Source organism: Streptococcus sanguinis, assembly GCA_013378335.1.
Lineage (GTDB): Bacteria > Bacillota > Bacilli > Lactobacillales > Streptococcaceae > Streptococcus > Streptococcus sanguinis_I.
The window spans coordinates 288,358-403,700 of the sequence record CP040556.1 but is presented as its reverse complement, the minus strand read 5'-3'; the positions used below and the strand labels follow the sequence as shown (position 1 = coordinate 403,700).

104 protein-coding genes and 16 pseudogenes (2 of these 120 only partly in view) are annotated in these 115,343 nt (G+C 40.8%); 28 read left to right on the top strand and 92 right to left on the bottom strand.

Annotation, left to right across the window (positions count from 1 at the left end; translation table 11 throughout):
* From FFV08_02185 to FFV08_02065, 25 genes and pseudogenes are all read right to left on the bottom strand, one after another.
* Positions 1-4,984, bottom strand: the 5' portion of a protein-coding gene (locus tag FFV08_02185; protein QLB51583.1) for a YSIRK-type signal peptide-containing protein. The gene continues 830 nt to the left of window position 1, outside the view; only the first 4,984 of its 5,814 coding nucleotides appear in the window; it begins with the start codon at positions 4,982-4,984; the stop codon falls past the left edge of the window.
* Positions 4,985-5,302: 318 nt separating this feature from the next.
* Positions 5,303-6,436: a molecular chaperone DnaJ gene (gene dnaJ, locus FFV08_02180; protein QLB51582.1), complete on the bottom strand. Its 1,134-nt coding sequence runs from the start codon at positions 6,434-6,436 to the stop codon at positions 5,303-5,305.
* 198 nt (positions 6,437-6,634) lie between these two features.
* Positions 6,635-7,267, bottom strand: coding sequence for a 4-methyl-5(B-hydroxyethyl)-thiazole monophosphate biosynthesis protein (locus FFV08_02175; GenBank protein ID QLB51581.1), 633 nt, complete (start codon positions 7,265-7,267; stop codon positions 6,635-6,637).
* A gap of 227 nt (positions 7,268-7,494) precedes the next feature.
* Positions 7,495-9,324 carry a molecular chaperone DnaK gene (dnaK, locus tag FFV08_02170; protein QLB51580.1) on the bottom strand — a complete coding sequence of 610 codons (1,830 nt, stop codon included), beginning with the start codon at positions 9,322-9,324 and terminating at the stop codon, positions 7,495-7,497.
* A gap of 122 nt (positions 9,325-9,446) precedes the next feature.
* Positions 9,447-9,674 carry a hypothetical protein gene (locus FFV08_02165; GenBank protein QLB51579.1) on the bottom strand — a complete coding sequence of 76 codons (228 nt, stop codon included), beginning with the start codon at positions 9,672-9,674 and terminating at the stop codon, positions 9,447-9,449.
* Between the two features lie 10 nt (positions 9,675-9,684).
* On the bottom strand, positions 9,685-10,221 hold the full coding sequence (grpE, locus tag FFV08_02160; GenBank protein QLB51578.1) for a nucleotide exchange factor GrpE: 537 nt from the start codon (positions 10,219-10,221) through the stop codon (positions 9,685-9,687).
* A 35-nt stretch (positions 10,222-10,256) separates the two neighbouring features.
* A complete protein-coding gene (gene hrcA, locus FFV08_02155) occupies positions 10,257-11,291 on the bottom strand; it encodes a heat-inducible transcriptional repressor HrcA (GenBank protein ID QLB53261.1) in 1,035 nt (344 codons plus the stop codon).
* A gap of 163 nt (positions 11,292-11,454) precedes the next feature.
* On the bottom strand, positions 11,455-12,183 hold the full coding sequence (locus FFV08_02150) for an ABC transporter permease (protein QLB51577.1): 729 nt from the start codon (positions 12,181-12,183) through the stop codon (positions 11,455-11,457).
* On the bottom strand, positions 12,176-13,015 hold the full coding sequence (locus tag FFV08_02145) for an ABC transporter ATP-binding protein (GenBank protein ID QLB51576.1): 840 nt from the start codon (positions 13,013-13,015) through the stop codon (positions 12,176-12,178). The genes FFV08_02150 and FFV08_02145 overlap by 8 nt, the downstream gene beginning before the upstream one ends.
* Positions 13,016-13,056: 41 nt before the next feature.
* Positions 13,057-13,628: pseudogene (locus tag FFV08_02140) on the bottom strand (DUF2812 domain-containing protein).
* Positions 13,628-13,951: a PadR family transcriptional regulator gene (locus tag FFV08_02135; protein QLB51575.1), complete on the bottom strand. Its 324-nt coding sequence runs from the start codon at positions 13,949-13,951 to the stop codon at positions 13,628-13,630. The pseudogene FFV08_02140 and the gene FFV08_02135 overlap by 1 nt, the downstream one beginning before the upstream one ends.
* Positions 13,952-14,176: 225 nt before the next feature.
* Positions 14,177-14,965 (bottom strand): D-alanyl-D-alanine carboxypeptidase family protein, encoded by a 789-nt coding sequence (locus FFV08_02130; GenBank protein QLB51574.1) that lies wholly within the window; start codon positions 14,963-14,965, stop codon positions 14,177-14,179.
* On the bottom strand, positions 14,952-15,650 hold the full coding sequence (locus FFV08_02125) for a histidine phosphatase family protein (GenBank protein ID QLB51573.1): 699 nt from the start codon (positions 15,648-15,650) through the stop codon (positions 14,952-14,954). Before FFV08_02125 ends, FFV08_02130 begins: the two co-directional genes overlap by 14 nt.
* 99 nt (positions 15,651-15,749) lie before the next feature.
* Entirely contained in the window at positions 15,750-16,451 is a 702-nt protein-coding gene (locus FFV08_02120; protein ID QLB51572.1) for a histidine phosphatase family protein, read from the bottom strand.
* 130 nt (positions 16,452-16,581) lie between these two features.
* Positions 16,582-17,478, bottom strand: coding sequence for a hypothetical protein (locus FFV08_02115; protein QLB51571.1), 897 nt, complete (start codon positions 17,476-17,478; stop codon positions 16,582-16,584).
* A 132-nt stretch (positions 17,479-17,610) separates the two neighbouring features.
* Positions 17,611-18,948 (bottom strand): PFL family protein, encoded by a 1,338-nt coding sequence (locus FFV08_02110; GenBank protein QLB51570.1) that lies wholly within the window; start codon positions 18,946-18,948, stop codon positions 17,611-17,613.
* A 10-nt stretch (positions 18,949-18,958) separates the two neighbouring features.
* A complete protein-coding gene (locus FFV08_02105) occupies positions 18,959-19,225 on the bottom strand; it encodes an ACT domain-containing protein (GenBank protein ID QLB51569.1) in 267 nt (88 codons plus the stop codon).
* A gap of 511 nt (positions 19,226-19,736) precedes the next feature.
* On the bottom strand, positions 19,737-20,066 hold the full coding sequence (locus tag FFV08_02100) for a hypothetical protein (GenBank protein QLB51568.1): 330 nt from the start codon (positions 20,064-20,066) through the stop codon (positions 19,737-19,739).
* Between the two features lie 15 nt (positions 20,067-20,081).
* Positions 20,082-20,363, bottom strand: coding sequence for a hypothetical protein (locus tag FFV08_02095; GenBank protein QLB51567.1), 282 nt, complete (start codon positions 20,361-20,363; stop codon positions 20,082-20,084).
* 38 nt (positions 20,364-20,401) lie between these two features.
* Positions 20,402-22,125 (bottom strand): annotated as a pseudogene (locus FFV08_02090) (hypothetical protein).
* Entirely contained in the window at positions 22,118-22,561 is a 444-nt protein-coding gene (locus FFV08_02085) for a hypothetical protein (GenBank protein QLB51566.1), read from the bottom strand. The pseudogene FFV08_02090 and the gene FFV08_02085 overlap by 8 nt, the downstream one beginning before the upstream one ends.
* Positions 22,562-22,683: 122 nt before the next feature.
* A pseudogene (locus tag FFV08_02080) lies at positions 22,684-22,986 on the bottom strand (hypothetical protein).
* Positions 22,979-23,431, bottom strand: a complete 453-nt coding sequence (locus FFV08_02075; protein QLB51565.1) for a hypothetical protein — start codon at positions 23,429-23,431, stop codon at positions 22,979-22,981. Before FFV08_02075 ends, FFV08_02080 begins: the two are co-directional and overlap by 8 nt.
* Before the next feature lie 187 nt (positions 23,432-23,618).
* Positions 23,619-23,705, bottom strand: a pseudogene (locus FFV08_02070) (triacylglycerol lipase).
* A pseudogene (locus FFV08_02065) lies at positions 23,698-24,048 on the bottom strand (hypothetical protein). Before FFV08_02065 ends, FFV08_02070 begins: the two co-directional pseudogenes overlap by 8 nt.
* Positions 24,049-24,076: 28 nt before the next feature.
* On the opposite strand from FFV08_02065, the gene FFV08_02060 reads away from it, so the two are divergent.
* Positions 24,077-24,397 carry a transposase gene (locus FFV08_02060; protein ID QLB51564.1) on the top strand — a complete coding sequence of 107 codons (321 nt, stop codon included), beginning with the start codon at positions 24,077-24,079 and terminating at the stop codon, positions 24,395-24,397.
* A 259-nt stretch (positions 24,398-24,656) separates the two neighbouring features.
* A pseudogene (locus tag FFV08_02055) lies at positions 24,657-25,149 on the top strand (DDE-type integrase/transposase/recombinase).
* A gap of 47 nt (positions 25,150-25,196) precedes the next feature.
* Here FFV08_02055 and FFV08_02050 read toward each other — a convergent pair.
* The 6 genes from FFV08_02050 to FFV08_02025 form a co-directional block, all read right to left on the bottom strand.
* Positions 25,197-29,420, bottom strand: a complete 4,224-nt coding sequence (locus tag FFV08_02050; protein QLB51563.1) for an LPXTG cell wall anchor domain-containing protein — start codon at positions 29,418-29,420, stop codon at positions 25,197-25,199.
* A gap of 278 nt (positions 29,421-29,698) precedes the next feature.
* Entirely contained in the window at positions 29,699-29,866 is a 168-nt protein-coding gene (locus tag FFV08_02045; protein QLB53260.1) for a hypothetical protein, read from the bottom strand.
* A gap of 785 nt (positions 29,867-30,651) precedes the next feature.
* On the bottom strand, positions 30,652-31,902 hold the full coding sequence (locus FFV08_02040) for a dicarboxylate/amino acid:cation symporter (GenBank protein QLB51562.1): 1,251 nt from the start codon (positions 31,900-31,902) through the stop codon (positions 30,652-30,654).
* Positions 31,903-32,486: 584 nt separating this feature from the next.
* Positions 32,487-33,662, bottom strand: a complete 1,176-nt coding sequence (locus FFV08_02035; protein ID QLB51561.1) for an IS256 family transposase — start codon at positions 33,660-33,662, stop codon at positions 32,487-32,489.
* A 128-nt stretch (positions 33,663-33,790) separates the two neighbouring features.
* Entirely contained in the window at positions 33,791-34,990 is a 1,200-nt protein-coding gene (locus tag FFV08_02030; GenBank protein ID QLB51560.1) for an MFS transporter, read from the bottom strand.
* Between the two features lie 10 nt (positions 34,991-35,000).
* Positions 35,001-36,494, bottom strand: coding sequence for an FAD-dependent oxidoreductase (locus FFV08_02025; GenBank protein QLB51559.1), 1,494 nt, complete (start codon positions 36,492-36,494; stop codon positions 35,001-35,003).
* 110 nt (positions 36,495-36,604) lie between these two features.
* Here FFV08_02025 and FFV08_02020 point away from each other — a divergent pair, with 110 nt between their 5' ends.
* The 3 genes from FFV08_02020 (at position 36,605) to FFV08_02010 (ending at position 39,063) form a co-directional block, all read left to right on the top strand.
* Positions 36,605-37,471 (top strand): helix-turn-helix transcriptional regulator, encoded by an 867-nt coding sequence (locus tag FFV08_02020; GenBank protein ID QLB51558.1) that lies wholly within the window; start codon positions 36,605-36,607, stop codon positions 37,469-37,471.
* 104 nt (positions 37,472-37,575) lie between these two features.
* Positions 37,576-38,187 (top strand): NAD(P)H-dependent oxidoreductase, encoded by a 612-nt coding sequence (locus FFV08_02015; protein ID QLB51557.1) that lies wholly within the window; start codon positions 37,576-37,578, stop codon positions 38,185-38,187.
* A gap of 9 nt (positions 38,188-38,196) precedes the next feature.
* Positions 38,197-39,063 carry an NAD(P)H-dependent oxidoreductase gene (locus FFV08_02010; protein QLB51556.1) on the top strand — a complete coding sequence of 289 codons (867 nt, stop codon included), beginning with the start codon at positions 38,197-38,199 and terminating at the stop codon, positions 39,061-39,063.
* 225 nt (positions 39,064-39,288) lie between these two features.
* Here the strand turns inward: FFV08_02010 and FFV08_02005 are convergent.
* From FFV08_02005 to FFV08_01975, 7 genes and pseudogenes are all read right to left on the bottom strand, one after another.
* Positions 39,289-39,408 (bottom strand): annotated as a pseudogene (locus tag FFV08_02005) (IS256 family transposase).
* A 119-nt stretch (positions 39,409-39,527) separates the two neighbouring features.
* Positions 39,528-39,620: pseudogene (locus FFV08_02000) on the bottom strand (30S ribosomal protein S9).
* Between the two features lie 710 nt (positions 39,621-40,330).
* Positions 40,331-40,687 (bottom strand): annotated as a pseudogene (locus FFV08_01995) (hypothetical protein).
* Between the two features lie 78 nt (positions 40,688-40,765).
* Positions 40,766-41,002, bottom strand: coding sequence for a hypothetical protein (locus tag FFV08_01990; GenBank protein ID QLB51555.1), 237 nt, complete (start codon positions 41,000-41,002; stop codon positions 40,766-40,768).
* Positions 41,003-41,050: 48 nt separating this feature from the next.
* Complete coding sequence (locus FFV08_01985) at positions 41,051-41,722, bottom strand: hypothetical protein (GenBank protein ID QLB51554.1); 672 nt, start codon at positions 41,720-41,722, stop codon at positions 41,051-41,053.
* Between the two features lie 90 nt (positions 41,723-41,812).
* Positions 41,813-42,571, bottom strand: coding sequence for a hypothetical protein (locus tag FFV08_01980; GenBank protein QLB51553.1), 759 nt, complete (start codon positions 42,569-42,571; stop codon positions 41,813-41,815).
* 41 nt (positions 42,572-42,612) lie between these two features.
* The gene (locus FFV08_01975) at positions 42,613-43,389 is read right to left on the bottom strand and encodes a hypothetical protein (protein ID QLB51552.1); all 777 of its coding nucleotides are present in this window, start codon (positions 43,387-43,389) and stop codon (positions 42,613-42,615) included.
* A 515-nt stretch (positions 43,390-43,904) separates the two neighbouring features.
* Here FFV08_01975 and FFV08_01970 point away from each other — a divergent pair.
* The 4 genes and pseudogenes from FFV08_01970 (at position 43,905) to FFV08_01955 (ending at position 47,523) form a co-directional block, all read left to right on the top strand.
* Positions 43,905-44,354, top strand: a complete 450-nt coding sequence (locus FFV08_01970) for a winged helix-turn-helix transcriptional regulator (protein ID QLB51551.1) — start codon at positions 43,905-43,907, stop codon at positions 44,352-44,354.
* 135 nt (positions 44,355-44,489) lie between these two features.
* Positions 44,490-45,887 (top strand): PTS beta-glucoside transporter subunit EIIBCA, encoded by a 1,398-nt coding sequence (locus FFV08_01965; protein QLB51550.1) that lies wholly within the window; start codon positions 44,490-44,492, stop codon positions 45,885-45,887.
* A 3-nt stretch (positions 45,888-45,890) separates the two neighbouring features.
* Positions 45,891-47,260, top strand: a pseudogene (locus FFV08_01960) (glycoside hydrolase family 1 protein).
* Positions 47,260-47,523, top strand: a complete 264-nt coding sequence (locus FFV08_01955) for a hypothetical protein (protein ID QLB51549.1) — start codon at positions 47,260-47,262, stop codon at positions 47,521-47,523. Before FFV08_01960 ends, FFV08_01955 begins: the two are co-directional and overlap by 1 nt.
* A 187-nt stretch (positions 47,524-47,710) precedes the next feature.
* Here FFV08_01955 and mngB read toward each other — a convergent pair whose 3' ends face one another.
* Genes mngB through FFV08_01935 form a run of 4 tightly spaced genes read right to left on the bottom strand, consistent with a single transcriptional unit; the run spans position 47,711 to position 52,313 of the window.
* Complete coding sequence (mngB, locus tag FFV08_01950; GenBank protein QLB51548.1) at positions 47,711-50,377, bottom strand: mannosylglycerate hydrolase; 2,667 nt, start codon at positions 50,375-50,377, stop codon at positions 47,711-47,713.
* 57 nt (positions 50,378-50,434) lie between these two features.
* Positions 50,435-51,529 carry a PTS fructose transporter subunit IIC gene (locus FFV08_01945; GenBank protein QLB51547.1) on the bottom strand — a complete coding sequence of 365 codons (1,095 nt, stop codon included), beginning with the start codon at positions 51,527-51,529 and terminating at the stop codon, positions 50,435-50,437.
* A 12-nt stretch (positions 51,530-51,541) separates the two neighbouring features.
* Positions 51,542-51,856, bottom strand: coding sequence for a PTS fructose transporter subunit IIB (locus FFV08_01940; protein QLB51546.1), 315 nt, complete (start codon positions 51,854-51,856; stop codon positions 51,542-51,544).
* A gap of 1 nt (position 51,857) precedes the next feature.
* Entirely contained in the window at positions 51,858-52,313 is a 456-nt protein-coding gene (locus FFV08_01935) for a PTS sugar transporter subunit IIA (GenBank protein QLB51545.1), read from the bottom strand.
* Positions 52,314-52,516: 203 nt separating this feature from the next.
* On the opposite strand from FFV08_01935, the gene FFV08_01930 reads away from it, so the two are divergent.
* Positions 52,517-54,454 (top strand): transcription antiterminator, encoded by a 1,938-nt coding sequence (locus tag FFV08_01930; GenBank protein QLB51544.1) that lies wholly within the window; start codon positions 52,517-52,519, stop codon positions 54,452-54,454.
* Between the two features lie 684 nt (positions 54,455-55,138).
* Here the strand turns inward: FFV08_01930 and FFV08_01925 are convergent.
* Both FFV08_01925 and FFV08_01920 read right to left on the bottom strand, forming a co-directional pair.
* Entirely contained in the window at positions 55,139-58,006 is a 2,868-nt protein-coding gene (locus FFV08_01925) for a hypothetical protein (GenBank protein ID QLB51543.1), read from the bottom strand.
* A 13-nt stretch (positions 58,007-58,019) separates the two neighbouring features.
* Positions 58,020-58,511, bottom strand: coding sequence for a hypothetical protein (locus FFV08_01920; GenBank protein ID QLB51542.1), 492 nt, complete (start codon positions 58,509-58,511; stop codon positions 58,020-58,022).
* Positions 58,512-58,803: 292 nt separating this feature from the next.
* Between FFV08_01920 and FFV08_01915 the strand changes: the two genes are divergently transcribed.
* The 6 genes from FFV08_01915 (at position 58,804) to FFV08_01890 (ending at position 62,809) form a co-directional block, all read left to right on the top strand.
* Entirely contained in the window at positions 58,804-59,184 is a 381-nt protein-coding gene (locus tag FFV08_01915) for a hypothetical protein (protein ID QLB51541.1), read from the top strand.
* 10 nt (positions 59,185-59,194) lie between these two features.
* Positions 59,195-59,749: a hypothetical protein gene (locus FFV08_01910; GenBank protein ID QLB51540.1), complete on the top strand. Its 555-nt coding sequence runs from the start codon at positions 59,195-59,197 to the stop codon at positions 59,747-59,749.
* 1 nt (position 59,750) lies between these two features.
* A complete protein-coding gene (locus tag FFV08_01905) occupies positions 59,751-60,473 on the top strand; it encodes a hypothetical protein (GenBank protein ID QLB51539.1) in 723 nt (240 codons plus the stop codon).
* 339 nt (positions 60,474-60,812) lie between these two features.
* A complete protein-coding gene (locus FFV08_01900; GenBank protein ID QLB51538.1) occupies positions 60,813-61,442 on the top strand; it encodes a Replication protein RepB in 630 nt (209 codons plus the stop codon).
* A gap of 50 nt (positions 61,443-61,492) precedes the next feature.
* The gene (locus FFV08_01895) at positions 61,493-61,672 is read left to right on the top strand and encodes a helix-turn-helix domain-containing protein (protein QLB51537.1); all 180 of its coding nucleotides are present in this window, start codon (positions 61,493-61,495) and stop codon (positions 61,670-61,672) included.
* Between the two features lie 90 nt (positions 61,673-61,762).
* Positions 61,763-62,809: a site-specific integrase gene (locus tag FFV08_01890; GenBank protein QLB51536.1), complete on the top strand. Its 1,047-nt coding sequence runs from the start codon at positions 61,763-61,765 to the stop codon at positions 62,807-62,809.
* 56 nt (positions 62,810-62,865) lie between these two features.
* Here FFV08_01890 and rpsI read toward each other — a convergent pair whose 3' ends face one another.
* The 5 genes from rpsI to rlmB form a co-directional block, all read right to left on the bottom strand.
* Positions 62,866-63,258, bottom strand: a complete 393-nt coding sequence (gene rpsI, locus FFV08_01885; protein QLB51535.1) for a 30S ribosomal protein S9 — start codon at positions 63,256-63,258, stop codon at positions 62,866-62,868.
* Positions 63,259-63,277: 19 nt separating this feature from the next.
* Positions 63,278-63,724 (bottom strand): 50S ribosomal protein L13, encoded by a 447-nt coding sequence (gene rplM / locus FFV08_01880; protein QLB51534.1) that lies wholly within the window; start codon positions 63,722-63,724, stop codon positions 63,278-63,280.
* Between the two features lie 180 nt (positions 63,725-63,904).
* Positions 63,905-64,768: a DegV family protein gene (locus FFV08_01875; protein ID QLB51533.1), complete on the bottom strand. Its 864-nt coding sequence runs from the start codon at positions 64,766-64,768 to the stop codon at positions 63,905-63,907.
* Positions 64,758-65,279: an NYN domain-containing protein gene (locus tag FFV08_01870; protein QLB51532.1), complete on the bottom strand. Its 522-nt coding sequence runs from the start codon at positions 65,277-65,279 to the stop codon at positions 64,758-64,760. Before FFV08_01870 ends, FFV08_01875 begins: the two co-directional genes overlap by 11 nt.
* Positions 65,276-66,004 (bottom strand): 23S rRNA (guanosine(2251)-2'-O)-methyltransferase RlmB, encoded by a 729-nt coding sequence (gene rlmB, locus FFV08_01865; GenBank protein ID QLB51531.1) that lies wholly within the window; start codon positions 66,002-66,004, stop codon positions 65,276-65,278. Before rlmB ends, FFV08_01870 begins: the two co-directional genes overlap by 4 nt.
* Positions 66,005-66,158: 154 nt before the next feature.
* Here rlmB and FFV08_01860 point away from each other — a divergent pair, with 154 nt between their 5' ends.
* A complete protein-coding gene (locus FFV08_01860) occupies positions 66,159-67,115 on the top strand; it encodes an aromatic acid exporter family protein (GenBank protein ID QLB51530.1) in 957 nt (318 codons plus the stop codon).
* Between the two features lie 124 nt (positions 67,116-67,239).
* Here the strand turns inward: FFV08_01860 and FFV08_01855 are convergent, their stop codons facing one another.
* The 9 genes and pseudogenes from FFV08_01855 to pnp all read right to left on the bottom strand — a co-directional run bounded on the left by FFV08_01855 (position 67,240) and on the right by pnp (position 74,612).
* Entirely contained in the window at positions 67,240-67,662 is a 423-nt protein-coding gene (locus FFV08_01855) for a hypothetical protein (protein QLB53259.1), read from the bottom strand.
* Between the two features lie 286 nt (positions 67,663-67,948).
* Positions 67,949-68,379 (bottom strand): annotated as a pseudogene (locus tag FFV08_01850) (hypothetical protein).
* Positions 68,380-68,398: 19 nt separating this feature from the next.
* Positions 68,399-68,791 (bottom strand): Mini-ribonuclease 3, encoded by a 393-nt coding sequence (locus FFV08_01845; GenBank protein QLB51529.1) that lies wholly within the window; start codon positions 68,789-68,791, stop codon positions 68,399-68,401.
* Entirely contained in the window at positions 68,784-70,127 is a 1,344-nt protein-coding gene (locus FFV08_01840) for a cysteine--tRNA ligase (protein ID QLB51528.1), read from the bottom strand. Before FFV08_01840 ends, FFV08_01845 begins: the two co-directional genes overlap by 8 nt.
* 17 nt (positions 70,128-70,144) lie before the next feature.
* Positions 70,145-70,666: a dihydrofolate reductase gene (locus tag FFV08_01835; protein QLB51527.1), complete on the bottom strand. Its 522-nt coding sequence runs from the start codon at positions 70,664-70,666 to the stop codon at positions 70,145-70,147.
* An 8-nt stretch (positions 70,667-70,674) separates the two neighbouring features.
* Entirely contained in the window at positions 70,675-71,439 is a 765-nt protein-coding gene (locus tag FFV08_01830; protein QLB51526.1) for a phosphorylase, read from the bottom strand.
* 13 nt (positions 71,440-71,452) lie between these two features.
* Positions 71,453-71,653 carry a bacteriocin gene (locus FFV08_01825; GenBank protein ID QLB51525.1) on the bottom strand — a complete coding sequence of 67 codons (201 nt, stop codon included), beginning with the start codon at positions 71,651-71,653 and terminating at the stop codon, positions 71,453-71,455.
* Between the two features lie 49 nt (positions 71,654-71,702).
* Complete coding sequence (gene cysE / locus FFV08_01820; GenBank protein QLB51524.1) at positions 71,703-72,320, bottom strand: serine O-acetyltransferase; 618 nt, start codon at positions 72,318-72,320, stop codon at positions 71,703-71,705.
* A 90-nt stretch (positions 72,321-72,410) separates the two neighbouring features.
* Positions 72,411-74,612 (bottom strand): polyribonucleotide nucleotidyltransferase, encoded by a 2,202-nt coding sequence (gene pnp / locus FFV08_01815; GenBank protein ID QLB51523.1) that lies wholly within the window; start codon positions 74,610-74,612, stop codon positions 72,411-72,413.
* A 113-nt stretch (positions 74,613-74,725) separates the two neighbouring features.
* On the opposite strand from pnp, the pseudogene FFV08_01810 reads away from it, so the two are divergent.
* From FFV08_01810 to FFV08_01795, 4 genes and pseudogenes are all read left to right on the top strand, one after another.
* A pseudogene (locus FFV08_01810) lies at positions 74,726-74,797 on the top strand (5-methyltetrahydropteroyltriglutamate--homocysteine methyltransferase).
* 336 nt (positions 74,798-75,133) lie between these two features.
* Positions 75,134-76,495, top strand: a complete 1,362-nt coding sequence (locus FFV08_01805; GenBank protein ID QLB51522.1) for a multidrug efflux MFS transporter — start codon at positions 75,134-75,136, stop codon at positions 76,493-76,495.
* Between the two features lie 75 nt (positions 76,496-76,570).
* Positions 76,571-76,858: a helix-turn-helix transcriptional regulator gene (locus FFV08_01800; protein ID QLB51521.1), complete on the top strand. Its 288-nt coding sequence runs from the start codon at positions 76,571-76,573 to the stop codon at positions 76,856-76,858.
* Positions 76,859-76,914: 56 nt separating this feature from the next.
* Positions 76,915-77,958, top strand: a complete 1,044-nt coding sequence (locus FFV08_01795; GenBank protein QLB51520.1) for a hypothetical protein — start codon at positions 76,915-76,917, stop codon at positions 77,956-77,958.
* 320 nt (positions 77,959-78,278) lie between these two features.
* Here FFV08_01795 and FFV08_01790 read toward each other — a convergent pair whose 3' ends face one another.
* Positions 78,279-78,725 (bottom strand): hypothetical protein, encoded by a 447-nt coding sequence (locus FFV08_01790; protein ID QLB51519.1) that lies wholly within the window; start codon positions 78,723-78,725, stop codon positions 78,279-78,281.
* Between the two features lie 326 nt (positions 78,726-79,051).
* Here FFV08_01790 and pepF point away from each other — a divergent pair, with 326 nt between their 5' ends.
* Positions 79,052-80,848, top strand: a complete 1,797-nt coding sequence (gene pepF, locus FFV08_01785) for an oligoendopeptidase F (protein ID QLB51518.1) — start codon at positions 79,052-79,054, stop codon at positions 80,846-80,848.
* Between the two features lie 52 nt (positions 80,849-80,900).
* Here the strand turns inward: pepF and FFV08_01780 are convergent, their stop codons facing one another.
* The 5 genes from FFV08_01780 to FFV08_01760 form a co-directional block, all read right to left on the bottom strand.
* Entirely contained in the window at positions 80,901-81,311 is a 411-nt protein-coding gene (locus FFV08_01780; protein ID QLB51517.1) for a hypothetical protein, read from the bottom strand.
* A 156-nt stretch (positions 81,312-81,467) separates the two neighbouring features.
* Positions 81,468-81,782, bottom strand: a complete 315-nt coding sequence (trxA, locus tag FFV08_01775; protein ID QLB51516.1) for a thioredoxin — start codon at positions 81,780-81,782, stop codon at positions 81,468-81,470.
* 18 nt (positions 81,783-81,800) lie between these two features.
* Entirely contained in the window at positions 81,801-82,022 is a 222-nt protein-coding gene (locus FFV08_01770; GenBank protein ID QLB51515.1) for a DUF4649 family protein, read from the bottom strand.
* A gap of 44 nt (positions 82,023-82,066) precedes the next feature.
* A complete protein-coding gene (locus FFV08_01765) occupies positions 82,067-82,174 on the bottom strand; it encodes a hypothetical protein (GenBank protein ID QLB51514.1) in 108 nt (35 codons plus the stop codon).
* A 36-nt stretch (positions 82,175-82,210) separates the two neighbouring features.
* Complete coding sequence (locus FFV08_01760) at positions 82,211-82,624, bottom strand: DUF2992 family protein (protein ID QLB51513.1); 414 nt, start codon at positions 82,622-82,624, stop codon at positions 82,211-82,213.
* A 286-nt stretch (positions 82,625-82,910) separates the two neighbouring features.
* Here FFV08_01760 and FFV08_01755 point away from each other — a divergent pair, with 286 nt between their 5' ends.
* Positions 82,911-83,837 (top strand): alpha/beta hydrolase, encoded by a 927-nt coding sequence (locus FFV08_01755; GenBank protein QLB51512.1) that lies wholly within the window; start codon positions 82,911-82,913, stop codon positions 83,835-83,837.
* A 310-nt stretch (positions 83,838-84,147) separates the two neighbouring features.
* Here the strand turns inward: FFV08_01755 and rpsO are convergent, their stop codons facing one another.
* Positions 84,148-84,417 carry a 30S ribosomal protein S15 gene (gene rpsO, locus FFV08_01750; protein QLB51511.1) on the bottom strand — a complete coding sequence of 90 codons (270 nt, stop codon included), beginning with the start codon at positions 84,415-84,417 and terminating at the stop codon, positions 84,148-84,150.
* Between rpsO and FFV08_01745 the strand changes: the two genes are divergently transcribed.
* Positions 84,416-84,610: a hypothetical protein gene (locus FFV08_01745; protein QLB51510.1), complete on the top strand. Its 195-nt coding sequence runs from the start codon at positions 84,416-84,418 to the stop codon at positions 84,608-84,610. The two genes, rpsO and FFV08_01745, sit on opposite strands and share 2 nt — an antisense overlap.
* On the opposite strand, the gene FFV08_01740 is transcribed toward FFV08_01745, so the two are convergent.
* Together FFV08_01740 and FFV08_01735 are read right to left on the bottom strand one after the other, a co-directional pair.
* Positions 84,584-85,312 (bottom strand): rRNA pseudouridine synthase, encoded by a 729-nt coding sequence (locus tag FFV08_01740; protein ID QLB53258.1) that lies wholly within the window; start codon positions 85,310-85,312, stop codon positions 84,584-84,586. The two genes, FFV08_01745 and FFV08_01740, sit on opposite strands and share 27 nt — an antisense overlap.
* Positions 85,313-85,323: 11 nt before the next feature.
* Positions 85,324-86,493, bottom strand: coding sequence for an MFS transporter (locus FFV08_01735; GenBank protein ID QLB51509.1), 1,170 nt, complete (start codon positions 86,491-86,493; stop codon positions 85,324-85,326).
* 193 nt (positions 86,494-86,686) lie between these two features.
* Between FFV08_01735 and FFV08_01730 the strand changes: the two genes are divergently transcribed.
* The gene (locus FFV08_01730) at positions 86,687-87,319 is read left to right on the top strand and encodes a peptide deformylase (GenBank protein QLB51508.1); all 633 of its coding nucleotides are present in this window, start codon (positions 86,687-86,689) and stop codon (positions 87,317-87,319) included.
* A gap of 166 nt (positions 87,320-87,485) precedes the next feature.
* Here FFV08_01730 and tnpA read toward each other — a convergent pair whose 3' ends face one another.
* Complete coding sequence (gene tnpA, locus FFV08_01725) at positions 87,486-87,950, bottom strand: IS200/IS605 family transposase (protein ID QLB51507.1); 465 nt, start codon at positions 87,948-87,950, stop codon at positions 87,486-87,488.
* Between the two features lie 150 nt (positions 87,951-88,100).
* Between tnpA and FFV08_01720 the strand changes: the two are divergent.
* Positions 88,101-88,166 (top strand): annotated as a pseudogene (locus FFV08_01720) (NUDIX hydrolase).
* 121 nt (positions 88,167-88,287) lie between these two features.
* On the opposite strand, the gene FFV08_01715 reads toward FFV08_01720, so the two are convergent.
* The 4 genes from FFV08_01715 to FFV08_01700 all read right to left on the bottom strand — a co-directional run bounded on the left by FFV08_01715 (position 88,288) and on the right by FFV08_01700 (position 95,131).
* Complete coding sequence (locus FFV08_01715; GenBank protein ID QLB51506.1) at positions 88,288-88,518, bottom strand: GlsB/YeaQ/YmgE family stress response membrane protein; 231 nt, start codon at positions 88,516-88,518, stop codon at positions 88,288-88,290.
* 94 nt (positions 88,519-88,612) lie between these two features.
* Positions 88,613-89,854 carry an aminopeptidase gene (locus tag FFV08_01710; GenBank protein ID QLB51505.1) on the bottom strand — a complete coding sequence of 414 codons (1,242 nt, stop codon included), beginning with the start codon at positions 89,852-89,854 and terminating at the stop codon, positions 88,613-88,615.
* Positions 89,855-90,050: 196 nt separating this feature from the next.
* Entirely contained in the window at positions 90,051-90,737 is a 687-nt protein-coding gene (locus tag FFV08_01705; protein QLB51504.1) for a class I SAM-dependent methyltransferase, read from the bottom strand.
* A 5-nt stretch (positions 90,738-90,742) separates the two neighbouring features.
* Positions 90,743-95,131 (bottom strand): PolC-type DNA polymerase III, encoded by a 4,389-nt coding sequence (locus FFV08_01700; GenBank protein ID QLB51503.1) that lies wholly within the window; start codon positions 95,129-95,131, stop codon positions 90,743-90,745.
* A gap of 166 nt (positions 95,132-95,297) precedes the next feature.
* On the opposite strand from FFV08_01700, the gene FFV08_01695 reads away from it, so the two are divergent.
* Complete coding sequence (locus FFV08_01695; protein QLB51502.1) at positions 95,298-95,843, top strand: DUF1307 domain-containing protein; 546 nt, start codon at positions 95,298-95,300, stop codon at positions 95,841-95,843.
* Between the two features lie 57 nt (positions 95,844-95,900).
* Here the strand turns inward: FFV08_01695 and FFV08_01690 are convergent, their stop codons facing one another.
* The 18 genes and pseudogenes from FFV08_01690 to FFV08_01605 all read right to left on the bottom strand — a co-directional run bounded on the left by FFV08_01690 (position 95,901) and on the right by FFV08_01605 (position 113,929).
* Positions 95,901-96,281, bottom strand: coding sequence for a PH domain-containing protein (locus FFV08_01690; protein ID QLB53257.1), 381 nt, complete (start codon positions 96,279-96,281; stop codon positions 95,901-95,903).
* A 90-nt stretch (positions 96,282-96,371) separates the two neighbouring features.
* Complete coding sequence (locus tag FFV08_01685) at positions 96,372-98,222, bottom strand: proline--tRNA ligase (GenBank protein QLB51501.1); 1,851 nt, start codon at positions 98,220-98,222, stop codon at positions 96,372-96,374.
* A 65-nt stretch (positions 98,223-98,287) separates the two neighbouring features.
* A complete protein-coding gene (gene rseP, locus FFV08_01680) occupies positions 98,288-99,544 on the bottom strand; it encodes an RIP metalloprotease RseP (GenBank protein QLB51500.1) in 1,257 nt (418 codons plus the stop codon).
* 25 nt (positions 99,545-99,569) lie between these two features.
* Positions 99,570-99,683: pseudogene (locus FFV08_01675) on the bottom strand (hypothetical protein).
* 88 nt (positions 99,684-99,771) lie between these two features.
* Positions 99,772-100,575, bottom strand: coding sequence for a phosphatidate cytidylyltransferase (locus FFV08_01670; protein QLB51499.1), 804 nt, complete (start codon positions 100,573-100,575; stop codon positions 99,772-99,774).
* 18 nt (positions 100,576-100,593) lie between these two features.
* Positions 100,594-101,342 (bottom strand): annotated as a pseudogene (locus FFV08_01665) (isoprenyl transferase).
* Positions 101,343-101,572: 230 nt separating this feature from the next.
* Complete coding sequence (gene yajC / locus FFV08_01660; GenBank protein QLB51498.1) at positions 101,573-101,908, bottom strand: preprotein translocase subunit YajC; 336 nt, start codon at positions 101,906-101,908, stop codon at positions 101,573-101,575.
* A 178-nt stretch (positions 101,909-102,086) separates the two neighbouring features.
* Entirely contained in the window at positions 102,087-104,063 is a 1,977-nt protein-coding gene (tkt, locus tag FFV08_01655; protein ID QLB51497.1) for a transketolase, read from the bottom strand.
* 298 nt (positions 104,064-104,361) lie between these two features.
* Complete coding sequence (gene ulaG / locus FFV08_01650; protein QLB51496.1) at positions 104,362-105,453, bottom strand: L-ascorbate 6-phosphate lactonase; 1,092 nt, start codon at positions 105,451-105,453, stop codon at positions 104,362-104,364.
* A 319-nt stretch (positions 105,454-105,772) separates the two neighbouring features.
* Positions 105,773-107,482: a transcription antiterminator gene (locus FFV08_01645; protein QLB51495.1), complete on the bottom strand. Its 1,710-nt coding sequence runs from the start codon at positions 107,480-107,482 to the stop codon at positions 105,773-105,775.
* Between the two features lie 176 nt (positions 107,483-107,658).
* Positions 107,659-108,360: an L-ribulose-5-phosphate 4-epimerase gene (locus tag FFV08_01640; protein QLB51494.1), complete on the bottom strand. Its 702-nt coding sequence runs from the start codon at positions 108,358-108,360 to the stop codon at positions 107,659-107,661.
* Positions 108,360-109,223 carry an L-ribulose-5-phosphate 3-epimerase gene (locus FFV08_01635; protein QLB51493.1) on the bottom strand — a complete coding sequence of 288 codons (864 nt, stop codon included), beginning with the start codon at positions 109,221-109,223 and terminating at the stop codon, positions 108,360-108,362. The genes FFV08_01640 and FFV08_01635 overlap by 1 nt, the downstream gene beginning before the upstream one ends.
* 3 nt (positions 109,224-109,226) lie before the next feature.
* Complete coding sequence (locus FFV08_01630) at positions 109,227-109,892, bottom strand: 3-dehydro-L-gulonate-6-phosphate decarboxylase (GenBank protein ID QLB51492.1); 666 nt, start codon at positions 109,890-109,892, stop codon at positions 109,227-109,229.
* Positions 109,893-109,945: 53 nt separating this feature from the next.
* Complete coding sequence (locus FFV08_01625) at positions 109,946-110,431, bottom strand: PTS ascorbate transporter subunit IIA (protein ID QLB51491.1); 486 nt, start codon at positions 110,429-110,431, stop codon at positions 109,946-109,948.
* Positions 110,432-110,579: 148 nt separating this feature from the next.
* Positions 110,580-110,858: a PTS sugar transporter subunit IIB gene (locus FFV08_01620; protein QLB51490.1), complete on the bottom strand. Its 279-nt coding sequence runs from the start codon at positions 110,856-110,858 to the stop codon at positions 110,580-110,582.
* Between the two features lie 47 nt (positions 110,859-110,905).
* Entirely contained in the window at positions 110,906-112,363 is a 1,458-nt protein-coding gene (locus FFV08_01615) for a PTS ascorbate transporter subunit IIC (protein QLB51489.1), read from the bottom strand.
* A gap of 528 nt (positions 112,364-112,891) precedes the next feature.
* The gene (locus FFV08_01610) at positions 112,892-113,149 is read right to left on the bottom strand and encodes a hypothetical protein (GenBank protein ID QLB51488.1); all 258 of its coding nucleotides are present in this window, start codon (positions 113,147-113,149) and stop codon (positions 112,892-112,894) included.
* A gap of 204 nt (positions 113,150-113,353) precedes the next feature.
* The gene (locus tag FFV08_01605; GenBank protein QLB53256.1) at positions 113,354-113,929 is read right to left on the bottom strand and encodes a CPBP family intramembrane metalloprotease; all 576 of its coding nucleotides are present in this window, start codon (positions 113,927-113,929) and stop codon (positions 113,354-113,356) included.
* Between the two features lie 140 nt (positions 113,930-114,069).
* Between FFV08_01605 and FFV08_01600 the strand changes: the two genes are divergently transcribed.
* Positions 114,070-115,014 carry an IS30 family transposase gene (locus FFV08_01600; protein ID QLB51487.1) on the top strand — a complete coding sequence of 315 codons (945 nt, stop codon included), beginning with the start codon at positions 114,070-114,072 and terminating at the stop codon, positions 115,012-115,014.
* Positions 115,015-115,027: 13 nt separating this feature from the next.
* Here FFV08_01600 and FFV08_01595 read toward each other — a convergent pair.
* Positions 115,028-115,282: pseudogene (locus FFV08_01595) on the bottom strand (hypothetical protein).
* Between the two features lie 27 nt (positions 115,283-115,309).
* On the bottom strand, positions 115,310-115,343 hold the 3' end of the coding sequence (locus tag FFV08_01590; protein QLB51486.1) for a beta-lactamase family protein. 974 nt of this gene lie beyond the right edge of the window; only the last 34 of its 1,008 coding nucleotides appear in the window; the start codon falls outside the window, past its right edge — the gene reads right to left on this strand; the stop codon is at positions 115,310-115,312.

The window sequence follows — 115,343 nt, the reverse complement described above, 5'->3', positions numbered from 1 at the left end:
TACCATCATTTGGACGGTTAAAGGCCATATTGAGACCTAGAGCACCCCAGCCTGGCTGACCAGGAACAGGTGATTGGAGCATTCCTTGGGCATAGCCTTCTGGTCCGATTCCTTGTCGTCTGCCATGTCCGCCCAGATAAATATAGCCGTCATTGACGTGGGTAAGCTCGTGCGTGAAGACGGACACACCGTATTCTGTCAGGAGGTCAAAGGCCTCAAAGTTCACACGGATCGAACCAGCAGCATGGGCACCGTAGCCATTTGACTTGTACCAGCCACCAGCTCTGCCGCCAACTAGGTTAAAGAACTCGCGGGATGGTGCATAAGGATTGCCCTTATTATCATTTCCGTTGACATCAATCCAGCCACGTCCTTCCACATCGAAACCATCCCATACAGCAGTTACATTTTGCTTGACCATTCTGGACTTGATATCATCTGAGAGAAGCTTGTACCAAGTGTCTACGTGATTTCGATGCTGGGTCGCTACTTCCTTGATGCGCGCATTAAATCGTTCATCAGACCATGACCGGCGCTTGTCTCTGTTGACAAAGGCCATGGTGCTATAGTTTGACAGAATCGCTAGACGCGTATTCTTCAAGGTTAGAAGTGGGAGGATATAGTTGCTGAAGTACTCTGAGTTGAGGTTGTCAAAGACGCGATACTTAGCTGTCTTGATCTCTTCAACTTCTGACTGGCGTTCTTCAAACTGAATAAAGCCTCGGGTTGCATCCTTGAACCAAGAATCCATATCCGCAAAGTTAGTCAGCAGGCGACGGTTGTAATCCAAGTAAGCCACCAAATCACTAGATTTGGATTCAGCTTTCAACTGACGGGCAAACATGTTGACATTATCCGCCCCTTTCAGTTGATTTTCTGTTGAACGACCAATCTTAATCAAGCGATCCAGCAATGGTACTTTTTCACCATAGAAGTCTGGTTTGAAGAGCACCAGCTCCTTGAGATTGTAGTCACCAAACTTGAGATCGTAATAACGGTTGAGGTAGGTCAGACCGAGCATGATAGCCGTCTTGTTCTCTTCGATTTTAGCTTTCAGAGCTTCGTTGGCTGCTGGATTGTCAGCATGGAATCTTGTCCATTCATTAGCCAAGAGCTTACCAAGCATATCCTGCAAGTTGGCTTTCACTTCAGCCAGAGATTCATCCAAGAAAAGGCGCTTCACTTTGTTGACCCTATCATTATCATTAGGAAGACCAACAGAACGATAGACTTCATCACTGTAAAGCTCAAAGCTCCTCAAGCTCTCTGTCAGCTGAGTCAGCAAGTCTTCTTTGACTGCGGTTGAGTGATTTGGAGTATAGACCGTACCAAGCTCTACAATCTGATATTCCGGCAGGGCTGTCTGTTCAAATCGTGCTTGATTTTGAAGATTGTAGATGGTCTTGCTTCCATCTGCAAAATGAACTAAAATCTTATCCGCATCTGTTCCGCCAGCAACAAACTGATTGCCTTTCAGGGCTTGAACTGATAGAACTTTCTTAGTCAACAGGTCGCCCGCCTTACCAGCATCCACCAGCTTATTGGCTTCATGAATCAAGAACTCTTGATTGTAGAAAGGCATAAAACGTTCTAGGTTCTGATAAAGCTGTTCATTTTCTGCCTTGTAACCTGGCTTATCTTGAAAAGCACTTGTTCTCAGGATAGCAGCATTTAGCTTCTCAGTTGTTACTTCATTTGCGCTGGTTTGTTCAAGGGCCGTAATCCGATAGCTCTTGAGTTTTTGCTCCGCTTCAGCTTCTGTCAAGCGACGGAACTTAGCATCTTTTCCTGTCTTGGTTCCAGAGCTTTGTCCCTGAACACCAAAGAGGTTTTGAAGTTTTTGCCCCATCCAAGCATCCGTAATCTCATTATCTGAGCTAAAGAGCTCTTTACCGTTCACTACCGTTGCATAGCTGACTGTGTCATTGATGGTTCCATACGGCCAAATGGAAGCAGCGATACCAGCTGAATTTCTTGAGCCTGCATCCTCTAACTTACCTTTGGCAACTGATTGCATCAATCTGCCCCAATTGCCCCAGCCTCTTCCTGAATAGTCTGTGAAGTTTTGAGCAACTAACATTCCTGCATTTTGACCACTCTTGACCCAAATATCGGCTTCGACATAAGCGCGTTTCACCAAGGACATAGCATTAGTTCCTGCGATACCGCCTGTCACAGAGTTTCCACCCTTGGACTTAATGCGGCCCTTAAAGGAGACATTTTCAACTCGAGACTGACCTTCTATATTATTAACCAGACCGGCGATATGGTCTCGACCTTCCAAGTAACCTTGGACATTGACGTTCTCAATCACCCCATTATTCTTCAATCGGGCAGCAATTGTGGCAATAGTATCGCCCGCTTGCGAATCTGGATAAACCATATTGACTCGCTTAAAGTCAATATCCTTGACCGTTCCGCCAGTAATCGTATCAAATAGAGGATGGGCCAAGTCTAAAATCGCATGGCGCTCACCATTTTGACCACCAAGTAGCTGACCTTTGAACTCGCCTGGCAGGTAAGACTTGCTGTTGGCAGGTTTATCAATCAACTTGGCACTGATACTGCGACCCAGAATAAAGGTTCCAGAAGGATTTTCCTTGATGCCGTCCAAGAGGTCTTGGAAGTCATAGTAGACATTTCCTTCACGCTTCTTGGCTTTTTCCAGATAGAAATCAAAGCTATTTTGAAGACCCGTTGCGCTTCTTTGCAGCAAGTCTGGCAGCTGAGCCTGGATCTTGAAGACAGGCTGGTTATCAACAACCACTTCCTCGATAGAGGTAACTGGCAGGACAGTGTCCTTGAACTGGTCGGATGTAAAGTGCAGGTAATATTGATCCAGATTTGCTGGTTTTTCAGCCAGAGTAGGCATCAATTTTGTCTGACCATTTTCAACTTTCATCAAGGCGACATTAGTAATGGACTTGAGCTCCACCTTCTTCAGGTCCAGCTGGACTGTTTCTTGAGCTAATTCTTGACTTTCAGGGCCATTTCCTAAGTCATAGGACAGAGTCGTCTCAATCTTATAAGGTGTATAGTAGTCCAAACCAGTGAAGTTGGCTGCTAGTTGGCCTGCAGCCAAGTTCTGCTCTGCTATCAGCTGGCCATCCTTCTTCAGACGAACATGAGCATTAGTAAAGGCTTGATCTCTGTCCGTTAGCTGGTATTGGACCTGAACTGATTTCTGCAATTCATCCTTCTTAACTGCTGAAACAGTCAGAGTCGGGGCTGCTTTAAGGGCTAATAAGTCAGCCAAAGCCTGCTTGAGTTGGTTGACACCCGCATCTACTTCATCTTGACTCGACGAAGTTTGATACACCGTCGCAGCCATATTCTTAATTGCTTGCAGCTGCTGGTAGGATTGATTGGTGTAAACTGCTGGATCCACAGCCGCTGCTAAAGCCAGCTGCTTGCTCAATTCTTCTTTATTGATGCGAGCCTTGCTACCCCGAGTGACCACTGTATCAACTGCTTCATGCAAGATTCTTTCAGTTGTTCGTGGCTCTGATATGCGATTACCATCTAAGGTTTCATAGCTGGTTACAATTTCTTTTTGGCCTGGAGTTCCTTCGACAGTAGTCTCTTCATCAAGATACTTGCTATCATCTGTCTTGTGAACAACTTGAGGCTCAATCGTTTCTAGCTTGATGTCCGTATGCAGACTAGGAAGTTCTGGTTGCACTGTCGATTCGCCGTTGACACCACTGGTGTACTCTGGGAGGGCGGGCTGGACCGGAGCTATGTCTCCTGCTGTACCTACCGGAGCATCATAGACTGGATTGTCCGCTTGAACTTCTGATTCCCCATTAACGCCACCTGTATATTCTGGCAGAGCGGGCTCAACCGGGGCTGTATCGCTAACTACACTTATCGGGGCCGTGTAGACCGGATTTTCTGCTTGAACTGCTGATTCCCCATTAACGCCGCCGCTATACTCTGGCAATGCTGGCTCAACTGGGGCCACGTCACTAACTGTAGCCACTGGAGCATCATAGACTGGGTTGTCCGCTTGAACTAGCGATTCGCCGTTGACACCGCCCGTGTATTCTGGGAGGGCGGGCTCAACCAGGGCTATATCTCCTGCCGTTCCTTCCGAAATTGTATAGCTAGGATTTTCTGCTTGCACAGTTGATTGGCCATTAACGCTGCCGCTGTACTCTGGCAATGCTGGCTCTTGTAAGCTTTCCCCTTTTTCCGTCTCTGTAGTTGGATTTGATGGCTGAGGAGCTGGAAACTTCCCTGACTGCCCTGAATCATTTGCAGCAGGGTTCAGCTGATACAGCAACCCTGCCTGAGCAGCTCGATCAATAGAGTCAGAGTCCTCTTTTGCAACTTCTGATAATTCTGCTTGCCCTTGAGCTTCTTGACCAGCTGACAGGGAGGCCGGCTTGCTTCCTGTCAAGGTCCGAAAATCTGAAGCAGTGAAGTAACCTATGTAGTCATAGCCTGCAATGGTCAGATCCGCTTCAGAAACTGTTGACGAAACCGCAACTTGACGGTTATGAGAAAGCAGTTCGCGATTTTCTAGCGCAAACGCTTGAGGAGACTGTAATAGAGTCTGTCCCAAGGTCCCTAGCAAAAGCACTCCCAGTAATTTGCCAGATTTCTTTCTTGAAAATACCAAGACAGCCAAAATAGCCGTCCCTGCAAATAGGCTGAGAAGCGGCTGACCGTTATTTCCTGTACTCGGCAAGACAGTTTGCCCATCTTGCTTCCGATAAATCAGGTAATAATTTTCCCCTGTTTGCAGATTTTCAGGCAGACCTTGCTTAATCAGCCCTTTTTCCTGCTCTGTTAGCTCTTGCTCTTCAACATAAGTATAGCGAGCAGTCGCACCGCCTCCTACTTCATCCGCAGCAACAGTCGAACTGGACAAAGAGCTCCCAAAAATCAAAGCTGCAATGGCCACCGATCCTACGCCGACAGACAATTTGCGAATCGAATATTTCTGAATTCGCTCCTGCACTTTTTCACAATGTTTCACTTTATAAATCCCCTTTTTCCTAAAATGTATAAAGCTAATCTCCCAATATCTCCCTGGCCAACTCCCCAGCAGGCCAAAAAGATACGTTTTATACACTTAGTATTATCATATATCTTTTAGGAAATTTTTACAATAGATTTTGCTTAAAAAAATCATTTATTTTTGTAAAAAGGAGATTGAAAATTCGCTTCACCTTTTCTAGCGAATTTCTTTTGATTAAAAGGCTGGTCAAAGCGCTTCTCTTTTTTGACTACATTTGCCAAATGTCCTTCTAGAAAACACAAAAAGAACAGCATTAGGCTGCTCCTTTTTATATGATTACAAATCTTCCAAGGCATCTTTCATTTTGTCGAAGAAGCCTTTTTTCTTAGGATTGACCGAGATATTGCCAGCTTCCGCAAATTCTTTGAGGGCAGCTTTTTGACGGTCGTTGAGGCCAGTCGGCGTCACAACATTGACTGTAACATACTGGTCACCCATGCTTCCACCGCGCAGACTCGGTGCTCCCTTACCACGCAGACGGAATCGTTTGCCAGTCTGTGTTCCTTCTGGGATATTCAGCTCGACATCCCCGTGAACAGTTGGAATATCCACGCTATCACCAAGAGCTGCTTGGACAAAGTTGAGATTGAGCTTGTAGTAAATGGTAGAGCCATCTCGCTCAAACTTGTCACTCGGCTCAACTTGGACCACGACATAAAGGTCACCATAAGGACCACCATTAAAGCCTGCTTCACCTTGACCAGACAGACGGACCTGCTGACCAGTTTCCACACCAGCAGGGATTTTCACCTTAACGCTGTGAGCCTGCTTTTCATGCCCCGTTCCGTGACAGGTTTCACAAGGACTTTTGATTTCTTTTCCTCGGCCGTGACAGACATCACAGGTAACTTGCCGACGCATCATGCCAAGTGGTGTCTGGGTATCAACATTGATGACACCTGAGCCATGACAGCGGCCACAGGTAACAGGACTAGTCCCTGGCTTGGCACCAGACCCAGCACAGGTATGACAAGTCGCTTCACGGTTATACTTGATTTCCTTCTCAGCTCCGAAAATTGCTTCTTCAAAGCGGAGATTCACACGATACTGAAGATCGTCCCCTTGGCGCGGAGCATTAGGATTACGCGAAGCACCGCCACCAAAGAAGCTAGAGAAGATATCTTCGAAGCCACCAAAGCCGGAGCCATCAAAACCACCGAATCCGCCTGCACCGCCGCCAAAGCCACCATTAGCTCCCGCTGCGCCATATTGATCATAGGCTGCCCGCTTTTGCTCGTCGCTCAGCGTTTCATAAGCCTCTTGGACTTCTTTATATTTGTCCTCTGCCCCAGCTTCCTTATTAATATCGGGGTGGTACTTTTTAGATAATTTCCGATAGGCTCTCTTGATCTCATCCTGAGAAGCATTCTTAGAGACACCTAAACGGTCATAATATTCTGTATTGTTCATGTAAGATACCAAGACCGTAAAATTCGACTGAAAAATAGGAAATCAGGCGACGGAGCGATGCTCCTAGGCTGATTTCTCTTTTTTCCAAGAATTTAGGTCGGGTTCAGTTCCTTTCTTTTATATTGAGTCAGAATTTTTGGAACCCGTGTTCAGTTGTGAACACCCATGTTCCTTTCTTTAAATTTTAGAAAATATTGCTCAGAGGGTATTTTCAAATTCATGCTCCATTTCAGCAAACTCTTCTTCTGATAAAGTGAATATCAAGTCCTCTTCCGAATACTGATTCCGTTCTTTAAAATAGTTGTCAGCATTATCTACCAAACCTAGACTAAGAAGCACTTTTCTCGCAAACGCTTGATGTGCAAAGCCAACAGCTGTAATGATGTTTTTATCTTGCAGAACAGCTTGAGCTTTGAAATTTCTCCTAGGAAGAAATTCAAAGTAGTCAAAAAAGTTTTGCCAAATCCCACCAGTAAATCTCGTATCGTTCAACAAACCTGCTTTCGCCAATAAAATGGGTGCTGAGGAAATAGCTGCAATTAAAATCTCTTGCTGCTTCAAACTTCTTAGGAAAGAAATTAATTTTTCATCATGCAGAGCAGGAGAAATGTTTATCATTCCCGGAAAAATAACACAAGAATAGTCTTCGATGACCACTTCATCCAATGTTCTAGTAGGTTGACAGGGAAGTCCATCTTCCGACGTTATAACATTTCTATCTGAACCAGCATAATCAACCTCAACACCAAAAGATAGGGCTAAAGTACTGGTCAGACTAACTACTTCATAAAGTGAAAAATTAGGATAAATTAAACAGAGCACTTTCTTCATAAGCGTCACCCTCTAGTTTAGCGAAAAACAGAGGCTGGGTTGCAACCTCTGGATTTCTTCCTATCATTACGACGTGAAATTTTCAAAACAATATTTTTCGAAAAATTTTTGACGCGGTAGCTGATTGGATTTTAGGTTCGTCTTTCAGACTCCCAAAAATCCTAATCATCCTCGCGGGGGTTCGACTACGAACTAAAAACTTTCAATTTTTAGTTCTGTCTCACCGCCTATTTCTCAGTAAACTCTCCGTCTACGACATCGTCGTCTGCTTTAGTTGAGCCAGCGTTTTCAGCTCCTTCTGCTCCTGCTTGGGCTTGTTGAGCTGCAGCAGCTTGTTCGTAGAGTTTCACTGCCAGCGCTTGAGCTTTTTCGTTAAGAGCTTCCAATTTCGCTTTCATGTCGTCCAAGTTATTATCTTCTTGCGCTTTCTTAAGGTCATCAAGGGCGGCTTGGGCAGCGTCACGCTCTGCGTCGAAGCCTTTGCCTTCAGTTTCCTTGATAGTCTTTTCAGTAGCAAAGATAGCTTGGTCAACTTCGTTACGAAGGTCAACTTCTTCTTTACGTTTCTTATCTGCTTCAGCGTTCGCTTCTGCATCCTTCATCATGCGGTCGATTTCTTCGTCAGTCAGACCGCTGTTAGATTGGATGACAATGTGTTGTTCTTTTTGAGTTCCAAGGTCTTTAGCCTTAACAGACACGATACCGTTCTTATCGATGTCAAAGGTTACTTCGATTTTAGGAACTCCACGAGGTGCAGCTGGGATGTCTGTCAATTGGAAACGTCCCAGAGTCTTGTTATCCGCTGCCATTGGGCGTTCACCTTGAAGAACATGGATATCAACGGCTGGTTGGTTGTCTGCTGCAGTTGAGAAGCCTTGTGATTTAGACGTTGGAATCGTTGTGTTGCGGTCGATCAGCTTAGTGAAGACGCCACCCATTGTTTCGATACCAAGTGACAATGGTGTTACGTCAAGAAGGACAACGTCTTTGACATCACCAGTAATAACACCACCTTGGATAGCAGCACCCATGGCAACTACTTCATCAGGGTTCACTGATTTATTTGGCTCTTTACCAGTCTCAGCCTTAACAGCTTCTACAACAGCTGGGATACGTGTTGAACCACCAACAAGAATCACTTCGTCGATTTCTGACAAGCTCAAGCCTGCATCAGAAAGAGCACGGCGAACTGGTTCTTTAGTGCGCTCTACCAAGTCACGAGTCAAATCGTCGAATTTAGCACGAGTCAGAGTCATTTCCAAGTGGAGAGGTCCAGCGTCGCCAGCTGTGATAAACGGCAAGCTGATTTGAGTAGAAGTTACACCTGAAAGGTCTTTCTTAGCCTTTTCAGCTGCATCTTTCAAACGTTGAAGCGCCATCTTGTCATTTGACAAGTCGATGCCGTTCTCTTTCTTGAACTCAGCTACCATGTGGTCGATAATCTTTTGGTCAAAGTCGTCACCACCGAGTTTGTTGTCACCAGCAGTTGCCAATACATCAAAGACACCATCACCCAACTCAAGGATTGAAACGTCAAAGGTACCACCACCCAAGTCAAAGACCAAGATCTTTTCTTCTTTATCTTGTTTGTCAAGACCGTAAGCAAGAGCTGCTGCAGTTGGTTCGTTGACGATACGTTCTACTTCAAGACCAGCGATTTTACCAGCATCTTTAGTCGCTTGACGTTGTGCGTCGTTAAAGTAAGCTGGTACTGTGATAACCGCTTTGCTGACTTTTTCACCAAGGTACTCTTCTGCATAGCCTTTCAAGTATTGCAGAATCATAGCTGAGATTTCTTGCGGAGTGTATTCTTTGCCGTTAGCAGCTACTTTTTCAGATGTTCCCATTTTTGATTTGATGGAAATGATTGTATCTGGATTTGTTACTGCTTGACGTTTTGCCGCATCACCAACGATGATTTCACCATTTTTGAATGACACTACAGATGGTGTTGTGCGATTTCCTTCTGGGTTTGCAATGATTTTGCTTTCAGTTCCTTCAAGAACTGCAACTGCTGAGTTTGTTGTACCTAAGTCAATACCGATAATTTTAGACATATTTTTACCTCTTTTTACTTTAATTTATTTTCAATACTCTTTGGTTCGCTTCACTCGTTAGAAGCAAAGCTGAACGAATGTTTTCTTCCTTCATAGTTTATTGTCGTTTCGGACAAGAGAAACTACCCTTTTTCTGCTTTAGCAATCCCACTTGTCCTAATGTAAGCCTTACGCCCACAATGAGGACAATACAACCATTCATCATCTCTATTAGGATAATCATCCATATACACAGAGACATTCACACTGCCACCGCATTCATCACAGGTATTCTCTCCTTGATGATAACGTTGTGCAGTCTTACGATATTCTTCATTCTGCTTCTGATTTTCTTCAAAATTATCTAACATATCTTCCCTCCTAATTATAAACAACCACCATAGCCGGTCTAAGGATACGGTCATGAAGTTTGTAGCCTTTTTGGAAGACCTGCGCGATAGTGTCAGCTGGGTGCTCATCGTCAGCTGGAACTGTTTGAATGGCCATGTGATAGTTATGGTCAAAAGCTCCGTCAGCTGGAATTTCTTCGATCCCCTCTTCTTTGAGAGCATGAATCAAGCTTTCCTGCACCATTTCCAGCCCTTTTTTGACATCATCTGTCAGACCTTCAACGGCAAGCGCGCGCTCCAGATTATCTATCGAAGGCAAAATAGCTTTTGCCAGATCCTGACTGCGGTATCTTTGCAGCTGCTGGCGTTCTTCATTTGCTCGGCGCTGGATGTTCTGCATTTCTGCATGAGCACGGAGATATTTGTTTTCAAAATCTTCTGCCCGTTCATTAGCTAATTCTAATTCTGATTTTTCAGGGCTTGCTGATTCAGCTTGCTCAGCTGTTTCTACAGCTTCCTCTTTTACTTCTACATCTTCTGGATGTTCTTCTTGTTTATGCTTTGCCACAAGGCACCTCCTTTTTAGGAATATTTATACTATATTTAATGGACTTCGTAGTGATTACTACTCAGATAGCGATAGAAATCGGTTAGTTTCATGGTCAGCACGCGGTTGACGACATTCATCTGACTGACCAGCCGTTGGTAGTCAAGATTGACCGGACCGACAACTGCCAACACCCCAAATCCTCGATAAGGAATCAAGAATTTGCTGGAAATCAGCGTTAAATCAGCCAAACAGTCTTCTCTACTGTCTGCCACGCGCACGCTTTGCATCTGATCTTCAGCCAAACTATCGCGAATTTCAAAGGCTACTTTCTGCGGGTCATCAAAAAACTGATAAGCCGTCAGGTCTGAAAATTCCAAAAGCTGAACCTTGCCAGACAGAATCACATTTTCCTTGAAAATATCACCAAAGATATGTTCAAAGAGCTGGATGACATTGTCCGTCGTAGTGAAATAGCGCTGGATAATCTGCGGAATCTCCGTCCGAATCTTGTAATGGATGTCCAGCACTGTCTGTCCCAAGAACCGCTCCCTTACTAGGCCTTTAAGCCTGTCCAGGTCTTCTCTTAGGAAGTTGCGCGGAATCATAAACTGACTGGTAATGGTATTGGACTCATCCAAGGTGAAGACTGCCAGAGCCGTGTGCTGACTGAGCACAACGATATCAAAAGCTGTCAAGCGCTGCCGACTGGGTTCTACATCCAGTGCAACAACCGTGCATCCACTGAGCTTGGTCAAAAGATCCGCTGCCTGTTGAAGAATGTCCTCCAAGTTGAAAAACTCATGGTCAAAGGCTTTGATAACCTCATAGAGTTCATTCTCAGCGAGACGATCAAAGGACAGAGAATGCTTGACAAAGTATTGAAAACCAGCCACGCTAGGCTTACGGCCGCTGGATGTATGCGCCTTTTCCAGAAGCCCCTGCTTTTCCAAAGCCGCCATATCGTTTCGGATGGTGGCACTGCTGGAATTGATAGAATCCTGCAGGGCTTTGGAGCCGACCGGCTCGTGAGTCTTGGTAAAGATATCAATAATCAAATTCAAAATCTCATTTTGACGCTCCGTGACCACGGTATCACCTCCAATCAAGATTCTGCTGTCGATTAGCACTCAACCACCTCGAGTGCTAACTCATGATTCTATTATACACTCTTCCACACCAAAGTCAAGACAAAAACTCAAAAAATTAGCACTCTTTTTACAAGAGTGCTAAAAATCAGTCTGGCGACCTAGATTAGTCGTCCAAGATTTGCAAATGGCGCATCAAATAGAAAGAAGTTCCTGCAAAAAGAAGAAACCAAACTAGCAGAGCCAAAAATTCTCCGCTCCATAACTGGAAATGAGACCAATCTTTCATATAACTACTAAAGAGGCCCATAAAGCTATAACGCAATACCTTAAATAACTCCTCGCTCATATTTGAAAACATAGGAATAAATGCCGCCAAGAGCATAGCTGGAACACTAAGGGATTGTGCCATGACCTGATTTTTACAAAACAGACCAACCATTAAAAAGAAGAAAATTAAGACTAGCATGGTCAATAAGAGAACCAAACCATAGCTAAACACATGATTAGAAAGCTTAGCTCCTACCAAAATTGGAGTAATGACGATATAAAAAATCCCAATAATCGCAGGCCAAATTAAAGCAGAGAGAATGTATTGACCAGCTGTTACACCAGCTAAGCGCAAACTTTGCAAATTATGTTTTTCTCTTTCCTCGGCTAGAATGATGATAATAGGTGTTCCAACTGACATAGCTAGAGAGAAAGGCAGAGAGATAGTAAGCAACATAGTAGCTAGTTTATCCGCTCCAATTTCCTTACCTGCTCCATTCAGAGAAAAAATAAATTTATAGAGAAAAATGAGGAAAATCGGCATGAAAACCTGCAATAGGATACTTTTATTTGCTAGTGTCACTTGACCTCTCAGCCAAATCATCCCTTTGAATTTATTAGACATTTAAGGTACCTCCTGTCAAAGTGATGAAAACATCTTCCAAAGTTGGTTCGCAGGAATGAATACTGATAACATCGGACAAATCCAAGCCTCCTTGCAGTTCCTCAAAGGCCACCGTCTTCGTCGTCAAATCTACATATTCTAAACGAACCTTCTTATTCGTATTATACTTTTGGATAATATCATGCGGACTGCCCACTTCGACTAATTTCCCTTTACTTAGCAAGGCTAGGCGATCACACAAAAGAGTAGCTTCCTGCATATCATGTGTCGTCAGAAAAATAGTTGTCCCCTGCGCTTTTAGTTCCAGCAACAATTCGTGAATGGTGCGAGAGGTTGACGGATCCAAACCACTGGTCGGCTCATCCAAGAAGAGCAGTTTAGGTCGATTAATCAAGGCACGCACCAGTAACATACGCTGCTTCATACCCGTAGATAGTTTTTCAGCCACCTTGTTGCGGCTATCATAAAGCCCCACTTTTTGAAGAAGTTCATCGACTTCTAGCATCTTAACCCCAAAGAGCATGGCATAGGCCTTGAGATTTTTATAAAGTGACATCTTTTCATAAAAACCACTGCCATCGCTGACAATCCCTATCTGCTCTAGGACTTCTGCCTTTAAATACTCAACCGGTGCAGATAGCACATGAGCTGTCCCAGCATCTGCAGACAACTGACCAGTCAAGATATTGATGGTCGTGGTTTTACCAGATCCAGACGGTCCTAGGAAGCCAAAAATCTCTCCCTCTCGGATAGAAAAATCGATTCCTGCTAAGGCTTCTTGTTCCTTGAACTTCTTTTTCAAGCCTTGCACTTCAATAATGGTCTTTTTCATTGTTTTCCTCACTTTCACAACAGTATTTAACAAAATTGCAATCAATCTTTCAGTTCCTGCCTCATTTTCCAAAAACGCAAGGCAATATGGACCAGTTGGCAGAACAGAATGATTAATATGACACAATCTATTGCTAAGATTGATTTGAATAATAGACTTGCTTTCAAACTCCTCTGGAAAATATCTAGAATGAGATAGGTAGTGACAAACAAAACCATGATGGCTGGCAAAAACCGCCATATAAGTAAACGCTTGACCATTTCTAGCTTAGACCAAGCGTCATTATAGATTTCAAGATCACTGTCTGCATCAATCTGAGAAACCGGCTTTCGGAAATAAGAAAATTGATTAAAGTTTGTAATATGCTCCCAGCCACAATCTTCAAACAGTTGATAATAGGATTCTTGCTCCGCCTTTTTTATTGGGCGAAAATCCAATTGATAGGCCATTTTCTGAGGCGGGCAGGATTCAAAAGTATAACGAACCGCAACAAGAAAGGGAGAATAACTTACTTTTTTCAATTTCCAGCCTTGGCTATGCATTTTTTAAAAAAAGCTGCTTCTCTGTCATAGTCTGCAATGGTAAAGATTTTATAGACAATTTTCTTTTCCATCAAACTTCCTCCTTACTATTGCGGTAAAGGCGCTCAATCCGCTGGATTTCCAACTCTAAAATCTGCTTCCCAAGCTTCGTGATAGAATAGAGCTTTCTCTTTTCTTCCTCGCGAACAAAGACAATCAGACCATCTTTTTCCATCTTTGCCAAGGTTCCGTACATGGTTCCCGGGCTGATAGATAGCTGTCCTTCTGTCAGCTCCTTGACTTTTTGAGTAATACTGTAGCCATGCCTCTCTTTCTGAAGACAGAAGAGGATATAAAAACCTGTCTCCGTCATTGGCACATAGACTCTCCTAAGTTTTTCTGTCAATCCACTCATCTTTTTATCTCACTTTCACCTCGATATATCGAACCTTGATATAAAAATTATATCGCAGTTCGATATAGTTGTCAAGGATTTATAAATATTTTTTACAGAAAGTGATTCCTTTTTATCTTTCAATACTTGTAGCTAAAGCCGCTTTAAGTCAGAAGCATAAGTGATTATAGACCTGCATCCTGATAAATCAGCATAAAAAAAGCCAGGAACACCTGACTTAGTTGTTTATTTTCCTGCTGCCTTAAGCAGGGCGATATATTCTTCCAGAACCAAATTGTGCTTCTGCATATACTGGGCATTCTCCACACCAACATAGCGGTAATGCCAGTTCTCAAAATCAACTCCGGTAACATCACTCTTGCCATCCGGATAGCGAAGGACAAAGCCATATTGCGGAGCTAGCTCAGCAACCTTGGCTGCCAGTTCATCCTCCTGACCTTCTGGGACACTCATATCAATAGCCAAGCCCGTTTGATGTTCGCTGGCTCCTGGAAGCTGCACCTGCTTCAGCACGATGCTGACTGCTTCTTCATTTGACAAGCCTTTGGCGACTTCCCCAGCAACTTTTTCGTTATAGAGTTCCTCCTGCTCAGCTCGGCTGCGATAGCCAGAGATGAGAGTTTCTTCAGGAGCTATCGCCTGGGCTGCTGCTAGAAATTGCCGAGTATTTTCAGCAATGCGGCTGTCGACCTGGATCTCTCCAATCTGAGTTAGATCAGGTGTCTTTTCTTCTTGCTGGTTGTCACGATTGACCAAAATCAAATTCCAGTCAGTAGAAGACACCTTGGGCAAATCAGACTGCGAACTCTCTGAGCTAGAAGAGCCCTTCGTAGCAGAACTGCTAGACGAACCCGAAAACTGAATCTTTGCAAACAGATCTTGTAACAAGGACGGACGGAAATATATTGCCGTCCCTCCAGCTGCCAGACACAAGACGATTAACACCAAAAACGTTAACCCAATCTTCTTAGACTTCGATTTTCTCTTTTCTTTGCGATGTTTAGCGCGCTTCAACTTCTTCCTCCATTACTTTGGCACCGGTCTCACGATAAGACATGTCTCCGATGCAAGTTACTGTGAATTTACCGTCTTCATAATCTACAACCGTCACACTGCCATTGTCCAAACCATGAGGCTGAGTTCGGTTGATTAGATAGACAAAGGTTCCGATAGTCATGCCGTGGCTGACTACAAGAGCATTGCCGCCTCCAGCAGCTTCTAGCTCCTCAGCTATGGCTGAAAAACCTTCCCAAATTCGGCCGCTGAGCTTTTCCCAGTTTTCCGCCCAGCCAGCTGTATCGACTTCTACAAGACCTTCTGCTAGCTCAATATAGCTGAGCTGATGGACATGCTCAATATTGAAAACCCGAGGCATCACACCCATAAAGAGCTCTCCATCATAACCACCGTCAAAACTGCCAAAGCACCATTCGCGAATCCGCTTGTCAAAGGTATAAGGAATCTGACCAGTCAGGCCCAGTTCCTCTAGAATGATGCCCATGGTCTGAATAGTCCGGCCACTGTCGCTGGAACGAGCCAATTTGAAATCAAGTCCAGCTTCTCTCAAGCCAATGCCCAACTCATGAATGCCACGTTCCCCAACTTCAGTCAAAGGGGTATCAGACCAGCCTTGAGCCCGGCCGATAGTATTAAACATGGTTTTGCCATGACGAACCAAGTATAATCTTGTTTTTGCCATTTCATTTCCTCCGTTATTCTTTTCATATTATACCATTTTATAAAGAAATTGGCGCTATCTGGCTTTCAAAGCAAAAAGCAGGAGTCTCAAAACTCCCGCTCATTCTTGATTTTCTCGGTCCAATATAGCTGCACCAACCTGACGGTAAGACACATCGCCCAGAGCCTGAATGCTGAAGCGACCATTTTCATACTCCAACACTGTGACACTGCCATTGTCGACATTAGGATTTTTCGTGATATTCTCATCAACCAGATAGGCCAAGGTACCAATGGTCATGCTGTGGCTGACGACCAGAGCATTGCCGCCGCCAGAGGATTCTACCTCTCTAGCAATGGCTTCAAAGCCTTCTAAAATCCGACCGCTAAGCTTGTCCCAAGGCTCAGCCCAGCCAGCCGTATCCACTTCTACCAGACCATTCGCCAAATCCGGCCAACTGAGCTCTTTGTAATTATCCGTCTTAAGAACTCGTGGGATAACGCCATGAAAGAGCTCACCCCCATAGGCACCATCAAAACTTCCGAAACACCACTCCCGGATGCGCTTGTCATAGCGATAGGGAATCTGGCCAGTCAGACCCAGCTCCTCTAGGATAATCCCCATGGTCTGAATGGTCCTGCCGCTATCACTGGAAAAAGCCTTGATAAAAGGCAAGCCAGACTCTCGCAATCCGATACCCAGCTCACGAATACCGCTCTCGCCTTCGGCAGTCAGCGGCGTATCAGACCAGCCCTGTGCCCGGCCGATAGTATTGAACATGGTCTTGCCATGACGGATAACATAGAGTCTTGTTTTTGACATACTTCACCTCTTTTATTTTTTCTTTTTTTATTATAGTATAGGCCTTCGTATTCTTTAGATAAAGAAGAGGGAGAACCCGGTTTCCCACTATGATAGACAGCTGCTCACTTTGAAGTCAGCATCTAATCAACTATAGAGACTTAACATGAACTTTGACGGCACTGACACATCCAAGAACAATGAACGGATAATGGAGCCAATAATTAAGACCAAACTGTCCGGATAAAGCGGCTTTATTAATAGCGATAAGGGCTTGCACAATATTGCCTTCCCCTTGGTAAAAAGAATTGGTATAACCGATTTGAACAGCTAAAAAGCTCATCGTTAAAGTAAAAAAGAAACTTGCCACAATTCCTAAAACAGAAATCCCTTTGACAAACTTTTCATAGCAAGCAATGCTAAATAGCAGTGTAAATCCTGATATAAATCCCATAGCCAAGGATGCTCCTGCCAGGAAGAAGACAAGGCATGCACCAAGCAAGCTAGTCAAGAAAGCCCCGACAATCCCCAGGAAATAATGTATTTTCTGCGGACTTTGATGAGGAAGGGAACGCTTTGTCACCTTATCCTGTGAGATGGAAATCATCCGCTCATAGCTAGATGGCGTGAGAAAGAGCCAATCTCCTTTGAACTGATACAAGTCTACATCTCCGGTTTCACCGGTTTTCTCACAGGCGCTCACCAGCCCTTGCTCCTCAAAGTGGCGGGTGCAGTCTTCGATAGCCTCCTCCAAAATATCCGGCAGCAGATCTCGATCCTGATCAGCCAAAATCTGACAGGCTAGGCTATAGCCAGCTCTCTCAAAATCAATCAAGACCTCAGAATCGTTGATTAGAGCTTCCAAGACATCTCGACCAATATAGCCCTGCTCACATCTGACTGAAAAGAAAATCGCAAATTCATCGCCATCTGTTATGGTCTCTAGATAAAAAGCATAATCCCTTCTACGGCCATATATAATGCCGCTCTCTTTATCAAAATCCAAACCTAAATCAAGGGCCAGCTCAGCTAGCTCTCTTTTATTCATAACCTAAATAATCTCCTTATAATCCCCTACATTTCAAGCATCCAGCTAGACTCAATCCCGCAAACTCCTACTCGGAAACTGAATAGCTGTCCTTTACGATGCTTTCTTAAAAGCTGTTTCAAATCTAGCTTTTTAATTTTTAAAGCTGTGAATAGGCGCTGGAATCTGACCACCCCGCGCGATAAAGGCTGCTGACGAAGCCTGATTGACCTTCATGACCGGAGCTGTTCCCAAGAGCCCGCCAAATTCAATCATATCGCCTTCCTTGCCCTTTGGAATAATCCGCACAGCTGTCGTCTTTTGATTGATAACACCAATCACCGCCTCATCCGCAATCATGGCCGCGATGGTTTCAGCAGGTGTCGCTTCTGGAATGGCAATCATATCCAAACCTACCGAGCAAATAGCTGTCATAGCTTCCAACTTTTCTAGATTGAGCGAGCCATTCTGTACTGCCGCAATCATACCCTCGTCTTCTGACACAGGAATGAAAGCACCAGACAGTCCGCCAACCTGATTGCAGGCCATGACACCGCCTTTTTTGACTTGGTCATTTAGCAGGGCGAGTGCCGCTGTCGTGCCATGAGTGCCGACTGTTTCCAAGCCCATTTCTTCCAAGACACGGGCCACTGAGTCTCCGACTGCCGGTGTTGGAGCCAGACTCAAGTCAACAATCCCGAACTTGACGCCCAGACGCTCGCTAGCCATCTGACCGACCAACTGACCGATACGGGTGATTTTGAAGGCCGTTTTCTTGACCGTTTCAGCGACCACGTCAAAGCTCTCACCACGGACCTTTTCCAAGGCTCGCTTGACAACACCCGGCCCAGAAACACCGACATTGATGACCACATCTGCTTCACCGACACCATGGAAGGCGCCTGCCATGAAAGGATTATCCTCCACCGCATTGGCAAAGACGACCAGCTTGGCCGCACCCATGTCAGAAAGCTGGGCTGTTTCCTTGATAATGCGCCCCATATCCGCAACTGCCGTCATATTGATGCCAGTCTTGGTCGAGCCGATATTGACAGAGGAGCAGACCTTGTCTGTCTCAGCCAAAGCGCGTGGAATAGAATTAATAAGAATTTCATCCCCTTTTTGATAGCCCTTTTGGACCAAGGCAGAGAAACCACCGATAAAGTCAACACCGATTTCCTTAGCTGCCTTGTCTAAAGCCATAGCCAGAGGCACGTAGTCAGCGCTGTCTGTCGCTGCCCCAATCAGGGAAATCGGAGTCACTGAGACCCGCTTGTTGACGATGGGAATCCCAAGCTCTGCAGCAATTTCATCCCCAACTGCCACCAGGTCTTTCGCTTTGGTCGTGATTTTTTGGTAAATCTTCTCCGCCGCCCGATCAATATCTGTGTCAATACAGTCCAAGAGTGAAATGCCCATGGTGATGGTTCGAATATCAAAATTCTGCTCCTCAATCATGGCAATGGTTTCTGTTACTTGTCTAATATCCATCCTTCACTCCTTAGATATTGTACATGGCATCAAAAATGGCTGCGCTTTGAATGTTGATTTTGACGTTGAGCTCTTGACCGAAAGCTTCAAACTCATTGCGAAGAGCCGTAAAATCTTGCTTTTCATCGCTTGACACCAAGGCCATCATGGTGAAATATTCCTCCAAAACAGTTTGGGAAATATCGTCAATATTCAGCCCCAACTCCGCAATCTTAGTGGAAACTCCGGCTACAATCCCTGTTTTATCTTTTCCGACAACGGTAATAATTGCTTTCATGCTTGGCTCCAATCATTTTTAGTTTGTCTCATTGTAGCATAAATTCGAGGATTTTGTATACTATTTCAGAAAATAAAGACAGAAGGTTCGGATATTGCAAATAGCACCCGGAACAAGGAAGATTCCCCTATGCTCAGCAAATTACTGAATTACCAAGTTTCCTTTTCCTTTAGGGTTCTTGCTTTTAAGACAAACATTTAAAAATCACACCTCCCAAATAATGCGGGGTGTGATTTTAGTAATAGGTGCTGCTATTTTTCAACATAAGTATGAAGCGGATAGGTCGGATAGGCCAACTCTCGCGCTATCCGCGAGGTGAGCTATAGATACATCTATTATCCTTACAAAGAAAATTCAATCTTTAATAGAAGTCTCCAAAAAAAATGCGATTCTTTTATAATCTTATTATAAAGTATAATCTCACAGCTTTTAAATTGGCTTCATAACAACTCACAAAAAACTTCAGCAAGGAATTTCTTTCTAAATATCCCCCTTAAACCACAATACTTGCTTAGTCATTTTGCTTTTTCGCTCTTTTCTTATAAAGAGCATCTAATTGCTCCTCATAATCCCAACGAAGTTTTGAGCGCTCCTCACTGATATCATCAATTTGCTCAAGAACATCTTTTCGAAACAACTCTGCATTAGTATCCATTTGAAAAATATCGGTATACGCCTCCACAGGCAGTTCTCCGTTTGCTATTCGGTAAACTTCATCTTTTAATTGCTCTGTCGTATGAAGGACATAAGACAAATTGTCTTCTAAATATTCCTCTTTTTTCTTTAATTCCCTCATCTTTTTATCAAACTGTTCATCCAGTCTATAAATTTCTGCATTCATCTGTATCACCTATAACTAACTTTTGATTGGACTTGTTAATTCTGGTTTTGGCATTTGGGATAGATAGTCTTTGGCTGCATTTGCTGCTTGACCTTCTAGCCCATCCGTGATATTCGTATTATATGTGTTTTTAGCATAATCTTGCAGTTCTTGTGCTTTGGTATTTAAGGTTTTTTGAAGCTCTCCTCTCTGAGACTTAGCAGCCGCTACAGAGGCTGTAACAGCTGCTCTTATAGCTGCTCTTTGTTGACTCTTCAATATTTCTATTATAATATTTTCACTTATTTTTTCTGCCATAATTACCCTTTACTTATATCATTTAAACTTGACTACAATCAAGACAAGGCTGCCAAAATATCTGCAGCATTTTGAGCATCTACTTGCTCAAGATTTTGTGCACACTGAATCATAGTTTGAGAGAAATTAGTTATCTTTGTTTCAAATTCTTTTAAATGACTGATATTTGATTCGTTAATCCCTGAATCCCACAAGTTTTCAAAGGTCAATTCAGACATTAGCTCCTCTATCTCCGAATCAGACAATAAAACACCTAAAACCTTAATAGCACTTCTGCTATACTCAATAAATCCCTTAAGAATCGATTCGGCATCAGCCAAGGCAGTTTTCACTTCAGATATCTTTTGTTCAATATCTGAGCCTGCTAGTTCTACAGCTGTATACAGTAACTGAGTCCTCAGCAAAATGCGCTCGTTGTAACTACCTGCACGTTTGATTCTCTCGTGTAAGTTATTCGGATTATTAAGATCGAGATTCTTTCGATCCCAAGCCAAGGACTCCTTCTTGGCATCCTTGATGATTTTTGCATATTCCTTTTCATAATTTTCATATATTTCTGTGAGCTTACCTCTGTTATAAAAATATTCCACGCTTCTTCCCAGCTCAACCCCAATTTTTCTTTTATCTCAAGTACACTTTTTAAAATCTCTGATTGGTTTCTGCTCTTAAAACTATCTTGTAGTTGTCCCGCTAATCTACTAAACTCGCCCGGACTCATGGTTACTAGTTTTTCAATCACTTTTTCTGGAACATATTTTTTTATATTTTCAATGCTCTTTTTGTTTAATTCCGCAAGTTTATGACCTGCTTTCCATAACTCAGGATGATAGTCTTCAGAAACCTCCAAGAGATTTCCCTTACTATCTATCTGATAAGCTCCAAGGTCATGGGAGGAATGTTTATCCATCATACTTGTATATTCGATTGGAACTACCACTCTGACATCACCAAGTTGCTGTTTCCAAGGTTTATCACGATTGAGCATACTAACAGGATCAAAGGGATTAACATAATAAATTGTTTTAGCATCTAATTGTGGAATTTTATCGCCATAACCTGCTTTTTCCAGACTCTTAGTAGGGTCCGGACCATCAAAAAGAACAATCCGGCCAACCTTATTCAACTCTTTCTCATTAAGCCCTGCAACCCCTTGTATCGAAGTCATAGTCCCCAACGAATGAGCCGTTATATCCATCTTGGCATCTGGTGCTGCATATTGGTTTAGTTCAGCTATTTTTGCCTTCATGCCCTCAGTAGCATGCTTGGCTTGAGGAATAATCGCGTCTGTTAAAGCAAAAGCTGCATCATTGTAAATCCAGTCTTGGAAGTTGAAATCGCTAGGGTTGTATGTCCGCAAGTATTCAACCCAGTTCTTTTGTGCCTCAGCTATATCAATTCCGAAACCATCGCTTCCACGAACAGCAAAATAGGTCTGTTTGGTATTTTGGTTAATCGTATCTGTATCCGTGACATAGTAGGCATTGTAGCCTGTCTTTTTGTCTTCAAGCAGTCCTTCATTGTCAGGTTGAAGATAAACCTTCCCTTGGTTGGGGAGATCGGTACCACCGCCTTGGGTAACTTGTCCTTTGTTATCTTTGGCATCTTTAGAGAAGTCAAATTCGATTGATTTGCCTGAATCAAGTGTTTTTCGACTTTCCGGATCCAATTGTTCGTATGGGAACTTGTTGGGTCTATCTCTATAAGCTGACTCAGCTAATGAAGCATATATATTATCAAAACTTTTTAAATTCCAATTAGGCAAATAATCTACCCCCTATTCTGATGTCGGATCCTATATACATTCCATCTATATTTAATGTATTGTCATCATTAATTGGGATATCTACTCCCCAACCCGATTCTTCAATATTATTGATACGCCCAAAAACATTAATGTAATACTCGGGATTTGTAAGACCGCCATCACTCCATTGCGTCTCTTCCCAATCAATCTGAACTGATTCAACTTTCGGACTTTGAGCTTTTACCAAATCTATAATTTCTTGCTCATGATTTTTTAGATAAGCAAGCTGTTTTTGCTTGATTGCTTCTTTATCATCTTTGGTAGCCTTTTTTGAAGAAGCAACTTTCTTATCTTGTTTATTGTTTTCTTTTTGAGTCATGGTACATCCTCCTATGCTTGCTAGCGCTACAATTGATGCGACGATTGCAAGTATGATTTTCGTTCGTTTAGTCATAGCTACTCCTTGTATTGTTTTATTAATATTATACCGCTAATTTTTTTGTCTAGCAACACCAAGAAAGTTATTAGCTCTATTTCTAAACATTTTGCTAATGTCACACTGAATAACTTCAAAACCGTATCTGTGACATAGTAGGCATTGTAGCCTGTCTTTTTGTCTTCGAGCAGTCCTTCATTGTCAGGTTGAAGAAAAACCTTCCCTTGGTTGGGGAGATCGGTACCACCGCCTTGGGTAACTTGACCTTTTTTATCTTTGGCATCTTTAGAGAAGTCAAATACTAAAGACTTACCAGAATTAAGTATCTTTTGTTCTTCAGGAAGCAATTGTTCAAAACTAAATCCATTCGGTCTATCTCTATAGGCAGATTCTGCTAATGAAGCATATATATTATTAAAATTCTTCAAATTCCAGTTAGGCAAAAAGATCACCTCCTATTCTTAGTGGATTACTAAGAAACATTTCATCCATATTTAATGTCCCATCATCGTTTATTGGAATTAATGTTCCCCAACTTGAGCTCTCAATATTATTGAAACCTCCATAAATTTGTAACATTTTTCCTCCACCTTGAGGAGTACCATTACTCGCTTCACTCCACCTAACATCATCCCAATCAATCTGAACCGATTTGACTTTTGGACTTTGATCTTTCACATAATCTATAATTTCTTGTTCATGCTCTTTGAGATAAGCAAGCTGTTTTTGCTTGATGATTTCTTTATCATCTTTGATAGCCTTTTTTGAAGAAGCAACTTCCTTATCTTGTTTATTGTTTTCTTTTTGAGTCATGGTACATCCTCCTATGCTTGCTAGCGCTACGATTGATGCGACGGTTGCAAGTATGATTTTCGTTCGTTTAGTCATAGCTACTCCTCGTATTGTTTTATTAATATTATACCGCTAGTTTTTTGTCTAGCAACACCAAGAAAGTTAAAATTTTTCTTTTTAAACTTTTGGCTGTCGCCTTATTGGATGGCCAACAGAACTGTATTCATGACATTGATTTACCTAAATCAAATATTATCCAGCTTTCCAAATCTAATTATTCATATGGAAAATGATTAGGTCTATCCCTATAGGCTGATTCCTCTAATGAAGCATATATATTATCAAAACTTTTCAAATTCCAATTAGGCAATCGGTTTACCTCCGATACTTATGTAATCACCCATAATCATTTCTTCAAGATTTACACTTTCATCATCATTAATCGGGATATCCACTCCCCAACCCGATTCTTCAATATTATTGATACGCCCAAAAACATTAATATAATATTCGGGATTTGTAAGACCGCCATCGCTCCATTGCGTCTCTTCCCAATCAATCTAAACTGATTCAACTTTCGTACTTTGAGCTTTTACCAAATCTATAATTTCTTGCTCATGATTTTTTAGATAAGCAAGCTGTTTTTGCTTGATGGCTTCTTTGTCATCTTGAACAGAACCTCTTATAATGGACAGTATAAAAAAGTACACTATACTGTTCTTATAAGGAGGTTCTTTTCTTATGGCAAAAAAAGGAAGTCAATTCACTACATACCATCCAGATTTTAAACTCCAAGTAGTAGAAGATTACTTAAGTGGAAAAAGTGGAGGACTGACATTAATTGCACGAAAATATGGCTTAAAATCCAAAACTCAGGTAGAGAACTGGGTTAAAAAGTATCGCAAAAATCCCGATCTTCTGAAACAAGATTTACGAGGGAAATCATCTACCAGTCGTCCAAAGTCTGTCAAACTAGAAGATATGACATTAGAGGAACAAAATAAATATCTTAGGATGGAAAATGATATTTTAAAAACTTTAAGGGCACTCCTCAAGAAGTGAAAAGTGCCCAATATCGAGTGGTTCACAAATTAAAAGATCGTTATTCAATAGTGGCTATGTGGTGTGCTTATTTTGGATTTCCTCGCTCGTCTTATTATCTATGGCTAAAAAATGGCAAACCAGATTATAAAGCGTTTGATTGGAGGTTAGCTGAACACATTACAGCATCTTTCAAAGAGCAGCCTAAGGGCTATCGCTATCATTGGCGTCAACTCCAACGCCGAAAAAATATCTATCATAATCCCATAATCCGAAAACCATTCATCACAAAAATGGACGGATGTTTCTAAGTGTCATAAAAGACTTATATGACAACTCTATTCTAGCCTATCAGCTTTCCGATTTCAATGATAGTCGTCTTTTTTTTGATAATTTAGATTTGGTCTTTAATGAAACATGGGATACGACCCAATCTTGTATTCTCCATTCAGATCAAGGCTTTCAGTATACAAACGTCCAATACTTAAGAAAATTGGATGCCTACGGCGTAACAATCTCTCACTCAGGAAAGGGGAACTGTTATGACAATGCTTGTTGTGAGAATTTCTTCTCTCATTTAAAGAGTGAGTCACTTAGCCTTCTCAAACCAGAAACTAGAGATGAGTTAATCCAACAAATTGGCTACTATATTCAATGGTATAACTTTGATAGACCGCAAGAAAAATTAAAAGGTATGACCCCTGTGGAATTCAGGAAGTCCTACCTTCATCAATAATGTACTTTTTTTACTGTCCAGTTTAACTGGGGCTTGACAAAAACACCCATCCTTTTTATGTGCAAATAACCATTGCTTAGTACCTTAGTCTTCTTGCTTCTTCCTTCCAGCTAGAAGACCCATTCCCAGAAAAGCTAAACCAGCCAGAGGCAGAAACTTGTCTTCTTGAGTGCCAGTCTTAGGCAGAGCTGAGTCGGGAGCTAGCTGCAATCTTGGCGTCGGAATAACTTTTCCTTCCTCACCTTGATTGAGAACTTGAGGCTGGGCTATTGTCAAAGGCTGTTTAGCACTTTCAACCACCACCTTGCTGCCAACTTCTACTAGTTCGTCAACTGCTAGAGAGAGCACTTCCTGACCGAGGACGGTTCGCTGACCGTCCAAGACTTCTACAAAGACTCGCTTTTGACCCTTTTGGCCAGCTACAAGTATCCGCCGCTGCCCTTGTTCCAGTTCTGGATTTTCCTGTTCTCGAGTCTGATATGCAATTTCTTCCATTACGATTTCTAAGAATGGCTTTTCTTCCACTAGGTCCTTTATCCCTTCTTCCGGAGTGACCTGATGACTTGGTTTCAGAGCCAGAGCATCAAGAGCTGTCTTCAGATCCTGCTCTGCTCTATCTAAATCTGCCTGCTCCGCTTTTTCATCTGCCAAGAGAGACTGGGCTCGAGCCAAGGCTGCCTGGTAAGCCTGAACTGTCTCATCTGTGTAGAGGCTCGGATTTAGATTAGCCGTACTGTCTACCACTTTCTGCAGAGAAGCCTTATTAACTGCTGGCGCATGAAGATTGATCACAAAGAAATTACGAACTTCCAAGTCCCCATCCCAGAGTCCCAGACCGACGTAGGCATCATTATAATAAGGCTCAACCGTATCAAATTGGTGGTTCAGGTATTCTACACCGTCCACAGTTACACTGACACCATTTTTAGTTTTCACTAGCTTAACATGGTGGAACTGGCCGTCATTAAGATGCTTGCCATTCATGCTACTTTCTGCAATCGTCTCTCCCATAAAGCGGTAGAGTCGAATCTTATCATTATCGCCAAATTGAATAGAATAAGCATTGCGAGGATCAACATTTTCAGACGCATAGAAAATATTAATCAAGCCTTTTTGATACTTGAGATCCACATCCAAGTTATACTCAGGGAAAGGAATCTTCTGACCACCCATATAATAATCATTGGTGCTGGTATTCTGATTATAGAGACTTTCACCGTCGACATACCACTTACCGGAAACAGCTTTTAAATCTGGAACATTGGTCTTAAAGTCATTACGGCTGATATTGATGGTGAAGACCTTGGAAAGGCTTGGATTTTCCTTAGAGGTTGCCGTTACCTTGACCACACCCCTTTGCAGAGCAGTCACTCGCAGCTTATTGCCATCTTCCGTGACAGAGACCAGGTCTGGCTGATCAACACTCCAGCTGACCGCTTGAGAGACACTTGCTGGCATGACATATGCTTTCAAATTCAAAGTATCGCCGACATAAAAATTATTTGTTACAGGAGAAGCCTGCACTAGTTCCAGTGGTTTGGTCACTGCCTGTTTGTCTTTCCAAATTCCCTTCAGCGGATAAAGAGCAATGTCAGCCTTAGCAGCACCACCTTCTACAAACACACTAGCCGCAAGGCTATTTGGCGCAGGGAAAATCTGATTGGCACCCGCCACAGTATATCCTTTGGCAAAGACTTCTAGGCTGGAACGATCTACGTAGAGATGCAGATCTATGCTGCCATCAGCATTGCGCTTGACGGACTGACTATCCACCTGAGCAAATTTATTACTGAGAAGAATACCAGACTGGCTGCGGTCAATAGAGAGAGTTTCCTTTTCTAAATCATAGATAACTCTAGTCACTTCTCCATCTCCAACCCGTAGGTTAAAACCGACTTTCTTAGTCGTTTCACTCGGCCGGAAAGTAGAGACAATTTCATACTGATCACCGGAAAAATCTTTCAACAGCTCATTCTTCTCACTAACTTCCACGTCTTTATACAACACAGTGTCTTCCTGACGCAGAGATTGATAAGCTGTAATTGGCGTCTGAGTCAGCCGATAGCTGCCGTCTTGCTTGATAAGGCCTAGTTTGAGGTTAAGATTGAAGGTTCCGTTGAACTTCTGACCAACGGTATCGGCTACCAGATTACAGTAGTCCTCCCAGGTATTCATCCAGTTAGACTCGATAATGTCAGGTAGGGTTGGATTAGCCTTGCTGCCGAAGTCCTGAACGTAGTAAGTCATGGCCGCATAAGAGTCTTTACCAAAGTTCATGACCTGATCAGCCTGAGCAAACTCAGCATCTGGGACGAAAGTCCACTTGCCCTCCACCTGTCTAAAATCACCGACCTTATAGGAGCGCCCGCCACGGGACAGGACCCACTTAAGGCTACCATCGTCTGCCAGTAGAGGATAGAGATCTGGACACTCCGTGTGGAGATCTGCATAAGTTGACTCCACCTTCCAATTACGCAGATTATCAGACGAATAAATTCTAAGCGGTCCGCCTGCGACGACCATAAACCATTTGCCCTCCCAACGGAAAACCTTGGGGTCACGAAAATCCTGAGATTGCAGTGGATCATCCGTCCAGTCAGCTGCAATTTGATCAAGCTTCGTCCAAGTCCGGCCCTCATCTTTACTGTAGGCTAACTTGATGCGCTGACCATTTCCGTCGGCAGTAATCAGCGCGACTAAACCGCCCTGGTCATTGTCAAACAAACCAGAGGAATTGGTGGTATCTGCTACGATAGAGCCTGAGAACATAGCCCCATTAGCATCCGGATAAAAGGCAATCGGCTGTTCTTCCCAATGAATCAAATCCTTGCTGGTTGCATGGCCCCAGTGCATAGGCCCCCACTTGGTATCGTCATAAAACTGATAGAAGAAATGATAGACTCCCTTATAATAAACCAGCCCGTTGGGATCATTGGCCCAACCGTCCTTGACCGAATAATGATACTGACCGCGATAGAGCTCATTGTAGTATACCTCATCTGCCTGCCGACGATGGACATTGAGTCGGTAAGTCAGGCTGACCTCCTGCCCATCCTCATCGGTCACAGTGCTGCTCACAGCCAGATAGTTTGCCCCCACTGCCAGCGGAATATTCTTCAAATCACTATAAACCCTACCTGCAGCATCAGTCACGCTTACCTTAGCAGCGGGATTTTTCGCTACGACAGTCAAGTCTACAGTCTCAGCATCATGCTTGACATACTGGATAGTGATAGGGGCAGTAAACTGACCTTTCTGCTCCACTTTCCCAACCGAAGAAGTCACCCTTATATCCTCCAACTCGGGATTAGACTGAGGAGTGATTTCTTTATAAAAAGTATTTTGAAAAAGCAGCTCACTATTCCAGTTAAGTAAGCCAAAATAACCTTCTGACAGATAAGTATTCTGCCCCTTATCATCTCTCTGAAGCGTGTAATCTCCTGAGCTGGCCACTAGAATATCATTGACATAGTAGGATACCCAAGAGCCAATTGAAACGACCTTGAGCCGATATTTATTATCATCCGTTGGCTCTATATGCTTTTCATTGATAAACTGATAGTCACGCCCGCCTTGCCAACGCCAAAACTTCACATTGTTGCTGCCACCATCAATATTAACTGCATAGCTGCTCTTGTCATCCGGATTATTATTACTGCGGAAAATGAGGGCTGCCGCCCCTTCCTTACTGAGGAAAGTTACATCCGTTGAGTAAACAAAATCCTTGCCCTGACTTTGAGAGTAAAGGAAACTATCACCTTTGCCTCTGGCATTACTATAAAGACCTTGTTCCCGGACTTCCCAAACTCCATTTTTGTCTCCCTTGGCTGCTGCCAAATTAGTATTGAAGCCTGACTGTTTATCTACAGTCTCTACGGCAGGGAGCTTTTCCGAAGCAACTTCCTTCGCTACTGGCTGTTCGTCTTCTTCCTGTTTACTCTCTTTAGCATTTGCTGTGACTTGATCTTCCTTATCAGCCTTTTGATTGGCTGACTCTACTGCTGCACCCTGAGCATCTGCTTCCGTCGCTGCAGTTGTAGCAGTCTCTCCAGCTACAAGATTTTCTGTCTTATCGGCATTCCTTGTAGGAGCGGCTGTTTGCCCGCTCTCAGCCTCCAAGACAGCTAAAGAATCCGTCTGCAAGACCTGAGCAGGAGCTGGATTAGCCTTACCCTCATCCGCATAAACCACTCCGCCGTTATCTAACAAAAAAGCTCCAAAAGCCAGCAAGGCACACCCAAACACCCAACGCTTGCCGCTTTTTCTCATAAACCAATTTTTACACACTTTTTCCTGATAATTTTTCATGACACACCTCAATATTCTAAAAATAAAATCAGACTCCTCACAACCAAATCACTGCTACATAACGCACTCCTTTCACCTTTTCTTGTTCAAAATGAACACTTTGTTCAGCACCTAACTCCTTTATAAAAAAGGAGCAATCTCAATAATCTAAATATAACAAATTTTTGTAAGCGCTTCACCTAACGTTTGTCACAAAAACAAAATGACAGATGTCATATTTTAGAAACGAAGAAAAAACAAAAAGCCTCCAAAACGGAAAGCTTTTGTTTGTTTTAAATTTATTCTGGATAGGATGCTGCCAGCTCGTTCTTTAGATATTCTGCCAGATGCTGATGAGCAAAAATTCCTGCTTTTTCTTCTGCTATAGGATTATAGTTGGTATTGGTGTTCACATCATAGACATAGATCTGACCTGTCTCCGACTCTACCCACTCAATAGCCGCCACATCAATACCAGCCTGAGCTAGAAATGTCTCGTAAGCCTGTCTTTGACTAGCAGGCAGCGGCTCTGTGATTTGAAACTTATCCGAGGTCTCTAGCTGAGCAGGCCTTTGCCCAATCTGACACCCATCTGCCGGACAAAGCTGAAAACCATCTGATGAATCGATGGACACTGTATAAAGAAACTTCTGGTTGATAAACTCCGAACGACGAATGCGACCATCCGCAGGCTTGATATAGGCCTGAAGCAGGGTAATCCCATCCACAGAAGGCTCAAAAGCAGGGCTGTCTACATAGGCTTCCAACTCTTCCTCACTATTGAAGAGCTGCACTCCCAAACCTTTCCCAGCCCGATTATGCTTGGTAATCAGGGGATAAATATTAAGCTTTCTAGCCGCCTCCAGAATATTCTCCTGACCCAAAACAGCTACTGTATCCGGATAAGCAATTCCAACCTCAGAAAGCTTCAAATATTGTTTAATTTTGCTGATTTCCAGATTAATAGCTCCGCTTCCGTTGATGACCTTGCGACCGTGAGCTTCCAGCCAAGTTAGAACTTGCTCTGTAAATTCTGGTGCATAGCGGTGTCCACGCGTATGAGAAGAAGCAGACATCCGATTATAGAAAATTCCTGTTGGGGGCGGACTCTGCAGATCTAGGATCCCACTTGACAAATCCCAAAGTTCATAGGGCACATCTTTTTCCTCCAGCCACTTGACCAAGTGCTGCGTCCACTCCAAATTTTCATGAATAACATAAACTTTTGCTTGACTCATAATTCTTCTCTCCTTTAGGAATACCGAACAGCCAGCTTGCTGCTTTTCGATTCTTCTACTACATTGACTTCCGTCTTTTCAATTACACTAACAGCCAAGACCTGCCCTAGAACATTGAGGGCAGTGCGACCAGCATTGACAAAGAAATCAACCGCAAAAATCAGGGCAACACCCTCGACTGGTAGGCCTAGCTGAGGTGCAGCTGCCAGCAAGACAACAATCGCTCCAGAAGGCACCGTTGCAGCTGTTTTACCAATCAATGTCAAAAGCAAAACAGTAAAGAAAAGTCCTGAGACAGAAAAAGCAATCCCATAAGCATGGGCAATAAAAACAGTTGCTACAGAGAAATAGACAGCAGCCCCTTCAAGATTAAAAGTATAACCCAAAGGCACAACCAAATCTATGACATGCTCATCATGCCCCTGCTTCTTTAAATCTTTCAACAGTGGCGGCAGTACAACACTGGAACTGCCAGAGACAAAAGCCAAAGCCAGAAGACTCCAAATCCGTTGCAAGCTTGTCAGATAAGGAATTCTGAAAGCAAAAGCAATCAAAGGAAAAATTAGCAAGGCCAAAACCGCATAAGCTAGATAAGTTCCTGCTACAAATTGACCCAAACCAATCAACTTGTCAACCCCTGTCGTGGCTACATCCTTAGCAATAAAGCCAAAAATACCAATTGGCGACAGATTCACAATCACACCGACAATTTTATAAATAGCCTCAATCCAAATCTGCAGCAGCTCAACAGCTTTCTGGGTCTTTTCTTCCTTAAGGCTTCCAAGCCCAAAACCTAAAAATATAGCAAAAACAATAATAGGAAGCAGAGCTCCTTCTGAAAGCGACTTGACAATATTAGAGGGAATGAAGCTAAGCAAAAACTCCTCCAGCTGAATACTTTTGGCAATACCGTCAATGCTGGCTCCCGCCTGACCGATATTGACTCCCTGACCAAAGCCCAGATAATAAGATGCAAAGACAAAAATAAAAGTAATCGCCGTCGTGACCGCAAAGAAATAGAGCAGACTCTTTGACAAAAGCTTCCCGAAAGATTTCTTACCAATCACACCAGCCACAGCTACGACCACAACTGGAAAGACCAGCGGAATAATCACCATATTAATCAGACTGATAAAGGCTTGTCCTAAGAATTGATAAAATGTCGAAAATTGTGGCCAGATAAGGGCAACAAGAACACCCAAAATCAAAGCAATCAACAATTGCAAGCCCAGAGAAACCTTTGACCATAAAGAAACGATTTTCATTCCAAACTCCTTTAGTCTATTTTGATAGCTATTTTACTATGATTGCCCCTATCTGGCTAATATATATTTTCTATGAAAGTAATAGAAGAATTTTATAGGTGAGTTGAATAACGTAAAAAACACTCACGAGGTAAACCTCTTGAGCGCTTGGTAGTTTGATGTATCACTGATTATTAATAGCTTGAGAATTACGATGGTTTACGAGGTTTCTTGAGAACTGGTTTGGAAAGTATTGTTTTCACTTGAACTAAAAACAGCGCAATATCAATGCTTCTCAGAACTATATCTACTAATTAATTTCATAAAATATGAATTAATAGATTCTAAATAGGGGAATAATTTAGTTCTGTAAAAATTAACTTCTACACCTACAAAGATTATTGTATCTGATTTTTCCCGTTTTAGAAAAATAGGTAGAGAAAAAAACAACATCTGGATTTTCTAAAAAATCTTGATCAAACTTAAAATCTAATAAGAAATTAAATCGATTTACTTCTTTTTAAAAGCCCCATCACTATAGTTTATCTCATAACCAGATACTGTCAATAATTTTGTGTAAACACTCAAGTAGAGTTACGGGGTTGTTAATCAAATAAGCTTTCAAGTGTGTCAGAACATTGACCAAACCCTTTATGGATCCGTTGACTTTGCTTGAAATTATAATCTTCAAACAAAGTAACTAAGTAACGTTCCAGAGCCTCCTCGTTAGGAAAAAGAACCTTCTTTTTCGTTTGACGTTTGATTTCTTTGTTGAGAGACTCAATGAGGTTTGTCGAATAAATGCTGTGCCAAATCTGGTAGGGAAACTGATAAAAAGTTAAAAGATTTTCCGCATTCTCCAAACTTTCCATTATTTTCTTATACTTTGGTTTCCATTCAGCGATAAAGTCCTCCAAAGCTTGTACTGCTATTTCTAAATTTTCAGCACGATAAATCGTTTTAAATTGCTCCAGAATAACCGCTCGATCAAATCGCTTCACCTTACTAGCCAAATTTCGACTGATATGAATTAAGCAACGTTGTTGTTTAGCTAATGGGTAAGCCTGACTGATCATCTGCTCAAGTCCCTTGAAGCCATCTGTGACTACGAGTGAAACCTGTTGAATCCCTTGATTTTGAAGCTTGTCTAGCATAGTCGACCAAGAAGCATTATTTTCATTTGGGGCAATCTCATATCCAAGAACAGCTTTCTGTCCTTCTGGTGTAATGCCAAGTGCGATATGAATACATTCTTTACTAACGGTTCCACGTCTTAATGGAAGATAGGTTCCGTCAAGAAATAAAACAGAGTAATTGGCTTCTAAGATTCGCTCATGAAAAGCAGTGACATTCTCCTGAGTTGCTTTTGAGATATTAGAAATGGTGGCAGGACTATAGTGATGACCATACATTCGCTCGATGATGTCACTAATTTCTCGAGTCGTTACGCCGGTTTGATAGAGTTTGATAACCATCTCTTCCAAGTGGTCATCTCGACGTCCATAAGCGGGAAGCAAAGCTGGACTAAAGTTCCCATTACGATCTCTTGGAATAGTTAACTGAACAGTCCCATATTTGGTTTCAAATTTCCGTGAATAGGTTCCATTACGACTATTGCCGGTATGATATCCAGCCTTATCATAAGGTTCATAACCTAAAAAGGCCGACAATTCTGCTTGAAGCAGATCATTCATAGCTGTTTCAAGGGATGAACGGAAAAATTCATCAATATCTTGCTTTTGGGCTAGAAAGTGTAGCAATTCTGTGGTAAACTGAGTCATAGGAATAAATCTCTTTCTAGTAATGTTTCGCAACTCTACTATAACGGATTTATTCCTTTTTGTGTTTACACAACTTATTGTACACTACCCGTAAAGATTCAAAACAGTTAAATTTCAGTTTATGATATTTAATTAACCTTACGTTGATCAAAAAAGGTGTAAATAAACTCAAATATCGCAAGAATCACAAATCCGATACCACACATTGTCAACACTCCTGCAGCAGTTGTGAAACCAAATAAACCTGCAATATAGTTGATAATAATCGCTGAAAAAGCTGCTCCAAAATTGATTCCCATTAAAACAACTGATGTCGTTAAAGTACCACCATTTCTAGGAGCTACTTGAGATACTCGTAGGAAAGCTTGTGGGAATACCCATCCAAAGAACAATCCTGCAATTACTACACCTGCTGTAAGCATACCCACATTATTAGCATGCGATACAATAAAGAAAGATAATGCAATTCCACTAAAGGAGATTGGAAGGATAAAATTCCCAAAGAATTTACTTAACTTACCAAAGAATGGGGCGGCAATCATTGATGATAAACCTAATGAGGCAAGAATTGAAGAGGCTGCTGAAGGAGTAATAAGGCCTGTTTCTTCACCTAGTAATGCCATTTTAATAGTCATCATCAAGAACATCGCAAAGACAGCCATAAACAACAATGCTAGTAAAATAATATGTGTATTGATTGAATCTTTTAGTCTTGTCTTAGATTGAACTTGACCACTGTCTCTTTCCTTCGGTTTATCTTCTGGTATCATGACAAAAGCTCCAAAGAGAATTAAGGGAATAAGACCAATCGCAAACCCCATGTAAGCCACGTTCCATCCAGCAATAATTAAAGCAGCAAGCAAGAAACCAAATCCTGCATTCCCAAGATTCTGACTCGTATTTTGATAGCCCAACATATCAGTCAGTTCTTGATCTTTATAAAAGCGATACATCAACGATACTGAGAATGGATTAAAAAGACCAATACCAAATCCCATAAGTAAACGTAAAACAACAAATGCATAGTAGTTGGGAATAAACGCAGGAAGGATACCACCAATAAGGTACATGGTTAGTCCTGCCATTATTGTAGGCTTAATTCCAAAACGCTTAGCAATTGATTCTGAAAATAAAATCAAAAGTAAAACACCAAAATTTGGCAATGTTGAAATCAATTCAATAGCTGATGTTGACTGTTCTGGGAATAAATGTGCTAGTTGAGTATTTGCAATAGAAACTGATGGGGCTGTTTGTGCTAAAATAGATAAAGATAGTAAAGATATCTTAAACGTCCAAGAACTCGGGTTTATATTGTTTTTCATATTCATCTTTTTTCTCCTAGTAGATATTGTTTTTAATATCCTTTACAGCAGCAAGTCCCGCTAAGTAGCCTGAGGTCCAAGAGAAGCCAGAAGCTAGCCCCTCGTAGGCAGGGTAATTTTTTGGTGCATAATAGCCTCCTGCATTTGCACCACCTGTATAAAGACCTGGAATCACCTTATTATAGGCGTCAAGGACTCGCAAATCTTTATCGACACGAACTCCTCCCACTGTTCCCAAATAAACAACCTGAGCGATAAAAGCATAGTAAGGGCCGTCCTCGATACTATATTTCAAAGATGCTTCAGATTTGCTAAAGCTCGTATCTTCTTTCTTAGCCACCATTTGATTATATTCTGAAACGGTATCCACGAAAGTTTCTAAATCCATACCTGCATTTTCTGCAAGTTCTTCTAGTGTAGCACCTTTAAATGCAATTCCTTGACTAACTGCTTCGTCCGCTAAGGCAACGAAGTCACCCTTAGCATCGCTTGCACCAGGACCTGATTTAGAAATCAATAGGTCAGTTCCTTTTGAATAATCTTCTAGTGTAGCACGGTCCATCACATAGTAATATTTACCACCTACTCCATATCCTGCATTAGACCATTCAACTGTATCATAGACAGCATCCTCATTTGTAAATCGTGCACCTTGTGGGTCTACCCATAATAGAGGTGATAATAATAATTGAGTAAGTGGAGAGTCATTAAACCCTGCCAATTGTTTTCCTTTTGTTTCCTGAGACACCACAGATTCAGCCATTTGTGCAGCATGGATGAGAGCGGCACCATCAATATTAACACCACCTACTTGTTCCATAGAGGTAAGACCTTCACCCATACTTGGAACACCTAAGGTTCTTAAGTTAATTGTTCGCATTACTTGAGCAACTCGTCGTTTATCACCACCAAAACCACCAGTTGTAATGATGCTTGCCTTCGCATGAACATACACTTCTTGACCAGTTTCTGTTACTGCTTGGAGTCCTATAACACGTCCACTTTCATCCTGAATAAGACTTTTCATCGTTACACCGAATTCCACTTGTACGCCTTGTTTTTCTAAGCTTTCCTGAATCCGTCCATAAGATTCGTTCTTATTCATATACATATGATAAGACCCACCACGATAAGGGTTCCCTAAATGAGCAAATTGTGTTGTGTTCTCATTTCTATTTAACTCGATCTCCATTCCTAAAGACTTAATTTCTTCAAGAGTTTCTTTGGCATGCTCAATAATATTTTTAAGTAAAGCTCCATTTGACAAATAATGATTATGACGTTGAAGCTCATCAATTGCTTCCTTTGTTGATAGTTTTAATCCCAAAGCTCTTTGTTCTTCTGTGTCTACTGCAAAAAAACCAGAGGAAATTTTAGTATTTCCACCAATTTGAGGAAGTTTCTCAAGCAATAAGACCGAAAGACCATTTTTAGAAGCAGCGTGAGCAGCGGCTAATCCAGCTCCTCCTGCACCAGCTACAACAATATCTACCTTATATTCTTTAACCATGTGAAATGTCTCGCTTTCTTTTTTATGCTATAATTATACTTGATAAAAACGACTAAAAAAATGGTTCTAATTGTCCTCTTTTGTGACGAAATATATCCTTTGGAGATTCTATGTTCACTATTTCAAATTGCTTGCACCGAACCCTTGAATTCCCTAAATCTAGCTTAAAAGATAAACAAAAACAGGTTTATATTATTGAAACACTTTCTAATATCACTTTATATTATCAAGAAAAAGTTACTCACCACAAGCCTTACGATATTATCCTATTCAACCAATCAACCACACTACGAGTCGAGTCACTAGATCAAACGCCTCTACTCTTACGTGTCCACCATGCTATTTTCGATATTCCTAATCCCATTTCTCAATTTACCGTAGGAGATAACGCACTCATTCATGACTTTATGAATCCTATAGATGAGCAAACTTCAATGATTGTGTTCACCCATTTAGACAGCGAAGTTTGTCACGCCTACTTAAATGTTATCGAAAAACTAGAAGAAACGACAGACAATGATCAATATGTTCAATTTCAAAGTCAAAAAATCTGTGGGCTTCTATTTACTGAGCTTTTGCGTGAACATGAGAGTAAAGTCTCCAAATTGAACTCTCTTTTTCCAGATTCAAAGATTAAACATGCATCAAAAGAAAGCCAATCTGGGATGATTATGAAATACATCTCAGAACACTTACAAACAGTGACACAAAAGGAAGTTGCACATCACTTCTCCTATCAACCTAATTATTTTTCAAGACTCTGCCAAGAGTTATTTGGACTCTCTTTTGTTGAACTACGTACCACTATCCGGTTAGAATACGCAAAAGAACAGCTTAGTCTAACTACCAAATCTATCGAAGTGATTAGTGAAGAGCTAGGCTACAAAGCGGTCTCCAATTTCCATCGAAACTTTAAGGCCTATACCGGAAAAACGTCGGCAGAATACAGGGAAACAAGTCAAATCAATCCATTATAAAAGATAAAAAAAGTCATGAATTTAGATATGACTTTTTTATTTTTATATGGCAACCTTAGAGTATAATACAATTAACAAAAACTTCTTAGGTACTGGAGAATTATATGTTAAATATCATAACAATAGTCGGCGCAGAGCATCCAAGTTCTACAAACCATAAATTAGCCGTTTACCTTTCAAAAAGATTCAAAAATCAAGCTAGTTTTACCTTTTTTGATATTGAAAAACTCCCTCAGTTCTCTAAAGACTTGCTAGAGGAAAAAAATACTAAAGTTGATGCATTTAGACAACTAATACTTGAGGCAGATGCCGTTTTATTTGTTACACCTGAATACGATCATTCTGTTCCTGCACAACTTCTAAATGCACTAGAATGGCTAGCATTCGAACCTTTTCCACTCTTAGAAAAACCAACCATGATTGTAGGAGCCTCATACGGAAATTTAGGGACCAGTCGTGCACAAGATCATCTACTAGATGTTCTACGCTCGCCTCAGTTGCAGGCAGCAGTTCAAGCAGACAGTGGTTTTTTACTCTCTCGTTCTCTTGAAGCTTTTGATGAAAATAATGAATTACTTAACTCTCAGGTTCGTGAAAACCTTGATAAAAAGATGTCTCATTTTCTTCTTTTTGTAAATGTTTCAAAGCAAAATCCTGACTTACGTCTAAAAAACATAAATAAAGTACGTACTTATCGCTATCAATCAGAGAAATAGGAGTTGAATATGATAAAACTTGTTGGTTTAGTCGGTTCAAACGCTAAACACTCATATAACCGTATATTACTTCAATGGATAAAGAAAAACTACCAGCAACAATTCCATTTAGAAATTATCGAACTTACTTCATTTCCTCTTTTTAGTCAGAATAAAAAAACAAGTTCTTACCCAATCATTCAAGAAGTCAGCCAAAAAATACAGTCAGCCGATGGTGTTCTTATTGCCTGTCCTGAACATAATTACACTATCACTTCATGTTTAAAATCTGCCCTTGAATGGTTATCGTATGATTTACATCCTTTTTTAAAAAAGCCTGTTTATATTATTGGTGCCTCTTATTCTCCACTAGGAACTGGACGATCACAACTCCATCTCAAAGAGATTCTTCAGTCTCCGGGTCTAGATGCTTGGGTATTGCCTGGCAATGAGTTTCTCCTAGGTTATGCACGCGAAGCATTCGACGAGGCAGGAAATATCAAAGATATAGCGACAAAAGATTATTTTAATACTTGTCTGATGCATTTTCTACAGTTTACATCTGCTGTGAATGGTATTAATTCCTCAGTTACCTCTCAGGTGGATGCAACATCTGGTGCTTCGGAAAACTATTCGTCACCTTCACATCCTTCACAAACTAATAACATATCACTTATAGAAAACACTAAAACTCCTTTTGATGATATCTTAGATAATATATTTGGTACACCACGTACACAATTCAATCACACAGCCTTCGATAATGTCCTCGATGGGCTTTATCCTATAAAGAAAAAAGCTCATCAAGCCTTCGAAGAAGTGCTTGATCAAGTTTATGGTAAAGTGACTACTAAAAATCCTAATGATGCCATTCTAGTCGCATGGAACAATCAGTAAAAATCACACAATTGAAGTGAACAGTTTCGCAAGCTAAAGTATCTTTACAATAATAAGTTCATCACCTAATTGATTGATACTCTGATTAGTTCATGTTATTATCAACCAATCGCGATTTATGCGATATTTTCTCCAACTAGGGTTTCAACCCTGGTTTTTTTTACTCCAGAACAAATTTGATTTCAAGAATAAGCTTTCAAGTGTGTCAGAACATTGTCCAAACCCTTAATGGATTCGTTGACTTTGCTTGAAATTATAATCTTCAAACAGAGTAACTAAATAACGTTCCATAGCCTCCTCATTAGGGAAAAGAACCTTCTTTTTCGTTTGACGTTTGATTTCTTTCTTAAGTTATATCATAATTTCTGGCCAAATTCTAACTCTTATTTACCCAATTTGTAAAATTAAGCCAGAAAAAAGCATCTCGTATTAGACGAAATGCTTTCAATAAGTGTAAATAAGTTTTAACGTTTACTAAATTGTGATACTTTACGAGCTTTTTTCAAGCCTGGTTTGACAAGAATACATTTCAAATGATTTTAGAACATCTCTATATCAGTCTCTAACTAATTCCAACTAACGATTTATTTCAAAAAATATTAATAAGTTTAATCGAAACAGGGGAATTACTTTAGGTATTTTATTAGTAATTTAACATCAGAAAAAAATGTCAAAACAGGGTTTCTATTGTATCATTTGATGCGATTGAAAGTACTCGCATTTATTTAAAGAAGTAAACTCAACTTTAATAATACGACTTTAAAAGAGTTTTAACAAAATTAAATTACTTATACAAATAGTATAAAAATTGATTTGGTACAGATAAGATTTCTTTGAAATATCTAGTTTGACATGATGATGTCAGTACGATTTTATAAGAGTTTGATATTTGAATTTATTTATTGATGTTAGTTTTTCCTTTATAATTCGGATTCCAGTTAAATTCAAAATTTCCCTCTCTATTCTTTTTTAAATAAGGATCTACTAAGTTATTGCGAATTGGAAATTTTTTATTTTTATCATACTGTACATAACAAATAAAGTTATTGTTCTCTGGTGAAAGTTCTCTTTTTTTACGTCTTCGAAGTTCCTAATTGTAGACAGTGAGATAAACAATATCAGCAGGCATATCACCATGCTTTACTTTATGGCTAGTAAACCCATAATTTTCTAGTGAAATTATATGTTCTATAGCTTTTTTTATCATTTCTTTTAACTGAAATTTAGTAGATTCTTTATTTCTAATTAAAACTGCAGAAAATCGTTTACCAACCTTTATTATGTGAAGAAGATCAGCTTTTGAAGATGGATCTGGATTAGTAATTGTCATCACAACTGCACCTTTATTTTTTAGAGCGTTGTATTCTGCACAAACTAACCACTCAGTTAATATGCCACGAAACAAACTTAAATCATTACTCTCTTTCCTTTCCCTTAACAAAACTAAACATTTTGATAAACTCTGAGGTGTCCTTACAATTTTATCAATCACTTCGTCGGTATAATTTTTAGTTGAATACTTCTTAAGAGCATCCTTAACACATTCAATCATTTCCTCAGAAATCACATATTCAGCATTTAGTAAGTCAACAATTTGTTCTCGTTTTTCAATTGACAATTCCATTTTCCCACCCCAAAATTAATTTTTCCTTTTCATAGATTATTTAAAAATTTTATCAATTCCCCATCATTTAGCTTTGTTCTATTCTTTAATTAAATTAACAATAGTATATGCATTAACTATCCCTATCTTATACCTCTTGTTAATCAGTTTTACCATATCAGATGAGCTTCCCTCAGTATTCCTTATAAAATCAATTTCTTTTCCACCATTATTAATGATATATTGTGTAAACTTGTTTTTTATAATATATTTTCTCCATAATAAATATATAACAAGAAAAATTAACAGAATAATTAAATAAGTCTGAAAGATCATAATCCCCTCCTGTAATTGAAAAGTTGGCCATATCATTTGTATGGCTTATTAAATGAATTTTAAAATTTTTGGAGCATATTTAGTGGCGACTGCTCCTAGACAAATTCCGGTTAAGACATATAAAATTTTTGAACTTTTATCTTCAACAATACTGGTAACATTTTGTTCTTCAGATAAATTTACTTCTTCTATTTTATCTTTTTCACTAATAACGCGACTTTCAAAATCTGTTTGCCCCTTATGCAACAATCCATTTTGAGAAATATAACATACGGAAATTTTTTCTCCAAAACAAGAATTTAAATTGTTCAAATTATATGCATCTACACTTAACTTTTTATCGTTAGTAATCAACAACTGGCGATATTTTGTTTTTCCTCTAGTTATTCGAGACAATAGTTCTGAATCCGCAAAAGCACTATTAGCTTCAATATTGTTTAAATTATGATCTTCGAAAATAAAAAGTTCATAATACTCCTTAAAAATCTCAATAACTTTTTCTGCCTTGTATTGTTTAGATTCCAATTTTGATCTTAAGTGTTTATCGATTTCTAGACACACTTCTCTAGTGACTAATATTCTTTTGTTATTTTCCATGAAAATCTGAGAGTAACTTTCTAAAAATTTCCTAAGTTCTTCTACGTTCATGAGCGATGACGTATCAATATATATTATGTCGTTAAAACCTATTAATGAATTTACATATTCTAAATTTGTCATTAGAGAGATCCTCCTTAAATTTATGAAATAATTATATTTAATAAACTTAGGAAGTACAATATATTTCGGGACTTATAAGTCCCAATTAAATTATTCGTAAATTTTTTTGAAATCTGAAATTTTATGTTTTAGTATTATAACTTCTTCAATATTATTAATTCCTAGTTCAAAAGCTGTAATCAAATCTTCTCTAGTTAAAATCATTTTTTTATTTTCAATTTCAAATATGGCCTCTTCCTTTTTGCAAACTATTTCGACATATTTATTCTCTCCTAGATAAGTGCCTATCTCGATACCGTCACTCAAACCTAACTTTTCTTCAAAAGGATCATATTCTTTGTATACAGGGAATGTATTTTCTTTTTCGAAACACTCAAACTCATTTTCAACTTCAAAAAAATAGAAAATCATATTTGGATCGTCCCCTAATAAATCCTGATAATCACGAATAAATTGCTTCTTATTCTTTATATCATTGAGCAATTCTTCAAGACTTTTTTTCATTTCTGTAAAGTACGATAAATAACTATATTGTACTTCAAAAAAATATTTGTGATTTTTTTTAAAGTATTCTTTAATTTCTTCTATAGAGTAGAATATTTTAAGTTCTGATTTATGACCATTTTGCTTATGAGAATAATAATTTTTAAATTCATTTACAGTTAGATATTCTTTCATAAACATACTATTATTTAACACAGAAAATTTAAATTGCCCATTATTAATTTCTGCATAGAAGTATTCATTTCTCTCAGGAATTTTATAATTAAATTGTTCCCCATAGACAACTATACTTTCATCTTTCAATTTTGCACTTTTTCTGAATCCCCAATTTTTGGTATCAAACATAACTTCGTAACATCTACTCAATTCTCGTTTGTTTGAATCATCTAAAATAGAATCGTATTTTTTTCCAGATCTGCTTCCGGCCTTATATATGTTGGAAATCTTTCATCATATTTTAATTCAAATACATCCTCTGTATTACTTTTTTTAACTAAGTGATGTATTTTCTTATTATCCAGAACTTTTATTTGTGTAGTCACACTATAGTTATCAGGTTTATAATAAATACCTAATGATGAGTAGTACTTCTCACGTAAGGAATACGCTTCTGAAATAATATCTTCTATTCTATCGTTCGGGGCTATTATGTTAGCCTCTTTGGTTTTTGTTTTATTAGATAGACGTAGCAACGAAAACTTATTTAGTTTTAAGGTATCATTAACTAATTTTACACCCCTACTTATGTAGTCACGATCATTTTCTTTTCCTATATTTCCTTCTAAAGCCTGCATAATAAAAAAATCTCTACATCCTTCAGAAAAATCTAAACCTGGCATATCATCGTAATAAAATAGTGCTTTATTCGTTTCTTCAACTGAGCAAAATAATGCTGCACATATAGCAATTATACAATCCCTAGGTTGATTTGGTTTTTGCTTATTAAGAATTTTTCTAAACATCTCATAGTCTATGCCTACTCTTTCACTTAATTCTCTCGTTTTCACCCGAATTTCGCCACTTTTACTTAATTTTCCATCTGATAAGACTCTAATATAATCAACAAAAGACATATCATGTTCTTTCCTTACAACGGTTTTTGAAATTATAGGTTGATTTCTATTCTCTTCATTTAGATGAGACGGTTGTTTTTTTTCATTCATTTTATAATTTCCTTTCGGTTTTATAAATTGATTATAGCGCATTTTTTCAAATTAAATAATTATTTTTGGGACTTTTTGATCCCAAAACAATAACGAGGTTATATAATTTTTAATTTAGAAACTAACACGAAGTTAACACAAAAATAACTGATATTCAAAAATTGATAATTAGCTAGATTTAAAATGATGAGGATTCGAATAATTAATTTATCGCAAAGTTGATTTTCACTCTTTTCAATCTTCTAAACAAATTCTATTCTCCCATTTTAAAAAAATAAGAACAAAAAATGCGCAAATTAGTTAAAACTTGCGCTTCTTATAATTGATAAGGATTACTAACTAACTTTCCGAAAAATTTATATTTTCTTGAAAAAAGGTTTCCGTTATAATAGACAATTTGAACTTTGTCTAAAAATACCGTATTTAAAATAACAAATTCTGGTCCATCTTCTGTTCAATTTTTAAAAGATATTTGTTATAATACATAGTATACAATAGAATTGGTGGGTTATTATATGGGTAATATTGTTCTGCAACATGAAAATATTGGAATCATTCGCACGTTACACAATCTTGATAAAGTTATTTTAAAAGTGATTAATGAGAGACTGGGTGTCTTGAATGTCAGTCATGTTCAAGCCTTGATTCTTATCTTTTTATCAGAACATATAGGGGAGGAAATTTTTCAAAAAAATCTAGAGAAAGAGTTTGGTTTGAGTAATCCTACTGTAACAGCATCGGTGAAGTCTATGGAAGCGAAAGGATTAGTAAAGAAAGTTAAGAGTCAAAAAGATGGTCGATATTATATCCTTTCGCTAGAAAATAAGGGAATGCAACTTGCTCCTAAATGTAATGCTATCTATGAAGAAATTGAATCTCAACTTAAAGAATTACTAACTAATGAACAACTTATTGTTTTAAATGATATTGATAAAAAAATAAGCGTTCTATTAGGCGACATCTGATATTGATTATACTATTTCGATAGTATATTTTTTTTGAAAAATTTTTTTGAAAAGGCTTTACAATGCAAAGTAAATAGTATACAATGTATCTGTAAACGATATATCGCATACTATTTAATATAAGAGGTGACCATTATGGATCAAGATTACAAAGAATTTTCTACTAAAATTATCAAATTAGTAGGTGGTAAAGATAATATCTCAGATGTATTTCATTGTGCTACTAGACTTCGCTTCTCTTTGAAGGATATTTCTAAGGCAGAATCTAACATCGATGATATTAAATTACAAAAAGAAGTATTGGATGTCATTGTACAAAATGGACAATTTCAAGTGGTAATTGGTCCAAATGTAAGTAAAGTATTTGGGGTTGTTAATGAAGATTTAAAACTTAATGAAAATCAAAGAATAGATGACAAAACTGAAGAAATTGAAAAATCTGTAATGGATAAATTTTTTGCAGTTGTATCTGGAATTTTTACACCAGTAGTACCAGTATTGATGGCTTCAGGTATGATGGGTGCTGTCATTACTATTGCAAAATTACTTGGTGTTCCCGAAACGAATAGTACCTTATATTTGTTTAATATTGTCTATGAGGCTGGTTTTTACTTTTTACCATTCTTTATTGCAGCAACATCGGCAAAGGCGTTCAAAGCTAATCAATTTTTATCAATGCTTGTGGCAGCAATCATGCTATGGCCAGGGTTCGTTGGTTTTGCAGACAAAGGTATTAAGTCGTTAGAATTTTTCTCTCTCAATGTACAAGCAATTGATTATTCAAAAGCTGTTCTACCTATTATTTTGGGGATTTGGTTGCTTTCTTATCTTGAAAAATTCTTCAATAAGGTGTTACCGGATATCATTCGAGCATTTATGGCACCATTATTGGTTATGGCCATTATGCTACCAATTCAATTGATTGTCATTGGTCCTCTTGGTACAAATATTGCTAATGTTCTTGGAACTGGTGTTGTTTGGCTTGGTGATAATTTAGGTTTCTTTGCAGTTGCTCTACTTGCTTTCTTTACACCTGTGATGATTGCGACTGGTACACACTCATTCGCTTTCCCTGTTATTGTTGCGACACTAACAACCGTTGGTTATGATCAATTATTGATGCCAAGTATGGTTGCTGAAAATTTAGCGATGGCTGGAGCTGCATTTGCAATTGCAATGCTTTCAAAAGATAAGGATAAACGTGCTCAAGGAATTTCTGCCTCATTATCTGCAGTACTTGGTATCTCTGAACCAGCAATGTATGGTTTCAACCTACCTTCTAAATATGGATTTTTAGGTTCAATGATTGGTGGTGCAATTGGTGGTTTATTTGCTGGAATCTTCCAATTTAGAATGTATGCAATTGCTTCATCAAGTGTTGTTGGTATTCCAGCGATGTTTGGTGATAAAGGAGTATTTAATGTAATCATTGGCGTCTTAACAATTGTTATCTCTTTTGTAGCTTCTGCACTTATCACGATTGTGCTATCAAAATCAAATATTAAACTTGATAAATTTGGTAAAAGGGGATAACAAATGAATAAAAAATTTCTATGGGGTGGTTCCACATCCGCTTTTCAATTTGAAGGTGGAGGACTACTTGGAAAAAAGGAAAAAGTATCTATGACATTCGTGAAGAAAAAACAGGGATTAGGTATTCAGAGGCCTCTGATTTTTATCATCACTACAAAGAGGATATTCAATTACTAAAAGAAATGGGATTCAATTCATTTAGAATGTCCATTGCATGGACTAGGCTCTATCCAACAGGAATCGAATTGTCTCCAAATGAAGAGGGGATTACGTTCTATAAGTCAGTCTTCAAAGAACTCGAAAATGCTGGGATTGAACCAGTTGTTACATTATTTCATTGGGATATGCCACAATACTTGGTAGATCATTATAATGGTTTCAAATCTAGAGAGATTGTAGCATATTTTGAAAGGTATTGTCGTACTTGTTTTGAGGAGTTTGGTCAATATGTCAAATACTGGCTTACACTTAATGAGAACAATCTTAGTTTATTAATCCCAAATATGTATCTCAAAGAGAAGGTTACGCCAACGGATAGTGATTATGAACAAGTGAAATGGGATTGTTATTACCATTCAATGTTATGCCACTTTACAGCTGTAAAACTGTGCCACGAAATATTACCAGATGCACTTATTGGTAATATGCTAGCAAGTGCTTATGCATATCCGCTTTCTCCTAAACCAGAAGACGTAAAAGCAACATTAGAGCATAATCAAGCTACGATGTGGGATGACCTTGATTTTATAACCTCTTGCAAGATTGATAATAAATATCGAATGCAGTTAGAGAAAAAGGGAGTTGAAGTCGCAATTTCGGAAAAAGATATTGAGCTCTTGAAATCTTCTGAATCTAAAATTGACTTTATTTCTTTTAGCTATTATTATTCTCTTTGTATGCAGGATGAAGGCGAAACGAAGGATACAAATGCTGAAACAATGCAAATGCTTTACCAAGGATATACAAATCCTTATTTGGATAAGACTACTTTTGGGTGGCAGATTGATCCAATCGGATTACGAAACTTCATGAATGATGTCTATTCACGATATAAACTTCCGTTGATGATTGTTGAAAATGGTTGTGGTGTAGAGGATGAAGTTTTAACGGATGATAAAAAAATCCATGATGATTATCGGATAGATTATTTAAGAGCACATATTAGAGAAGTTAAGGCAGCTGTAGGTGAAGATTTTGTTCCTATTTTAGGATTTCTACCTTGGGGGGTAATTGATTTATACAGTGCAAGCGGTAATCGAGATAAACGTTATGGTTTTATCTATGTTGACTATGATAATAATTTTAAACGATATAAGAAAGATAGTTTTTCTTGGTATCAAAAAGTTATAGAAAGTAATGGAAAGGTATTATAATGCTCCAAATTGTTGAAAACACTTTAAAGGAAGGTAAAGAGTCAGAGTATATTTCAGTGGCTAAACAATTTACCAATGATTTAAATCAATTAGAAAATGTGAAATCCTCTAAAGTTTACTTTAATGGTAAAAAGGTATTTATTATTACAGATTGGAATTCGTATGATGAAAGTAAGGAAATGGAATTATTTCTTAAATATAAATCAGAAATGAAACCATTGTTTGTATCTAATAAAGCTATGCAGTTAGCTGAAACTGAATAAATGAAAAATGCACTTGTAAAAACAGGTGCATTTCTCATTTTGAAAAGGCAACACTTTTCTATACAAAATTTATAAAGTGTTGCCTTTTCAGGTGGAAACTATCTATTTTTACATCAAAAAAGACATCCAAGAGAGTTCTCTTAGATGCCAATAATTATTAATTAAATAATATTTATGAAACTTTTATTTAGTATTCAATATAAACACTTAAAATTTTATTGTGATTCATAGTAGGAAGTACAATAGATGATGATTCCGTATATATCTCTTTAGTTTCTTCTTTTAAATTTACAATTTCTATAATTTTGGGGATTTTTTTAAGGTTTAACTTTAAATTGTTTTCTATCTTATAATCACCATTATAGAATCTTAATATATAACCACTACGTTCTTCTGCTTTTTTTACAAGACTTAAAATACCATCACCTTCCAACTCAAAAATACAATATTTTTCAGGTAGATTTCTTTCAACATCAAACTGAGTAAATCTAAGGCGAGTATTAAGATAATCAGAATATTGATAGACTTGAATCTCTTTTAAATAATCACTGACTACTTGAGAAAGTCCGTAATCATTCATATTTCCTTCATAATAAATTACAGAAAATTCAAATTCCATTTTTTTATGACACTGAGCATCTGGAGTTTCTATAACTGTCTCTCCTGATGCTCTTCCTGGACGATACAGAAGATTTTCTTTTCCCATGAATCCATAAGTTCTAAATAAAGTTAATCTAATAGAGTTAAATTCATCTCCAATAATTTCGTATTCACGTACTCCTTTGGGTATGACTGCTACACCACGATCAACATTATCCAACGTAACAAATGATTGACAAGTTTCAATTGAAATTGGTACCTCATTCCATTTTTCTGGTTCTGCTTCCCAAAGTCCCATTTCTTTACGAACAACAGGACGTTTAATTGATCCAAACTGATGATCTGCTTTAGAAAATTTAGAAGCGATATCACTGTCAATCACAACGCACATTCTATGACTGTCAACAAAACGATTATCAACATTAAATTTAAATTCAATTATTGGAGAAGATTTTTTTAGAGTTATAGATAAAGATACTGGCAGTTGACTATTTCTCAATCCAATTGATCTATCGTCAAGATTACCTGGAACTATAAAATCATATTGCAACTCCATTCTCTTAATCAATTCCGATTCTTCCACGATGATTTTGGGTTTAAATTCTGAAGAACGTACTACTAAATCCTGTCGTGGTGGAGAATAATTAAATGAATCACCGTCATCTCCATTTTCCTCAATAATAGCTTGATTTTTATATATTTTTCCCGTTACCTTATCTAAAATATCAAGTGTATTATTTTTGTTAACATTAATTTTATAGAATTCATTTTCTATTTGAGTTTTATAACTTTCAACTGAACGTTTATGGGTATTCCCTTCTAAATCAAGATAAAAATTTTTATAACCAAATGCTGGAAGATTTTCGAAGTGAATGGCAATATGTACTTTATAAACCTTTTCCGGCTTATATGTATCCTTTGCAGAGTCCAGCACATTACCTTGTCCCAAAATGTAATCAGTTTGATCTTCAAATTTCGTAATAGTGTACTCATATTCATTGCCACTACTATCTTTAATTGAGAAATCTAATTGAGGCACATAAAAATCTGTCTCAACAACTCCACTTTTAGAACGACCAGACAGATTAAATGCTGTTGCAGTTATGTCGCTATCACAATTAATACGCATAACTATTTCTCGCATTTTTAACTCTGCTAAATTTTCTGCTAGATCTCGTGCTTGTTTATAGCGTAGATAAACATCTTCATTTGTAGTATCTGATACACACGAACCTATCGAATCATGAGCTGCGTTCTCAAACATCAGTTTCCATATCTCTTTAACTACCTCTACCGGATAATCAAATCCCATTGTGTTTGAGAGTGTGAGTAATGGTTCCAATATATTTACCAAATAATTTTGTACTTCTGTATTCAATTTCTTCAAATCTGAACGAGACGATGAGATAGACTTATGAATCCTCATTAATTTCCCATTCAACAATTCTCCAGCAATTTCCTCTAGATCAGGATGCTTTTCTTTAATAGATTTAATATAATTTTCATAATTAGAAATTTTAAATTTGAACTCATTTTTATATAGTTCACTCATTTGATTCAATAGTTCAACTAGGTTTTCTCTAGCAGGTGCTTGATCAAACCCATTTGGAAAAACAACTTGATTCGTGCTACTTCTATTCCAATTTTTTTTATAAGGATCCTTATGTAGATATTCTTTTAATTTCTCTATATCCTCTGGAATGTCTCCTCCAATATAATAACCTGATTGTATTTGGTAAGCATTAACTATACTTCCATCTTCACCTTTCCATCTGAACTCTGATTGTTTCACATCATCATCACTTACACCACGCCAAAATAATGTATCATCTATTCCAAATTCTTTATATATCTGTGGCATTGCCGCTGATTGTCCAAACGAATCTGGAACATATCCAACATTCATATATGGTCCAAATTTTTTACAAATATTCATACCATACAACAAATTACGTACAATACTTTCACCAGAAATAACCATTTGATCAGTTTGTGTATACCATGGTCCAATTATAAGTTTTCCTTCATGAACTAAATCTGATATTAAATCTTTATCTTCTGGACACCAAGCCAAATAATCATCCAATAGGGACGCTTGACCATCTAATGTATAGCTATCATATCCATTATTCTCTTTTAAAAGTCTAAGAATATTTTTAAAGTTATTCATTAAATAGATCTTTGAACGACTAGTTGTGAAATACCATTCTCTATCCCAATGAGAATGTGGAACAACGTGAACTGTTTTTTTCATATTATACCTTCTTTAACAAAAGGCACATATCTAGTGATACGTGCCAATAATAGTTTTCTATTCAAAACTAATTTCAATATCATCAACACTAATTTCTTCAGTTGAAGAAGTATCATTGAAGTTTACAAGCATTGGCGCAATTCCACCAATGAAAGCTGCACCAGCAAACAAACCAACTAAGTATGCCCAGCCATTACCGACTGTGAAGAAGCCATATACTCCACCAACTGGAGGCATCTTAGCGTACATTCCTAGCGCAATACCAATTGCTGAAGCTAGTGCACCACCAATCATATTGATTGGAACAAGTTTTAGTGGATTAACCATTGTAAATGGAATCGCACCTTCTGTAATCCCAATGAAGCCCATAACGTAATTATTTCGACTAGCATCAAGCAACTCTTCACTCATTTTATCTTTATGGAATAGAGAAGCAAAAGCATAACCCATAGGTACTGCACAAATAGCAACGTTAACAATAATTGCTGGTAAGTAAATTCCTTCAGCTAATAATACATTACCAGCCATCCATGATGCTTTATTAATAGGTCCTCCTAAATCAGAACCAATCATTGCTCCCATAATTAAAGCTAATACGACCTTATTTACATCATTAGCAATCATGTCTTTTATCCAACTTACTAAACCAGTATTAATTGCACCCAAAGGTCCCGCAAGGAATACACCCATAACAAGTGCTACAGACATAGTCGCAAATAATGGAAATACAATCAGTGGTAAAATTCCGTTATATTTTTCTGGAACTTTTACATGTTTCTTACACCAAACAACAACATAACCCGCAATAAAACCGGCAATCATAGCACCTAAAAATCCCGCGTTAGTTTTAGTAGCGACTGCTCCTCCGATAAGTCCTGCACCTAGAGCAGCTTTATCAGCTATTGAGTAAGCAATAAAACCAGCAAGAACCGTATTGATTAACCCGATACCAGTCCAACCAACTTGTTCAATTTGATATAAGTAATGTTCAAATCCTGCAGTTTCCGCAAATGGATCCAAACTAGTAATTCCCATAGCTAAAGCAATCATTTTAGGAATTGCCACTACTAATGAAGCACCAATAATCATAGGTAGAGCATAGCTAATTCCAGTCATTAAGTGACCCTTGGCCGTATTTAAGAATTTATTCATTTTGATTCTCCTTTACTTATTTAAAATCGCATCGGCACATTTTCTTAGAACAGCTTCTGGAGCTTTAATACATGTTGCTATATTTACACGAATTTGTTTTTTTCCATCAAACCGTTCTTGATCAACAACCTTTTGATCTGTCGCTAACAATACAAAATCCGCTTCTGAAATTTCTGTTTGTGTTAACTTATTTACTTGTCCTAATGAGCCTTGTTGCTCAATACGAACATCATAACCTAGTTTTACTCCAGCTTTCTCAAGTGCTTTAGCCGCCATTGGTGTATGGGCTAATCCTGCCGGACAAGACGTTACTCCTACAATTTTCATATCAAATCGCTCCTTCCATAGCTTTTGAAATAATATTTTTTAGTTCATCCACATTGGATGATTTTTTTACCAAATTAATAAAATCATCTTCCAATAATGAGGTTGCTATCCTGCTAATCATTTCCAAATGTAAAGTCCCTTCAAACCTACTCGGTACTAATAACGCAAATACATTAGAAACTGGTTGATCATCAAAAGTTTCCCATTCGATTGGAGATTTTAACTTTAGAAAAAACACTGTTGGTTGTGAAATTATCTCTGATTTAGCATGTGGTATTGCAAATGATTCTTGCAATCCAGTTGATACCTCTAATTCCCTATCTAAGAACGCTTGTACTAACTTCTCTTTATTTTCAATAATTTGTTTTTCAAATGCATATTTTGCTATGTATTCAAACAATTCATTTTTGTTTTTTACATCTACATTTAGAAGGATGTTGTCCTTTTTGAACTCCATTATTGGACCTCCTTGATTTCTATAAGTCAATATTACCATCGTTTTTTAACGTTGTCACTAACTCATTTTTCCAGTTTATTAATGAAAAATGTGCATCAAATATTTTAAAAATTTCAATTATATTTTGGAAAAAAACTAAAAATACTAAAATATTTAATTGTGATACAATATTATATAGTAGAAACAAAAATTGGAGGGATAGGATGACAATTTTAGATTATCAGAGGTTGGATAATATTTTAAATCTCTTAATTGAAAGAGATGATGCAATTTCAATCAATGAAATTAGTTCTTTCTGTCACGTTTCTGACCGCACTATTAGATCTGATATCAATACAATAAACGATTACATAACAGAAAATGGTGCTAAAATTATACTTCATAGGAAAAAAGGATACACCTTGGATTACCAGGATAGAGAGCTCTTTGAAAAATTTTGGTCTGATAAAGACTCTGGAACATTTCTATTCACTTCGTCAGAATCTAGACTAGCATATTTGGTCAGATTATTTTTAACAACTGATCATTATATTAGTCAAGATTATCTTCAATCAATCTTATTTATTAGTGTTAACACTCTATATAATGACTTTAGAGCATTAAAAACAAAATTCTCTCCATTCAATCTAAAATTACAAAATAAAAGTAATCTAGGTTACATGGTTGAAGGCAAAGAACAAGATATTCGTAATGCGATTATCAATTTGATTTTTCAGGAAAATTTAGATGACTATCTCATCCAAAACAAACAATTAGAAAAAGATATATGTTTTAACGTAAATTATGAGTTGTTTTCAAATCTATTTGATAAACATATTACAAACCATATAGAATTTGATTCAGATTATTTCAGAAGAAATATCTTCTCTACTCTGTTGTTGGCCATTAGCCGTATAAAATATAAAAAAAATATTACTACCTTTGATCAAGTATTTCAGTTGAATCCTGACTCCCTCAATATCATTAATAATTTTATAAATGATATTAAATCATCGTTCGAAATTGAAATTTCAGAAAACGAACTTAGATATATTTATTTATGTTTTGCAGAAAATCAACCTAGTGTCATTGATGACCATTCATTAAATGAAAATGATAATATTGCTCAAAGCATTGTAAACTCTATCAAATATACCCTATCAAATTCAACAGACTCAGTTTGGCCATACGATAAAATTCTTGAAAAAAATCTTTTAGAACATATTAAATTATTTTTAAAAATACAAACAATAGATGCCAATCGGAATAATCCCATTATAGAAACAATTAAAAAAAATTTCCCATATGCTTTTGATCTAGCAATACAATGTAGTCAAAATATAGTAACTGAATTCGATATTCATTTTTCTGAGGATGAAATTTCTTATATAGCACTTCATTTAGCTAATTCTATCGAACGTAATACTGATAATAGTACAAAACAATACACTTTAGCAATCATCTGTGGTAGTGGAAAAACTTTCAGTTCTATTATAGAAACAAAAATAAAAAGAAGATTTCTAAATAGATTTTCTTCTATAACAAAATTATCACTAGCTCATTTAGATAAGCAGACTAATATAAATTTTTTTGACTTAAAAATAACTACGGTTCCAATTAAGGATTCCAAAAAATCAGATTATATCTTTATAAATATTGATGATCTTGATTCATCTATGAAATTAATCGATTCAGCTTTGCATAATTTAGATAATTCATTGTTAGATAGTAATCTAATTTCAGAGGAATATTTCTTAACGGTTAATACTAAATTGTCAAAAATTGAATTATTAAATATTGTACACAATAAACTTCTTTCCAATGGAAAAGTTAAAAAGAATTTTTTAGATGATATTTTAGCTAGAGAAAATATTTCCTCAACTCTAATTTCTGACACAATTGCAATCCCTCATCCAATTGGCAATAGTGTTAAACAAAATGTTATTTTCCCAATCATTGCTCCTAAAGGAATTGACTGGGATGGAAAAAATGCTAAATTTGTTTTTGTGTTCGCTATTCAAAATAATAATAACAAGCAAATGGAATATATTTATGATCAATTATTAGATTTTATCAGCTCCGATGATTCACAAACAAAACTTTTAAAAGAACCAACTTACAATAATTTTATCAGTATATTTAAAACATTTGATAACACATAACTTTTATCAAACTAAAAATGACAAAAAGCATTTCGTAAACATCTTTATTCGAAATGCTTTTTTTGTAAAATCAAATGGATAGCAATATAACAATACATCAAAAATCAACGGGCTTTTCAATACATAAACAACCTAATTATTAGATTTCTATACCAGGGACATACTATCAATTCATTCTATTTATAATTCATTGAAAAATTAAGTGATGGTGGAAAAATGGTGGAAATTTTGGTGGAAACTATCGATATTTGCATTAAAAAAGACATCCAAGAGAATGCTCTTGAATGTCTGTAAACGTTGATATAATCGTATTGATTAACGTTTTGAGAATTTCTCTATTGAAAATCATAAATACTCAATCCTTACCATTCCCTTCCCATCAACATTTCCCAAAATGAAACTTCCATGAAAATGGACTAAAATCCATAATTTTGGATAAAATTGACACCAATTAACACCATAAAATAGACTAGTTACAAGTAGCTCAAAATAGATTGAGCTACTTTTTATCTACTGAATAGTGGTTGTTATGTAAACATCAAAACCTTTTATTACTCAAATTGACGAATAATAAAGATTGAATATTGTTAGTCTATGAATTATCCACCTGTTTTTCTAAATGGATTATTAAAACTGTATATTAAGCTCTAACTACTCAAAAATATTATTTTGAAAACTGATTTGTTACATTTTTCCGAATATCTCTTCTAAACTCTTTTCTATTTCTTTATGAACATAATCACTTAATGGTGTATTTCCACTAGAATTTCTTGAGAATAAAAGAGTTGAAAAATCACTACTACGACTAGAAACATCTTTAGGGACTCTGTTTAATGAGTGATAGCTTTGTAGTATTTCATCATATATTTTTTCATAACACTTACTTAAATCACCTAGCGATACTTCAATTAAATTTTTATCTCCGGAATATGCCACATGATAATAACCTATCCACGGATTTCTTTCATCATCCTTATAAGTGACCAGTAGTTTGTATGGCATATCTTGAATTTTCGAAAAATATCTATAAATATTTGGAAAGTTATATTTTACCATTTCCAAATAACTCGCCTCAGCGAAATTTAAAAATGTCTCAACTATTTTTATTTTTCTTTTTGTAGAATATAAGTTCATTACTAAGCCATTTGACTCTGAATATTCTCTATCACGATCAGGTATGACAAAACTTCTATAATCTACATCAGACTGCAGCAAAATAGTTATCAGTTTATTTAAACTAAACAGCTCTACTCCTTCAGAAGTAGTATAACTTGCAACCTCAGGACAATCTTGAAGGATTTCATCTATCCTTTTTCTAACATTTTTACTCATTAAAGATATTTCATCAATATCTTTAAGCCAAGGTAATTTATTTTTTATTTCTTTCAAAAGTTCACATAAAATATAATTACTTGCAGGTAATGATTTCTTTTCTAAAATAGTTTTCAGATTATCTTTAATAATATCTATTGCTATTTTTCTACCACTATCTCCTATAAGGCCGGATAATTCTAAGTTTGTACTACGCTGAACCATTTGAGTCGTTTTAAAAAAGATAGTAGCCTGATATTCTTGAATCGCTTGACTCAACAATTCAGCGCTGATAATTTTTACATCTGGAACGCCTTTGTCCACGATATCAAACCAATAATAAAGGGTGTTTTCTTCCATACCTCCAGCAATTCCTATTTTTGATTCCAATCTACAATTTTCCATGATAAATGGTTCAAATTGCTCTGATATAGAGGAGAAATAGTTTTCTACTATAAATTTATATGTTTTGAGAATCTCTGATAATATTCTTTCTACATTATCTTCCCTAGAGAAATCTGTAATCCCATTACTCCTCAATAAATCATTTTTAGAATTAACACATTCAACATAAAGAGGCAAGTTATGTTGTAGAATAAAATCTAAAAATTTATCCTGCTCTTCAATGGTTGAAAACAATCCAGAGATAAAAATGACTACTTCTCGCCATTCTTCATTATGGATAAGTTTTTCTAGAAGTGCTGTATCTGATGAAACTATTAGGTTATTTGTAATATAGTATGCAGCACAAAACTCCTTAAATAGCTTATGAGAAAAAGTAATTCTATCTGAAGTACTAAAAATTCCAAAATTTATAAAATAATCAATTAGATTTCTTTTATTTGGTGTAGAAACTGGATAAGCACTTATTATTTTATCTACTTCACTGTATGTAAAACTAGATTGATTAAAATTCTCGTAAGAAAATTTACCAAAAAGATTTAATGTTTCATGAAGGGATAATTCTGAATAACTATTTTTGTAGCGATAATTCTTTTCGAAATACTCTGTAAAAATTTGTGTTCTATTAAGCAACTCTTTATTCTGTCTATCAGTCAGAATAGTCTTACCAATTTTATACAATAAAGGGTTCCTAAACAGTTCAAGATATGCTTTAGGAAACTTGCTATACTCCCAAAGTCTAATTAAACTACTTTGAATTATACTATCGGAAAGATTTGTTAGAAAGAAACTCTTTTCTTCTCCAAGCTCATGATTATATCGATTATTTCGTGTTGTGAAAAAGAAAAAATTTTGATTATATTGTGTCATTAATTGATTTGCTTCAGAAAAAAATTTTAATCTCTTTCTCTCATCCACAATATCATCAATCCCGTCGAAGAACAATGCCAATTGATTATTAACAAATAGCTGATTAATGGCTTGTTTAGAGTTTCCTTCACAGAATGGTTCCATTTTCGATTGAATAATCTCGAATAATGTTCCTAAACTACCCCCATACTCTATTAATGGAACATAGACAGGAATTAATTGATAGGTAGAATATTTTGTACACAATTGATTTATTAGCTTAAAAGTTTCAAATGTTTTCCCAAATCCTGCTTCTCCTTTTAATACAACTTTATAATGTTGTAAAAGGATATCTAACGAGTCTTTCACCTTACTGTCTACTGTATCCTGAAATAGATAACGATCAAAATAGTCAGACTGAACAAATGAAGCACTAGACGTTTCTAACATGGTTTTAATATAGAGGTATATTCTAAAATTTCCATTTACAACCTGCTTTAACATTGCATTACTATCATCCACAGTCGCCGATATGTACTGTAACCGTCTGTCTAATCCATCAACAATCTCTCTAATAGTTCGACACAGTGCTTGTGATTCAGAAGTACCGATTTTATTAAGTTGTTTAAATATGACTTCAAAATATTTTTGAAGAATTTGTTTTAAATCCCCATCATATAGTTTATATTTAGGATATTTTTCAATAAACAAATTGATGTAAAAATCTACTGATTGATTTATTGTTTTCGATTGCAAAACATCTTGGTTAAGAAAATTTTTTATTATCTTTTCAAGAACATTTTGTTCAATTAAAAATCTATCAAAATCAAGATAATATATCCTATCTCCATATTTCTCTAATATCGAGACTTCGACTTCATTTTTTAGTTTTTTACTGAAAAGCTTCAGTCTTAACTTCCCAAATACTCCTCTAAAATAATTTCCTAGTTCTTCTATCAGTAAGTTTTCTATTAAAGAAATAACAAGCATACATAATCTCCTTCTATATTCGATAGTATTCCATGTAAGCATTATCCAATGCTTTTTTTAACATCTCAATTTTATCTCTGATACTAGTATTTTTAGATTTTTGATGAAGATATAAATCATCAACAGCATTTGAAACAATAGTTACTAAGCCAAGCGCCGATAAATGTTGTCCCATTTTCAACTGAAAATATCTCTCTTGATTTAAAACTTGCTCATTATAAAATTTACAATAAAAGTCTGATAGAAACATTTTTTCTAATTCTGGCATTTCACGAAAATCTTTAATAAATCTCTCTTTAAGTTTCTTAGTTTCTCCTTTTCTCCATCTCTCTAGTTTTTTTACGTTAAAATCATCATAATTAAAATATTTTCCAATAAAATCTTCAGGATTCAGATTATCTTTGTTGAATTGTTTATTAAGAATTTCAACAAAATTCTTTTTTATATATTGACTAACAATCTCATCTTTAAATGATTCAATTACTAACGATTCATGCTCAATCATAATTTCTCCTTGTCAATGACATTTTTTTAATAAAAAGTGTCGTTACACTCGTTTCTTTTTATGTTTGAATTTAAGTATAGAATATTTTAACAAAATGTTCAATCTAAAACGAAAGTAGATGTATTATGAAAACAAGCTAAGTTTGTCCAGCTCACGACATCAAACCGAGCAATCGAAAGGACTGATTTTCAGTTCATAAAATTATCACTGTTACTGTCACAGACGATTTCATCAACAGACAGTCAATCTATTATACTTGTGTTGGTTCCTATTTATATTAGGAAGGTTTTATATGAAACTAAAAATCGGACTTTACGAGAGTCCTAGAAAACTCGTAGAAGCTATTGCTAAAGAAACTTCTGTACCAGATACCATCACACCAATAGAGTTTTCAACTGGTGTGATAAATGAAGGAAAAGAAAGTGAATTCTTGTATGCTAATTTAACAGCTGTTGACTCCGAGTTGCGCGAAAAGTTCGAAAGCATTGGTCAGGAAGAACATTGCCCAACATTCAAGGTTAAATTAAGAGGATACAAAGGAGAAGATTTAACTCCTTTAATCGGTAAAGAACTCACCTTTACAGAGTATGAAGTTGCTTTTGTCTTTGACAAGTATAAGCAACCTATTGGTCTATCACTTGTTCTCGAACTATCTAGTATTTCAGTGATTTAAGAGGTTGCTCATGAAACAAATTAGGCAAATTATACAAAAAATCAATTCTCTGAAATGGTACTATCAGCTTGCTATTGTCCTAACTAGTATAGTTGCAATAATTCTATTAATTAAATTTCTACTTTGGATTGTTCCAATCATCGGAGTAATATTAATGCTTCTGTTTGTGTTAACTGACGGAGAAATTTTCCCTACAATGTGGGCAAGCTACAAACAAAGAAAACAAGTTCCGACCAATCCTTTATTTACAACAGTTTACCATTGGCTAACTGAACAAGGTGTCACAGATTTACCTGTTTCTACTTTACAGTTCGTACAAGGAGTTGAGTTTCCAGACCTCAATCAAGGATTATATTTCGTTCATATCGAAACAGAAATCACCAATGAATTACTTTGGAATTTTGAGACTAAGGTTAGACAAGCGGTTAAATTCATGTCTAACAGTTTAACAGATTGTGTGGTTAGTCGCTCTATGCGTGAGCCATTTCTCGCTATCAAGATTCGTTTAGTATCAGCTAATGAGATGATACTAATGCAAAAAACTCAAAAAGAAGAGGACTTCTAGCATGATAAAAAACATTTTTGAGGTCAACAACAGAGGTCATCCAATCTCTGTATCTGTTGATATAAACCGATTTTTTGCTTGGTTAATCGCGGGCCCCTCTGGTTCTGGGAAATCTACTTTTTTAAGAAGACTCCTAGGTCTCATTTCATTTCACGATATAGATGCTGAAGCTTACTTTTTGGACTTCAAAGCAGATGAAGAAATGTTTTCAATGACCAGCAATCATGTCGCAAGAGGCTTTGACTGTATAGAACTTTTTGAAATAGTCTACCAACGATTTGAAGCTAGACTGAGTAAGCAGGAAGAAAACTCCCATAATCTTTACTTGATTTTTGATGAATGGCAAGCTTTCCTCGCTTATATTGAGCAAACAGATAAGAAGAAACATAAAGATGTTTTATCAAAAATGTTGATGATGAACAGTCTTGGAAGAAGTTTAGGCTTGCGAATCATTTTATCTAGTCAACGTTTCTTGATGTCTGATTTGCCAGGTCGGTATAATTTCAACTGTATAATTTCATTGTCAACTAGTTTTCTCATGTCTACGAATAACAGGCAGCTTCTATTCCCAGATATGGAAAAAACCGAAGTCGTCGTAAAACCGCGAGGATATGGTTATTTCCAACTGGAGGGCGAATCTGTCAAGATGTTTCGGACAATTCAAGTAAAAGACGAAGAACGGTTAAGTCAACGGATGCAAGAGCTATTATCAAGATATAGTTAGCGCTTTTTCTGCTACACTTGTTTGGTGCGACAGTAAGCTTATTTTGAAGTTTCATCATCGGTTTAGCGTCGGCACGACATTACCAGCAGAAAAATGCCTATTCGCAAGGGCTTGAGGGGTGGAGATTTTTTAAGCGCAACGATGCCGAAGGCAAGAAGTGAAGCGCCAAAAAATACTACCCCGTCCCTTGTTGAATTGGCAAGCTTTCTCGGTTCGATGGGATATCATCGGGCAGGAGAGGCTGGGTTTGGGCAAAGCCCAAAGAGAAGATTTATTGGGGTTACTACGACCCCCAATAAATCAATAATCAATAATCAATAATCATAGGAAGAAGACAATATGCCAAAAGATAAACGTTCTAATAAATGGGCTTTTCTCATCTATCAAGAAAGTGCTCCAAAAAATTATTTAGACATTCTCGAAGAGTTACACATTCCATTTGTTCTTAGTCCTTGGCACGATAAGGACATTAACAGGGAAACTGGGGAATTTAAAAAAGTGCACAAGCACGGAGTCCTATTTTTTGAATCGCTAAAAAGTTATACCCAAGTATCAGAGCTTCTTACTGAGAAACTCAAAACACCTTCCCATGTTGAAGTTGTCATGTCACCGAAAGGTATGTACGATTATTTCATACATACAGACAACCCAGAAAAAACTTTATACAATATAGAGGATATTGAATCAGGTTGTGGATTCGAACTTGATAAGTTCCTGATTGAGCAAAATTCAAATTTATTTTTAGAAACTGTTATCGATGTCATTACCGATAATAATTTTACCGAGTTTGAAGACTTAGTTCACTACGCTAGAAATAAAGATATTTCACTACTGGGATTAATAATTGAACGAACCTACTTTTTTACAAAATTCTTAGATTCTAGACGTTATAATCCCCAAAACAACAAAAAAACCTCATCAGAAGATACTTTAGCGAGCAATTCTGACGAGGAAGCACAAAAGATATAATGGATATCTTTTGATAACTCCATTATAACATATATCATTGGAGAAATATTATGACACAATATCCACTACTCTTAACACGGCAACAAGCATCCGAATTATTGGGGATTGACCCAAAATCTTTCGATAAATATATTCGTAGCCATCCAGATTTTCAATGTTTCATGGTTGGGAAACAAGAACGCTATCTCCGTTCTAAACTGTTGAAATTCATTGAAAGTCACTGTGTATAGTCGCCAATGATTGATAAAAAGAGAGTTTTCATATATCCTATATATGACTAGTCTATTTTATCAATCATTTTTTCTAGAAAGGCTGATAAAATGGCAACAATAACAAAACGTGGAAACTCTTTCCGTGCAACTGTATCACTCTACAAGAAAGGGCAATATAAAAGAGAAACTAAAACATTCAATAACAAAAAAGATGCTGAACTATGGACATTAGAAATGGAGCTTGAAAAAGGGCGTGGAAAAAATATCGCTGAACGCTCTACCTTGTTTACCGATTTTTATCGAAATTGGGTTCATACGGTTAAGAAAAATGATGTACGTGAAGCTACCTTTATCAACTACAAGCGAACGCTCGTAGTTGTCGATAATCTTTTTGATAGCATTCAGCTTAAACATCTTGATGACCTTATCATGCAGAAGAAAATTGACCAATATGCTGAAAACCATTCTAAAAAGACGGTAAAAGAACTTGTCCTAAAAATTCGTGGCTCGCTGAAATATGCTTATGCTCGTGGTTTAATTAGTAATGACTTCGGTCATCTTCTGAAAGCAAAGGGGCAGGAACAACCTAAACGAAATATCCCACTCTCTATTACAGAGTTCAAAAAACTCAGGCAATATTGCCTGAACCATACGGAAGATGAATTTAATATTCTTGTCGCACTTGCTCTTGAAACAGGTGCCAGACGTGGAGAACTCTTAGGAATCAGGAAAGAGGATATTTTTGAGTATGGTGTTAAAATAAAACGTTCTATTAGTCCTACAAATGATGACACTCAACTCAAAACTAAATACTCCAAACGTGAGATTTCAATCAATAAAGACATACATGGAGCCATAACCAAACTTGCATACACAAAAAAAGATTATATCTTCGACTGGAATGGATTTAGGCAAGCCAGACAACTCCAACGCTTACTAAAGCAACTTGACCTAACCAAAACAACTTTTCACGGCTTACGTGATACTCATGCTTCTTTTCTATTTTCAAAAGATATTAGTCTTGATTATATTTCAAGACGTTTAGGGCACAATTCAATTTTGACAACTCAACAATATTATCTTGAATTAATGCCAGAAAAAAAACACCAGCAAGATGCCGATGCTTTAAGTCTCTTAAACGACTTATCACTATGATTAACACCAACTGACACCCGAAAGTGCCTGTAAGCATTGATATAATAAGGTTTTGATTAACGTTTTGAGAATTGTGATGCTTTACGAGCTTTCTTAAGACCTGGTTTCTTACGTTCTACCATACGGGCATCACGAGTAAGAAGTCCTGCGCGTTTCAATGAATCGCGGAAGTCTGGGTCTACTTGAAGAAGGGCACGAGCGATACCGTGACGGATAGCGCCTGATTGACCAGCGTAGCCACCACCATCAACGTTTACGAAAACGTCGTATTGACCAACTGTTGAAGTAACTGCGAATGGTTGGTTGATAACCAAACGAAGGTCAGCGTGTGGGATGTACTCTTCAACATCTTTTTTGTTTACAGTGATTTTACCAGTTCCTGGAACAAGGCGAACGCGTGCAACAGCGTTTTTACGACGTCCAGTACCTGCATATTGTGCTTGTGACATAGCTTATTTGTTCCTTTCCTTAGATAAGTCCTGAAATATCAAGAACTTCTGGTTGTTGTGCAGCGTGAGTGTGCTCAGCGCCTACAAATACTTTCAGCTTCATACCTTGAGCGCGGCCAAGAGTATTGTGCGGAAGCATACCTTTAACTGATTTTTCAATCAAACGAACAGCGTTCTTAGAGCGAAGCTCACCTGCTGAGATTTGTTTCAATCCACCTGGGTACATAGAGTGAGTGTAGTAGATCTTATCAGTCGCTTTTTTACCAGTCAGTTTTACTTTTTCAGCGTTGATAACGATTACGAAGTCACCTGTGTCAGTGTGTGGTGTAAAGGTTGGTTTGTTTTTTCCGCGAAGTACGCTTGCTACAACAGCAGAAAGGCGTCCAAGAGGGACATCAGTAGCGTCCACTACATACCATTTGCGTTCAACTTCACCTGGCTTAGCCATGTATGTTGTTTTGTTCATGATTTCTCCTATGAATATCGTTTTTGTTTACAGGGCGGATGTTCCGGTCCGCGAGTTATTTGAAAGGTTCCGGGGCCTTACAAATGGGGTAAACAATACCGCCTACTATCATATCAAAAATAGTAGGCAAAAGCAATAGATTTGAAGCAATTATTTATGAAATAGCGATTTCATGTTTTCTTAGTCTTGAATGTCTTGAGCAATACTAAAGAGTCCCAAAGTTCCAGGACCAGTATGGGTAGAAATGACAGGTCCAAGAGGCATGAGGAGAACTTCCTCCACTTGGTCGCTTTCCAGCAGCTGGGCTTTTAGACTCTCAGCAACCTCTTTGGCACCTGCATAGGCGATGACCACCCGCGGATCAGCAACTCCTTCTAGAGTCATGCGGACCACTTCGGCCTGCGCCTTTTTCTTGCCGCGAACCTTAGCGACAGAGTCCAGAGTTCCATCTCCCTTGACAGCGATAATCGGCTTGATATTGACCAGGCTCCCCATAAGCGCAGCAGTCTTGGAAATACGACCGCCCCGCATGAGGTGATTGAGGTCATCAACCAGAAAATAGGTCTTGACCTTAGGCACCAAGCTCTCAATCAAGTCTGCTGTCTGCTCCAAGGTCTGGCCAGCCGCTCTAGCTTCTGCCGCCTTCATGACTAAAAGTCCTTCACCCATAGAAGCCGCCTTGGTATCAATGATACGAATCAGAGCATCTGGAAAATCTTCCAAGACTATCTCTCTTGCCATGACAGCACTCTGATAAGTACCCGATAGGGCCGAAGCAAAGGCTACATAGAGAACTGGCGTCCCTTCCTTGGCATAGCCGCGAAAGACGTCTTCAAACTGGCCGACATTGATCTGGCTGGTAGTTGGCTTGCTGCCGGACTCCATCTTATCCAGAAGTTCTTGGCTGGTCAGCTTGCCTGCACCAACTGTCTCATAAGTTTGGCCATCTAGCTGAATGGTCAGGCCTAGGACCTGCACATCATTTTCCTGAGTCCAGTTTTCTGGCAAGTCTGCTGTTGAATCGGTTAAAATTTTAAAGGTCATCTTTTTTCTCCATCATTTTTTGTAAATCGCGCAAAGATTGGCTGTCCATCGGTCGCAAGGGCGGTCTTTGCAGATTGATTTGTCCGCTCAGTTTATTGAGGTCTGATTTGGTAACAGCCACTCGCTTCTCTAGCTCCCTAGCGGACACTCTCAAAGCCCCTTGGGCGAAGACAGTCCACTGCTCATTGAGATCGCTGGTCGCCACCGACACCTGATTTTTGGGTGTGTTGAGCTCAGCTGCCAAGCGCTCGATATAGTCATCCGCCGTTTCCTCCTCCTCGGTGAAAACGACTGTCACATTATACTCTTCATAGGTCTGCCGCACTCCCGGCATATACTGGGCATCAAAGACGCAGATAACTTCCAGTCCTTCAAAGCTGGCATAATTGCTGAGTTTCTGGAGCAGAATCGTTCGTGCAGCATCTAACTCTCCGCGGTTAAAGTAAGGACGAGTCTCCCGCCAAAAGGCCGTCATATTGTAGCCGTCCACCAGTAAGATTTTTCTTTTCATAGGCGATTGCGAAAGACTTCATACATGAGAATAGCCGCTGCGACACTGGCATTGAGGCTCTGGACATGCCCATTCATAGGAATGGAAATCATCTCGTCCACCTGCTTTTTGATATTGCTGGAGATTCCCTTGCCTTCATTGCCGATGATGAGGGCCAGCTTGCCTGCTGTATTCCACTTATGAGAAGGTGTCCCCTGCATATCCGTACCGAAAATCCAGAAACCAGCTTCCTTGAGCTTGTCTAGTGTCTGGCTGAGATTGGTCACACGGGCAATGGGAATATGCTCAATGGCACCCGTTGAGGTCTTGGCCACAACTGGTGTCACACCGACTGCCCGGTGCTTGGGAATGATGACTCCAGCCACATTGGTCGCGTCAGCCGTCCGCAAGATAGAACCCAGATTGTGCGGGTCAGTCAGCCCGTCCAAAATCAGCAAGAGCGGATTGTCTTCCTGCTCTGCTTTTTTCAACAGCACCTCGAAGTCAGTATAGGCGAACTCCGCCACCCGCAGGACAAAGCCTTGGTGAACAGCTCCGTCAGTCATTTCCTGCAAGGTCTTCTTAGGCGTCCAAGATATGGAAACCTTCTTTTCCGCTGCTAAATCTTTGATTTTATCAACCTTTTTACCACGCAGGTCGTCTTGAATGTAGAGTTTATTTCCAGTGTTGGCTGCGAGAGCCTCTGTCACCGCATGCACACCGTAGACAATATCGTTTTTTTCCATAGGACTAGTATAACACAAAGGCGAAAAAATGGCGGCAGGATTTACTCGGGCGAGACAGAATTCTGCTCTGATAAAAAGTAATCAGCAGGCCTTAAAATTCCCCGCCAGTCATGCTATAATAATAGAAAGAAGTCTAAAAAAGGAACTCTTACTCATGTCTATTCTCCAACGCACCATCAAGCTGGTACTAGCTACCTGTCTCGCTGCTTGGCTAGCTGACTTTTTAGGTCTGGCCTACTCAACTTCAGCCGGAATTATTGCCATTCTCAGCGTAACCGATACCCGCCGCAGCACTGTAAAGCTAGCTGGCATTCGCTTTTTATCTACCCTGCTGGCTCTGGCTATCGGAAGTCTGGCCTTTCACTTCCTAGGTTTTCATCTCGGAGCATTGGCCATCTATATCGCGATCTATGTGCCTCTGGCCTTTCGGCTTGGCTGGGAAATCGGCATTGCCCCCAGCACCGTCCTCGTCACCCATCTTCTCTTAGAAAAATCCACTTCCTGGTCTCTGCTTGGAAATGGGCTAGCTCTATTCCTTATTGGAACCGGCTTTGCACTCCTAGCCAATCTCTATATGCCCTCGCGCCAGCAAGAGATTGACAGCTACCACGAGCAAGTGGAAGAACAGCTGAAAAAGATTCTCCTGCGCTTTGAATATTTCTTAAAATCTGGAGACGGACGAAATGACGCAGCTCTGATCAAGGAGCTGGATAAGATTCTGCAGCAAGCCTTGCAGCTGGTCTATCTGGATCACTCAAACCGCCTCTTTTACCAGACCAATTACCATATCCACTATTTCGAAATGCGGCAGGCCCAAAACAGCATCTTGCAAGACATGGCTAGCAATATCAATAACTGCCATCTAGCAGCTAGTGAAAGCTTGATTTTAGCCAGCCTCTTCTCCCAAACCGCTAAGCAACTGAGCCAAAAAAATCCCGCCCGAGACCTCTTGGACGAGATTGACAACTATTTGACCGTATTTCGCCAGCGGCCACTCCCTAAGACCCACCAGGAATTTGAAACCCGCGCCATGCTCCTGCAGCTCCTGCGAGACTTGGAAACCTTTATTAGGATGAAGGTAGAATTTTACGAAAAATATAAAGAAGACTAGCGGCTTTGTTTGGCAAATAAAGTACTAAAACTAAAAAAGAGATAAAGACTTTTAATCATCTTTATCTCGGTATTAAAACAACAAGTTTTCATTTCATGACATCGGCTATATAACTGATGTCTTTTTAATTAGGTTCCACAATGTCATAGACCTTGTTTCCCTTAAAATAGACGTAATAGTCCTTATCATCCTCGTCCGCCCAAACGAAGCGAGTGAACATACCTGTCACATCCAGTCCACGTGGTTTCCCTAGTTTTTTGACAACATCTTGGGCTGACATTCCTTTGGAAATACCGCTTAAACTTTCCACCTGCTTAGAGGAAGTGAATGTAATAAGCTTATTCATAACAACAGAATTTTCATCATAACCAATAAGGATAGTATAATTATCCGACTTCCACAGGTCACCTCCACTACTGAGCTCTGAAGTTGGCTGCCCCAGCTTAGCACGTACTTCATCCTTTTTAGTAGCAACCCGATCAGACTCCTCTTCAAAATAAATGAGATTGATGGATTTAAATTCTTCCCACTTATCAATATCTTGCATATCAGTAAGGGCGTCCAAAGATTGACCAAAATCATTAAAGAGAGTATATGGATCATCTTCAATTGCAGAAGACGAACTAGATGAGCTGTAGTCATAGTCGTCATCAGAGTATTCTTTTTTGGAAGATGAGCTCTGTTTTCTGGAGTAGCTAGAGCTAGATGAAGACGAAGTACTCCCACTTCGTCTGAAAAGAGGGACAAACATACAGGCGCTAAGCGTCATCAGACTAAACAAGCAGACTGCAAACAATATAAATTTTTTCATAAGATTCCTTTATTCAATAATATTACTCTTCGATATCAATTCCTTTGGATTCAAATAAATCACGTACTTCTTTAGAAAATGGAAAGATTGTTCCGTCAATGGTTTTTAAATTCGAAAACTGCGATAGCTCCTTTTCAGTCACATTTTCCAAATCAAATTGATCATCTTCACCATCCCATAAAGGGATTAATTGCGCATAGATATCATTACCTCCATCAAAGAAGAGGCTTTCCACATTCTGCGCATACTCTTTAGGTATTTCCAACCGTTCGAAATAAGCCTCTACTTCAGGAATTGGTGTTTCATCGAAGTCTTCTGGATCTATAGATAATTTCTCAGATTCACAAAAACTGTAAACGTCAAATCGTGGCTCAAGCACGTTTTGTTCATACATCAACTCCTGAACAATAGCCAACTTAAATTAAAATTATCAAATTGTAAGAAATCACTCATAAACTACTTCCTTTCAGAATCAGAATGAAGTCTCTATCTTCCGAATACACCAGTCAACCAACTCTTCCAGTCGCTCAATGGATTCGGTCATATGCAGGTAGCCCATGACCGCCTCAAAGCCAGTAGACATGCGATAAGTCACAATATCCGTATTCTTAGCCTTGGTGTGGCTGTTGGCATTGCGGCCGCGCTTGTAGATATCCTCTTCCTTCTCCGTCAGAATCCCTTCTTCCAGCATAAGAGAGATAAGATTGGCCTGAGCCTTGGCAGAAACGTACTTGGTTGCTTCCCTGTGCAGCTGATTTGGCTTGGTCAGACCTTGAAAAATCAGGTGACGCCGGATATACATGGAGTAGACAGCATCTCCCTCAAAGGCGAGAGCAATGCCGTTAATCAGGTTGACATCAGTCACGTGTCCACCTCACTCCGTCCTTAGTATCCAAAAGCTTGATGCCCTGAGCGGCCAATTCATCCCGAATACGGTCTGCAGTCGCAAAGTCCCGATTAGCACGCGCTTCTTGGCGTTCCTCAATCAAGCGCTCAATGTCCGCGTCCAAGACTTCTTCTACAAAGACGATACCAAAAACTTCTAAGAGCTTGGCAAAGGCTTCCTTGACTTGAGCTGTGTAGTTGCCAGAGTTGATCCACTTGGCTAGCTCAAAAACAACCGTAATACCGTTAGCCGCATTGAAATCTTCGTCCATAGCAGCGGTGAACTTGTCTAGAAAGACCTGAAGCTGAGCAGAATCTGCCTGACCAGTGAAAGGCTGCTCATAGGTATTCTTCAAATATTTGAGATTAGTCGCTGCATCATGAACCGCTTTTTCTGTGAAATTAATCGGCTTACGATAATGCTGGGTAGCAAAGAAGAAACGCAGCACCTGACCATCAATGGTCTTGAGGGCATCGTGAACAGTAATGAAATTGCCTAGAGATTTGGACATCTTGACGTCGTCGATGTTGACAAAGCCATTGTGCATCCAATAGTTGGCAAAAGTCTGACCAGTCTTGGCCTCTGACTGAGCGATTTCATTGGTGTGGTGAGGAAATTCTAAGTCCGCTCCTCCACCGTGGATGTCAATGGTATCACCCAAAATCTCCGTTGACATGACCGAACACTCAATGTGCCAGCCCGGACGACCTGCTCCCCAAGGACTGTCCCAGGAAATCTCACCCGGCTTAGCCGCCTTCCAGAGAGCAAAGTCAACTGGATTTTCCTTACGAGCAGTCTCTTCATCTGTCCGACCAGAAGCGCCTAACTCCAAGTCTGCCAAGGTTTTGTTAGCTAGTTTGGCATAATTGTGCGACTTTTCCACTCGGAAGTAGACATCACCCTCTGACTCATAGGCGTAGCCTTTATCCACCAAAGTCTGAACAAAGTCAATGATCGCCTCCATAAAGTCAATCACACGCGGATGTTGGGTAGCGGGCTTGACACCTAGCTGCTCAACGTCAGCACGAAAGGCAGCGATGTACTTGTCCGCGACCTCCTGAGGTGTGATGCCTTCTTCCTTGGCGCGGTTGATAATCTTATCATCCACATCTGTAAAATTGGAAATATAATTGATCTCAAATCCCCGATACTCAAAATAGCGACGAACCGTGTCAAAAGCTACTGTTGAGCGGGCATTGCCGACATGGATATAGTTATAAACCGTCGGACCGCAGACATACATGCGAACCTTGCCCTCTTCGATGGGCACAAATTCACGTAGGCTGCGGGTCATGGTGTCGTAAATTTTAATCATGCGGTCCACTCCCTTCTCTATTTCTGACTTTTTCGGCTGAAAACCAGCTCTGCAAAAGGGCCAAATTGTCTGAGGCCATCCAGTTGGTAAAAGCGCTGCCCTTCCTCTTGGGTAAAGAGGGGAACCCCCTTTCCTAGGATAAGGGGCGCTATCTGAATAATGAGGTGGTCGAAAAGATCCGCATCCAAGAGCGGTCCTACCAAGGAATTACCACCAATCACAAAGACATTTTTGCCTTTGTCAATCTGGTGAACAAAGTCCACCACATCCCCAGCTACTGGCTGGTAATTGCTGACAGGCAGGTGCCTATCATGCGTAAAGACATAGTTTTCCGTAGCTTGATAAAAACTTTCTACATCTTGCAAATCTTGGATTTCCTCAAAGGTCCGCTTGCCCATGATGGTGATATCCATTTGCCTGTAAAAGTCATCATAGCCTGTATCCTCTACAGAACCAAGCTGATGCAGCCAGTCTATCCTGTGCTGGCTGTCTGCCAAGTAGCCATCCATGGTGATACAGCCGTAAAAATATACTGCCATTCTTGTAGTTACCTTTCTAGTTCCTTTGCTATTGTCAAAGCGATAGTGAAAAAAGTCATGGCATCAGCTGTCCGCTCTTCATGGCGGGCATCCCAGGTTCGGTTATGATGATCCACATAGTCAGCTGTGTAGAAGAACTGATAGACTTTACTCTTGCGAAATTGACTCCAAGCCATGATAGCTGAAGCTTCCATGTCCACCACTTTGGCTCCAGCAGCCAAGCGACGCTTGACCTTATCAGGCGTTTCTCGATAAAAGGCATCAGTCGTCCAAGACTTGGTGCGGATATGCTCGATATTGTGCTTGTCAAAGATAGCTTCCAGCTCGATCAGCAGAGACTCGTCATAGGCTACTTCGTCACCCGGTGGGGCATAGTGATAGCTAGTTCCTTCATCTCGCAAAGCGGTTGCAGGCAGGATAATCTTATCCGCCTCAATTGAGCGATCCAAAACGCCACAGGAACCTAGAATGATGAAATTCTTGAAGCCTCTGGCCGCTAACTCCTCCAGCTGGCCGACTATCATGGGAGCCCCAATCGGAGCCAACATAACTGCTAGCTTGCTAGGGCCTTGGCGGTAAATATACCATGGATGCTGTCCGTTTATGCTTTTCAAATAGCCTCCTGGATAGACTGCTTCTGACTCAATCAAACGTTTCAGAATTTCTCCATTAAAGGACAGGATAATGGTTTCGCACACCTCACCCTTGTCATGAACTGGCTTTTCAGTAGGCTCAATAACCGCTGCTACATCTTCAAATTCCTCTAATAGCATAACTTCTCTTTCTTTAAGGCTCCAGCAAATCCGCCTTCATTTTATTTAGACGGCGCAGTTTGGTCTCATCTTTTTTGGCTTCACTGATATAATGAGCCCATTCTCGCTGGTGGCTAGGTGGCAGTTTGGTAAAACGCTCCTTGGCAGGACCGTCCAAACCTTCTTTCAGTTCAAGGACTGCCTGGTTTAAAATATCATCTGATAAATCTGACATCGTCGGTTCCTCCTGTCATATTTTACTTCGATAGCTTTGCCAACCTTTTCTAAAGACTTGATGAATGGTGGCTGGCTTCACGGGCATGCTCTAGCTTGTCTAGATAGTATTCCCGTTTCTCCTCTACCTCGTGAATGGTTGGCTCGTCTTTCTTACCGTGAACACGGACAATCTTGGCTGGAACTCCGACCACCGTCACATCACTTGGAACATCAGCTACAACTACTGCACCGGCTCCGACCTTGGCTTTTTCTCCAATCTCAATCGGTCCAATGACTTGGGCATGGGCAGAGACCAAGGCACCTCGACGGACGGTCGGGTGGCGTTTGCCTGTATCCTTGCCCGTGCCGCCAAGAGTCACGCCGTGGTAAAGCATGGCCCCTTTCTCCACAATGGCTGTCTCTCCAATCACCAGACCACTGCCATGGTCGATGAAGACACCCGACTCAATCTGAGCGCCAGGGTGAATCTCAATCTGGGTCCAGAAACGCCAGAATTGACTGTGCATGCGCGCCAGCAGCTTAAAGCCGTGCCGCCACAAAAAATGCGAGAGGCGGTGGGCCGCCAAAGCTTTGATGCCCGGATAGGTTAGTAAGACTTCCAGCGACGTTCGTGCCGCCGGGTCATTTTCCTTTACAATATCAATAGATTCCTTCCACCAACCCATGCTAGCCTCCTTCCTTCTCTAAACAAGGAGAGACGAGAACTAGGCTCGCCTCTGCCGATTTCTGATAAGGTCACAGGGATGAACGACCTCTTATTCTTCTGTTTTAGGGCTTTCTTGATGATCATTGTGACCTTTGTGCTCCTTGCGCGGATGATGTCCCTTGTCATGATGATGTTTTGGCTTATCAGACTTTGGCGGACGCGGCAGCAATACTTTCATAGAAGCATCTACCCGACCTTTGGCATCAATCTTGATAACCTTGACATCCACTTCATCACCGATTTGTACAACGTCCTCTACATTATTAGTCCGAGTCCAAGCTAGCTCTGAAATGTGAACCAGGGCATCCGTCTTGTCAAAGAGATTGACAAAGGCACCGAATTTCTCAATCCGAACAACCTTGGCGTGGTATACTTCATCCACTTTTGCTTCGCGGACCAAGCCAGCAATGATTTCCTTAGCACGATTAATCGCATCTTGATCGCTGGAGTAGATGGATACATTTCCTTCTTCATCAATGTCAATCTTAACACCGGTCTCAGCGATAATCTTGTCGATGGTTTCCCCGCCTTTTCCGATGACAATCTTAATCTTATCTACATCAATCTTGATGGTGTCGATTTTCGGAGCAGTTGGAGCCAACTCAGGACGCGGAGCAGGAATCGTCGCTTCAATCAAGTCCAGGATTTCAAAACGGGCTTTCTTAGCCTGAGCTAAAGCTTCTGACAGAATTTCCGCTGTAATTCCTTCAATCTTGATATCCATCTGCAGGGCGGTAATCCCTTCACGGGTACCAGCTACCTTAAAGTCCATATCGCCAAAGTGGTCTTCCAAACCTTGAATATCGGTCAGAACTGTGTAGTTGCTGCCATCTGAAATCAAGCCCATGGCAATTCCAGCAACCGGCGCCTTGATTGGCACACCACCTGCCATCAGAGCCAGAGTGCCCGCACAGATAGAGGCTTGTGAGGAAGAACCGTTTGATTCCAAGACTTCCGCTACCAGACGAATCGCGTACGGAAACTCTTCCAGACTAGGCAAGACTTGCTCCAAGGCACGTTCCCCAAGAGCACCGTGTCCGATTTCACGACGGCCAGGAGCCCCATAACGGCCTGTCTCACCGACAGAATATTGCGGGAAATTATAGTGGTGCATGAAGCGTTTCTTGTATTCTGGATCCAAGCCGTCAACGATTTGCGTCTCACCCATTGGTGCCAGAGTCAGAACAGACAAGGCCTGGGTTTGCCCACGGGTAAAGAGACCAGAACCATGCACGCGCGGCAAGTAATCCACTTCCGCATCCAGCGGACGGATTTCATCAACCTTACGACCGTCAGGACGGACCTTATCTTCAGTAATCAAACGACGCACTTCAGCATGCTCCATTTGTTCCAAGATTTCAGCCACATCACGCATGATACGGTCGAATTCTTCATGGTCCGCGTATTTCTCTTCATAAACTGCTGTGACTTGGTCTTTGACAGCCTGAGTCGCTGCTTCACGCGCCAGTTTTTCTTCTACCTGTACAGCCTTTTGCAAATCGCTGTTGTAGGCTGCGACAATCTCTGCCTGCAGCTCTTCATCAACATGCAGCAATTCTACTTCCGCTTTTTCCTTACCGACTGCTGCGACAATTTCTTCTTGGAAGGCAATTAATTCTTTAACCGCTTCGTGCCCTTTGAGAAGAGCTTCCAGCATGATATCTTCAGTCAGTTCCTTGGCTCCAGACTCTACCATGTTGATAGCCTCTTTGGTACCAGCTACTGTCAGTTCCAAAAGCGAAACTTCTTTTTGTTCCTTGCTAGGGTAGATGATGAATTCACCATCTACATAGCCAACCTGAACTCCTGCGATAGGGCCATTAAAAGGAATATCTGAGATTGAAAGAGCTAGAGAGCTACCGAACATAGCAGCCATTTGAGGCGAAGCATCTTCGTCATAAGAAAGAACAGTATTGATAACCTGAACTTCATTGCGGAAACCTTCCGCAAACATAGGACGAATCGGGCGGTCAATCAAGCGGGCAGTCAAAGTCGCATCTGTTGACGGACGACCTTCGCGCTTGTTAAAGCCACCAGGGTATTTCCCCGCTGCATACATTTTTTCCTCATAGTTGACCTGCAATGGGAAAAAGTCCCCAGTAGCCATTTTTTTGGACATGGTGGCCGCAGTTAAAACGGTACTTTCTCCATAGCGAACAACGGCGCTGCCATTTGCCTGCTTTGCAACCTGACCGGTTTCAACTACCAGCTCACGGCCTGCAAAAACGGTTTTAAAAACTTGTTTTGTCATAAAGACTCCTTGCCGAGCACATGCTCAAATTTTTTCATACGTCTTGGCTACAAAGATCAAGATATTAAGACCGTCAAAAGCAAAGTAAAAATAGGAAACTGGTGAAGTCTTCGATGAAGAAAAGACAGTTTATCTTTTTTATACAGCTTTTAGGTCGTGTCCAGTTCATCAAGATATTAAGCCCTTAAGCAACTCATAGGAAGTGTTCAGTTAGCACTGTGACTTTAATATCATGGCCTTAGCAGCTTATTATACCCTCATCTTTGTATCAAGCACGTACAGACCTTATTTTACCACAATTTCAGGCAAAAGAAAAAGTCTGAAAATGGCTTTTTTCTAGAAAAGTACTGAAAATCTATTTTTCTTTTCTATAGCTGATTATAGTTAGCTGTCAGAATTCGTTTTTTCCCTTTCGATTCGTCAAATAGGATGGCGGTATAACCACCATTCACTTTTCAAAGAGAACTTCTTGCTTTATAATAAATACAGTGACTCATTTCAAACATGTAAAGGAGACAATCGTGCCAGAACATCAAACAGTTGAAAAGAAAGATTTTTTCTCGCTCCTTGCGACAGCCTTAGTCAGCTTTGCAGGCATTTTATCCGAAACCAGTATGAACGTAACCTTCCCACACCTAAGCAAGGTCTTTGGGTTAGGATTGGGAACGCTGCAATGGATTACAACAGGGTATTTGTTAGCAGTGGCCATTACGATTACTTTAGGAGCAACCTTGGCCCACAATTGGAAAGAGAGAACCATCCTCTTTACCGCTCTGGCCAACTTTTGCTTGGGCACACTGATTGCCATGTTGGCTCCAAGCTTTCCCATCTTGATGGTAGGGAGAATCCTGCAAGGAGGAGCTACTGGATTAGCCATTCCTTTGCTCTTTAACTTGATCGTTGAGCGTGTTCCTAAGCAAAAAATTGGAACCTACATGGGCTTGTCTGGGATGGTGGTCAGCCTAGCACCAGCAATTGGGCCGACTTACGGTGGTTTTATGATTAGTCGTTTTGACTGGCATATGATTTATACCTTTATTCTTCCTGTCCCAATCATTTCCTTTATTCTTGGCTTTTTCTTTTTAAGAAATTCCGAGAAGTCTAGGAAACGCGCCTTTGATCTCCTCTCATTTCTCCTTTTAGCAAGCTCACTCGTCTTTGCCATTGTAGCTATCTCTAGCTTAGAAGAAGGACATATCGATTGGCTCTATCTTGTTCTCTGCCTACTGCCACTAGCTTGCTTCATCTATCGAAGCTTGAAAATCGATCATCCATTCCTAGATATTCGGATTTTAAAGCAACCAACGGTCTTATTGGCTATTTTACCCTTCTTTATTTTTCAATTTATCAACCTATCGGCCAACTTTCTGATTCCCAACTTCCTGGTCATAGAAAAAGACATTTCAACCGCTCAGGCAGGCTTTGCTCTGCTTCCAGGAACCATGCTCGGAGCTTTCCTCTCTCCTCTCTTTGGCAAACTCTATGATACAAAAGGTCCTAAACCAACCCTTTTTACAGGAAATTTCCTTCTTTTCCTTGCTGTACTTTTGCTCCTTATCTTTACAAAAGAAGTCACCTTAGCAACTGTTATTGCGATTTATATTTGCTTTACCTTGGGGCGAAACATGGCCTTTAATAACACACTAGCTCTAGCGACGACTCAAGTTGATAAAGGAAAGACTGCAGATACGACCGCGCTGTTTCAGCTGGCCCAGACCTTTGCGGGTGCTATAGGTACCGCAGTAACTGCTGTCATCGCCAATCAAGCTCCCAATATGACAAAAGGAACTCAAAACGTCTTTACCCTTTTATTGGGCTTGGTTATCTTCGTATTCTTATCTTATCTACTGCTTTTTAAAAGGATTGCAGCAAAGAAACATTGACTTTTATCCTCAAGTGATAAACATCTAAAAAATACTGACTTATACTTCTCCTCCAATTAGAAATAGTGGGAATATATTAAAAAAGCCCGTCTAGATGCAAGACTTACTCAATTAGAAGTTGCTGAAAAGTTAGGTGTGGCTCAAGCCCAGTATGCTAGGTGGGAAAACGGAGGAAGAAATCCAAAAGATGAAACAGTAGAGAAACTAGCTAAAATATTTAATACTTCTTTTGAAACATTGAACGGACGTGATGATGGACTAGAAGAAATTGTTAGTTTATTGAGGGAGTATGAACTGACAGAAAAGGAGAAAAAAGAAATTATTAGTGTTTTAAAGCAATTTTTGATGAATAAGAAAGATTAGTTACTGTCGGGAAGATAACTTGAACTATCTATATAAAATTTAGAAGGAGTGGAAATATGGAAGCACTAGAATTATTAGGCTTAGATATGGATCAAACTGAAATTCTCTATAATTTTCAGTTTTTAAAAACCGTTGAAGATATAAAAAACGAGAAAAATCAAACTTTAAAAGAAGAAAAGACTAAATGGTTGAATGAATGGCAAAATGGTATTGAGTTAGTTTTTTCAGAGACATACCAAGATTATATTATTGAGTGGTTAAAAGATGAAGAGGAATTAAAAAATTGGATTTCTAGAAAAGAAGTTGAGTTGAATTCCATTTGGCTTGATTTAGTTACTTTGGAGACATATGTTTTTGAACCATATTATCCACTGAATACAAGCGATAAAAAAAGTAAAATAAAATATAATTCAAAAAATTCGTGGTTAGAAGAATTTATTGTTAGCAACTTTATGTCCAAAGAGCTGTACTCAGAAATGAAAAAAACTTATAAAAAATCTTTTGGAAAAATAACTAAAAAAAAGAATTTTTACATTAACACAGCTTTGGCAAGCCTAGGTTTGGCATTATTATTTACTGGTATCGGTGCAGTATTTGCACCACAAATTGCAGTGACATTACTTGGAAGTCAATTCGCAGGACTTTCTGGAGCTGCATTAACAAATGCAGTTTTAGCCTATCTAGGAGGAGGTGCTATTGCAGCTGGTGGTTTAGGAGTTGCAGGCGGGACAATGGTAATAGCTGGTGGTGGTGCCTTGTTGGGATTAAATATTGGAATGATGAGTAGTAGCTCTTTTGTACTGTTGAAAAAAGTGTTAGTTAATCCTACTCAAAATATGGTCTTGTGTTCGAAGTTACTAACAGTAGTAAAAGTTTTTGTATTAAATAAAAATAATGATATTGGAGTAGCGAAAACTATTTATAATGAATTCAGTAATTCAATTTCAAATTTAGAAAATCTTGGTTATGATACTGAATTAGATATGGACAAGAAAGATAAAAAAGAACTAGAAAAATCTCTTGCCCAAATGAAAAATACAAAAGAGGAATTAAAGAAATTTATTAGTTCGTATGAAATTGGTATAACTAAAAAACAATGATTTAGTTTAAACAGATAATTGTAATAAGTATAGATGGTGTGGTTCGAAAATATTGAAGGATTATTAAAAATTCAAAAATATTAGTTTTTGTAAAAGTTATTTGGGAGAAGCCTTTTTACAAAATCAAACAAGAGTTTGGGACAAAAAGATTTCAATTTTTAAAAATCTTAATTATTAAGCCCTTCAAATCTATAATTAAATGCGAAAAGCGAACAAAGCAGAATTCTGATTACCAGAAAACTAGTTTTGTTCGCTTTTTATATTTGAGGTTGGACTTTTGTCCCAGCCTCTTGTTTTATAAATAACTGTGTTATTCATTCTTAGAGTGTAACATATACCATATAAGCATTCCCAGAGATACTTTGCAATAAATCTTTGCCATTTACGGAAGTATATGTGTCCGGCTCTATTCTAATACGCTTTACATTATAGAGTGCGAACCAGTGCATGTTTTCCGGTTCTTTTTCCCAGATTGACGGAACTGTATAGCCATTGGGGATTGGTTTTTTTGTTCCTTTGCTTGTATCTTCTACATCTGCAATAATTGCATAACTACCGTCTTTTACAGTAAGAATGATTTTTTTAATCATGTGTCTATATTCTTTTCTTGGTCCTCTCTCCATGGTTAAAAGGACTTTCCCATCGTGTTCCTTGGCGTGAAGGGCATAAATATTTATTCCTTCCCTAGCGCTAAGTTCCCCATCAAATCTCTCACCAAATTTGTATACAAGTCCCAATCCATTTTCATATTGTTCTATATTTAACATGATAGAACCTCCTATTGTATATTCTAGTTCCCACTACTCTTAATCTAGCGGAAATCTAGTTACAATTAGTGTACCATACTTTTGCGCTTCTGTCAATAGATTTAAAAAAATTTTTTTCTGAGAGATTGCTGAAAACTTGGGAAAAAAGACTAGACATTTTTGGTAGCTTTTGGTAGCTAAACAGACAAATTGTTTTATTATTCTCACAGTGAACATAAAAAATGTTGATTTATCAGCATTCTTTTTCATTTCAAATGGTTTCTCGGAAAGACATTTTGGGGGATTTTTTGCTATACTATTTCTATATATGACAAAAGGAGTAAACTATGGAACAAAAACATCGTTCTGAATTTCCGGAAAATGAACTCTGGGACCTAACGGCCCTTTACCAAGACCAGGAGGACTTCCTACGGGCTATTGAAAAGGCCAGAGAGGACATCCAGAAATTCGTCCGTGATTACCAAGGCAAGCTTAGCACTTTCGAAGGTTTTGAACGGGCATTTGCTGAGTTAGAGCAGATTTATATCCAAATCAGCCATATCGGTAACTACGGTTTTATGCCACAGACCACTGACTTTGGTGATGAGAGCTTTGCGCAGATTGCCCAAGCAGCTATGGAGTTTGAGACGGAAGCCAATGTTGCCCTCAGCTTCTTTGACGACGCCTTGGTCGGTGCAGATGAAGCTGTCTTAGAAAAACTAGGTCAAGAGCCCCATCTGACTTCAGCCATTCGCCAAGCTAAAATCAAAAAAGCCCACTATCTGGGAGCAGATGTCGAAAAAGCCTTGACCAATCTAGGTGAAGTCTTTTACAGTCCACAGGATATTTACACCAAGATGCGGGCCGGCGACTTTGCTATGGCTGACTTTGAAGTAGACGGCAAAGTTTACAAAAATAGCTTTGTCACCTATGAGAATTTCTATCAAAACCATGAAAATGCAGAAATCCGCGAAAAATCTTTCCGTTCTTTCTCAGAAGGTCTTCGTCAGCACCAAAACACTGCTGCAGCTGCCTATCTGGCTCAGGTCAAGTCTGAAAAACTGCTGGCTGACATGAAAGGTTATGACTCTGTCTTTAACTACTTACTGGCAGAGCAAGAAGTTGATCGCTCTATGTTCGACCGGCAGATCGACTTGATTATGAGCGAATTTGCCCCAGTAGCTCAGAAATATCTCAAGCATGTCGCCAAGGTAAATGGACTTGGAAAAATGACCTTTGCCGATTGGAAGCTGGACTTGGACAGCGAGCTTAATCCCGAAGTCAGCATTGATGATGCCTATGACCTGGTCATGAAGTCAGTCGAGCCACTCGGACAAGAATACTGCCAAGAAGTTGCCCGCTACAAGGAAGAACGCTGGGTAGACTTTGCCGCCAATGCCGGAAAGGACTCTGGAGGCTATGCTGCTGATCCTTATCGGGTCCACCCTTACGTTCTCATGAGCTGGACTGGCCGTATGAGTGATGTCTATACTCTGATTCACGAGATTGGACACTCTGGTCAGTTTATCTTCTCTGACAATCACCAAAGCTACTTTAACGCCCACATGTCTACCTACTATGTGGAAGCACCGTCTACCTTTAATGAGCTCCTGCTTAGTGATTACCTGGAACACCAGTTTGATAATCCACGCCAGAAACGCTTTGCCCTGGCTCACCGTCTGACGGATACTTACTTCCACAACTTCATTACTCACTTGCTGGAAGCTGCCTTCCAACGCAAGGTCTATACTTTGATTGAAGAAGGCGGAACCTTCGGCGCAAGCAAACTCAACGTTCTCATGAAAGAAGTCTTGACAGACTTCTGGGGCGATGCTGTTGAGATTGACGACGACGCTGCCCTGACTTGGATGCGCCAAGCCCACTACTACATGGGGCTGTACAGCTATACTTACTCAGCTGGTCTGGTCATCTCTACTGCAGGCTACCTACATCTTAAAAATGACGATAATGGTGCCCGTGACTGGCTTGAACTGCTCAAATCTGGCGGCAGCAAGACTCCGCTTGAGTCAGCTATGATTATCGGAGCAGATATTTCGACGGATAAACCACTCCGCGACACCATCCAATTCTTGTCTGACACAGTTGATCAGATTATTGCCTACAGCGAGGAGTTGGGGGAATAAAGAATAAACAAAATCAGCTTGAAGATTTGCTTCAAGTTGATTTTTAAATAGTTTAATAAAAATTAAGAGACCCAAAAAAATGGAAATAAAGTAAAATGTAGGCACTAAAACAAGCGATAAATATAAGCCATCTTGTCCAGTACTGTGACTTAGTATAATTCTTCATTCGGAGCAGCCCGATGAAAAACCAAATCAGACTCCAAAAAACCAGACCTAGAATCTGAGGGGCAAAATAGGAAATTAAAAGCAAAACAGGGATCAACAAGGCTAATACTAGTATGATTCTTTTTTGAGTGATCTGCTCTCTAGGAATCATCCATCCCACAAAGAAACACAAAACCGCTGGGGCAACAAATGGTGTAAAAATCATAAAAACAAATAAAAGATGTTTTAGCAACTCAATCATTAACATTACCACATTCCCATCATGTTTTAAATAACCCGGCTCCCTAACGAGACCCATTGGAAATAATACTTCTACTTATTATACCTTAAAAAGTGAATTTTCGAACAAAATTTTTAAATTGACTCCTTATTGTTATAATCGCAATAAAAAAGACCACTCTATAACCTGAGCAGTCTCAATTTTAAATAGGTCTAATTTAATCTTCCACGCACTTTATCCCAAGTCTGCCACAATCGCTTTAATCTGCTGGGCAGTATGAACGCCCGCCACCTGCTTGACGACTTGACCGTCTTTTTTAAAGAGCAGGGTCGGGATAGACATGATACCAAAGGCGCGTGCTGTAGCTGGATTTTCATCCACATCCATCTTGACAATCTTGAGCTCGTCTTCGGAAAGTTCCTCTGAGAGCTTATCAAGGATTGGTCCCTGCATGCGACAAGGCCCGCACCAAGTCGCCCAAAAGTCAATCAGCACCAAGCCGTCTTTTGTTTCTTGCTCAAATGTTGCATCTGTGATTGCTTTTACCATTATTTTTCTCCTTTATTCTTAGTCAAACTTTGTCAAATCCTGCTTCATCAGGAAAAAGAAGACGTCGCCGTAAGTACCCTGGTAGTTCAAATCATGGCCTTTATAAGTCAATTTTTTAACTGGGTAATAATCTGCCACTCCAATCAAGCAGGCTTGCTGGGACTGCTCAAACTCCTGATAAGACTCAAAGGTCATCTTCCGCTCCTGCTTGACAGCATCCAAATATGTAATTTCAATCATAATTTCTCCTTTTTCAAATTACTCTTATAATTTTTATTTTATGATTATATTGTAATAAGTTTGGTTACATCTGTCAAATAAAACGACTTGGAGAAATCACTTGGCTTTTCAAGCAACTCACCGATTTCCTGACAAACAAAAAAGCCTCCCATCGGAAGACTTTCTCATATAAATAAGAAAAACCAAGCTCAATGCCCCTTGTGCTTTTCCAATCGTTTTTGCTGTTTGAGTTCGAATTTCCTTTGCTTAGCCAGTTCTTTCTGCTGCTTGCGCTTGACTCGAGCGATTTTCTTTTGCTCTTCAAATTGAAGCTTCAGCGCTTCCTGAGACTTTGAAGAACGTGAAGCCATCTGCTCCTTTTTAGCCTGTCTCTGCAGGCGTTTAGGACTGACCGACTTAGTCTGCTCCTTCACCCTAATGCTAGGACTAAACTGCAACCGATGATAATAACGGTTTAGAAAATCCAACAATTCCTGCGTACTAGGCTCTGCACCAAAGGTGACTCGGCAAACTCTATAAGATTTAGCATGTTCCTGCTCGAAAAGGCCGTGCCAAAATCCCTCTTCAAAATAAACTGTCAGCGTCATTGAAATCTTATCCATGACAGCCCCTCCTTTAAAAATTCCTAAGAATGGACAACCAAGGAGGAAGGTTACTGACAAAAAATGGATTTTTTGCGTCTGGACTACCAACCAGAACTGTGTTTTTATCTTAGTAGCTACAGTTTAGCAAGATTTTCTAAAAAACTCAAGGTTATCGGAATCTCGCTTAGATGACTGGATTGGATTTTCTTGTATGAAATCCAGAAAAATTAAAAAAAGAAAGCTCTCGTATTGTAAAACAGTTTCATTTCCGCTATAATACTACAAATACTGAAAGGAGAGAACTATGAAATACCTTTGGGCTTTTCTAGCCATCCTGAGTTTGTCCGCTCTAGCTATTTTCTTCTGGCATTTCCAAAACAGAGCCAATCCTACCCCTCCTAAGCCAGAAACCACACAGACAGCCTCTAGCGAGAAGAGCGACAAGCAACCGACTCCGACAGAAGACATCGTATCCGAAGAGTACAGCGTTTCGTACGATGACAAGCAACTCTACGGAAAGATTACTGCTCCTTCTGACTACAAGAGTAAAAAATTGCCGACTATTGTTATCGCACATGGATTTAACAACACCCTTGAGCAATATGAAATGTACAGCCAGCTGCTGGCAAAGCAAGGTTATCTGGTTTACAGCTTTGATTTCTACGGTGGCAGCCGCCAATCGAAAAGCGGTGGACAAGATATGCTGAATATGTCGGTCAAGACCGAACTCACAGACTTGACTCAAGTCATGGAAAAGCTGAGTTCCGAGGCCTTTGTAGATAAGAGCAAAATGAGCTTATTCGGTGCCAGCCAAGGCGGTGTCGTTGCCAGTCTCTATGCTGCTGCTTATCCGGACCGCGTACACAAACTCATGCTTATCTTTCCAGCTTTCGTTCTTTTTGACGATGCCAAGGAAACCTACCGCGAGCTTGGAAGTCCAGACCTAGATCAACTTCCTGATAGTCTGACACACCACAATACTACCCTGGGCAAGATTTATCTAATCGATGCCTTAGACATTGACATCCAAGCAGAGCAGGCCAAAATCACCGCTCCGACCCTCATTATCCACGGCACTGATGATGCAGTCGTGCCCTACCAGTATGCTGTTCAAGCGAGCCAGATTATTCCAAATGCAAAGCTGGTCACAGTAGAGGGTGGAGAGCACCGTATCGACGAAAAATTTGCTATCACTGCCGCTCCTGCCATCCAAAAATTCTTGAAAGAGTAGATTCACTGATAGAAAAAGTTCTTCTAACATCATAGAAGAGCTTTTTGTTTGGAAAAATTAGAAGGGTTAGGCTAGGAAACGATACTTGAACACCTTAAAACGAACTAAGAGGAATGATGAATAAAAAGGTCTCTAAAACCAGAGAGCCAATTTTAGCTCGGGCTAAAATCCTAGTGAAAACAAAAAATCTCCCCGAAGGGAGATCATTCTGGTTTATTTTACCTTACAGTGCTAGGAACCGTAACCGAAGATAATACTTGAGTATATCGAGGTAAGGTGACAAGGCAATGTAAGTGGAAAATAAAGCAGATTAGCGACGAAGTCCAAGAGAGTTAATCAACTCACGGTAACGGTTAACGTCGTTCTTACGAAGGTAAGCCAAGAGGTTACGACGGCGACCGATTTTCTTCATCAAACCACGGTAAGTAGCGTGGTCTTTTTTGTGTTGTTTGATGTGGTCGTTGAGGTGGTTAATTTCCCAAGTAAGGACAGCAACTTGTACCTCTACTGAACCAGTGTCACCTTCGTGACGTGCGTATTGTGCAATGATTTCATTTTTTTTCTCTTTTGAGATTGCCATGATATACTCCTTTTCTTTACGCTTCATCCGAGTGGCAGGTTTGGCATGGCCTGCAACCAAGAAGAAGTTATTTGTCTTTACGACATACTTATTCTACCAAGAAGGTCTACCTTTGTCAAATGATTCTGTTTCAACTCTTTTGTATGAGAAATTCAGGCTTTTTCATTTACAATTCAACCCCAAAGATTTCTAAAGAAAGCATTTCTACCTCGGTCAGCCTCCGCCATTCTCCAAGAGCCAATGCAGGATCCAACTGTAGGGGTCCCATCGTGAGGCGCTGAAGATCCGTGACTTCTTTTCCGCAGGCAGCCACCATGCGCTTGACCTGGTGGAACTTGCCTTCAGCTAGGGTAATTTCTACGAGAGAAGTCTCTTTTGCTTCATCCAGCTCTACAATCTTGAGCTGAGCTGGCTGACAGGTGAAGTCTTTCAGCTCTATTCCGGCAGCGAAGCGCTCCACATCTGCTTGGTTCATCAGGCCTGCTACTTGAGCTCGGTAGATTTTTTCTACGTGCTTTTTGGGTGACAGCATGGCATGGGCTAGCTTGCCATTATTGGTCAGAAGGAGCAGGCCGTGGGTATCAATATCCAAACGGCCGACAGGAAACACTTCTTTCTGACGGGCAGTCTCGTCCAGCAAATCCAGAACTGTCTTATGACGGTCATCTTCTGTCGCCGAAATGACTCCCTGCGGCTTGTTGAGAAGGTAGTAGACGAATTTTTCATAGGTCAACCTTTGGCCAGAAACAATAATCTCATCTGCTGTCTCATCAATCTGGGTCTTAGGTAATTTCTCTGCTCTGCCATTGACCAAAACCAGCCCTTTCTTTAGGAGCTGCTTGACCTGGGCGCGTGAGCCCAGACCATTTTCTGCTAAAAATTTATCCAGACGCATCATATAACCTCCTAGCTTTTTGGAGCCAATCCGCTCTTTTCTTTGCTATATCTTAGAACAAAGAGCGAGGTCAGAATCATAGCCAGCCCCAAAACGCTGAAGATAAAGGCTGGGGCGTTAGAGAATCTCCCAATGAAACTGAGGACAAATGTAGTGGCCGTTGCTCCGATACTGCAGCCTAAAATCACGATAGAAGTGGCTTGATTGAGAAGGTGGGCGGAAATGCGCTCGGACAGGGTGTAAAAAATGGTCGTCAGACCGACACTATATACAAAGCCAGCGCTAATAGTAGCCATGCTGAGTGACAAGAGATTAGGTGAGAAGCCAATGATAATCTGAGTCAGGCCAAAAACCAGACCAGAAAGCATCAGCAATTTATCTCTAAAAAGACGTGTCAAACTAGCAAAGCTGATACCCGCTGCAATCCCAATCAACTGCATCAAGGAAAGAATCACACCTGCAGTCTGGGCCGTCCCCATGCCGGACTTCTCTACAATCCCCGGCACGCGCACATTGATGGCAATATAGGTCAGCACAATAACCCCCGCCACAAAGGCAAAAACTAGACTTAGCTGCCAATCATGACTGCTTAGCTTAGGAGTCAATTCAGACTGCTCGTGCTGCTTTTCAGAGACCTTGTCATAAGGGACAAAAAGCAAATAAAGCGCCAAAACCACCAGTCCAAAGGTATAGACGAGAAAAGCAGCCTGCCAACCAAGAGGAAGAAGCCGACTGACGCCAAAAGTCAAGAGAGCTGTCCCGACTACTTCTGCCGAGCCTCTCAGTCCTAAAAGCCGAACGCGTTCCTGTCCCTTGTAGCGCTCGCTCACAATCGAAATCGCCTTGGCATTGAGCAGACCGATTCCCATCCCAAAGACAAGCCGAGAGGCAAACATCAGCCAGTAAGACTGATTAAGAAGAGGAAGAAGCCCACAGAGCGAAAAGATTAGAAGTCCGCTCACAATCATCTGACGCTCTGTCAGGTATTTTTCAATGACCCTATTAAACAGTAACATAATCATAATCCCAGCCGAAGGCAAAGAAACCAGAAGTTCTACCCAACTTTCTGGAATCCCTTTATAAAAAGCAAACATGGCCGACTGGGCACTGGAAATCGAAAAAGCCGTAGTCAGAATCAAAGAAAGCGAGAGGATACTCACCTTTTCCATCAATTTTTTCATTCTATTTTCCTTTAAAATTCACACTACCTCTATCATACAGTTTTTTGGGTCAAGACGCAATTTCTTTGTCAGGAATATTATGGGTCGCTGTGGCTCCATTCAAAATCAGGCACTGCCAGGCAGTCAAAACCGCTCCCGCCTTTATTTCTTACAGCTTTTATGTTATGATGAAGGATAGAAAAAGGAGAGAATCATGTCTGTGAGTGAAAAAACATCTGTTATTGAACGATTAACCAAACCAGCCCATTTAATTGATATGAAGGACATTATCCGCGAGGGCAATCCGACCCTGCGCGCTATCGCTGAGGAAGTCAGCTTCCCTCTATCAGACCAGGAAATCATTCTGGGCGAGAAGATGATGCAATTTCTCAAGCATTCCCAGGATCCAGTCCTGGCAGAAAAAATGGGGCTTCGCGGCGGTGTTGGTCTAGCTGCTCCCCAGCTGGATATTTCCAAACGGCTCATCGCTGTTTTAGTTCCCAACCCTGAGGACGAAGAGGGCAATCCGCCTAAGGAAGCTTATAGTTTGCAAACACTGATGTACAATCCTAAGATTGTAGCCCATTCCGTTCAGGATGCAGCTTTAGCTGATGGTGAAGGCTGCCTATCAGTCGATCGAGAAGTACCGGGCTACGTGGTTCGGCATGCGCGAGTGACAGTGGATTACTTTGACAAGGACGGTCAAAAGCATCGTATCAAGCTCAAGGGCTATAACGCCATTGTTGTTCAGCATGAAATTGACCACATCAACGGCATCATGTTCTACGACCGCATCAATGAAAAAGACCCATTTGCAGTCAAAGACGGCATGTTGGTGATTGAGTAAATAACTTATATATCATTATCAAAAATCATAACCACCCGTCTAACGGGTGGTTTGTACCAGGGCTATAAGCCCACATCACCAGCCAGCGCTTAAAGACGCTGGCTTTCACTTTGTTCAAGCCTCATTGCTTTTGACTCGTCACAAACCTCTCAAAGAGGTGTTTGCATCACTTACCACTATCCCTAAAGGGATCCTCATATTCTTTTACACTCAATTTATCCAACGCTATATCATGCTTTTCCTGCTCTTGGATATATTTCTTAATGGTAGCTTCATTAAGTCCTACTGTACTCACGTAATAACCTTCCGCCCAAAAATGTCGGTTCCCAAACTTGTACTTTAGGTTGGCGTGCTTATCAAACATCATGAGAGCACTTTTACCTTTTAAATACCCCATGAAACTAGAAACACTTATCCTCGGTGGAATACTTACCAACATATATACATGATCTGGCATTAAGTGATCCTCGATAATTTCAACACCTTTATAACTACATAATCGATGAAATATTTCACCCAAACTGTTTCGATATTGATTATAAATAATTTTTCGTCTATACTTAGGTGTCAACACAATGTGATATTTACACATCCACTTTGTGTGTGATAAACTATGTGCCTTTTGCGCCATATTTTTCTCCTTTCGCTTCACAATTGGCTTGAACACCTTTATTGTATCGCGTTTGGAGTTTTTTTGGTATAACCTTCGATGCGCACCCGCATAGCGGGTGGTTTATTTGTCTCGCACCTAGCGGAGCGAGACAGACTGAAAGTCAATAATGAGAGTGGGACAGAAATCGGTAATTCGTTAGAATTCGATTTCGTCGTCCCACCTCCGCACAGTTGAGTAGGGCTGTAAAAGCTGATGAAATCAGCGTAATAGAGCCCACTCAACCACTGCGTCTTGCTCGACAATCCAAAGACAATTGAGAGGCTAGGACTTTTGTCCCAGCCTCATTTTTTCTATTCTAACTATCCCGTCTCCAGAAAATAGCCAAGAGGATAACTGCTCCTAGCACTGATGGAACAATAGCTGTATCAGCAAGCATTGGCCCCCAATGGCCAAAGAGAAATTGACCTATCAAGGAACCAAACCAGCCCAAGAGGATTTTCCCAATACAGCCCATGCGCTCCCCGCGGCTGGTAATAGCCCCAGCGATAAGGCCGATAATAAAACCGACAAACATACTACCAATCATATATTCCCCTTCTTTCTATATTTCTAGTAAGGCTTCTCAAGAAGCAAGTGGAATCTGTCATTATGGAATGCGCCATTCAAGGCAGCTTGAAATCTTAAATTACCCAGTCTCCATTTCTAAAGATTGCTACACGGCTGCCGTCTTCACGGATACCGTCAATATCCATCTGATTTGAACCAATCATAAAGTCCACATGGACATCTGAGCGGTTGAGACCCGCTGCTTCTAGCTCTTCTTCAGATAAATTCTCTCCGCCGACTACACTAGTCGCATAAGCTGCACCGATAGCCAAGTGGTTAGAAGCATTTTCATCAAAAAGCGTATTGAAGAAGGTGATGCCCGACTGGGAAATCGGACTTGGATCTGGTACCAAGGCACACTCACCTAAAGCACGCGCACCAGCATTCTCAAAGACAAGATCCTTCATAACCTGGTCGCCCTTTTCTGCAGTAATGTCCACAATCTGGCCATCCTTGAAGGTCACCTTGATACCTTCGATGATGTTGCCATTATAGCTGAGTGGCTTGGTGCTGGTCACATAACCTTCAGCTCGGCGGAAGTCTGGTGCTGTAAAGACCTCTTCTGTCGGCATGTTGGCAATGAAATACTCGCCCTGAGCATTTAGACTGCCAGCTGACTCCCAGTGGTGGTTCTTGGGCAAGCCCAATATCAAGTCAGTTCCCGGCGATGTGTAGTGCAGAGCAGTGAATTGCTCCTCATTTAGAACCTTCGCTTTTGAGCTGAGTTTTTCTTCATGAGCTTGCCAAGCGGCTACTGGGTCATCCTCATAGACACGACAGGTTTTGAAAATCTGATCCCAGAGCAAGTCTACCGCTTCCTCATCGCTAGCTGCATTTGGAAAGACCTTCTTGGCCCACTCTGTACCAGCCGCTGCAGCGACTGTCCAGCTGACTTTATTGGATTGCGTTGCAATCCGCATCGGCTTCATGGCTATCCCCGTAGCCTTAGCAGAAGCTGATAATTTCTCAGCATCCACGCCGTTCAAAGCCCCCGGATCAGATGAACGAACGCCCAAGCGACTGGCTTTCTTTTCAAGGAGATAGTTCATCTCAGCTACCTTATAGTCAGGAACATTGTCCAAGCGCTCCATCGACGCATGGAGGAATTTCTCCCGTGTAGTCAAATCATCCGCCCACTGGACGATAACTTCGTGAGCCCCCAGAGCATAGGCCTCCTTGACAATCAAGTGTGCCAGCTCACGCTGCTCCACATCAATATTGAGCGCCACCGTGTGACCCGGCTGCACATTGATCCCATTGGCAACCAATAGTTTAGCGTATTTTTCTAAGTTTTCTTTAAAATTTGGCAGAACCATGCTGCTTCTCCTTTTCTTTTTTTATTTCTCTTTAAACAGGGACAACAGACCAACCGCTGCCACTGTACCGCAAATCAAAGCGGTCATTTTCAAAATCGTATCTGGATCAAGATCCAGCTGGTAATCAAATACCTTTTGCGCAGGCTTATCCTGAGCGGAAATGGTAAGTTTCATGAGATAGTCCTTTCTTTGCTAATCATACACTGTTTTTTTGCCAGATGACTTTCATATTCCAGCCATCCGAAATTAATTTACAGCCTGGCAGCAACTTCCCATAAATCTCTTCATATCCTTTTTTAGAAAGGTAGCGATCTGTTGCTAAATGATTGAGCCAAGATTTGGAGGTGCTATGTTTGAAGATTCTTCTGGCATTTTTCAAGCCGAATCTTTTCCAGTGTCGAGGAAAATCTAAATAAGCGCCTACAATATAGGTCCAAGTTGAAGGAGTGGGCTTTTCTGATACATTGTCCATAACAAACAGGATGCCACCTGGCTTTAGTAATTTCTTACATTTTTCCAAAGCTTCAGGGATATCCAAATGATGAAATGTCGTTCGACTGAAAATAAAATCAAATTGTTTCTCAAAAACAGCGGTTAAAAAATCATCCTGCAGTAATTCTACATTCTGTAAATCTTCTTTTTCTACTTTATCTTTTGCTATCTGCAGAAAATCCGCAGAAAGATCTATTCCTGTCACATGTTGAAAATATGAAGACAGAAAAATGCAGGTATTCCCTCCGCCACAACCAATATCCAAAGCGGAAACTCTACTGTCAGGCAAATTATCCAGTAGATAATCGGGCTTGCCTTCCAAAAGAGTGGTTACCCAATCATATTCTAAAGCAACCGCATTAAATTGTTCCGTAATATTTTCCATAAACATCCTTCTTAAAAAAACTCATCAAACAGACTCAACTGGTTATCCTCAGGCATATTGCCCAGAATGCCCATGTCGTCCATTTTTTCGACTAGGGTGCTAGAGAGGCCGCCACGTTTGCGGAGCTCTGTCTTAGAGAGGAATTCGCCTTCTTCCCGCGCTCTGACCACTTGGCGGGCAACGTTGTCACCCAGACCGTCCATGGCAGAAAAAGGAGGAATAAGGGTATCTCCTTCGATGAGAAACTCGGTCGCATGGCTCTTGTAGAGATCTAGCTTCCCAAACTTAAAGCCCCGTTCCAGCATTTCATTGACGATTTCCAGAGTCGTATAAAGGTCAATTTCTACATTAGAAGCTTCGTTGTTCTTGCGCTTTTCAGCGATTTCGTTCATCCGGCGTTTGACGGCATCAAGTCCGCCACTCATGGTCTTGATATCAAATGCTTTAGCTCGGATAGAGAAGTAGGCACAGTAGTAATAAATCGGATGATGCACCTTGAAGTAGGCTACCCGCAGGGCCATCATAACATAGGCCGCCGCATGGGCTTTAGGGAACATGTACTTGATCTTTCCACAGGACTCGATGTACCATTCTGGCACATTGTTTTCCTTCATGGCTGCGATGTAGCCATTGCGCTCTTCTTCAGAAATCTTCAGCCAAAGGCCCTTCCGCACGCGCTCCATGATGGTAAAGGCCATCTTAGGATCCAAGCCCTTGTGCATGAGGTAAACCATGATGTCGTCCCGACAGCCGATAACGGTGGACAGGTCAGCAATCCCTTGCTTGATCAAGTCCTGAGCATTGCCCAGCCAAACGTCCGTACCATGAGAGAGACCAGATAGCTGTAAGAGCTCCGCAAAGGTCGTCGGATGGGTCTCATCGACCATGCCCCGTACAAAGTTGGTTCCAAACTCCGGAATTCCCAGCATACCAGTCGGCGTGCCGATTTGCTCCTGAGTCACACCCAAAATGTCTGTTCCAGAAAAGAGGGCCATGACGCCAGCATCATCCATAGGAATGTCATTAGGATCAATGCCAGACAAGTCCTGAAGCTTCCGAATCATGGTCGGATCATCGTGTCCCAGAACGTCTAGCTTGAGGACATTTTCATCGATATCGTGGAAGTTGAAGTGGGTGGTCTGCCACTCGGCCGTCACATCGTCAGCTGGATATTGGACCGGTGTAAAGTCATAAACATCCATATAGTTAGGGATAACAACGATTCCACCCGGGTGTTGTCCAGTCGTCCGCTTGACTCCAGCAGCTCCCTGAGCCAGACGCTCAACTTCTGCGTCTCGGTAGAACTTCCCGTAGTCGCGCTCGTAGCCCTTGACAAATCCATAGGCCGTCTTAGCCGCAACGGTACCAACAGTACCAGCCCGAAAGGCATACTCCGCACCAAAGATATCCCGCACGTCCAAGTGGGCGCTCGGCTGATCCTCTCCGGAGAAGTTCAAGTCAATATCAGGTACCTTGTCCCCATCAAATCCAAGGAAGGTCTCAAAAGGAATATCCTGACCGTTCTTGCTCAGCTTGTGACCACACTCTGGACAGTCCTTGTCTGGCATATCAAAGCCAGAACCATAGGAGCCGTCCGTGATGAACTCGCTGTATTGACATTTGCCACAGACATAGTGGGGCGACAAAGGATTAACCTCGGTAATTCCAATCATGGTCGCGACAAAGCTAGACCCGACAGACCCCCGCGAGCCTACCAGATAGCCCCGCTCATTGGAGCGCTGCACCAGCATCTGCGAAGCCAGATAAATCACGGCAAAACCATTACCCAAGATGGAGGTCAATTCTTTTTCGATCCGCAAGTCCACGATATCTGGCAGCGGATTGCCATAAATCTCAAAAGCTTTTTGATAGGTCAGCTCGGCAACTGTCTCCTCAGCCTTGTCAATGAAAGGTGTATAGAGGTCGCCCTTAACCACCTCGACCGGCTCAAAGGTCTCCGCCAGCTGATTGGGATTGGTGATAACCAGCTTCTTAGCTAAGTCCTCGCCCAAGAAGGCAAATTCGTCCAGCATCTCATTGGTGGTCCGGAAGTGAGCCTTAGGGAGCGGCGCAGGCTGAGCATTTTCACCGTGGCCAATAGTCCGGTTAATCATGGCTCCCTGACCCAGACTCCGGACGATAATCTCACGGTAAATCTCTTCTTCCGGCTCAATATAGTGGACGTTCCCCGTCGCAAGGACAGGCTTGCCCAAGCGATCTCCGACCTCAATCAGATTGCGAATAATGGTCTGCAGTTCTTCCTGGTCCTTGATCTGCTCCTTGGCAATCAGTGTCTCATAGATAGCCGGTGGCATGACCTCGATAAAGTCATAATACTTGGCTACCTCGACAGCCGCATCCACCCCCTGAGAGACAACAGCATCATAGACTTCGCCTTCTGAGCAGGCTGAGCCCAGAATCAGGCCTTCACGATGAGCATCCAGCACGGTCCGTGGAATCCGCGGGACACCTTCGAAATACCTGGTATTGGACAGACTGACTAACTTGAAAATATTCTTGAGTCCCGTCTGATTTTTCACATAAATGGTCGCATGCTTGACCCGCGCCTTCTTGTAGGAATTCTCATCGACCAGATCCGTATTCAAATCCTTGAGATTGGTCACACCATGCTTTTCAGCCACATCCTTGATAAAGATAAAGAGGAGGCGGCCTGTCGCTTCCGCGTCATAGTTGGCCATGTGGTGGTGCTCCAGAGCAATCTGGAAACGCTTGGTCAAAGGCCCCAAACCATGACGCTTGTACTCTGGATAGAGGTTGCGGGCAAATTCCAGCGTGTCAATAACTGGCTGAGTAATTTTTGGCAGGCCATGCCGCTCATAGTTGACATTCATAAAGCCCACGTCAAAGGTAGCATTATGGGCAACGAGAACACTGTCCTGGCAAAATTCCTGAAACTCTTTCAGCACTTGCTCTAGCGGTTTGGCATTGCGGACATGCTCATCTGTAATCCCGGTTAGATCCGTCGTAAAGGCCGAAAGAGGATACCCAGGATTGATAAACTCATCAAACTCAGCGATGATATTGCCCTTGTGCATCTTGCTGGCAGCAACCTGAATCAAGTCATTGTAAACAGCTGAAAGCCCTGTTGTTTCCACGTCAAAGACCACATAGGTCGCATCGCTCAGCTCCATATCCACTTCATTGTAGACGATAGGCACCCGGTCTTCTACAATATTGGCCTCCATACCGTAGATCAGCTGGATACCAGCTTTCTTGGCAGCCTTGTAGCCATGGGGAAAGCTCTGCACATTGCCATGGTCAGTAATGGCGACAGCCTTGTGGCCCCACTTGGCTGCCGTTGCAACGATTTCCTCTACCTCAGGCAGGGCGTCCATCGTAGACATATTGGTATGAGCATGAAATTCAACCCGCTTCTGCCCCTCAGGCATCAAATCCTTGCGCTCATAGTGGGTAACGGCCTGCACATCCTGCACATTCATGGTCAGGTCACGGGTGAAGTTGTTCATCTCCACATTTCCGCGCACGCGCAGCCAGGCACCTTTCTTAATCATGTCAAACTTCTTGGCTTCCTCTTCGTTTTTCAGCCATTTCTGCAAGGAGAAGCTGGAAGTGTAGTCTGTCATCTTGAAATTGAGCAAGACCCGGCCGGTCCGAGTGACCTTCTGCTCCAGATCAAAGACCATTCCCTCAAAGACCAGACGGTTTTCCTCAGTCTGAACTTCAATCATAGGGGTAATCTCTGCCTTGTCCAGCTTTGGTTTAGCCGCAGCCTTGCGAGCTTGGAAGTCATAGGCTGGCTTTTCCTCTGGCGGTGGTGCCATCTGCTGCAGGGATTCCATGGCTTTGAGCGCTTCTTCATTAGCCGCCTGAACAATCTTGTCATTCTCAGCCTGGAAATTCTCCGCTTGCTGCTGGGTCAGCTCATCGCTGTGCTGAACCAGACAGGTCAACTGAGGAAAGCCATATTTGACCAGCTGCTGGCTGAGATTGGGCAGGTGGTTCTTCCGAAAATGCTCCGTATCAATGGTCGAAGCCCCCTCAATCAGCAGCTTGTTCCCATCCAAATGAACCCGCAAATCCTGATACAGACTCTTGAAGCCATGACTGGCACAAGGCCCCTCCTCAAAGGCCAGCTGGTAATAAGCCTGCAAGAGCTCATCCGATATCCGAGGTGCCTGACAGTGAATTTCAAAAACAGCTTGATTGCCCGTCTTAGAAAACTCTTGAGCTAGGCGCTTCTGCAATTCCCGAAAAATCTCAATGGGCAGAATATTCGCAAAAGAAAAATGAAACTCCCAGACCCGACTGACCTTGTGGACCAGAACCTTCTCAATTTCTGCATTCAAAAAGGCCTCTGAATTTCTCATTTCCAGTGGCATATCCAGCTGATTCATTAAAATTTCAAACTTGTTTGACATGACATTTCCTCGTACAGTAGTGACCCTATTTTACCATAAATCAGTACTTTTTTCGATAGAAAAAGAGTAGGGCAAAGCGCGAGTTCCTACACAATTATCAAGTCGTTCTTCATGGTGCTAAGTTATGATATAATAGAAAAAACATTTATCAAAAGGAGTCTTAATTGTGAAGAAAATTCTCTTAGCCAGCGCTTGTCTGCTGACCCTGACTGCCTGCAGTATGCCCAATCCGAATAAGCAAGAAAACAAACCCAAGCAAAATCAAAGTCAAAGCAAAGCCAAAAAAGAAGAAAAGGTGAAGACGAAAACTTTTTCTAAAAAAATCGATGAGCATTATACCAATTCAATCAAGTTTTTCTATACAAAAGAGAAGATTGTATCTTTTCAACTCATCGCTAGCCAAACTATCTCTGAAGAAAATCAAAAGATGAGCGTCGAAGAATTAACAAAATTCTATAGCGAATATGCTCAGAAAAACTCTATGATAGAAAACAAGGAAAAGTTAAAAGGACTTGAAATTCACGTTGAGATTTCCGAAGACAAGAAAATAGCTTCAGCAATTTTTGACTTTGACCTCAGCAAAATAGATCAAGAACAGCTGATTCAGTCCACAGGTGGTTCTAATAGCAATCAAACTATCTTTAATAAACTCCAAGATAAACCTGAAGAGGTCTTTAACTTTATGAGAGAGCAAGGTTTGACAGAAGAATAAAAAAAAGCTTTCTGAGTGATTCAACTTTACAGTTAATACTCAGAAGGCTTTTTCTGTCTATCTTAACACTGCTTCCGCTAAGGCTTTTTGAATGGCGATGACGCTGCGATCGCTTGTAAATTGCAGGACTTCTGCTGGCTCTTGAGCGCTGGAAACCCAGATTTTCAGCTCAGCATCTAAGTCGAAATGCCCGGCTGTTTCTACTGAGAAGCGACCGATAGAGCGATAAGGGAAGGACTTATAGGAAGTCTTTTTGCCAGTCATTCCCTGCTTGTCGACCAAGATTAAACGCTTATCTGTAAAGACAATCAAGTCGCGAATGAGACTAAATGCCAGTTCTACATTCTCTGTTGATGTCAGAATATCCTCCAATTGTCTTTCTGTTTTTTCAATATCTTTCTGAGAGGCATTGCCTAATAAACCGCTGAATAATCCCATCATTTGGTCCTCCAATCTATTTTTTCCTACTATAGCATTTTCAAGACCAATAAGCAAAAGAAAACTGCCAGACAAAACTGGCAGTTTGTTTTATTTTGTCAAAATCGACAAGGTTTCTAGCAGATTATCGGCGTGGACTTCAATGGTATCGCCAGTAGCCTTAATCTTGACTTCGACAATGCCTTCTGCAGCTTTCTTACCAACTGTCACACGGATTGGGAGACCAATCAAATCGCTGTCGCTGAACTTAACACCTGCGCGCTCATTGCGATCATCCACCAAGACTTCATAACCAGCACTTAGCAAGTTAGCTTCGATTTGGTCAGTTAGAGCCACGGCTTCCTCGTCCTTGACATTGACCGGAATCAAGTGCACATCAAATGGTGCCAGCTCTTTCGGGAAGTTGATGCCCCAAGCATAGCGGAATTCACCCTTAGGAGTTTTATTGACAAAGAGACGGGCATGCTGCTCCATAACAGCGGACAGGAGACGGCTGACACCGATACCGTAACAACCCATAATCATCGGTACTGCTCGGCCATTTTCGTCCAAGACATTAGCATTCATGCTGTCAGAATAGCGAGTTCCCAGCTTGAAGATGTGTCCAATCTCAATCCCACGAGCAAACTTGAGAACACCTTGGCCGTCTGGCGAAATTTCACCCTCACGAACCTCACGGATATCCACATACTCAGCGGTAAAGTCACGGCCTGGATTGACACCAGTCAGGTGGTAACCATCTTCGTTAGCACCCACCACAGCGTTAGCCAGATCTTGCACCTTGCGGTCAGCGATGATTCTCACGCCTTCTGGCAGATTGACTGGCCCTAGTGAGCCAAATCCTGCTCCTAAGAGTTGACGGACTTGATCTTCACTAGCTACGTCAAAGAAATCCGCTGCCAAATGATTTTTTAGCTTGACTTCATTAAGCTGGTCATTACCGACCAGAAGTGCCACGACAGGAGACTCGTCAGCCATGTAAACTAAAGTCTTGATTGTCTGGCTTTCATCCAGCCCAAGGAAGGCAGCAACTTCGTCAATTGTCTTGCAGTCAGGCGTTGAAGCGCGAGCTACTTCTTCCTCAGTCACGACACGTCCTGCCGGCTTGTATTCATCCGTCGCCATTTCAAGGTTGGCAGCATAGCTGGACTCACTAGAGTAGGCGATGGTATCCTCACCAGATACCATCCAGCTGGTCAATTCTGTCCGAATAGCTTCCTGAACATCTTCAGGAATTTCATCAAAGCTGGCTACAGACTTGTCCAAGACCACCCAGCGGTTCAAATCCGTCCGATCCGGCGTAATGGCCATGAATTCTTGGCTGTCCTTGCCCCCCATAGCACCGCCATCACCGATAATAGCTTTGAAATCTAGCTCGCTGCGGGTAAAGATTTTCTCATAGGCAGACTTGTATTCATCATAAGCTACATCCAAGCTGTCATAGTTAGCGTGGAAACTGTAGGCATCTTTCATGATAAATTCACGCGTCCGCAAGAGTCCGTTACGAGGACGCTTTTCATCGCGGTATTTAGGCTGAATCTGATAAAGATTGAGCGGCAGCTGTTTGTAGGATTTAACCGAATCACGGACGATAGCCGTAAAGGTTTCCTCATGGGTTGGCCCCAAGATAAAGTCGGATTTTTCACGATTTTTTAGCTTGTAGAGGTCTTCACCATAGGTCTCATAACGGCCAGACTCGCGCCAGAGGTCTGCACTGAGCAGGGCAGGCGCCAGCATCTCAACTGCCCCAATCTTGTCAAACTCTTCCCGCATGATTTTTTTTGCTTTTTCAATCACGCGATTAGCCAGCGGCAGATAAGAATAGACCCCAGCTGAAACCTGACGGACATAGCCAGCCCGCAGCATCAGAGCGTGGCTGATAACTTGAGCATCACTAGGCATCTCACGCAGGGTTGGAATTAACATTTTACTTTGTTTCATAAAAACAAAACTCCTTGACTTTCATTGAATAATTTCTTTTTCATGGCTCTATGAACCTTAGGCTCTTAGAAGAATAATTTCATAATATCGTTCCAGGTAACGGCAATCATCAAGATGACCATAATAGCCACTCCAGACAGAGTGATATAGGTCTCCGTTTCTCTTTTCAGTGGTTTTCTGCGGATAGCCTCCAGAATATTGAGGACGATTTTTCCACCGTCCAAGGCTGGAATGGGAATCAGGTTGAAAATACCGATATTGAGCGACAGCATGGCCAAAAGGCTGAGTACTGCTGGCAAGCCTTGCTCTGCAGCCTGACTGCTGAAATTGTAAATAGCGACCGGACCGCCCAGCTTATTGATATTGAAGTTGAAGACGATATCTTTCAGAGCTGACAAAATGCGAACCGTGGTAGACCAAGCTGCAGTAAAGCCGCCAATCACCTTGTCCCAAAAGCCTGTCTTGACCGTTGGAGATACCCCTAGCAGATAACGATTGCCGTCTTTTTTAGGCTGTACGGTAATCTCTTTCGTTTCGCTGCCGTGTTTGTAGGTAACAGACAAGGTCGGCGCTTCCTTACTCTTGGCTGTGATTTTCGCCAGAGCGCTGGTTAGATCCGCCCAGTTGCCAATCTCATAGTCATTAATCTTAAGGATTTGGTCATTATTTTGAACCCCAGCAGCTGCTATAGCACTACCATCCATGACTTGAAAATGATTGCTGTTCTCATCACGAACGCCGCCCTGAACAAAGGCCAGCAGCATAAATACCAGCACGCTCAGGATGAAGTTATTCATAGGCCCAGCAAAGTTGGTGATGAGGCGACCCCAGATGCTAGCATTCTGATACTGAACATCCAGAGGTGCAATCCTCACCTCAGTGCCATCTTCTTCAACAATCGTTGCATCATGATCTACTGCATAAGTCTTGAGCTCGTCAAGGATCAGACCTGTGATTTCCAGCTTTTCCTCAAAGTCAAAGCCGGTCACATTCATGGGCAGAGCTGTCTGGTCAACCTTTTTGCCAGAGAGATTGATGCGAACTACCTTGCCCTCTGCATCCAAGGTCAGACTAGCCGGTGTCCCCACTTTAATGTCAGTGGAGTCTTCCCCCCAGCCGGCCATGCGCACATAGCCTCCCAAGGGTAAAATCCGAATCGTATAGGCCGTCCCGTCCTTGCCAATATGGGAGAAAATCTTGGGTCCCATACCGATAGCGAACTCTCTGACCAAAATGCCGGACTTCTTCGCAAAGTAGAAGTGTCCGAACTCATGGACCACCACAATGATCCCAAAAATAATAATAAAGGTTATAAACTGCATGAACTTCTAATTTTACCTTTCCTAGAAATCTTGTTTTTTTCTTTAAATCAAAGAAGGAGCAGAAAACGGCCAAATACCGAGCTTCCCGCCCCTGCATAACTGACACTTTTGAAAATAGGGTAGAAGCTCAACTCAAAATTTTTGAGCTCCAAATCCCAGTTCCTTCTCAGATTGTGCGGTCTTTGGACAAGCTTGCCATCCCTTGCTTTCAGCCATTCACGACTGTCTTAGATCAAGCCGAAGAAATGCATCAGCGGAAAGACAAAGAGAAGGCTGTCAAAACGATCCAAGACACCGCCGTGACCAGGAATGAATTTACCAGAATCCTTGACCCCGAAATGACGCTTGACTGAGCTTATGACCAAATCACCCAACTGGCCGCCAATACTAAAGAGCACTGCCAGAATTAAAAAGACAAAGGCATTATAAGGTCCATACACTTGCGGTCGAACCAACATAAAGATTCCAGTCACTAGAACAGCTAATAGAATGCCGCCAAGGCTGCCTTCAATAGTCTTATTAGGAGAAACTCTTGGCGCCAGCTTTCTTTTACCGAAACGCACCCCGACCAGATAAGCTCCACTGTCAGTAGCCCAGACGATAAAGAGAGCTAGCAGAACCTTGTCAATACTCATCAAGCGGGCATCAATCAAGGCATTAAAACCAAGACCGACATAAAAACTAGCCGCAATCGGATAAGCCGCATCTTCAAAGGTGTAGTTGGAACCTAGAACAGTCGAAATCAACAGAAGAAAGACGACCAAGCCATAGGCCACGACATTGCCATTGACCGGCAGAAACTTCAGATAGTTCTCCAGAGGCAGGGTTAGGACAAAGGCTGCCAGCATGGCCAAGACACCCTCGATTGTCGCTGTCGGCAGACCTTTCATTTGGAGAAATTCATGCACCGCCATCATAGCCAGCAGTCCCACAAAAATCTGAAAGATGACGCCTCCTGTCAATACCAGAGGAATAAAAATAGCAAGAGCGATTCCTCCAAAGATTAGACGTTTTTGTAAATTTTTACTCATACTCTTTTACTTTCTCCCTTAAACACCGCCAAAGCGTCGATTCCGACGGCTGTATTCTGCAATTGCAGCCTTCAAAGCCTTCTCATCAAAGTCAGGCCAGAGGATATCCGTAAAATACAGCTCACTGTAGGCTGACTGCCAAGGCAGAAAATTGCTGAGACGCAGCTCTCCACTGGTCCGGATCACCAGATCCGGATCACGCAGCATCTTAGGCAAGTTGCTGGTATAGAGGTAGTTGCCAATGACTTCCTCAGTAATGTCGCCAGGACTGAGTTTGGCATCTAACACATCTTGAGCAATCTCTTTAACAGCCTGATTGATCTCATATCGACCACCGTAGTTGAGGGCAAAATTGAGAATCAAACCTGTATTGAGCTTGGTTAGGCTTTCAGCCTTTTCCAGAGCTTCAAATGTCGCCTTAGGGAGCTTAGCCGTATCACCAATCATCTGGATTTTTACATTGTTCTTGTGCAGCTCCGGCACATAGCGGTCGTAAAATTCAACTGGCAGATTCATGATAAAGGAAACTTCCTTTTCCGGCCGAGACCAATTTTCCGTTGAAAAGGCATAGACAGTCAAGACCTGAACACCCATTTCCTTGGCAGCAATCGTTACCTTTTGCAGGGTTTCCATGCCAGCCTTATGGCCGAACACGCGCGGCTGCATCCTTTTTTGGCCCAACGGCCGTTGCCGTCCATAATAACAGCAATGTGTTTTGGAACATTCAGCGGTGCGTTCAGCTTTTCTTTTTTCTTAAAACTAAACATACTTTTTATCCTATTTAAAGTTTTGTCAGTTCATTATATCATAAATCCTTGGAATGTGGGCAATTCATCCGCTTTTTCAAGCCCGAGAGCATAAAATAAGGACAGAATGTCAACCAGAGAATCCAAACTCACCCAGCCTGTCCAAACTGCGAGGCAGATAAGGTTGCAATCAAACACCTCCTAGCTACATGAACCAAAACAAAAAAACAGCCCGCAAGCTGTTTATTTCTTTACTCTTCAATCGCTGATTCTTCCTCAGGAAGGTCAACGCTTCCTTCACCGTCAGCAACAGCAGGAATCCCCTCAGTCAATGGCAGTACAGTCTTAATAGCTGTCAGTTCAAAGGTCAGATAAACACCGTCCACATCCAGAACAACTGTCTTTTTATCTGTGTCGACTTCATCTACCGTTCCATACAAACCACCGATGGTAATGACTTCATAACCCTTTTGCAGCTTGTTAAGACTTTCCATACGCTGCTGAGCCTGTTTCTTTTGAGCACGCATTTGGAAATAGGTCATCCCTATCAGTACAACCGCAAAGACAATAAGCATAGTTGGATTCATTTATTTTCTCCTTCGAATATGATATATGAACTACTATAGCAGATTTCCCTTATTTTTACAAGATGATTCTGACTTTTCAGGCAAAGTCCATCTCAAGTCGGAGGAAGAATGACTGACCTAACGACATTTTCTAAAAAAGCAAAAATCAGGATGACCAGCACCCTGATTTTATGTCTTTTTATTTAAGATTTTTAACAACTTCTGCTACGTGCTCAACTGTAAATCCGTATTCTTCAAGCACCTTGCTTGCTGGAGCAGATGCACCGAACTGGTCAATTCCGATAACTGCACCATCCAGACCGACATACTTGTACCAAGGCTGGCTAGCTGCCATCTCGATCGCTACGCGGCGACGAACTGCATTTGGCAGAATTTCTTCTTTGTAGGCTGCATCTTGAGCATCAAAAAGCTCTGTTGATGGCACGCTGACCACGCGGATTTTAGCACCTTCTGCTGCAAGTGCTTTAGCAGCTGCAACAGCCAAATTAACCTCAGAACCAGAAGCCAGCAAGATTGTATCGAAGTCTGCCCCTGTTTCGTAGACCACATAAGCACCTTTAGCTACCTTGTCAAAGTCTGTGCCGTCTTCAACTGTTAGATTTTGACGGGTCAAGACCAGAGCAGTCGGAGTGGATTGACTCTTAAGAGCTAGGTACCAAGCCGCCTGAGTTTCACGCGCATCTGCTGGGCGGAAAACAGTCAGGTTTGGAATGGCACGCAGACCAGCCAAATGCTCAATCGGCTCATGAGTTGGCCCGTCTTCACCAACTGCAATAGAATCGTGTGTGAAGACATAAGTCACTGGCAAACCTTGCAGGGCAGACAAACGGACAGCTGCCTTGACATAGTCTGAGAAGACGAAGAAGGTACCACCGTAAACGCGAAGACCACCATGAAGCGCCATACCGTTGAGAATTGTTCCCATAGCAAACTCGCGCACACCAAATTGGATGTTGCGGTTGAGACGGTGGGCATCATCCTGCAGACCGTCTTCCTTGATGTAGGTCATATTGGAATGAGCCAAGTCAGCAGAACCGCCGAGGAAAGTTGGAAGGACCTTAGCTGCTGCATTGAGGGCATCCTGACTAGAATTACGGGTTGCTTGAGAGAAGCCATTTTCAAGTACTGGGAAATCTTCTGGTTTGATTTCTACTGGATCCTGACCAGCAATGATGGCTGTTACTTCTGCCGCCAATTCTGGATGGGCTTGCTTGTAGTCCTCCACTAACTGTTTCCAAGCATCGTAAGCCGCTGCACCACGCTCTGCTACATTTGTACGGTAGTCAGCATAGACTTCCTCAGGAATCTCAAACGGGGCATAGTCCCAGCCCAAGGCTTGACGAGTAGCTTCTGCTTCTTCTGCTCCAAGAGGCGCGCCGTGAACAGCATTAGTTCCTTGCTTGTTTGGAGAACCGTAACCAATAACCGTCTTAACTTCAATCAAAGATGGCTTGCCAGAAGCTTTAGCTTCATTGATAGCTGCATCAATCGCTGCAAGGTCTGTTCCGTCTTCCACCAAGGCAGTATGCCAACCATAGGCTTCATAGCGGGCACGAACATCTTCTGTAAAGGAATCCTTGGTCTCTCCATCTAGGTTGATATCATTTGAATCATAGAGAACAACCAGCTTGTCCAGCTTTTGCAGACCAGCGTAAGAAGCAGCCTCAGCTGAAACCCCCTCCATCAAATCGCCATCACCACAGATGACATAAGTGTAATGGTCAAAGATTGGATAGCCTTCACGATTGTACTTGGCAGCCAAGAAACGCTCTGCCTGAGCAAATCCAGTAGCTGTAGAAATACCCTGCCCTAGCGGGCCAGTAGTGGCATCAACACCAGCTGTATGCCCAAACTCTGGGTGACCTGGTGTCTTAGAACCCCATTGGCGGAAGTTTTTGATTTCCTCCATGCTGACATCTTTAAAGCCAGACAGATGAAGCAAGGCATAAAGCAACATAGAGCCATGTCCTGCAGATAGGACGAAGCGGTCGCGGTTAATCCAGTTTGGCTGTTCTGGATTAATACGCAGTTGTTTAGTAAACAAGTCGTAAGCCATCGGCGCAGCGCCCATGACTACACCAGGGTGACCTGACTTAGACTTTTCAATCGCGTCAATCCCTAAAAAGCGAATGGCATTAACTGATAATTGTGACATTGGATTCTCCTTATTTTTACTATGACCTGTTCTGACATCAGAACAGGATAAACAATGGTCGTAGAAACGAAAAATTGTCTCATATCTATTATATGAAAATTATCCCTATATCGCAAGATAGGGATAATCTCATCGGATACTTTCTGAAGCCTTCATTCATCTGAACTCATGCCTCATCAAGTAGAAAAAACATTTTATAATCAATGAAAATCTAAAAGCAAACTAGAAAGCTAACCAAGGACTGAATTTGACCACAGCATGGCAGGGCTGACAAGGTTTGAAAGATTTTCAAAGAATTTTAAAGGAGGGCTTTAAATTGAATATTGGACTCTTGCTCGAAACAGTCATCAAAGCCACGAGGATGATGGTATTCGATTCTATCTTTGTCCAGAGGGTAGGTATACTTGCCGCCCACTTCCCAGATGAATGGATGGAACTGATATTGAAGACGTTCTTTGCGCATCTTCCACAAGGCTAAAATCTCATCGGTTGAAGCCATAAAGTTGGACCAGATATCATAATGAACTGGGATGATGACCTTAGCCCGCAGGTTTTCAGCCATACGCAGTAAGTCGATAGAAGTCATCTTGTCCTGAATACCGACAGGATTGTCACCATAGTTATTGATAGCTACATCAATCTGGAAGTCCTTACCGTGCTTAGCAAAGTAGTTAGAGAAGTGAGAATCTGCACCGTGATAGATAGTTCCGCCTGGTGTTTCAAAGACATAGTTAACTGCCTTGCGTGCCATTTCTTCATCGGTCACAGCCAGTCCAGCCAGTTCCCCATCTTGAGCTTCAGCACCTTCGACTGGCAGGGTCACCAGACAGGTACGGTCAAATGATTCAACAGCTGTCACCTTGATGTCCTTAAACTCAAAGCTTTCACCTGGCTTGATAACGATGATGCGTTCTTCAGGCACACCCCATTTTTTCCAAATCTCGCCGCACTCATAGGGTCCGACAAACTTAACATGGTCCAAGCTAGGATTGTTGACAATAGCCGCTGCGGTATTGATGTCAATGTGATCGCTATGGAAATGAGAAACCAAATAATAATCTAGTTCATTGATAGCAAAAGGATCAATCACCATAGGCTGCACGCGCAGATTCGGTTGCAGCTTGCGGACACCGGCCATATTAGCCATTTGATGCCCTCTGACCATATCTTTGACCTTTTTGGTTGATTTTCCGCGGTTAGACCACAGGTCCATGACTACATTGGCACCGCCCGGCGTCTTAATCCAGACACCGCAGTTGCCCAGCCACCACATAGCAAAGTTGCCTTCTGGCACCACTTCTTCTTCAATTTCTTCATTGAGCCAAGTGCCCCATTCTGGAAAAGTTGACAAAATCCAAGATTCTCTGGTAATGTCTTTCACGTTCGGCATAGTCCATTCCTCCTCAAAAAATGATTGATTTCTATGCTTCTAGTATAGTCTGCCTCAGGGGAGAAAAAAAGACCAAATAAAACACAGTCCTGTGTTCAAAACTGGACTATGAAGCAAGACTTGTTCTTATCCCACTTTTAAGAAAATATTCCTTTTTCAGCTAAAAGAGGCTGGGACAAAAGTCCTAGCCTCCTCAATTGTCTTTGGATTGTCGAGCAAGACGCAGTGGTTGAGTGGGCTCTATTACGCTGATTTCATCAGCTTTTACAGCCCTACTCAACTGTGCGGAGGTGGGACGGCGAAATCGAATTCTAACGAATTACCGATTTCTGTCCCACTCTCTAATATTTTTCATCCAGTCTTCTGCGTCTTCAGCGGAGCTAGTCAGCAGTTTCTCGTGGACTAATTTTTGAATCTTTTCTTTTAACTCCTGTGAGCGGCTGACATCTTTGACATAGCTTGATAGCAGTTTTTCCAAATCATGATTAAAAGTGCTGGCTTGTTCGGGACTCTGAGCCTTGACAAAATGACTGATATTGAGAATATCCTCATGATCCAAAATCGGATGAACCTGAATGACTGGTAGGTCTGTTTCTAGATCTTCATTGGTGGTGATAAGCAGATCAGCAGTGAGCACATCCTCAACACTTTTGAACTGTTCTGTTGTAAAGACAGCTTCCAAACGCTCATTGGGTAAGTAATAACGGCACTGTTTCAGCAGTAGCTTTGAAAGTCCCAATCCTTCATCACAAACCAAATAGATTTGTCGATTATCCTGCTGCTCTGCTTGGCTATTTTTCAAAGAGCCTCCAATATGGATAGTCAGATAAGCAATATCATCGTCTGTAAGCGTCACAAACCACGCCTCTTCTAGAATCACAGCAGAGGATTTGGTAAAAGCAAACAAGTCAGCATACTTAGTCTTTATAAGACACGTGAGCGGATTTTTGGACATGATGCCGTAAGTCTTGCGAAAGAGCAAAGCCTTACAATGGGTTAGGAGATTGCGCAGCAAGTCATCCCAGTTCTCAATCTCATAGGAAGAAGCTTCAAAACGCCAGAGAAAGGCCTCCAGAGCTTCCTGCAGCTGGGCAAAATCCTGACTGGTCGCATGAATATCCTTATCCTTACGATAAGACAGCAAAAGCACGGCTAGAAGTGAGATTTCAATATCACTCAGCCGAATGGCTAGCTCGTGCTCCATACGCTCACTTAAGAATTTGGCCACCCGATACTCGATCCGCTTGCGAATGAGGCTAAATTCCTGAGAGATGCTGTTCTCTTCTTTCGCTTCCAGCTCCATATTGCGACAGCTGAGCAGCAGATAAGGCAGCACTTCCAGCATAAAGCCAATCTCATGACTGTTGATTTTCTTGCCCAAGTCCTGCTCTACTAAAGGGACTTGCTGACTGAGGAAGCTCTGTAGTTGACTAGATAGGAGCACCTCTCCATCAAAGAGTTCCTTGAACTTCTTCACTAAAACATCTACGAAAGCTTGGCTGCCCTCAATAAAAATGTGATAGAGCAGCGAGTGTACGTACTGAATTTTATTGAGAGGATGGCAGTCCAGATAATAGCCTCTGGCTTTGGTAGAATAGAGGTTAACTAAATACTGCTCCGTCGCCAGTTGATTGCGGATATCGTTTAGGTCATTGAGCACGGTATTGCGCGAGACATCTGTCAAATCCATCAGCTTTTCGATGGTTACTCGCTCCTTGGCCGTACAGATATAGAGGGATACGAGCTGCATGCGCTCATTTGCACTCAGGATATAGCTATGGGTATCCACATGCAGCAACAAGTCTCGGCACAGATTCTTCTGCTGCTCTGTCAGTAAAATCCCTATCCGCGGCTGGCTAACGATTTCTTCTTCATAGTCCGCCAGAGCATCATTGATTTTTTCCAAATGATAGTAAACTTTTCTGCGCGACTGGCCCAGCTCTCGGGAAATAGTCATAATAGTGGCTGCTTCTTGCAGCCCAATCAGGTAGCGCAAGAGTTCACAACTTGTTTTATCCAGTAAAATCATGATTCCTCCTTTAAAAAATTTACAGGACATTATAACATTAGGATATTACAATATGATGAACGAGACATGACAAGCCAACCTAATCCCCTCCCCAGACGACCTACTGCTAAAACGACAAAAGGAGAGAGCATCTGTTCTCTCCAACTTGCCGTAAAAGTATTTCTAGTAAACTTTGCTTAGCCTTTCTGTCCATAATAGGCATTAGGACCGTGTTTGCGCAAATAGTGCTTGTCCATCAGATATTTAGGTGCTGGCTCGACACGTGGATTAATCTGCTCTGTAAAACGTGCCATCTTAGCCACTTCTTCCAGTACAACACTATGATAGACTGCTTCTTCCGGCGACTTACCCCAAGTGAAAGGACCGTGGTTGCGCACGGTGACGCCAGGCACTGCCATTGGGTCAATGTCGCGCTCGCGGAAGGTCTCGATAATCACACTACCTGTTTCCAACTCATAGGCGCGGTTGATTTCATCCTCAGTCAGAGAACGAGCCGCTGGAATGGGACCATAGAAATAGTCCGCATGAGTCGTCCCGTAAAAAGGAATATCCCGACCAGCCTGAGCCCAGCCAACAGCCTCTGTCGAGTGTGTATGAACAACTCCGCCAATCTTAAGGAAGGCCTTATAGAGTTCCACATGGGTTGGAAGGTCAGAGGAAGGATTAAGCTCTCCTTCTACAACACGCCCGTCCAAATCTGTAACTACCATATTTTCTGGCGACAGCTTTTCATAAGGGACTCCGCTAGGCTTAATCACGATGTAGCCATCCTCTCGGTCAATCGCAGAGACATTGCCCCAGGTAAATTTGACCAAACCGTGCTGGGGCAGGGCTACATTGGCATCATAAACACGTTTTCTCAATTCTGGTAAGAGCATTACATCAACCCCGCTTTCTCAATGAGTGGATAGAGGAAGTCTTTGGCTTCCTGAATGGCTGCTTTTGTTTCTTCTACTGTCTCACAGTTTTCAGACCACATTTCGATAAGGAAAGGCCCCTGATAATTGGTCTGCTTGAGGACAGCAAACATTTCTTCCCAGTCAACGCAGCCCTTGCCAAAAGGCACATCACGAAACTGGCCTTTGGACTGCTCGGTCACGGCATAGGTATCTTTCAAATGTAGGGCTGCAATGGCTTGATGTCCCAGCAGAAACTCACTGTAAAGGTCATTGTGCCAGGCAGAGACATTTCCTGTATCCGGATAGACAAAGAGATAAGGCGAATTGATTTCTTTCGCGACAGCCAGATATTTCTCAATGCTGTTGATAAAAGGATCATCCATAATCTCAATCGCCAGCATGACCTGAGCCTGCTCCGCCCAATCACAAGCCTGGCGGAGGTTTTTCAGGAAGCGGGCACGAGTTGCAGGAGATTTCTCCTCATAATAAACATCGTAGCCTGCTAGCTGAATGACCCGTACTCCCAAGTCCTGAGCCAGCTCGATACACTGCTTCATAGTTTCCAGTGACTTAGCTTCCAGCTCTGGATCATTGGAACCCAGCGGGTAGCGCCGATGCCCGCTAAAGCATATGGTCGGAATGCGGACGCCGCTTTCATAAATGGCCTTTACTAACTCTAGCCTCTGCTCCTTAGACCAGGAAAGGCGAGCTAGACGTTCATCCGACTCATCCACCGACATTTCGACAAAGTCAAAGCCTAGTTCTTTGGCAAAAGCTAAACGCTCAGGCCAAGAAAAATGCTTGGGTGTCGCCTTTTCATAAATTCCAATTGGACGTGCCATGGCCTACCCCCAAATTCGCTTGATTTCATCTTTAAAGGCCCGCGCAGCAGCAGCTGGATCTTCAGCTTCGGTAATGCCGCGGCCGGCAATAAAAGTGAAGACATCAACTCCTTCAAAGAGTTTGAGCGTATCAATATTCAGACCGCCTGTCACTGATACACGGAAGCCCATCTCAATCAGTTTCTTGACCTTATTAAGATCCTTTTCTCCCCAAGTTTCCCCAGCCAAAAGAGCGTCGCGGGATTGGTGGTAAATAGCCTGCGAAATACCTGCATCCAGCCAAGTCTGAGCCTGTTCATAGGTCCAGTCTCCATAGAGTTCGACCTGAATTTCCCCACGTTGGCCGCGCTCTTCCTGAATAGCTTTCAAGGCTGCCTTCATGGTTGGAATAGTTGCTGAGCAGATACAGGTCATCCAATCTGCACCACGTACTGCATTGTTTTTAGCTACGGTTCCGCCAGCATCCGCACACTTGGTATCAGCCACGATGATTTTCTCTGGAAAAAGACTACGGAGCACTTCAACAAGCTCGCTTCCCACCTGCAAGAGACAGACCGTTCCTGCCTCAATCACATCTACTTCATGGCCGACAGAAACAGCAGCCTTGATGGCTCCCTGCAAATCCGAATGATCCAATGCTACCTGTAAATTTGGAATCTGTTTTGACATCTTTTTACCTCACTTCTTAGTTTCAATCATTTTCTAGTCTTTCTGAGCATCCATCAGGAATCCAGATCCAAGCCCTGCAAGTAAGGACTGTCCTTTGATTCCTCTATCAGAGCCAGCACTTCTTCATCACTCTTGCAAGCCTTAATCCGCTCAATGGAATTTTCCAGCTCAAAAAGTGCAATAATCTGCGGAATGGCCACGCTGGTATGAATCTTGGAGCTGGTAGCCGCCAAAGAAAGCAGAACACTAACCTCCTTGCCATCTGAAAAAGTGACTGGTTCTATCAGTGTGATCAGGGAGAAAGCGTCGCGATTAACCCCAGCCTCTGGTCTGGCATGAGGCATCGCCATGCCCGGCATGAGAATGTAATAAGGTCCATATTCTTCTGTCGAATCGACGATAGCATCGTAGTACTGAGGCTGAACAGCACCGCTCTCAATCAAGGGCTCTACAGCCAGTTTGACCGCTTCCTGCCAAGTTGCGGCTGAAAGACCCAAACGAATAGACTTGTTGTCTGTCAATGCTTGTTTTAAATTCATTTCTCTTCCTTTCATTAGATACAAGGGGCATCCTCAATCCTTTCCAGAATTTTAACCCCTGCTCAATCTCACAATAGATAATATAGGAAGGTGGGGCAGCCTAACCACCCCACCCTAACTGAGAACCCATCTTTATAGATAAAAATTCTTACAATACCTGACTTAATTTTTCAGTGATTTCCTTATCATCCATCAGGTTGTCCAAGCCGATTAATTTTCCATTGGTTCGGCCTTCCAATTCATGGATTAAATGCAGAGAAGCAATGACAATATCGTAGCCCGAAGCTAAGCTTTTAGCTTCTCCGACACTGCAAGAATTGACTGTAAAGTCTGTTTGTCCCAAATTACGAAGTGCATTTTCCACTTTCATTTTAATCACCATAGATGATCCCATGCCATTTCCGCATGCTGTTAATACTTTAACCATTTTAGTTTCCTCCGAAATCTTAAATCTTATTTTATAGTCATAGAAATTTAGTCTTCTGCCTGTACCTGACCTTGATAGTAGGCTTCCTTATCCTTAGCTCTAGCGAATTGCAGCTGAGGAATGAGCAGGAAGAAGAAGCAAACCAGAGCATAACCGATAATTCCCAGATATTTGAAGATGTAGCCAAAAACTAACCATGGAATTTCAAAGTCGATATTACCGTGATATCCGCCATAAGAAGCCAAGCCCAGCAGTGCCACGCAGAGAGCACCAAGGGCTACCTGCAGCACACCTGAAATAAATGATAGGACAAGGGCTGCTTTCCAGCCACCACGTTTATCGGCATAGACTGCAATCGCTGCATTGTCAAAGAAAACAGGAACGAAACCAGTGATAATCAGGATTGGATTTTTGAAAACAATCAATAGTACAATGGTAATCAGCTGACCAACCAAACCAAAGGCAAAGCCAGAGAGAACGGCATTTGGTGAGCCAAATCCATAAGACGCTGCCACATCCACCGCAGGGAAGGAACCTGGCAAAAGCTTGCTTGAAATACCTTGAAAGGCATTAGTCAGCTCAGATACGAACATACGCACCCCTTGCATGAGGATGAAGAGATAGACAGAGAAGGTAAAGGCTGTCTGAATGATATACATATAGAAGTCTTGCTTGGCAGGGTCAAATGGTGTACCTGTCGTGATAACTTCTTTGTTGGCCATAACATCTGGGCCCAAGACTAAGAGGATGGCACCGAAGAAGACTAGCATCAAAGTTGCAGAAGCAACAACTGTATCATGGAAGATAGACAGGAACTTAGGCAACTTCAGATTGTCCAGATTTTCTTCTTTTTTACCAAAGAAAGGAGCAACCTTATCAACAAACCAGATGGCAAATTGCTGCTGGTGGCCGATGGCGAAACCACCACCGCCAGTCAAACGCTGAGTAGCTTCGACAGTCATATTGGAGCTAACAGCCCAATAGAGACCACAGAGAAGGCCGATAGCCAAAGTTCCCCAGCTATTGCGCAGCTGCGGCACCAGCAAGAGCACCATCAGTGATACAGTAGCAGCCTGCTGAACCATGATATGACCAGTGATGAAGAGAGTCCGAATCTTAGTAACCTTACGGAAAGCTACTAATAGGATGTTGAAGCCAAAGCCGATCAAGAGAGCTGTTGTGGCTGTCCCAACAAAGCTTGGAAATTCTTCCGCAATCTTTGTATTCGCCGCTGTCAATCCAAAGTAAGGATCAATCACCGCCGCCCCGATTTTGAACTTAAAGTTCAGGGCTGCCAGAATTGGCCGGAAAGTATTCACCAGACCGGCTGCTCCGGCATTAAGAATCAAATAGCCGACCGTGGCTTTAATGAAACCGGCGAACACATCATGGGCCGGTTTCTTAAGCAATGCATAACCGATTAGCACTAAAAGGCCAACGAAGAAAGCTGGATTTTGCAGAATGTTCTGCGAGAACCAATTTAGAATATTAAGAAGGATATTCATGGTAACTCCCCTTTATTTTTTATTTTTCTTATTCTTATAGATTTATTATAAATCTTGAAAACGGTAACAAAAAGACCAAGAATTACACAGGTGACTGTTCACTCTTGGACTGTCAAAAAAATCTGCCCCTAAGGACAGAAAAAAGTAAGAAAGTGAGCATCGCTGCACCTAAGTTCGACGGCGCCGCTGGCTTGTCTCATGAAGTTTTTTCAGAACATAGTTTTCGCTACTACTCAAACTGCATCTATGCCTCTAAATTCGACGGCGCCACCGGCTTGTCTCATTAAGTGTTAGCAGAACCTAGTTCTCGCTACTACTCAAACGGCATCTTCGCCTCTAAGCTCTGCTTGACTCTGCGAGCCGGCAATCGCTAAAAAATTATCGGAACGTAGACTTCGCTTGCGCTTAGTCTGCATCAATGCCTCTAAATTCGACTGCGCCTCTGGCTTGTCTCATTAAGAGGCATAGAAAAACCCAGCTATCCAAATGGTTAGCTGGGTTAGGGTTGAGCTACATCATAGTTTTAGACTATCCTGCGGCCTTTTGATGAATGGTGATGCCATATTTTTCATGATTTTCTTCATACCAATTAATTAAGGCCATCGCAGTTTGATAAGTAATGTTCTTAATTTTGCTGGTCCCTTTAGTTAAGGTCAGGATACTCATCTTGCTGATGTTTGCATCCGTCGCTATTCGATAACTAGTTAAGGTTCCATTAACTAACAACTGAACAACAGCCTCGACTTTCCTATAGTCAGGCATGGTTGTAATATCCAACTTTTTCATAATTAAATCCTCTCCTAAAATTTAATTTACTAATCTATTATACACTTTTTTCTGACATTTACATATATAAAAACTTGAAAATTACAAAAAAATTAGAACATAATTCATTGAAATGTCAACTTTTCAAATTTTATAGACTTTTGAGAGTCTTTTGCCTCTATTAAGTAGAAAAATAAATCAACATTATCGTCTTTTGTTACTTTGTTAGCTCGTCTTTCCGTATTCCTGTTTTTTCCTCCATTTCCGTATAGCTAGACCGACTGTTAAATAAAGAATAGTCGGAATCATCCCCACTGAAAGCGAGAAGAGGAAAGCCTGATTTTTTTCTACCGAGACAAATCCTAGTAATAGTAAAGGATTTATAACTGCATCTTCCATAGTATGCATAATTACCAGCGGCCAAACAGATTTGGTAATTCTAAAAATCTCTGTATACATGACCGTCCAGCATGCAACAGTTATCATCCCGATAAGGAAAAATGTAAACCTTCCAACCGGCAAGGTATTTTGGATTTCTCTCTCAGACAGAAACTTCATAATGTAAGGCAGATGCCAAATCCACCAGATAAAGCCAACAAGTAGATATAGTTTTAAGTCGGATAATTTTAATTTGATTAATTGATTGGTAAGATATGCCCTCCAAACAGATTCTTCAAAAATATTTTTTATGAATTGAGTCCCTATCTGTGTTAGCAAGATTCCAAGATAGGCCGTGAACTCGACCTTCACATCTGTCACTCTGATGCCTTGTGTCATCAATCCCAAGAATATCACTATCATCGTAACAAGAGGGTAGACTAAAAAACTAACAAGGTATAATTTTTTATTATTTCCCAATTTGTAAAATTAAGCTAGACAGAAAAAGCCATCTATGTTAGGCTCAGATAAACACCACATTTGTCTGAAAGGAACTAACATAAATGACCTATACACATCTTACCACAAACGAGCTTGTAATGATAGAGGCTTACTACAAAGAAGGTATAAAAGTTACAGATATTCTAAAAGCTCTTGGAAGATCAAAACAGACCATCTACAATGTCATCAACTATCTGAAAGAGGAGCACTCTGCTTATGATTACTATAACCGATATAAAATCAATAAGAAACGCTGTGGCAGGAATAAAACAAGGCTTACACAAGCAGAAAAAGATTTTATCCAAACTCATTTAAATCTAAGCTGGAGCCTTGATGTCATTAAGGGAGCTTATCCAGATAGGATTTCTTGTTCTATGAGAACTCTCTATCGACTAGCAGACCGTGGTATTCTAAAGAAAGAGGATCTCCCTTGGAAAGGCAAAAGAAAACCAAATGGTCATAGCGAAAAACGAGGAAAACAAGCGTTTCGCAGAGATTTACGTGAGAGAGCAGCCATTTATCCTAATTTTAAGACAGAATTTGGTCATCTAGAAGGGGATACCATTGTTGGCGAGAAACACAAAAGTGCGGTTATTACTTTGGTAGAACGCCTCTCAAAAGCCATCATCACACTGAAAACTAATGGACGGAAAGCAAGTGATATTGAGGTTTCCATCAATCAATGGTTGTCTCAAGTCCCCAGCCATCTCTTTAAGTCGATAACTTTTGATTGTGGGAAAGAATTTTCTAATTGGAAGTCTATTTCGAATGCGCATGACATTGATATTTTCTTTGCGGATCCAGGCTGTCCTGGTCAAAGAGGCCTCAATGAACATTCTAATGGCTTATTAAGACGAAATGGATTACCGAAACAAATGGATTTTACTGCTATTTCTCAAAATTATTTATCAGCTATCGCTGATAAAAGAAATAGAATTCCTAGGAAATCTTTAAATTATCAAACACCATACCAAGTTTTTCTGAGTTACTTGAAAAGTCTAACTTAATTTGACAATTTAGGTTTTTAAAATTAATGGAAAACCCTGCCTCTTTCCAGCCGTCTCCGCCAAAGCTTCGAAGAAAGATGGTACAGATTAACGGAGCTACCAGCCAAATCAGCATCCCTAAAGAGCCGCTTCTTATCTCTGTTCCGATATTTCCGTAATGAGCTTAGCCGGTTACTTTATCAACAACATAACCAATCCAGCCACATAGGGTGCTGAAGAATGCAAAGATAATGACATTGCGCTTAATTGTAGTTATGGACTGTTTCATAGCAGTCTCCTTTCGTCAAAAAATTGTTCATCTCTCTTGTTTTAAATCCTTCTGTCTCTTG

What these genes read in the sequence shown, in the direction of transcription:
- FFV08_01620 (QLB51490.1), bottom strand. Translation starts at nt 110,858, where the DNA reads ATGGTTAAAGTATTAACAGCATGCGGAAATGGCATGGGATCATCTATG.
- rplM (QLB51534.1), bottom strand. Translation starts at nt 63,724, where the DNA reads ATGAACAAAACAACATACATGGCTAAGCCAGGTGAAGTTGAACGCAAA.
- FFV08_01970 (QLB51551.1), top strand. Translation starts at nt 43,905, where the DNA reads ATGGGTAATATTGTTCTGCAACATGAAAATATTGGAATCATTCGCACG.
- FFV08_02085 (QLB51566.1), bottom strand. Translation starts at nt 22,561, where the DNA reads ATGACTAAACGAACGAAAATCATACTTGCAATCGTCGCATCAATTGTA.
- FFV08_01780 (QLB51517.1), bottom strand. Translation starts at nt 81,311, where the DNA reads ATGGGTCTCGTTAGGGAGCCGGGTTATTTAAAACATGATGGGAATGTG.
- FFV08_02015 (QLB51557.1), top strand. Translation starts at nt 37,576, where the DNA reads ATGTTAAATATCATAACAATAGTCGGCGCAGAGCATCCAAGTTCTACA.
- FFV08_01730 (QLB51508.1), top strand. Translation starts at nt 86,687, where the DNA reads ATGTCTGTGAGTGAAAAAACATCTGTTATTGAACGATTAACCAAACCA.
- FFV08_01930 (QLB51544.1), top strand. Translation starts at nt 52,517, where the DNA reads ATGACAATTTTAGATTATCAGAGGTTGGATAATATTTTAAATCTCTTA.
- FFV08_02100 (QLB51568.1), bottom strand. Translation starts at nt 20,066, where the DNA reads ATGAATGCAGAAATTTATAGACTGGATGAACAGTTTGATAAAAAGATG.
- FFV08_01945 (QLB51547.1), bottom strand. Translation starts at nt 51,529, where the DNA reads ATGAATAAATTCTTAAATACGGCCAAGGGTCACTTAATGACTGGAATT.
- FFV08_01840 (QLB51528.1), bottom strand. Translation starts at nt 70,127, where the DNA reads ATGATTAAAATTTACGACACCATGACCCGCAGCCTACGTGAATTTGTG.
- mngB (QLB51548.1), bottom strand. Translation starts at nt 50,377, where the DNA reads ATGAAAAAAACAGTTCACGTTGTTCCACATTCTCATTGGGATAGAGAA.
- rpsI (QLB51535.1), bottom strand. Translation starts at nt 63,258, where the DNA reads ATGTCACAAGCACAATATGCAGGTACTGGACGTCGTAAAAACGCTGTT.
- FFV08_01975 (QLB51552.1), bottom strand. Translation starts at nt 43,389, where the DNA reads ATGAATGAAAAAAAACAACCGTCTCATCTAAATGAAGAGAATAGAAAT.
- yajC (QLB51498.1), bottom strand. Translation starts at nt 101,908, where the DNA reads ATGAATCCAACTATGCTTATTGTCTTTGCGGTTGTACTGATAGGGATG.
- FFV08_01600 (QLB51487.1), top strand. Translation starts at nt 114,070, where the DNA reads ATGACCTATACACATCTTACCACAAACGAGCTTGTAATGATAGAGGCT.
- ulaG (QLB51496.1), bottom strand. Translation starts at nt 105,453, where the DNA reads ATGCCGAACGTGAAAGACATTACCAGAGAATCTTGGATTTTGTCAACT.
- FFV08_01685 (QLB51501.1), bottom strand. Translation starts at nt 98,222, where the DNA reads ATGAAACAAAGTAAAATGTTAATTCCAACCCTGCGTGAGATGCCTAGT.
- tnpA (QLB51507.1), bottom strand. Translation starts at nt 87,950, where the DNA reads ATGGCGCAAAAGGCACATAGTTTATCACACACAAAGTGGATGTGTAAA.
- FFV08_01635 (QLB51493.1), bottom strand. Translation starts at nt 109,223, where the DNA reads ATGGCACGTCCAATTGGAATTTATGAAAAGGCGACACCCAAGCATTTT.
- FFV08_01640 (QLB51494.1), bottom strand. Translation starts at nt 108,360, where the DNA reads ATGCTCTTACCAGAATTGAGAAAACGTGTTTATGATGCCAATGTAGCC.
- FFV08_01890 (QLB51536.1), top strand. Translation starts at nt 61,763, where the DNA reads ATGGCAACAATAACAAAACGTGGAAACTCTTTCCGTGCAACTGTATCA.
- trxA (QLB51516.1), bottom strand. Translation starts at nt 81,782, where the DNA reads ATGGTAAAAGCAATCACAGATGCAACATTTGAGCAAGAAACAAAAGAC.
- FFV08_02110 (QLB51570.1), bottom strand. Translation starts at nt 18,948, where the DNA reads ATGGATATTAGACAAGTAACAGAAACCATTGCCATGATTGAGGAGCAG.
- FFV08_01630 (QLB51492.1), bottom strand. Translation starts at nt 109,892, where the DNA reads ATGTCAAAACAGATTCCAAATTTACAGGTAGCATTGGATCATTCGGAT.
- FFV08_01855 (QLB53259.1), bottom strand. Translation starts at nt 67,662, where the DNA reads ATGCAAGATATTGATAAGTGGGAAGAATTTAAATCCATCAATCTCATT.
- cysE (QLB51524.1), bottom strand. Translation starts at nt 72,320, where the DNA reads ATGGGTTGGTGGAAGGAATCTATTGATATTGTAAAGGAAAATGACCCG.
- FFV08_01940 (QLB51546.1), bottom strand. Translation starts at nt 51,856, where the DNA reads ATGAAAATTGTAGGAGTAACGTCTTGTCCGGCAGGATTAGCCCATACA.
- FFV08_01920 (QLB51542.1), bottom strand. Translation starts at nt 58,511, where the DNA reads ATGATTGAGCATGAATCGTTAGTAATTGAATCATTTAAAGATGAGATT.
- FFV08_02095 (QLB51567.1), bottom strand. Translation starts at nt 20,363, where the DNA reads ATGGCAGAAAAAATAAGTGAAAATATTATAATAGAAATATTGAAGAGT.
- FFV08_01755 (QLB51512.1), top strand. Translation starts at nt 82,911, where the DNA reads ATGAAATACCTTTGGGCTTTTCTAGCCATCCTGAGTTTGTCCGCTCTA.
- rseP (QLB51500.1), bottom strand. Translation starts at nt 99,544, where the DNA reads ATGCAGTTTATAACCTTTATTATTATTTTTGGGATCATTGTGGTGGTC.
- pepF (QLB51518.1), top strand. Translation starts at nt 79,052, where the DNA reads ATGGAACAAAAACATCGTTCTGAATTTCCGGAAAATGAACTCTGGGAC.
- FFV08_01610 (QLB51488.1), bottom strand. Translation starts at nt 113,149, where the DNA reads ATGAAAAAGTTGGATATTACAACCATGCCTGACTATAGGAAAGTCGAG.
- FFV08_01795 (QLB51520.1), top strand. Translation starts at nt 76,915, where the DNA reads ATGGAAGCACTAGAATTATTAGGCTTAGATATGGATCAAACTGAAATT.
- rlmB (QLB51531.1), bottom strand. Translation starts at nt 66,004, where the DNA reads ATGGAAAAAAACGATATTGTCTACGGTGTGCATGCGGTGACAGAGGCT.
- FFV08_02115 (QLB51571.1), bottom strand. Translation starts at nt 17,478, where the DNA reads ATGAATAAAAGAGAGCTAGCTGAGCTGGCCCTTGATTTAGGTTTGGAT.
- FFV08_02010 (QLB51556.1), top strand. Translation starts at nt 38,197, where the DNA reads ATGATAAAACTTGTTGGTTTAGTCGGTTCAAACGCTAAACACTCATAT.
- FFV08_01760 (QLB51513.1), bottom strand. Translation starts at nt 82,624, where the DNA reads ATGGATAAGATTTCAATGACGCTGACAGTTTATTTTGAAGAGGGATTT.
- rpsO (QLB51511.1), bottom strand. Translation starts at nt 84,417, where the DNA reads ATGGCAATCTCAAAAGAGAAAAAAAATGAAATCATTGCACAATACGCA.
- FFV08_01765 (QLB51514.1), bottom strand. Translation starts at nt 82,174, where the DNA reads ATGGGAGGCTTTTTTGTTTGTCAGGAAATCGGTGAGTTGCTTGAAAAG.
- FFV08_01860 (QLB51530.1), top strand. Translation starts at nt 66,159, where the DNA reads ATGTCTATTCTCCAACGCACCATCAAGCTGGTACTAGCTACCTGTCTC.
- FFV08_02025 (QLB51559.1), bottom strand. Translation starts at nt 36,494, where the DNA reads ATGGTTAAAGAATATAAGGTAGATATTGTTGTAGCTGGTGCAGGAGGA.
- FFV08_01870 (QLB51532.1), bottom strand. Translation starts at nt 65,279, where the DNA reads ATGAAAAGAAAAATCTTACTGGTGGACGGCTACAATATGACGGCCTTT.
- FFV08_01835 (QLB51527.1), bottom strand. Translation starts at nt 70,666, where the DNA reads ATGGCAGTATATTTTTACGGCTGTATCACCATGGATGGCTACTTGGCA.
- FFV08_01690 (QLB53257.1), bottom strand. Translation starts at nt 96,281, where the DNA reads ATGGGATTATTCAGCGGTTTATTAGGCAATGCCTCTCAGAAAGATATT.
- FFV08_01985 (QLB51554.1), bottom strand. Translation starts at nt 41,722, where the DNA reads ATGACAAATTTAGAATATGTAAATTCATTAATAGGTTTTAACGACATA.
- FFV08_01710 (QLB51505.1), bottom strand. Translation starts at nt 89,854, where the DNA reads ATGGTTCTGCCAAATTTTAAAGAAAACTTAGAAAAATACGCTAAACTA.
- pnp (QLB51523.1), bottom strand. Translation starts at nt 74,612, where the DNA reads ATGACAAAACAAGTTTTTAAAACCGTTTTTGCAGGCCGTGAGCTGGTA.
- FFV08_01700 (QLB51503.1), bottom strand. Translation starts at nt 95,131, where the DNA reads ATGTCAAACAAGTTTGAAATTTTAATGAATCAGCTGGATATGCCACTG.
- FFV08_02020 (QLB51558.1), top strand. Translation starts at nt 36,605, where the DNA reads ATGTTCACTATTTCAAATTGCTTGCACCGAACCCTTGAATTCCCTAAA.
- FFV08_01770 (QLB51515.1), bottom strand. Translation starts at nt 82,022, where the DNA reads ATGATTGAAATTACATATTTGGATGCTGTCAAGCAGGAGCGGAAGATG.
- FFV08_01740 (QLB53258.1), bottom strand. Translation starts at nt 85,312, where the DNA reads ATGCGTCTGGATAAATTTTTAGCAGAAAATGGTCTGGGCTCACGCGCC.
- FFV08_01715 (QLB51506.1), bottom strand. Translation starts at nt 88,518, where the DNA reads ATGATTGGTAGTATGTTTGTCGGTTTTATTATCGGCCTTATCGCTGGG.
- FFV08_01670 (QLB51499.1), bottom strand. Translation starts at nt 100,575, where the DNA reads ATGAGTAAAAATTTACAAAAACGTCTAATCTTTGGAGGAATCGCTCTT.
- FFV08_02075 (QLB51565.1), bottom strand. Translation starts at nt 23,431, where the DNA reads ATGACTAAACGAACGAAAATCATACTTGCAACCGTCGCATCAATCGTA.
- FFV08_01645 (QLB51495.1), bottom strand. Translation starts at nt 107,482, where the DNA reads ATGATTTTACTGGATAAAACAAGTTGTGAACTCTTGCGCTACCTGATT.
- FFV08_01895 (QLB51537.1), top strand. Translation starts at nt 61,493, where the DNA reads ATGACACAATATCCACTACTCTTAACACGGCAACAAGCATCCGAATTA.
- FFV08_01955 (QLB51549.1), top strand. Translation starts at nt 47,260, where the DNA reads ATGCTCCAAATTGTTGAAAACACTTTAAAGGAAGGTAAAGAGTCAGAG.
- FFV08_02040 (QLB51562.1), bottom strand. Translation starts at nt 31,902, where the DNA reads ATGAAAATCGTTTCTTTATGGTCAAAGGTTTCTCTGGGCTTGCAATTG.
- dnaJ (QLB51582.1), bottom strand. Translation starts at nt 6,436, where the DNA reads ATGAACAATACAGAATATTATGACCGTTTAGGTGTCTCTAAGAATGCT.
- FFV08_01910 (QLB51540.1), top strand. Translation starts at nt 59,195, where the DNA reads ATGAAACAAATTAGGCAAATTATACAAAAAATCAATTCTCTGAAATGG.
- FFV08_01735 (QLB51509.1), bottom strand. Translation starts at nt 86,493, where the DNA reads ATGAAAAAATTGATGGAAAAGGTGAGTATCCTCTCGCTTTCTTTGATT.
- FFV08_01825 (QLB51525.1), bottom strand. Translation starts at nt 71,653, where the DNA reads ATGTCAGATTTATCAGATGATATTTTAAACCAGGCAGTCCTTGAACTG.
- FFV08_02105 (QLB51569.1), bottom strand. Translation starts at nt 19,225, where the DNA reads ATGAAAGCAATTATTACCGTTGTCGGAAAAGATAAAACAGGGATTGTA.
- FFV08_02150 (QLB51577.1), bottom strand. Translation starts at nt 12,183, where the DNA reads ATGTCTAATAAATTCAAAGGGATGATTTGGCTGAGAGGTCAAGTGACA.
- FFV08_02135 (QLB51575.1), bottom strand. Translation starts at nt 13,951, where the DNA reads ATGAGTGGATTGACAGAAAAACTTAGGAGAGTCTATGTGCCAATGACG.
- FFV08_01705 (QLB51504.1), bottom strand. Translation starts at nt 90,737, where the DNA reads ATGTTTATGGAAAATATTACGGAACAATTTAATGCGGTTGCTTTAGAA.
- FFV08_01965 (QLB51550.1), top strand. Translation starts at nt 44,490, where the DNA reads ATGGATCAAGATTACAAAGAATTTTCTACTAAAATTATCAAATTAGTA.
- FFV08_01605 (QLB53256.1), bottom strand. Translation starts at nt 113,929, where the DNA reads ATGATAGTGATATTCTTGGGATTGATGACACAAGGCATCAGAGTGACA.
- FFV08_01990 (QLB51555.1), bottom strand. Translation starts at nt 41,002, where the DNA reads ATGATCTTTCAGACTTATTTAATTATTCTGTTAATTTTTCTTGTTATA.
- FFV08_01615 (QLB51489.1), bottom strand. Translation starts at nt 112,363, where the DNA reads ATGAATATCCTTCTTAATATTCTAAATTGGTTCTCGCAGAACATTCTG.
- FFV08_01900 (QLB51538.1), top strand. Translation starts at nt 60,813, where the DNA reads ATGCCAAAAGATAAACGTTCTAATAAATGGGCTTTTCTCATCTATCAA.
- FFV08_01830 (QLB51526.1), bottom strand. Translation starts at nt 71,439, where the DNA reads ATGCTATTAGAGGAATTTGAAGATGTAGCAGCGGTTATTGAGCCTACT.
- tkt (QLB51497.1), bottom strand. Translation starts at nt 104,063, where the DNA reads ATGTCACAATTATCAGTTAATGCCATTCGCTTTTTAGGGATTGACGCG.
- FFV08_02035 (QLB51561.1), bottom strand. Translation starts at nt 33,662, where the DNA reads ATGACTCAGTTTACCACAGAATTGCTACACTTTCTAGCCCAAAAGCAA.
- FFV08_02030 (QLB51560.1), bottom strand. Translation starts at nt 34,990, where the DNA reads ATGAATATGAAAAACAATATAAACCCGAGTTCTTGGACGTTTAAGATA.
- FFV08_01875 (QLB51533.1), bottom strand. Translation starts at nt 64,768, where the DNA reads ATGACCTTTAAAATTTTAACCGATTCAACAGCAGACTTGCCAGAAAAC.
- FFV08_01745 (QLB51510.1), top strand. Translation starts at nt 84,416, where the DNA reads ATGATATACTCCTTTTCTTTACGCTTCATCCGAGTGGCAGGTTTGGCA.
- FFV08_01925 (QLB51543.1), bottom strand. Translation starts at nt 58,006, where the DNA reads ATGCTTGTTATTTCTTTAATAGAAAACTTACTGATAGAAGAACTAGGA.
- FFV08_02125 (QLB51573.1), bottom strand. Translation starts at nt 15,650, where the DNA reads ATGGCAAAAACAAGATTATACTTGGTTCGTCATGGCAAAACCATGTTT.
- FFV08_01790 (QLB51519.1), bottom strand. Translation starts at nt 78,725, where the DNA reads ATGTTAAATATAGAACAATATGAAAATGGATTGGGACTTGTATACAAA.
- FFV08_01915 (QLB51541.1), top strand. Translation starts at nt 58,804, where the DNA reads ATGAAACTAAAAATCGGACTTTACGAGAGTCCTAGAAAACTCGTAGAA.
- FFV08_02120 (QLB51572.1), bottom strand. Translation starts at nt 16,451, where the DNA reads ATGTCAAAAACAAGACTCTATGTTATCCGTCATGGCAAGACCATGTTC.
- FFV08_02165 (QLB51579.1), bottom strand. Translation starts at nt 9,674, where the DNA reads ATGTTAGATAATTTTGAAGAAAATCAGAAGCAGAATGAAGAATATCGT.
- FFV08_01905 (QLB51539.1), top strand. Translation starts at nt 59,751, where the DNA reads ATGATAAAAAACATTTTTGAGGTCAACAACAGAGGTCATCCAATCTCT.
- FFV08_01935 (QLB51545.1), bottom strand. Translation starts at nt 52,313, where the DNA reads ATGGAGTTCAAAAAGGACAACATCCTTCTAAATGTAGATGTAAAAAAC.
- FFV08_01980 (QLB51553.1), bottom strand. Translation starts at nt 42,571, where the DNA reads ATGTTTGATACCAAAAATTGGGGATTCAGAAAAAGTGCAAAATTGAAA.
- FFV08_02145 (QLB51576.1), bottom strand. Translation starts at nt 13,015, where the DNA reads ATGAAAAAGACCATTATTGAAGTGCAAGGCTTGAAAAAGAAGTTCAAG.
- FFV08_02060 (QLB51564.1), top strand. Translation starts at nt 24,077, where the DNA reads ATGGCAAAAAAAGGAAGTCAATTCACTACATACCATCCAGATTTTAAA.
- FFV08_01625 (QLB51491.1), bottom strand. Translation starts at nt 110,431, where the DNA reads ATGAATTTAAAACAAGCATTGACAGACAACAAGTCTATTCGTTTGGGT.
- FFV08_02175 (QLB51581.1), bottom strand. Translation starts at nt 7,267, where the DNA reads ATGAAGAAAGTGCTCTGTTTAATTTATCCTAATTTTTCACTTTATGAA.
- dnaK (QLB51580.1), bottom strand. Translation starts at nt 9,324, where the DNA reads ATGTCTAAAATTATCGGTATTGACTTAGGTACAACAAACTCAGCAGTT.
- FFV08_02050 (QLB51563.1), bottom strand. Translation starts at nt 29,420, where the DNA reads ATGAAAAATTATCAGGAAAAAGTGTGTAAAAATTGGTTTATGAGAAAA.